Source organism: Dolomitihabitans soli, assembly GCF_022213955.1.
GTDB lineage: Bacteria > Actinomycetota > Actinomycetes > Streptosporangiales > Streptosporangiaceae > Streptosporangium_A > Streptosporangium_A soli.
On sequence record NZ_JAKNTW010000010.1, the window covers coordinates 57672 to 172152 of the forward strand.

The 114481-nt window shown below is 70.3% G+C and carries 100 protein-coding genes and 1 pseudogene (2 of these 101 only partly in view); 45 read left to right on the forward strand and 56 right to left on the reverse strand.

Annotated elements, in window-relative coordinates; genetic code table 11:
- From MBA17_RS22180 to MBA17_RS22190, 3 genes are all read left to right on the forward strand, one after another.
- On the forward strand, positions 1–112 hold the end of the coding sequence (locus tag MBA17_RS22180; RefSeq protein ID WP_238498459.1) for a helix-turn-helix domain-containing protein. It extends 740 nt beyond the left edge of the window; 112 of the gene's 852 nt are visible here — the last part of the coding sequence; its start codon lies off the left edge, out of view; its stop codon occupies positions 110–112.
- 39 nt (positions 113–151) lie between these two features.
- Positions 152–382 carry a DUF397 domain-containing protein gene (locus MBA17_RS22185; protein WP_238498460.1) on the forward strand — a complete coding sequence of 77 codons (231 nt, stop codon included), beginning with the start codon at positions 152–154 and terminating at the stop codon, positions 380–382.
- 238 nt (positions 383–620) lie between these two features.
- The gene (locus MBA17_RS22190) at positions 621–827 is read left to right on the forward strand and encodes a DUF397 domain-containing protein (RefSeq protein ID WP_238498461.1); all 207 of its coding nucleotides are present in this window, start codon (positions 621–623) and stop codon (positions 825–827) included.
- Positions 828–993: 166 nt separating this feature from the next.
- On the opposite strand, the gene MBA17_RS22195 is transcribed toward MBA17_RS22190, so the two are convergent.
- From MBA17_RS22195 to MBA17_RS22210, 4 genes are all read right to left on the reverse strand, one after another.
- Positions 994–3441 carry a GcvT family protein gene (locus MBA17_RS22195; protein ID WP_238498462.1) on the reverse strand — a complete coding sequence of 816 codons (2448 nt, stop codon included), beginning with the start codon at positions 3439–3441 and terminating at the stop codon, positions 994–996.
- A 44-nt stretch (positions 3442–3485) separates the two neighbouring features.
- Positions 3486–5096 (reverse strand): alpha/beta hydrolase, encoded by a 1611-nt coding sequence (locus MBA17_RS22200; RefSeq protein ID WP_238498463.1) that lies wholly within the window; start codon positions 5094–5096, stop codon positions 3486–3488.
- Between the two features lie 82 nt (positions 5097–5178).
- The gene (locus MBA17_RS22205; RefSeq protein ID WP_238498464.1) at positions 5179–6327 is read right to left on the reverse strand and encodes a glycosyltransferase; all 1149 of its coding nucleotides are present in this window, start codon (positions 6325–6327) and stop codon (positions 5179–5181) included.
- A gap of 26 nt (positions 6328–6353) precedes the next feature.
- The gene (locus tag MBA17_RS22210) at positions 6354–7271 is read right to left on the reverse strand and encodes a glucosyl-3-phosphoglycerate synthase (protein ID WP_238498731.1); all 918 of its coding nucleotides are present in this window, start codon (positions 7269–7271) and stop codon (positions 6354–6356) included.
- 181 nt (positions 7272–7452) lie between these two features.
- Between MBA17_RS22210 and MBA17_RS22215 the strand changes: the two genes are divergently transcribed.
- Both MBA17_RS22215 and MBA17_RS22220 read left to right on the forward strand, forming a co-directional pair.
- On the forward strand, positions 7453–8436 hold the full coding sequence (locus MBA17_RS22215; protein ID WP_238498465.1) for a Gfo/Idh/MocA family protein: 984 nt from the start codon (positions 7453–7455) through the stop codon (positions 8434–8436).
- A gap of 50 nt (positions 8437–8486) precedes the next feature.
- Positions 8487–9578: a zinc-dependent alcohol dehydrogenase gene (locus tag MBA17_RS22220; protein ID WP_238498466.1), complete on the forward strand. Its 1092-nt coding sequence runs from the start codon at positions 8487–8489 to the stop codon at positions 9576–9578.
- Here the strand turns inward: MBA17_RS22220 and MBA17_RS22225 are convergent.
- The 3 genes from MBA17_RS22225 to MBA17_RS22235 are packed head-to-tail and all read right to left on the reverse strand — an operon-like array spanning position 9468 to position 12696.
- Positions 9468–10856 carry an amylo-alpha-1,6-glucosidase gene (locus tag MBA17_RS22225; RefSeq protein WP_238498467.1) on the reverse strand — a complete coding sequence of 463 codons (1389 nt, stop codon included), beginning with the start codon at positions 10854–10856 and terminating at the stop codon, positions 9468–9470. The genes MBA17_RS22220 and MBA17_RS22225 overlap by 111 nt on opposite strands.
- On the reverse strand, positions 10853–11647 hold the full coding sequence (locus MBA17_RS22230) for a sugar phosphate isomerase/epimerase family protein (protein WP_238498468.1): 795 nt from the start codon (positions 11645–11647) through the stop codon (positions 10853–10855). Before MBA17_RS22230 ends, MBA17_RS22225 begins: the two co-directional genes overlap by 4 nt.
- Positions 11644–12696 (reverse strand): zinc-dependent alcohol dehydrogenase, encoded by a 1053-nt coding sequence (locus MBA17_RS22235; protein WP_238498469.1) that lies wholly within the window; start codon positions 12694–12696, stop codon positions 11644–11646. Before MBA17_RS22235 ends, MBA17_RS22230 begins: the two co-directional genes overlap by 4 nt.
- Positions 12697–12878: 182 nt before the next feature.
- On the opposite strand from MBA17_RS22235, the gene MBA17_RS22240 reads away from it, so the two are divergent.
- Genes MBA17_RS22240 through MBA17_RS22255 form a run of 4 tightly spaced genes read left to right on the forward strand, consistent with a single transcriptional unit; the run spans position 12879 to position 17171 of the window.
- Positions 12879–14243 carry an ABC transporter substrate-binding protein gene (locus tag MBA17_RS22240; protein ID WP_238498470.1) on the forward strand — a complete coding sequence of 455 codons (1365 nt, stop codon included), beginning with the start codon at positions 12879–12881 and terminating at the stop codon, positions 14241–14243.
- Complete coding sequence (locus MBA17_RS22245; protein ID WP_238498471.1) at positions 14240–15169, forward strand: carbohydrate ABC transporter permease; 930 nt, start codon at positions 14240–14242, stop codon at positions 15167–15169. Before MBA17_RS22240 ends, MBA17_RS22245 begins: the two co-directional genes overlap by 4 nt.
- Entirely contained in the window at positions 15166–16026 is an 861-nt protein-coding gene (locus MBA17_RS22250) for a carbohydrate ABC transporter permease (RefSeq protein WP_238498472.1), read from the forward strand. Before MBA17_RS22245 ends, MBA17_RS22250 begins: the two co-directional genes overlap by 4 nt.
- A complete protein-coding gene (locus tag MBA17_RS22255; protein WP_238498473.1) occupies positions 16023–17171 on the forward strand; it encodes an ROK family transcriptional regulator in 1149 nt (382 codons plus the stop codon). Before MBA17_RS22250 ends, MBA17_RS22255 begins: the two co-directional genes overlap by 4 nt.
- Here MBA17_RS22255 and MBA17_RS22260 read toward each other — a convergent pair whose 3' ends face one another.
- Together MBA17_RS22260 and MBA17_RS22265 are read right to left on the reverse strand one after the other, a co-directional pair.
- Complete coding sequence (locus tag MBA17_RS22260) at positions 17172–17834, reverse strand: DUF998 domain-containing protein (RefSeq protein ID WP_238498474.1); 663 nt, start codon at positions 17832–17834, stop codon at positions 17172–17174. It lies immediately after the preceding gene.
- Positions 17835–18025: 191 nt separating this feature from the next.
- Positions 18026–19762, reverse strand: a complete 1737-nt coding sequence (locus MBA17_RS22265; RefSeq protein ID WP_238498475.1) for a serine/threonine-protein kinase — start codon at positions 19760–19762, stop codon at positions 18026–18028.
- A gap of 63 nt (positions 19763–19825) precedes the next feature.
- Between MBA17_RS22265 and MBA17_RS22270 the strand changes: the two genes are divergently transcribed.
- Positions 19826–22705: a glycoside hydrolase family 2 TIM barrel-domain containing protein gene (locus MBA17_RS22270; RefSeq protein WP_455432818.1), complete on the forward strand. Its 2880-nt coding sequence runs from the start codon at positions 19826–19828 to the stop codon at positions 22703–22705.
- Positions 22706–22957: 252 nt separating this feature from the next.
- Here MBA17_RS22270 and MBA17_RS22275 read toward each other — a convergent pair whose 3' ends face one another.
- Complete coding sequence (locus tag MBA17_RS22275) at positions 22958–24247, reverse strand: YncE family protein (protein ID WP_238498477.1); 1290 nt, start codon at positions 24245–24247, stop codon at positions 22958–22960.
- A 63-nt stretch (positions 24248–24310) separates the two neighbouring features.
- Positions 24311–25723, reverse strand: a complete 1413-nt coding sequence (locus MBA17_RS50510; RefSeq protein ID WP_238498478.1) for a dihydrolipoyl dehydrogenase family protein — start codon at positions 25721–25723, stop codon at positions 24311–24313.
- A gap of 256 nt (positions 25724–25979) precedes the next feature.
- On the opposite strand from MBA17_RS50510, the gene MBA17_RS22285 reads away from it, so the two are divergent.
- From MBA17_RS22285 to MBA17_RS22300, 4 genes are all read left to right on the forward strand, one after another.
- Positions 25980–27002: an NAD-dependent epimerase/dehydratase family protein gene (locus MBA17_RS22285; protein ID WP_238498479.1), complete on the forward strand. Its 1023-nt coding sequence runs from the start codon at positions 25980–25982 to the stop codon at positions 27000–27002.
- 10 nt (positions 27003–27012) lie between these two features.
- Entirely contained in the window at positions 27013–28038 is a 1026-nt protein-coding gene (locus tag MBA17_RS22290) for a dihydrodipicolinate synthase family protein (RefSeq protein ID WP_238498480.1), read from the forward strand.
- 43 nt (positions 28039–28081) lie between these two features.
- A complete protein-coding gene (locus MBA17_RS22295) occupies positions 28082–29311 on the forward strand; it encodes a response regulator (RefSeq protein ID WP_238498481.1) in 1230 nt (409 codons plus the stop codon).
- A gap of 254 nt (positions 29312–29565) precedes the next feature.
- On the forward strand, positions 29566–30177 hold the full coding sequence (locus tag MBA17_RS22300; RefSeq protein ID WP_238498482.1) for an SMI1/KNR4 family protein: 612 nt from the start codon (positions 29566–29568) through the stop codon (positions 30175–30177).
- Positions 30178–30194: 17 nt separating this feature from the next.
- Here the strand turns inward: MBA17_RS22300 and MBA17_RS22305 are convergent, their stop codons facing one another.
- The 8 genes from MBA17_RS22305 to MBA17_RS22340 all read right to left on the reverse strand — a co-directional run bounded on the left by MBA17_RS22305 (position 30195) and on the right by MBA17_RS22340 (position 39987).
- Entirely contained in the window at positions 30195–31544 is a 1350-nt protein-coding gene (locus tag MBA17_RS22305; RefSeq protein ID WP_238498483.1) for a hypothetical protein, read from the reverse strand.
- Entirely contained in the window at positions 31541–32395 is an 855-nt protein-coding gene (locus MBA17_RS22310; protein ID WP_238498484.1) for a hypothetical protein, read from the reverse strand. Before MBA17_RS22310 ends, MBA17_RS22305 begins: the two co-directional genes overlap by 4 nt.
- Positions 32396–32487: 92 nt before the next feature.
- A complete protein-coding gene (locus MBA17_RS22315) occupies positions 32488–33183 on the reverse strand; it encodes an ATP-binding protein (RefSeq protein WP_455432826.1) in 696 nt (231 codons plus the stop codon).
- Between the two features lie 43 nt (positions 33184–33226).
- Positions 33227–33565, reverse strand: a complete 339-nt coding sequence (locus MBA17_RS22320) for a hypothetical protein (protein ID WP_238498486.1) — start codon at positions 33563–33565, stop codon at positions 33227–33229.
- Positions 33566–33611: 46 nt separating this feature from the next.
- Positions 33612–34478, reverse strand: a complete 867-nt coding sequence (locus MBA17_RS22325; RefSeq protein WP_238498487.1) for a helix-turn-helix domain-containing protein — start codon at positions 34476–34478, stop codon at positions 33612–33614.
- Positions 34479–34620: 142 nt separating this feature from the next.
- The gene (locus tag MBA17_RS22330) at positions 34621–35277 is read right to left on the reverse strand and encodes an SDR family oxidoreductase (RefSeq protein ID WP_238498488.1); all 657 of its coding nucleotides are present in this window, start codon (positions 35275–35277) and stop codon (positions 34621–34623) included.
- A gap of 2 nt (positions 35278–35279) precedes the next feature.
- Positions 35280–36791, reverse strand: coding sequence for an ankyrin repeat domain-containing protein (locus MBA17_RS22335; protein WP_238498489.1), 1512 nt, complete (start codon positions 36789–36791; stop codon positions 35280–35282).
- Positions 36792–36882: 91 nt separating this feature from the next.
- Positions 36883–39987 carry a bifunctional cytochrome P450/NADPH--P450 reductase gene (locus MBA17_RS22340; RefSeq protein WP_238498490.1) on the reverse strand — a complete coding sequence of 1035 codons (3105 nt, stop codon included), beginning with the start codon at positions 39985–39987 and terminating at the stop codon, positions 36883–36885.
- A 49-nt stretch (positions 39988–40036) separates the two neighbouring features.
- Between MBA17_RS22340 and MBA17_RS22345 the strand changes: the two genes are divergently transcribed.
- Positions 40037–40612, forward strand: coding sequence for a TetR/AcrR family transcriptional regulator (locus MBA17_RS22345; protein WP_238498491.1), 576 nt, complete (start codon positions 40037–40039; stop codon positions 40610–40612).
- Between the two features lie 118 nt (positions 40613–40730).
- On the opposite strand, the gene MBA17_RS22350 is transcribed toward MBA17_RS22345, so the two are convergent.
- Together MBA17_RS22350 and MBA17_RS22355 are read right to left on the reverse strand one after the other, a co-directional pair.
- Positions 40731–41360 (reverse strand): alpha-ketoglutarate-dependent dioxygenase AlkB, encoded by a 630-nt coding sequence (locus tag MBA17_RS22350; protein WP_238498492.1) that lies wholly within the window; start codon positions 41358–41360, stop codon positions 40731–40733.
- 218 nt (positions 41361–41578) lie between these two features.
- On the reverse strand, positions 41579–42709 hold the full coding sequence (locus tag MBA17_RS22355; RefSeq protein WP_238498493.1) for an FAD-dependent oxidoreductase: 1131 nt from the start codon (positions 42707–42709) through the stop codon (positions 41579–41581).
- A 95-nt stretch (positions 42710–42804) separates the two neighbouring features.
- Here MBA17_RS22355 and MBA17_RS22360 point away from each other — a divergent pair, with 95 nt between their 5' ends.
- Together MBA17_RS22360 and MBA17_RS22365 are read left to right on the forward strand one after the other, a co-directional pair.
- The gene (locus MBA17_RS22360) at positions 42805–43419 is read left to right on the forward strand and encodes a TetR/AcrR family transcriptional regulator (RefSeq protein WP_238498494.1); all 615 of its coding nucleotides are present in this window, start codon (positions 42805–42807) and stop codon (positions 43417–43419) included.
- 566 nt (positions 43420–43985) lie between these two features.
- On the forward strand, positions 43986–44969 hold the full coding sequence (locus MBA17_RS22365) for a helix-turn-helix transcriptional regulator (protein WP_238498495.1): 984 nt from the start codon (positions 43986–43988) through the stop codon (positions 44967–44969).
- Here MBA17_RS22365 and clpB read toward each other — a convergent pair.
- The 5 genes from clpB to dnaK are packed head-to-tail and all read right to left on the reverse strand — an operon-like array spanning position 44926 to position 51310.
- Positions 44926–47562 (reverse strand): ATP-dependent chaperone ClpB, encoded by a 2637-nt coding sequence (gene clpB, locus MBA17_RS22370; protein ID WP_238498496.1) that lies wholly within the window; start codon positions 47560–47562, stop codon positions 44926–44928. The genes MBA17_RS22365 and clpB overlap by 44 nt on opposite strands.
- Positions 47544–47864, reverse strand: a complete 321-nt coding sequence (locus tag MBA17_RS22375; RefSeq protein ID WP_238498497.1) for a chaperone modulator CbpM — start codon at positions 47862–47864, stop codon at positions 47544–47546. The genes clpB and MBA17_RS22375 overlap by 19 nt, the downstream gene beginning before the upstream one ends.
- Positions 47865–47901: 37 nt before the next feature.
- Positions 47902–48858, reverse strand: coding sequence for a DnaJ C-terminal domain-containing protein (locus MBA17_RS22380; RefSeq protein WP_238498498.1), 957 nt, complete (start codon positions 48856–48858; stop codon positions 47902–47904).
- Entirely contained in the window at positions 48858–49379 is a 522-nt protein-coding gene (locus MBA17_RS22385; protein ID WP_238498499.1) for a nucleotide exchange factor GrpE, read from the reverse strand. Before MBA17_RS22385 ends, MBA17_RS22380 begins: the two co-directional genes overlap by 1 nt.
- Complete coding sequence (gene dnaK / locus MBA17_RS22390) at positions 49376–51310, reverse strand: molecular chaperone DnaK (RefSeq protein ID WP_238498500.1); 1935 nt, start codon at positions 51308–51310, stop codon at positions 49376–49378. The genes MBA17_RS22385 and dnaK overlap by 4 nt, the downstream gene beginning before the upstream one ends.
- Before the next feature lie 266 nt (positions 51311–51576).
- On the opposite strand from dnaK, the gene MBA17_RS22395 reads away from it, so the two are divergent.
- Positions 51577–52164, forward strand: coding sequence for an NADPH-dependent FMN reductase (locus MBA17_RS22395; protein ID WP_238498501.1), 588 nt, complete (start codon positions 51577–51579; stop codon positions 52162–52164).
- Positions 52165–52193: 29 nt separating this feature from the next.
- A complete protein-coding gene (locus MBA17_RS22400) occupies positions 52194–52766 on the forward strand; it encodes a dihydrofolate reductase family protein (protein WP_238498502.1) in 573 nt (190 codons plus the stop codon).
- Between the two features lie 290 nt (positions 52767–53056).
- Here the strand turns inward: MBA17_RS22400 and MBA17_RS22405 are convergent, their stop codons facing one another.
- The gene (locus tag MBA17_RS22405; RefSeq protein WP_238498503.1) at positions 53057–53431 is read right to left on the reverse strand and encodes a hypothetical protein; all 375 of its coding nucleotides are present in this window, start codon (positions 53429–53431) and stop codon (positions 53057–53059) included.
- A gap of 119 nt (positions 53432–53550) precedes the next feature.
- On the opposite strand from MBA17_RS22405, the gene MBA17_RS22410 reads away from it, so the two are divergent.
- The 4 genes from MBA17_RS22410 to MBA17_RS22425 all read left to right on the forward strand — a co-directional run bounded on the left by MBA17_RS22410 (position 53551) and on the right by MBA17_RS22425 (position 56764).
- The gene (locus tag MBA17_RS22410; protein ID WP_238498504.1) at positions 53551–53739 is read left to right on the forward strand and encodes a hypothetical protein; all 189 of its coding nucleotides are present in this window, start codon (positions 53551–53553) and stop codon (positions 53737–53739) included.
- Between the two features lie 104 nt (positions 53740–53843).
- Entirely contained in the window at positions 53844–55823 is a 1980-nt protein-coding gene (locus MBA17_RS22415; RefSeq protein WP_238498505.1) for a tetratricopeptide repeat protein, read from the forward strand.
- A 199-nt stretch (positions 55824–56022) separates the two neighbouring features.
- Positions 56023–56253, forward strand: coding sequence for a hypothetical protein (locus tag MBA17_RS22420; RefSeq protein WP_238498506.1), 231 nt, complete (start codon positions 56023–56025; stop codon positions 56251–56253).
- 343 nt (positions 56254–56596) lie between these two features.
- Positions 56597–56764, forward strand: a complete 168-nt coding sequence (locus MBA17_RS22425) for a hypothetical protein (RefSeq protein WP_238498507.1) — start codon at positions 56597–56599, stop codon at positions 56762–56764.
- Positions 56765–56818: 54 nt separating this feature from the next.
- On the opposite strand, the gene MBA17_RS22430 is transcribed toward MBA17_RS22425, so the two are convergent.
- Both MBA17_RS22430 and MBA17_RS22435 read right to left on the reverse strand, forming a co-directional pair.
- Entirely contained in the window at positions 56819–57001 is a 183-nt protein-coding gene (locus tag MBA17_RS22430) for a hypothetical protein (protein WP_238498508.1), read from the reverse strand.
- 5 nt (positions 57002–57006) lie between these two features.
- Positions 57007–57240 (reverse strand): hypothetical protein, encoded by a 234-nt coding sequence (locus MBA17_RS22435; RefSeq protein WP_238498509.1) that lies wholly within the window; start codon positions 57238–57240, stop codon positions 57007–57009.
- A 118-nt stretch (positions 57241–57358) separates the two neighbouring features.
- Here MBA17_RS22435 and MBA17_RS22440 point away from each other — a divergent pair, with 118 nt between their 5' ends.
- Positions 57359–57598 carry a hypothetical protein gene (locus tag MBA17_RS22440; protein WP_238498510.1) on the forward strand — a complete coding sequence of 80 codons (240 nt, stop codon included), beginning with the start codon at positions 57359–57361 and terminating at the stop codon, positions 57596–57598.
- 55 nt (positions 57599–57653) lie between these two features.
- Complete coding sequence (locus MBA17_RS22445) at positions 57654–58757, forward strand: SEL1-like repeat protein (protein ID WP_238498511.1); 1104 nt, start codon at positions 57654–57656, stop codon at positions 58755–58757.
- A 21-nt stretch (positions 58758–58778) separates the two neighbouring features.
- On the opposite strand, the gene MBA17_RS22450 is transcribed toward MBA17_RS22445, so the two are convergent.
- Positions 58779–59705, reverse strand: a complete 927-nt coding sequence (locus MBA17_RS22450) for a DMT family transporter (RefSeq protein WP_238498512.1) — start codon at positions 59703–59705, stop codon at positions 58779–58781.
- Positions 59706–59776: 71 nt separating this feature from the next.
- Between MBA17_RS22450 and MBA17_RS22455 the strand changes: the two genes are divergently transcribed.
- Positions 59777–60511, forward strand: a complete 735-nt coding sequence (locus MBA17_RS22455) for a TetR/AcrR family transcriptional regulator (protein WP_238498513.1) — start codon at positions 59777–59779, stop codon at positions 60509–60511.
- Positions 60512–60778: 267 nt separating this feature from the next.
- On the opposite strand, the gene MBA17_RS22460 is transcribed toward MBA17_RS22455, so the two are convergent.
- On the reverse strand, positions 60779–61156 hold the full coding sequence (locus tag MBA17_RS22460; RefSeq protein ID WP_238498514.1) for a MerR family transcriptional regulator: 378 nt from the start codon (positions 61154–61156) through the stop codon (positions 60779–60781).
- A 98-nt stretch (positions 61157–61254) separates the two neighbouring features.
- Here MBA17_RS22460 and MBA17_RS22465 point away from each other — a divergent pair, with 98 nt between their 5' ends.
- Positions 61255–62166, forward strand: a complete 912-nt coding sequence (locus MBA17_RS22465; RefSeq protein ID WP_274385791.1) for an NAD(P)-dependent oxidoreductase — start codon at positions 61255–61257, stop codon at positions 62164–62166.
- 222 nt (positions 62167–62388) lie between these two features.
- Here the strand turns inward: MBA17_RS22465 and MBA17_RS22470 are convergent, their stop codons facing one another.
- Positions 62389–63321, reverse strand: a complete 933-nt coding sequence (locus MBA17_RS22470; RefSeq protein WP_238498516.1) for an alpha/beta hydrolase — start codon at positions 63319–63321, stop codon at positions 62389–62391.
- A 238-nt stretch (positions 63322–63559) separates the two neighbouring features.
- On the opposite strand from MBA17_RS22470, the gene MBA17_RS22475 reads away from it, so the two are divergent.
- Positions 63560–64477, forward strand: a complete 918-nt coding sequence (locus MBA17_RS22475) for a prephenate dehydrogenase (RefSeq protein WP_238498517.1) — start codon at positions 63560–63562, stop codon at positions 64475–64477.
- Between the two features lie 279 nt (positions 64478–64756).
- On the opposite strand, the gene MBA17_RS22480 is transcribed toward MBA17_RS22475, so the two are convergent.
- From MBA17_RS22480 to MBA17_RS22495, 4 genes are all read right to left on the reverse strand, one after another.
- Positions 64757–65332, reverse strand: a complete 576-nt coding sequence (locus MBA17_RS22480) for a dienelactone hydrolase family protein (protein WP_238498518.1) — start codon at positions 65330–65332, stop codon at positions 64757–64759.
- 113 nt (positions 65333–65445) lie between these two features.
- On the reverse strand, positions 65446–66756 hold the full coding sequence (locus MBA17_RS22485) for an FAD-binding oxidoreductase (protein WP_238498519.1): 1311 nt from the start codon (positions 66754–66756) through the stop codon (positions 65446–65448).
- A 19-nt stretch (positions 66757–66775) separates the two neighbouring features.
- Positions 66776–68227, reverse strand: a complete 1452-nt coding sequence (locus MBA17_RS22490) for an MFS transporter (protein WP_238498520.1) — start codon at positions 68225–68227, stop codon at positions 66776–66778.
- 81 nt (positions 68228–68308) lie between these two features.
- Positions 68309–68818 carry a nuclear transport factor 2 family protein gene (locus MBA17_RS22495; RefSeq protein WP_238498521.1) on the reverse strand — a complete coding sequence of 170 codons (510 nt, stop codon included), beginning with the start codon at positions 68816–68818 and terminating at the stop codon, positions 68309–68311.
- Between the two features lie 122 nt (positions 68819–68940).
- On the opposite strand from MBA17_RS22495, the gene MBA17_RS22500 reads away from it, so the two are divergent.
- The gene (locus MBA17_RS22500) at positions 68941–69837 is read left to right on the forward strand and encodes a LysR family transcriptional regulator (protein ID WP_274385794.1); all 897 of its coding nucleotides are present in this window, start codon (positions 68941–68943) and stop codon (positions 69835–69837) included.
- Positions 69838–70054: 217 nt separating this feature from the next.
- On the opposite strand, the gene MBA17_RS22505 is transcribed toward MBA17_RS22500, so the two are convergent.
- Positions 70055–71239, reverse strand: coding sequence for an acyl-CoA dehydrogenase family protein (locus MBA17_RS22505; protein WP_238498522.1), 1185 nt, complete (start codon positions 71237–71239; stop codon positions 70055–70057).
- Between the two features lie 78 nt (positions 71240–71317).
- On the reverse strand, positions 71318–71593 hold the full coding sequence (locus MBA17_RS22510; RefSeq protein ID WP_238498523.1) for a phosphopantetheine-binding protein: 276 nt from the start codon (positions 71591–71593) through the stop codon (positions 71318–71320).
- 229 nt (positions 71594–71822) lie between these two features.
- On the opposite strand from MBA17_RS22510, the gene MBA17_RS22515 reads away from it, so the two are divergent.
- Positions 71823–72077, forward strand: coding sequence for a phosphopantetheine-binding protein (locus MBA17_RS22515; protein WP_238498524.1), 255 nt, complete (start codon positions 71823–71825; stop codon positions 72075–72077).
- A 27-nt stretch (positions 72078–72104) separates the two neighbouring features.
- Here the strand turns inward: MBA17_RS22515 and MBA17_RS22520 are convergent, their stop codons facing one another.
- Positions 72105–72884, reverse strand: coding sequence for an ATP-grasp domain-containing protein (locus MBA17_RS22520; RefSeq protein ID WP_238498525.1), 780 nt, complete (start codon positions 72882–72884; stop codon positions 72105–72107).
- 156 nt (positions 72885–73040) lie between these two features.
- Positions 73041–73826 (reverse strand): alpha/beta fold hydrolase, encoded by a 786-nt coding sequence (locus tag MBA17_RS22525; RefSeq protein WP_238498526.1) that lies wholly within the window; start codon positions 73824–73826, stop codon positions 73041–73043.
- A 308-nt stretch (positions 73827–74134) separates the two neighbouring features.
- On the opposite strand from MBA17_RS22525, the gene MBA17_RS22530 reads away from it, so the two are divergent.
- Positions 74135–74545, forward strand: a complete 411-nt coding sequence (locus MBA17_RS22530; RefSeq protein ID WP_238498527.1) for an SgcJ/EcaC family oxidoreductase — start codon at positions 74135–74137, stop codon at positions 74543–74545.
- A 197-nt stretch (positions 74546–74742) separates the two neighbouring features.
- The gene (locus tag MBA17_RS22535; RefSeq protein WP_238498528.1) at positions 74743–75993 is read left to right on the forward strand and encodes a GNAT family N-acetyltransferase; all 1251 of its coding nucleotides are present in this window, start codon (positions 74743–74745) and stop codon (positions 75991–75993) included.
- Positions 75994–76462: 469 nt separating this feature from the next.
- On the opposite strand, the gene MBA17_RS22540 is transcribed toward MBA17_RS22535, so the two are convergent.
- Together MBA17_RS22540 and MBA17_RS22545 are read right to left on the reverse strand one after the other, a co-directional pair.
- Positions 76463–77842, reverse strand: a complete 1380-nt coding sequence (locus tag MBA17_RS22540; RefSeq protein WP_238498529.1) for a condensation domain-containing protein — start codon at positions 77840–77842, stop codon at positions 76463–76465.
- Between the two features lie 82 nt (positions 77843–77924).
- On the reverse strand, positions 77925–79139 hold the full coding sequence (locus MBA17_RS22545; RefSeq protein ID WP_238498530.1) for an NAD(P)/FAD-dependent oxidoreductase: 1215 nt from the start codon (positions 79137–79139) through the stop codon (positions 77925–77927).
- A gap of 360 nt (positions 79140–79499) precedes the next feature.
- On the opposite strand from MBA17_RS22545, the gene MBA17_RS22550 reads away from it, so the two are divergent.
- Positions 79500–80252: an SDR family NAD(P)-dependent oxidoreductase gene (locus MBA17_RS22550; protein ID WP_238498531.1), complete on the forward strand. Its 753-nt coding sequence runs from the start codon at positions 79500–79502 to the stop codon at positions 80250–80252.
- Between the two features lie 230 nt (positions 80253–80482).
- Here MBA17_RS22550 and MBA17_RS22555 read toward each other — a convergent pair whose 3' ends face one another.
- Positions 80483–81886 (reverse strand): FAD-binding oxidoreductase, encoded by a 1404-nt coding sequence (locus MBA17_RS22555; protein WP_238498532.1) that lies wholly within the window; start codon positions 81884–81886, stop codon positions 80483–80485.
- Between the two features lie 3 nt (positions 81887–81889).
- Positions 81890–83476, reverse strand: coding sequence for a class I SAM-dependent methyltransferase (locus tag MBA17_RS22560; protein WP_238498533.1), 1587 nt, complete (start codon positions 83474–83476; stop codon positions 81890–81892).
- Between the two features lie 344 nt (positions 83477–83820).
- On the opposite strand from MBA17_RS22560, the gene MBA17_RS22565 reads away from it, so the two are divergent.
- A complete protein-coding gene (locus MBA17_RS22565; RefSeq protein ID WP_238498534.1) occupies positions 83821–85215 on the forward strand; it encodes an extracellular solute-binding protein in 1395 nt (464 codons plus the stop codon).
- A 476-nt stretch (positions 85216–85691) separates the two neighbouring features.
- Here the strand turns inward: MBA17_RS22565 and MBA17_RS22570 are convergent, their stop codons facing one another.
- Positions 85692–86144 carry an SRPBCC family protein gene (locus MBA17_RS22570; RefSeq protein WP_238498535.1) on the reverse strand — a complete coding sequence of 151 codons (453 nt, stop codon included), beginning with the start codon at positions 86142–86144 and terminating at the stop codon, positions 85692–85694.
- Between the two features lie 214 nt (positions 86145–86358).
- Here MBA17_RS22570 and MBA17_RS22575 point away from each other — a divergent pair, with 214 nt between their 5' ends.
- Positions 86359–87597, forward strand: a complete 1239-nt coding sequence (locus tag MBA17_RS22575; protein ID WP_238498536.1) for an acyl-CoA dehydrogenase family protein — start codon at positions 86359–86361, stop codon at positions 87595–87597.
- A gap of 15 nt (positions 87598–87612) precedes the next feature.
- Complete coding sequence (locus MBA17_RS22580; protein WP_238498537.1) at positions 87613–89196, forward strand: 4-hydroxyphenylacetate 3-hydroxylase family protein; 1584 nt, start codon at positions 87613–87615, stop codon at positions 89194–89196.
- A gap of 215 nt (positions 89197–89411) precedes the next feature.
- Here the strand turns inward: MBA17_RS22580 and MBA17_RS22585 are convergent, their stop codons facing one another.
- The 9 genes from MBA17_RS22585 to MBA17_RS22625 form a co-directional block, all read right to left on the reverse strand.
- Complete coding sequence (locus tag MBA17_RS22585; RefSeq protein WP_238498538.1) at positions 89412–90296, reverse strand: phytanoyl-CoA dioxygenase family protein; 885 nt, start codon at positions 90294–90296, stop codon at positions 89412–89414.
- A gap of 35 nt (positions 90297–90331) precedes the next feature.
- Entirely contained in the window at positions 90332–91981 is a 1650-nt protein-coding gene (cmdF, locus tag MBA17_RS22590) for a tyrosine 2,3-aminomutase (protein ID WP_238498539.1), read from the reverse strand.
- A gap of 23 nt (positions 91982–92004) precedes the next feature.
- The gene (locus MBA17_RS22595; protein ID WP_238498540.1) at positions 92005–95187 is read right to left on the reverse strand and encodes a non-ribosomal peptide synthetase; all 3183 of its coding nucleotides are present in this window, start codon (positions 95185–95187) and stop codon (positions 92005–92007) included.
- A 365-nt stretch (positions 95188–95552) separates the two neighbouring features.
- On the reverse strand, positions 95553–96512 hold the full coding sequence (locus MBA17_RS22600; protein ID WP_238498541.1) for an alpha/beta fold hydrolase: 960 nt from the start codon (positions 96510–96512) through the stop codon (positions 95553–95555).
- Between the two features lie 201 nt (positions 96513–96713).
- Positions 96714–97982, reverse strand: a complete 1269-nt coding sequence (locus MBA17_RS22605; protein ID WP_238498542.1) for an acyltransferase family protein — start codon at positions 97980–97982, stop codon at positions 96714–96716.
- Between the two features lie 49 nt (positions 97983–98031).
- Positions 98032–98838 carry a thioesterase II family protein gene (locus MBA17_RS22610; protein ID WP_238498543.1) on the reverse strand — a complete coding sequence of 269 codons (807 nt, stop codon included), beginning with the start codon at positions 98836–98838 and terminating at the stop codon, positions 98032–98034.
- A 25-nt stretch (positions 98839–98863) separates the two neighbouring features.
- Positions 98864–100003, reverse strand: a complete 1140-nt coding sequence (locus tag MBA17_RS22615; RefSeq protein WP_238498544.1) for an acyl-CoA dehydrogenase family protein — start codon at positions 100001–100003, stop codon at positions 98864–98866.
- Positions 99993–101924: a B12-binding domain-containing radical SAM protein gene (locus tag MBA17_RS22620; protein ID WP_238498545.1), complete on the reverse strand. Its 1932-nt coding sequence runs from the start codon at positions 101922–101924 to the stop codon at positions 99993–99995. Before MBA17_RS22620 ends, MBA17_RS22615 begins: the two co-directional genes overlap by 11 nt.
- 5 nt (positions 101925–101929) lie before the next feature.
- Positions 101930–103708 (reverse strand): non-ribosomal peptide synthetase, encoded by a 1779-nt coding sequence (locus MBA17_RS22625; RefSeq protein WP_238498546.1) that lies wholly within the window; start codon positions 103706–103708, stop codon positions 101930–101932.
- Between the two features lie 288 nt (positions 103709–103996).
- On the opposite strand from MBA17_RS22625, the gene MBA17_RS22630 reads away from it, so the two are divergent.
- A complete protein-coding gene (locus tag MBA17_RS22630) occupies positions 103997–104803 on the forward strand; it encodes an arylamine N-acetyltransferase family protein (protein WP_238498733.1) in 807 nt (268 codons plus the stop codon).
- A gap of 157 nt (positions 104804–104960) precedes the next feature.
- Here the strand turns inward: MBA17_RS22630 and MBA17_RS22635 are convergent, their stop codons facing one another.
- On the reverse strand, positions 104961–106541 hold the full coding sequence (locus tag MBA17_RS22635) for a benzoate-CoA ligase family protein (RefSeq protein WP_238498547.1): 1581 nt from the start codon (positions 106539–106541) through the stop codon (positions 104961–104963).
- A 337-nt stretch (positions 106542–106878) separates the two neighbouring features.
- Between MBA17_RS22635 and paaA the strand changes: the two are divergent.
- The 8 genes and pseudogenes from paaA to MBA17_RS22675 form a co-directional block, all read left to right on the forward strand.
- Positions 106879–107784: pseudogene (gene paaA, locus MBA17_RS22640) on the forward strand (1,2-phenylacetyl-CoA epoxidase subunit PaaA); the annotation flags it as partial.
- Between the two features lie 81 nt (positions 107785–107865).
- A complete protein-coding gene (gene paaB, locus MBA17_RS22645; RefSeq protein WP_238498734.1) occupies positions 107866–108132 on the forward strand; it encodes a 1,2-phenylacetyl-CoA epoxidase subunit PaaB in 267 nt (88 codons plus the stop codon).
- Positions 108129–108878 carry a 1,2-phenylacetyl-CoA epoxidase subunit PaaC gene (paaC, locus tag MBA17_RS22650; RefSeq protein ID WP_238498548.1) on the forward strand — a complete coding sequence of 250 codons (750 nt, stop codon included), beginning with the start codon at positions 108129–108131 and terminating at the stop codon, positions 108876–108878. Before paaB ends, paaC begins: the two co-directional genes overlap by 4 nt.
- Positions 108875–109366 carry a 1,2-phenylacetyl-CoA epoxidase subunit PaaD gene (gene paaD / locus MBA17_RS22655; RefSeq protein WP_238498549.1) on the forward strand — a complete coding sequence of 164 codons (492 nt, stop codon included), beginning with the start codon at positions 108875–108877 and terminating at the stop codon, positions 109364–109366. The genes paaC and paaD overlap by 4 nt, the downstream gene beginning before the upstream one ends.
- Positions 109366–110472, forward strand: coding sequence for a 2Fe-2S iron-sulfur cluster-binding protein (locus MBA17_RS22660; protein ID WP_238498550.1), 1107 nt, complete (start codon positions 109366–109368; stop codon positions 110470–110472). Before paaD ends, MBA17_RS22660 begins: the two co-directional genes overlap by 1 nt.
- A gap of 22 nt (positions 110473–110494) precedes the next feature.
- Positions 110495–112666 (forward strand): molybdopterin oxidoreductase family protein, encoded by a 2172-nt coding sequence (locus tag MBA17_RS22665; protein ID WP_238498551.1) that lies wholly within the window; start codon positions 110495–110497, stop codon positions 112664–112666.
- A 146-nt stretch (positions 112667–112812) separates the two neighbouring features.
- Positions 112813–113376 (forward strand): hypothetical protein, encoded by a 564-nt coding sequence (locus MBA17_RS22670; RefSeq protein ID WP_238498552.1) that lies wholly within the window; start codon positions 112813–112815, stop codon positions 113374–113376.
- Positions 113377–113444: 68 nt separating this feature from the next.
- Positions 113445–113864, forward strand: a complete 420-nt coding sequence (locus MBA17_RS22675) for a hypothetical protein (protein WP_238498553.1) — start codon at positions 113445–113447, stop codon at positions 113862–113864.
- Here MBA17_RS22675 and MBA17_RS22680 read toward each other — a convergent pair.
- On the reverse strand, positions 113823–114481 hold the 3' portion of the coding sequence (locus MBA17_RS22680) for an alpha/beta fold hydrolase (protein WP_238498554.1). Its footprint extends 103 nt past the window's final position; only the last 659 of its 762 coding nucleotides appear in the window; its start codon lies off the right edge, out of view — the gene reads right to left on this strand; the stop codon is at positions 113823–113825. The genes MBA17_RS22675 and MBA17_RS22680 overlap by 42 nt on opposite strands.

The following is a 114481-nucleotide window of genomic DNA, read 5'->3' on the forward strand; positions in this document are numbered from 1 at the left end:
AAGCCATATTGAAATCTACAACGAAGCCCTCGAAAGCCTCCGCGCTGCTGGTCTCGACCCTGCGACATCGGTCGCCCGCATCGCGGAAATCAGGGGATCGTTCGTCGGCTGAGCCGGCGCCGGTCCAATCGTTCCGAGAGATCACAAGGAGATGATGATGGCAGCGGAACATCCTGCGCCGCACCTCGAATTGGCATGGAGGGCCGCCAGTCGTTGTAACGGTGCCAATTGCGTGGAGGTCGCCGAACTTCCGCATGGCGGAATGGCGATTCGCGACAGCAAGGCGAAATTTGGGCCGACCATCGAGTTCACCACCAGCGAGTGGCGAATGTGGATAGCCGATATAAAGACCGGAGAGTTTGACCGGGCGCCGAGTTTCTAACCGAAACCGGGACGGCCCCCCGGCGCTACCAGGGAGCCGATCCCCAACGCCCGCTCCTGCGACGATTTTGAGGAAGGGACGCGTCACGGCCAACTCTAGTACAACCACTTGGGACACACGCACCACAAACGTTGACACCGACACGCACAGATGGCTTACACGTTGCAAGTGAATTACAATCGTCCTCGGCGCAAACATCGCAAGATGCATCCAGTCGATCTATACCTGGAGGAAGCGCATGGAGGACCGACACGCGTTCTGGGGCGCCAATTGGCGTTCCTCCGGGGCGTGCAACGGCGGTCATTGCGTCGAAGTGGCATTCAGCAAGGATCTGGTGGCCGTACGCGACGGCAAAAAGGGTGACGAGGGCCCCGTGCTGGCCTTCGGGCTCGACGAATGGGAGTCCTTCATCACGGACGTGAAGGCGGGGCGGTTCGACCACTAGCCACGGCCCGCCGGACGGCAAGCTCGTGTGCCCCCCCTCTCGGCGGGGCACACGGGTCGGCTTCGGAGGGTGTTCCCGTCGTCCCCCGGAATGAAGGCGACGGCCTCGCGGGGTGGTCGCGACCGGCCGGGGGCCGAGTGGACTCGGTCAGCGGGAGCCAGGCCCGTCACGCCCTGACCCGTTCCCCCTTCGGGTCGAACAGCGGTTCGCGGGCCACCACCCCGTTCACCCACTCACCGAAGATCTCCACCGCCACCTTCGTGCCCGGCTCTGCGTGCTCGACCGGCAGATAGGCGTAGGCGATGGAGGACCCCACGCTGTACCCGTATCCCCCGGACGTGACCCGCCCGACGATCGCGTCCCCCACCCGGACCGGCTCGTTGCCCAGCGCGACCGAACGCGGATCTTCGAGGGTGAGGCAGCGCAGCCGGCGCGCGAGACCCCGTTCACGGGCGGCGACCAGCGCCTCCCTGCCGAGGAACGGCTTGCCGAGCTTCACGCAGAACCCGAGCCCGGCCTCCCAGGGATCCGTCTCCGGCCCGATGTCGGCCCCCCACACCCGGTAGCCCTTCTCCAGCCGCAGGCTGTCGATGGCCCGGTAACCGCCCGCCACCAGCCCGTCCCCCCGGCCCGCCGCCCACACCGTCCGCCACAGCGCCGCGCCGTACTCGCTGGAGCAGTAGAGCTCCCAGCCCAGCTCGCCGACGAACGTCACCCGCAGGGCCGTCACCGGCACGTCGCCGACGGTGATCTCGCGCATCGTCATGAAGGGGAAGGTCAGGTCGTCCGGAGTGAGCCGGGCGAGGATGTCGCGGGCGCGCGGTCCCCACAGGCCGAAGCAGGCGTACTGGCCGGTGACGTCGGCCAGCCGTACGGCGGCGCCGCGTTCGGCGGCCTGCCGGCGCAGCCAGCCGAGGTCGTGGGAGCCGAAGGCGGTGCCCGTGACGATCAGGAAGTCGTCGTCGGCCCGTCTGGTCACGGTGAAGTCACACTCGATGCCGCCGCGGCTGTTGAGCGCCTGGGTGTAGGTCACCGACCCGACCGCGCGGGCGACCTCGTTGTCGCAGACCCACTCCAGGAAGGACGCCGCGTCGGGGCCGGTGACCTCGATCTTGGCGAAGGACGACTCGTCGAACAGCCCGGCGGTCTCGCGGGTGGCCAGGTGTTCCGCGCCGACCGCGGTGGACCAGTGGCGGCCCGCCCAGCCGCGCGGGCGCAGGCCGGCGAGGGCGGGGGCGGCGTTGGACTCGTAGTAGTTGACGCGTTCCCAGCCGGACTTCTCGCCGAAGGACGCCCCTCTGGCCTGGTGCCAGCCGTACGCGGGCGAGACGCGCAGCGGGCGGCCGGCGGAGCGTTCGTGGCCGGGGTAGCGGATGTCGTAGTAGGACTCGTAGTTCTCGACCGTGCGTTTGAGCGTGTAGGAGGGCGAGCGGTAGTGCCGGCCGAAGCGGCGGATGTCCATGTGCCAGAGGTCGAGGCCGGGGTCGCCCGTGACGATCCATTCGGCCATCACCTTGCCGATGCCGCCGGCTCCGGCGATGCCGTGGGCGCAGAAGCCGGCGGCCACGAAGAACCCGCCGACCTCGGTCTCGCCGAGGCAGAACTCGTTGTCGGGGGTGAACGCCTCGGGGCCGTTGATCAGCTTGCGGATGCCCACGTCGGCCAGGGCGGGGACGCGGATCCTGGCGTTGTCGCCGATCTCGATGAACCGGTCCCAGTCTTCGGCGAGGAGGCGGCCGTTGAAGTCGGCGGGCACGGCGTCGTAGGCGGCCTCGGTGGCGGTCCACGGGCCGGAGGTGCGCTCGTACCCGCCCATGACGAGGCCGTCGACCTCCTGGCGGTAGTAGACGAGCAGGTCGGGGTCGCGCAGGGTCGGCAGCGGGCGGGCGGGGCGGTCCAGGAACGGCTCGGTGACGACGTACTGGTGGGACATGGGGACGATCGGGACGCGTACCCCGGCCATCCGGCCGATCTCGGCGGCGAACATGCCGCCGCAGTCGACCACGATCTCGCAGTCGATGTCGCCCTTGTCGGTGCGCACCCGGCTGACCCGGCCGTGCTCGGTGTCGATGTCCAGCACCCGCGTGTGGGTGTGGATCCGCACGCCGCCCGCTCGGGCGCCCGCGGCCAGCGAGTGACAGAGCTGGGAGGGATCGACCTGGCCGTCACTGGCCAGGTAGGCGGCTCCGACGACGCCGTCGGTGTCGATCAGCGGGAACATCGCCGCGGCCTCGGCGGCCGTGATCTCCTCCAGGGGCAGCCCGAAGGTGCGCGCCCAGCCGATCTGGCGGCGGATCTCCTCCATCCGCTCCGGGGTGCCGGCCAGCTTGATGCCGCCGCACTCCACCCAGCCGGGTGGATGGTCGCCCTGCTGGAGGCGGCGGTACAGCTCGACTGAGTACTGGTTCATCCTGGTCAGCGTCGGGTCGGCCCTGAGCTGGCCGACCAGGCCCGCCGAGTGGAAGGTCGAGCCGCTGGTCAGCTCGGCGCGGTCGAGCAGGACCACGTCGCGCTCGCCCAGCTCGGCGAGGTGGTAGGCGATGCTGGCGCCGCCCACTCCGCCGCCGATGATGACGATCCTGGCCGCGGTGGGCAACGCCTTGGCAGTGGTCACCGGCAACTCCAATCACAGGTGTCTACGACGCTAGACCAAAGTCACTACCGTCGCGATTGGACGATCAGCTTCAGCCGGGCCGTGTCACCCTCGTCCCAGTCGTCGGGCGGCGCGACGGCGGCCCAACCGTCCACCACGTTCGGGCCGTACTGGTGACCGTGACCGGGCGGGACGTGGTTGGCGAACACCAGGTCGACCACGACCTGCCAGAAGGTGACGACGGGATACCACCGCATGGCGGGGGCCACGTCGGGCCCGCGCGGGTCGACCATCCAGCCGGGCTTGTCCCAGAGCAGGTCGGGGCTCCACCAGATCACCGGGTCGGAGGCGTTCTGCAGGTAGACCACGTCAGGGTGGCCAGGTTCGCGCAGGTCCTGCGGGAACTGACCGAAGCGCACCTGGAGGCCGCCCTGGTAGACGGGCCGCCACATCGGGCTGCCGGGATCGCGGCCGGCGATCAGGGAACGCCAGATGGGATTGAGGTTGGGCGGGCCGACCAGCAGCGCTCCGTCGGTCCGCGCGATCAGGTCGTCGAAGTCCTCGAAGGCCTCCTCGATGCCGTAGGACCCCAGGCTCTCGCCGAAGACCAGCAGCTTCGGCCGGGCCGTCATGGGTAACCTGGCCCATTCGGCCCGCACGCCCTCGATCAGGTCCGACCCGGCCTCCGCGGCCTTGTCCCTGTCGACGATGAACGACAGCCAGCTCGGAAGCTGGGAGTACTGCATGGAGACGAGCGCGGTGTCGCCGGCGTACATGTACTCGATGGCGTCGGCCACCTTGGAGTCGACCCAGCCGGTGCCGGTGCTGCCCATCACGACGAGCACGTCACGCTCGAACGCCCCGGTCCGCTTCAGCTCCCGTACGGCGAGCCGGACCTGTTCCTTGAAGGACGGCGCGGAGTCGAGCCCCACGTAGACCCTGATGGGATCGGCGGCCGGTCCGCCGGCGAACTTCTCCAGGTCCTCCTTGCGGGTGGCCTTGCCGGTGAAGTCACGGCCCATCCGCCCGAGAGAGTCCCAGCTGACGAGCGACCCCGGGCTGCCGGACAGGCTGCTCGACACGGGAGCGCTCACCCCCGGGCTGGTGCCCCGGTTGGCCAGCGAGGAGGTGTTGTTCATCACCTCGATGAAGTTGCCGAACAGCACGTCGTTGGCGAACACCATGACCAGGAACACGGCGAGCGCCAGGCCGACGACCTTGGCCACCGTCGCGGGGATGAAGCGGCCGAGCAGGCTGATGAGCTTGCGGGTCGCCAGCCTGACCGACCGCCCGAGGGCGAGCAGCAGCACGAAGGTGACCACGGCGAGCACGGCGATGAGCGGCTGGAACCAGGCGATGTCGGTGTCCATCCCCATCGTCCGCCTGACCTCGCGCTGCCAGTCGGAGCTGAACCAGAGCACCGACAGGCAGATCACCGTGCCGCCGCCGACCAGCAGCCGCCAGGCGACGGCACGGGCCCGCGGGCTCGGCGTCAGGCCGAAGCCCCGCCGGAGCAGCGCGCTGAGGATGCTCCCCAGGGCGTAACCGCCGCCGGCGGCGACCCCGCCGACGATCCCCTGCAGGATCCACGAGCGTGGCAGCAGCGAAGGCGACAACGACGCGCAGAAGAACCCGACCGCGACGACCGTGCCGCCGATGCCGAGTCTGCGTCGCACGACTCTCGCTGTCGTACGCTTTTCGTCCCGGTCCCCCACCGGTTGCCCCCGATATAGGTTCAAATCTGGTACCAGCCGAACCCTAACGTCCAGACGGCCGACGTGCGGCGACGGCCTTCTCATAGAGTTCCAGGTAACGCTCCGCCATCACGGCGGGGGTGTAGCGGGCGCGGGCCGCGGCGCGGCATTCCTCGGGGTCGATCTCGTCCACCCGGCCGAGCAGTTCGGCGAGTTCCTCCTCGGTGTCGGCCAGCAGTCCCGTCCGGCCGTGCTCCACGACTTCGGGCAGCACGCCCCGGCGCAGACCCACCACGGGCACGCCGAGCGCGAGCGCCTCGACGACGGCCGTGCCTCCCGGCTCGTCCCACTGCAGCGGGAACAGCGCGGCGCGGGCGGAGGCGTAGAGCCGGTCGCGTTCCGCGCCGCACACCGAGCCGATCCAGCGCACCATGTCGCCGTCCACGTATCGGGACACGCTGCCGGTGTAGTAGCGGACGTCGGGGTTGCCGTGCCCGGGATCGTCGGGGTCCTCCAGGATGGCCGCCAGGTCGGCGGGGTGATGGCAGGCGGCGACCGGCCCGGCGAGGACCAGCGGGATGCCCAGTTTCTGGCAGATCCGGGCGGCGACGTGCTGGCCCTTGAGGTGGCAGATCCTGCCCATGACGACGACGTGTTCTCCTTTGGCGGCCTCGATGCGCGTGTCCGCGAGGGGCGTTGCCAGGTGGACCCAGCCGAGCGCGGAGTCGCGCAGCGCGGCCGGCGCGCGGTCGAGCTGGGAGCGGGAGACCCCGTTGGTGCGGATCCAGGTTCCGGGGAACGCGCCGTAGAAGTGCGGGTGCTTGGCCAGGTCCCAGTGCAGCGTGTGCAGGACGGGCGGGCCCTCCGCGCCCAGCGCCGCGAGTACGGCGGGCCCGACGACCTCGACGTGGTCGTGCACCAGGTCGATGTCGCGGCGGCGGCGCAGCTCGTCGGCGACCCGAGCGAGGTGCGCGTGGGCGATCCCCATGACCTGGTTGTACGGCTTCTGCAACTGGGCGAACTGGCCTTCGGGAAAGACGCTCACCCGTTCGTCGGTCTCCAGCGCGCTGCCGTGGACGCTCGCCAGCACGACGCGGACCCCGTGGCGGCGGAGCTCGGGTACCAGGGTGGCCACCACGTTCTCGATGCCGCCGTAGCCGGCGGGCGGGACCGGCAGCCATGGCCCGGCGTTCATCAGCACGGTCAGGTCCATCGGGATCTCACCTCCTGATCACTCGTCTACCGGGCCCGCTCCCTGGTGAGCGAGGCCAGCGGCGGGCGTTCGGCGACGCTCACGTCGCTCACCCCCGGCACGCCGTGCTCGTACTGCAGCAGCAGCGAGGCCGGCGGCTCCGGGGAGACCACCCGGCCCTGCCGTTCCAGCCGTGACCAGGCGGTCAGCATGATCTGCGCGGCCATCCGGCCGAGCGCGGCGGTGGACTGGTGGGCGTGCACCCGCTCGCCCAGGTCCACCTGGCACATCGCGTCCAGCCCGACGAGCCCGAGCAGGTCGATGAGCAGGCCCAGTTCGACGCCGTACTCGGTGACGTACGGGACGCGGCGCAGCACCTCGCGGCGGCCCGCGTACTCGCCGCCGAGCGGTTGGACGAACCCGGCCAGTTCCGGCCAGTAGAGGTTGAGCAGCGGCCGGGCGACCAGTTCGGTCACCCTGCCGCCCTCCCCCGGGTGCACGACGCCGTCCGGGGTGATGTGCGGGCGCTGGTAGGCGGCCTTGACGAAGGAGACGCCCCGGTCGGCGAGCAGCGGGCCGAGCAGGCCGGTGACGAAGTGCGGGCCGAAGTTGCGGAGGTCGGAGTCGATGTAGACCACCAGGTCTCCCTGCGTGACCGCGAGCCCCTTCCACAGCGCGTCGCCCTTGCCGGAGAGCGCGGGCAGCTCGGGGTGCACCTCGTCCTGGTGGACCACCCTGGCGCCCGCCTCGGAGGCCAGCCGCGCGGTGGCGTCGTCGGACCGGGAGTCCACGACCAGGATCTCGTCCACCAGCGCGGCGAGTTCGGTTCTGATGACGGCGACGATTCCGCCGACTGTCTCCTCTTCGTCCTTCGCGGGCAGGATGACGCTGATGGAGGTCGAGCCCTTGGCCGCGAGAAGCCGGTCGTGCGGCCAGTCCTCTGCCCTGCTCGTACGGCGCCGCATCCAACGGCGCACTCTGACAAGCGTGTCGGTATCCGTTACCTGCGGATAGACCGAGAACTCATCATCCATCGCCTTCCCCGATCGAGAGGAAAACCCCTTGATCGGGTGCTGTGCCCCGTAATGGGGGAAATGAACATATATAAAGCGGTTTGACCGGTATTGCTGGTGGCAAACAGTCCTCGTGACTCCAACGCGCATAGGCATCATCGGCGCGGGAAACGTCGCCGCCCGCCACGCGGCGGTGCTGTCCGGCTTTCCCGACGTCGAGCTCGCCGGCATCGCCGACACCGTGCCCGCCAAGGCCCACGCGCTGGCGGCGGAACACGGCGTGCCCGGCCACACCGGCCACGAGTCGCTGCTCGAAGCGGGCGGACTGGACGCCGTCTACATCTGCGTCCCGCCGTTCGCACACGGCCCGGCCGAACTGGACGCGCTCTCCCTCGGCCTGCCCGTCTTCGTGGAGAAGCCGCTCGCCCTCGACGCCGCCACCGCCGAGAAGATCGCCGCCGAGGTCGCCAGGCGCGGGGTCCCGACCGCCGTCGGCCACCACTGGCGCTACCTCGACGTGCTGGCCCGCGCCCGCGACCTGCTCGGCGGCCGGCCCATACGGCTGGCGCTCGGGCACTGGCTGGACAAGGTGCCGCCCGTCGACTGGTGGCTCCGGCGCGACCGGTCGGGCGGCCAGATTCTCGAACAGGCGATCCACGTCCTCGACCTGGCCAGGGCGCTGGTCGGCGAGGTGGCCGAGGTGCACGCCGTACCGGCGGCGCGCGGAGCGGGAGCGGGCGGGGACACCGACGGGGACATCGACCGGGCCACGGGGGCGGTGCTGCGCTTCAGGGACGGGGCGGCGGGACTGCTCGCCGCGAGCTGCCTGCTCGGCTGGCGGCACCGGATCGGCCTGGAGGTGCAGGCCGACGGGATCTCCCTCGACCTGGCGGAGAACGAGCTGGTGGTGCACACCGCGCGGGGACGGTCCGTCGAACGGGATTCGGGCGAGGCGCGGCGCCGGGTGGACCGGGCGTTCGTCGACGCGCTCCGCGGCACCGGCGACGACGTGCGCGTGCCGTACGCCGAGGCGCTGCGCACCCACCGGCTCGCCTGCGCCCTCGCCACCTCGGCCGCCACCGGGCTCCCCGTCGCCGTGGAGCACACCGATGTGTGACCACGCCCAACCGAGGCGGTGGACGGGACGCGGCCGATGAGGAGGGCGCGATGGGTGAGGCGCGAGTGCTGAGCATCGAGGGGCCGGGCAGGGTGGCGGTCGTCAGCGAGGCGGTTCCCGACGTGGGCGAGGACCGGTTCCGGGTCGAGACGATCTACAGCGGGATCTCGTCCGGCACCGAGCTGACCTTCGTCAAGGGCACCAACCCCTACCTCCACGCCACCTGGGACACCGCGCTCGGCCTGTTCGCCCCCGGTGAGCCGTCGACCGCCTACCCGGTGCGGAACACCGGATACATGCAGGTGGGACGGGTGACCGTCAGCCGTACCCCGGCGGTCGCGGAGGGCGCACTGGTCGCCATGGCGTACGGGCACCGGACGGTTCATGTGGCCGACCCGCTGGCGGAGCGGTTCGTGGAGCTGCCCGGCGACCTGGACCCGCTGCTCGGCGTCTACGTCGCGCACATGGGCCCGATCTGCGCGAACGGCCTGCTGCACGCCGCCCACGACCTGTGTGGCCCCGACGTGCGGGACCTGGGAGACGGGGTCCGCGGACGGCGCGTGGTGGTCACCGGCGCCGGCGTCGTCGGCCTGCTGGTCACCGCGTTCGCGGTCGAGTACGGCGCGGCGGAGGTGATCGTCGTCGACCGGACGCCGGCCAGGCTGTCGATCGCCGAGGCGCTCGGCGCTCGGGCGCTCGACCCGGACAGCACCGATCCGGCCGCGGCGGTGAAACAGCGCTGGCGGCACGGGCCCGGTGACCGGGGCGCGGACGTGGTGTTCCAGTGCCGGGGGCAGGCGGCGACGCTGGCCCTGGCGCTACGCCTGCTGCGCCCCCAGGGAACCGTCATCGACCTCGCCTTCTACACCGGCGGGGCCGATCCGGTCAGGCTCGGCGAGGAGTTCCACCACAACGGGCTCGGCATCCGCTGCGCCCAGATCGGGCGCGTGCCGAGGGGCCTGACGCACCTGTGGGACAGGGAACGCCTGTCGCAGGAGACCATCCGGCTGATCCGCTCGCGCGGGGCGACGCTACGCGAGCACCTCGTCACCGACGTCCTGCCGTTCGAGGAGGCCCCCGGGCTGCTTCTCGAACTCGCCGAACGCCGGCGGCACTGCGTCCAGGCCGTGCTCTGCCCATAGCGGCTCGCCGAGCACGTCGAGGATGAGGGCGGCGGACCAGCTGAAGTCGTGGCAGCCGTGGCCGTCGCCGGTGAACGGGTGGAAGTACTCGCGGAACCCGGCGCCCGCGGCGGCACGCACCATGCCGGCGGCGAGGGTCCGGGCGAGATCGGCGTCGCGGTCCCTGAGCCCTTCGAGCACCAGCCAGCTCGTGTTCATCCAGCTCGGCCCGCGCCAGTAACGCGACGGCTCGAACCCGGCGGCCTCCGGCGGGTAGCTCGGCAGCAGGCCGCGCTCCAGGCCGAACCGCTCGACGGCGGTCCCGATGAGACGGTCGGCGACGTCCATCGGCAGCCCCGGCAGGATCAGCGGGACCAGCCCGGCGACGCTGTCGGCCGCCGGCCGCTCGCCGGTCCGCACGTCGCGGGCGGTGAAGATGCCGCGCTCCTCGTCCCAGAGGCGTTCCAGCAGCGAGCGGGTGATCTCCTCAGCCTGCCGGAGATGGGGCGTGGGATCGACGCCGCAGACGGCCGCGATCTTGGCGAGGGCGACCTCCGCCGCGCCGTACAACGCGTTGAACAGCGGGTCCTCGATGAGGAAGCCGGTGGCCTCGTGGTAGCCGGTGTCGCGGTACGCGGCGGCCAGCGCGGTGTAGCGGCGGTAGTCGCGGTCGGTCGGGCGCTCGTCCGCGGCCACGTGGGCGAGGTCGCGGCGGCGTTCGGTCATCGGCGCGGCGGGCACGGCGGCGAGCGGCCCGTCCCAGGCGGGGCTGTTGTCCATCCCCGACTCCCACGGATGGACGATCGTCACCAGCTCGTCGGCCGACGACCGCCGCGCGGCGCGCAGGTAGCGGTGCTGGGCGGCGAGGCGGGGGTAGATCCGGCGCAGGAAGGCCCGGTCGGGCTCGGCGAGGTGGACCCGCCAGGCGGCGAGGGCGTGCACGGGGGGCTGGACGATCCCGGAGGTCGCGACGCCGGAGGGAGCGTGCGCCGCCCAGAAGTCCCGGCCGGGGAAGTACGCGCCCTCCGGCACCGCCGGGTTGAAGACGATGTGCGGCACCCGGCCGTCACGCCACTGGGCGCCGAAGAGGGTCAGCAGCTCGGTACGGGCCCGGCGGGGCGACCAGCAGGCGTTACCGATCGCGACGAAGGCGGAGTCCCAGCTCCACTGGTGCGGGTAGAGGGTGCGGGAGGGCACGGTGTAGGTGCCCTCCCAGTTGGCGACCAGGACCCGTACGGCGGCGCGGCGCAGCTCCCCGGCCCCTGGCACGGCCTCCGGCGCGGCGATCGGACGTGTCACAGGAACTTCCGCAGGAAAGCGGCGGTCTGCGGCAGCGCCAGCTCGGGCTCGCCGCGCAGCCTGCACTCCAGGGCCAGGTCGCCCTGGTAGCCGATCGCGTCGAGGGTGGCGAGATGGGCGGGCCAGTCGAGGTGGCCGGTGCCGGGCTGGTTCCGGTTGGACTCGCTCACCTGCATGTGCGCGAGCCACGGTGCGGCGGCCGCCAGGGAGGCGCAGGGATCGTCCTCCTCGATGTTCATGTGGTACGTGTCACCGGCGACCCGTACGGAGGCCAGCCCGGTGGCCTCGCACAGCTCGACGGCCTGGGCGAGCGAGTTGACCATGTGGTTCTCGTACCGGTTGAGCGGCTCGATCATGATCAGCACCCCCAGCCCCGCGGCGTGCTCGCCCAGCTCGGTGAGGGCTTCGAGCAGCACCTTCCGGTCGTCCTCCGGGGTGCGGGGCGGCTCGAACGGCGGCAGGCGGCGGGAGAACTGCCCCCAGGAGGCGGGCGTCATCACCCCGGTCCCGCCCAGCTGGGCGATGACCGAGAGCTGCGAGGCCAGGTTGTCGATCGCGTCACGCCGGCGACCGGCGTCGAAGTCGCCGATGAAGTGGGCCATGTCCACGCAGACCGTCGGCATCACCACTCCGTCGGCCCTGGCGCGCTCCAGCTCGGGCAGGCGCGACTCGAAGTGCCGCTCGCCCTTCCCCCGCAGCTCGATCGCGTCGAAGCCCGCGTCGACGGCGAACGCGAACTTCTCCTGCAGCGTACGGCCGGGCAGAAGCTGTTCCTGGCAGGAAACTCTCATGACGGGGCATTCTCCGATGCGAACTTGAAGACGACCTGGAGCACCTCGTGCGGGCTCCGGTCGATCAGGTCGTAGGCGTCGGCCGCGTCCGCCACGTCGACGACATGGCTGACCAGCTCGCCGGTGTCGACCTGACCGCTGATGGCCAGGTCCATGAAGGTGCGCTGGAGCCGCTCCACGTCCCAGCGGTGGGCGAGCCAGGAGGCCACGCCGGAGATCTGGGAGGCCACCAGTTGCACCTGGTTGTGGTGGAACTCCTCACCGAGGCGCAGGTCGAGCCCGCCGCCCTGGTAGAAGCCCGCGGCCACGACCCGGCCGCCCCGGCGCACGGCCCTGATCGCCTCGTGCAGGCCCGCGTGGTTGCCGCTGAGCTCGATCGCGGTGTCCGCGCCGACGCCCCCGGTGAGTTTCCGGACGAACTCCGCGCACGATCCGTCGCTCACGTCGTAGGTGTCGGCCGCGCCGTACGTCTTGGCGAGGGCGAGCCGGGCGGGGATCGCGTCGGCGGCCAGCACGCGCGCGCCGTTGAGCACGGCCAGGCGGGTCGCGAGCAGGCCGATGACGCCCTGCCCGAAGACGGCGAGCGCGTCGCCGAGGTGGATGTCGGCCGTGTGGACGGCGTTCAGGGCGATCGCGCCGACCCTGGCGAAGACGCCGGTCAGCGGGTCGGCTCCGGGTGGCAGGACGTGTCCGGCCAGCTTGACGGCGGGCACGACGGCCTCGGCGCGGTGGCCCCAGATGCCCCAGACGATGGAGCCGAGAGGCGGGTCGATGACGTCGGACGCCACCTCCACCACCTCGCCGACCTCTTGGTAGCCCCAGCCCACGAGGGGGTAGTCGTGGGTGTGGCCGTCGACGAACAGCCTGCTGTCCGTGTCCCAGCGACGGGTGAGATAGGGGTTGGTGCCTCGGTAAGCGGTGAGCTCGGTGCCGGCGGAGATCCCCGAATAGACGGTGCGGACCCGCACGCAGCCGGGCGCCAGTTCCCCTGGCTGCTCTCCGAGAACCTCGACACTGCCGGGCCCCTGGATGGCGACGACGGTGTTCAACTAACTTATGCCTTCTGATCAATCAAAAGTGGAGGAGTTTCAATTGCTACTAACACCATACCTCCTCTTGAAGAATGCATAAGTCTACGCGAGGACGCCGAAGAATCGTGGGATGACACGTCGGACCACGGGTAGAGGACGCACCATCTCAGTTCGGGGACCCACCGACGTGAGGAGCGACCATGCCGGCGAAGGCGATCGCCGCCGCTCTCAGCTCTGTGCTCCTGGCCGGAGCCCTGGCGGCCTGCGGCGGCGACGGAGGGTCCGGCGACGGCGCCCTCACCGTGTGGACCGAGGAGAACCTCCCCGACCGGATGGCCGTGCAGAAATCCATCGCCGCCGGCTTCACCCAGCGGACCGGGATCGAGGTCAATCTCGTCGGAGTCGCGGAAGACCAGTTCAGCCAGGTGGTGACCGCCGCCGCGGCCGCCGGGAAGCTGCCCGACGTGGTGGGCGCGCTGCCGCTGGCCGGGGTGCGCGAACTGGAGGCCGCCGACCTGCTGGACACCGAGACGCCCGGCCGGATCGTCGACGCGCTCGGCAGGGAGGGCTTCACCCGACGGGCCCTGGACCTGAACACCGCGCAGGGCAGGCTGCTCGCCGTACCCAGTGACGCGTGGGCCCAGCTGATCCTCTACCGCAAGGACCTCTTCGCCGAGGCGGGCCTGGAACCGCCCGACACCTTCGAGCGGCTGGAGCGGGCCGCGGCGAAGCTCGACGACGGCGACCTCGCCGGGATCACGCTCGCCGTCTCGGCCCGCGACTCCTTCACCGCGCAGAGCTTCGAGCACGTCGCGCTCGCCAACGGCTGCCAGATGATCGACCGAGGGGGCGGCGTCGGGCTGGCCGGCCCGCAGTGCGTCAGGGCCTTCCAGTTCTACGCCGACCTGGCCAGGAACCACTCCGTGCCCGGCGAACAGGACGTGGACAGCACCCGCGCGACGTACTTCGCCGGCCGGGCGGCGATGACCATCTGGTCCTCGTTCATCCTCGACGAGCTGGCCGGACTCCGGAAGGACGCGCCGCCCAGCTGCGCCGAGTGCCGCGACGACCCCGAGTTCCTCGCCGAGAACACCGGGGTCGTCACCGCGCTGAAGGGCCCGGACGGCACGGCTCCCGCGCAGTACGGCGAGATCGTCTCCTGGGCCGTGACCCGGGACGCGAACAGGGACGCCGCACAGTCGTTCGTCTCCTACATGATGAGCGACGGCTACCAGCGGTGGCTCGGCATGGCGCCGGAGGGCAAGTTCCCGGTGCGCACCGGCTTCGCGGACATCTGGGAGAAGCTGCCCGCGGGGGTGGACGACAGGCGGCCACTCGCCGACGTCTACCCCGCACCCGTGCTCGACGCCCTGCGCACCAGCCCCGAGACCTTCGCCCGCTGGGGCATCCCTCAGGGCCAGGGCGAACTGGTCGGCGCGGCGATGGGCGAACTGCCGGTGCCCAAGGCGCTGAGCGCCGTCGTCGACGGTACGCTCACCCCGCCCCAAGCCGCCGACCAGGCCAGACGCGACGTCGAGGCCATCAAACGCGGCCTGCGCCAATGACGGCCACGCGCGGCCGTACCCTCCGCGAGCAGGAGGCCAGAGCCGGACTCGTCCTCATCTCACCCACGCTGGTCATCACCCTCGTCGTGGTGCTGCTGCCGATGGCCTGGGCCGTCATGCTCGCCTTCCAGGACGCCCGGCTGATCAACATCCGCTACACCGGGATCTTCGGCGGCTACACCCTGGAGAACTTCGGCTACGTCCTGGCCGAACCGGGATTCTGGAGCGCGCTGGTCACCACCCTCGTCTACACGGTCGCGGGCACGTTCCTGTCCATCGTCACGGGGCTGGCGGCGGCGCTGGCGCTGCGCGGCCGGTTCCGCGGGCGCACGCTGGTCCGCGCCTCGATCCTGCTGCCCTACGTCGCGCCCGTCGTCGCCGCCGCGTTCGTCTGGGAGATCATGCTCAACCCGCAGTACGGCGTCGCGAACGTGCTCGGCACCCGGTTCCTCGGCTGGGACGATCCGATCGCCTTCCTCAGCCAGGCGCAGGGCGAGTTCCTCGGCGTCCGGGTCCCGGTGGCGCTGCTCACCGTGATCGCCTTCGAGGTGTGGAGATACTTCCCGTTCGCCTTCCTGTTCATCCTGGCCCGGTTACAGGCCATGCCCGCGTATCTGGACGAGGCGGCGCTGGTCGACGGGGCCACGCCGTCGCAGCGGTTCCGGCACGTGACGCTGCCGCAGTTGTGGCGGGTCATCGCGCTGCTGTCGGTGCTGCGTTTCGTGTTCACCTTCAACAAGTTCGACGACGTCTACCTGCTCACCGGGGGCGGCGCGGGCACCGAGGTGGTCAGCGTGCGGGTGTTCAACCTGCTCACCGCGCGCGGCGACATCGGCGCGTCGGCGGCCCAGGCGCTGGTGCTCGCCGCCGTGCTGGTGGTCTTCCTCACGGTCTATCTCAGGTTCTTCGCCGGGGCGGAGCGATGAGCCGCGACCGGGTCGAGCGGGCGGTCTTCGGCGTGCTGCGCTGGGTGGTCATCGCGGCGCTCGTGGTGGCCACGGCGTTCCCCTTCTATTACATGATCATGTTGTCGGTCAGGGACATCCAGGAACTGATCCTCGACCCGGCCGCGCTCTGGCCCTCGACGATCACCCTGGACACCTACCGCGAGGTACTGACCTCCGAGTCCGGCGGCGGGCAGGGCTTCCTGGTCTTCATCCGCAACAGCGCGGTCATCGCCGTCGCCGCCGTGCTGCTCACCCTGGCCATCGCCGTCCCCGGCGCCTACGCGGTGGCCAGGCTGCGCTTCTTCGGCCGACGCCAGGTGCACTTCCTCTTCCTGGCCGTCTACCTGTTCCCGGCGATCGTGCTGGCCATCCCGCTGTTCGTCCTCTTCACCATGCTCGGGCTGCGCGGGTCGCTCGCCGGGCTGGTGCTCGTCTACATCTCGCAGACGGTCCCCGTCACCGTCTACATGCTGCGCAACTACTTCGAGACGGTGCCGGCCGGTGTGGAGGAGGCGGCGGCCATCGACGGGTGCGGCCGGATGGAGACCATCTGGCGGGTCACCCTCCCGCTGTCGAAGCCCGCCCTGATGGCGACCAGCCTCTACATCTTCATGATCGCCTGGAACGAGTTCCTGTTCGCCCTGCTCTTCCTGGTGGAACGCCGCGAGAGCTGGACCGTGTCGCTCGGCCTGTCCCAGCTCGCGGGCGGCATCGAGATCCCGACGACCGTACTCATGGCAGGATCAGTGGTCCTGACCCTCCCCATCGTGGTCATCTTCTTCGCCGGTGAGCGACTTCTCACCGAGGGACTGACCGCGGGCGCAGAGAAGGGGTGACCACCCTGACACCCGGACAGATCCTCCAGCTCATCCGCGAGGGCAGGTGCCGAACCCGCAAGGAGCTGATCGAGCACACCGGCCTGTCCCGGTCGACCATCACCGACCGGGTCGACCGTCTCATGGAGGCCCGCTACGTGCGGGAGTCAGGGGTGGCCGTCTCCAGCGGCGGCCGGCCGCCCACGGTCCTGGAGGTGGACCCGTCCTCCCGCCTGCTCCTCGTCGCCGACCTCGGGGCCGGTCACGCCGGGGTCGCGCTCACCGACCTGACCGCCACGCCGCTGGCGGAGGAGTTCACCGAGATGCGCATCGAGCGCGGCCCGGAGGAGGTCCTCGCCTGGGTGTGCGAGGCGTTCCACCGGCTCCTCGCGGAAACCGGCCGGGCCCTGACCGACGTGTGCGGCATCGGCATCGACGTCCCCGGCTCCGTCGACCACGCGGCCGGCCGGGTCAACCGCTCGTTCCTGATGCCCGGCTGGGACGACCATCCCGTCGCCGAGGTCATGCGCCGCTCCTTCGACGTGCCCATCCTGGTCGAGAACGACGCCACCGCCATGGCCGTCGGCGAATGGTGGTCCTCCTGGCGTTCCGTCCCCTCGCTGCTGCTCGTCAAGGTCGCGACCGGGATCGGCGCGGGCATCGTGCTCGACGGCCGCATCTACCGCGGCGCCCAGGAGGCCGCGGGAAGCATCGGCCACGTCCGCCTCCGCGAGCAGGACGACCGGGTCTGCTCCTGCGGCTCACGCGGCTGCGTGGCCTCCCTCGCCAGCGGCCAGGCCATCGCCCGCGACCTGGGCGCCGATCTCACCAGCCGCGACGTGGTCCGCCTGGTCCAGATGGGCGACCCCGCCGCCATCGCCCGCACCCAGGAGGCCGGCCGTACCCTGGGCATCGTGCTGGCCACCGCCGTGAGCCTGCTCAATCCGGGCGTGCTCGTGCTGGCCGGCGACATGGCCGAGACCCAGGAGCACTATCTGACCGGCATCCGGGAGACGGTCTACCGCCGCTCCCTGCCGTACACCACCCATGGCCTGGAGATCGCCACCAGCCGCCTCGGCCACCGGGCGGGGGTGATCGGCGGGGCGGTCTCCGTGATCGACCACGTCCTGTCCCCCACCGTCGTCGACGCGCGCCTCCTCCCCTGATCAGGAGACCGGCCGGGCACGTTCAACCGGGCGGGGTGCGGCCCCGACCTCCGGCGTCCGGCCCGCCGCCCACACGCCCAGCGCGAACAACGTCGCGACCTCGGTGATCGCCAGGCCCCGCTCGACCACGCCGAGCGGCATGACCCGCCACCACGGCATGTCGTTCCAGAGGGCGAAGCCGATCGCTGCCGTGATCCCGGCCACCCACAGCAACGAGCCCAGCCCCAGCCAGGTCACCACGCGCGCCGCCAGGTGCCGCCGCCACGGCCTGCTGATCAGTAGCGCGGCGATCGGGAGGCTGAGGAAGGCGACGATGCTGCCCACCCGGTGGATGCTCCCGTTCAGGCTCGGGCCCACGGACCAGTCATGCTTGGGAAACGCGGCGGTCACCAGCATTCCCACGCTCCACGCAGCCAGCGCCAGCATCCCCGGCGAGAGGGCGGGGGCCAGCCGCCTGCGGGCGAGCGACACCGCGATCGCCACCGAGCCGATGCCGACCAGGCCGACCGCGAGCCCGAAGAGCCAGCCGCTGGGGCCGAGACCGTGCTCACTGATGGTCCGCCTCAACGGGTTGACCACCGCGACGTATCGCAGGTCCAGCGCCACGATCACCGTGACCGCCACCCCCACCGCGACCACGCCGACAACCGCCGCTCGATGCACGGGCCTCCTCCCTTCCCCCAGGATGATCCCGCAAAGGGGGTAAAGGCCGCATATAGGCGTACGGGTCTGCCACGCCTTGATCATTGAGCGAATAGATCAAGAACGCTTGCCGGAAGTTGGCTTCAGGGCAATAAAAAGCCCCGCCATTCCCGGAGGAAGGCGGGGAAGAATCACTTTCAGCGCACAGAATCTCACCCTGAGTTGTCATCGCGGCGGCGCTTCACCTTGGGGAGCGCGTAGCCGGTGCGGCGTTTTGACCACGTACGCCCCCAGAAGAGAGAGGCCGGGACGAAGCCGACGCCGAGGATTCCGGCTCCCAGGTCGAGGAGTGGGGTGTCCAGATCGATGCGGAGATCGGCGTCGAGGAGATCACGCTCGCCCTTGAGGACCGGGAGGTCCACGTCGGCGAAGAGCTCGACCTTGAGCAGATGGCGGCGAGGGGCCTCAGGTTTCGGCTTTGGTTCCGGCTTTGGCTCGGGCTCAGGTTCCGGCTCGGGCTCGGGTTCGGGTTCGGGTTCGGGTTCGGGTTCGGGTTCGGGTTCGGGTTCCGGCTCGGGTTCCGGCTCGGGCTCGGGCGGGTCGAAGTCGGAGGGCCGGGGTTCAGGGGCCGGATCGGAGGGCTCGGGCTCGGGTGCGGGCTCCGAGGGCTCGGGCGGCTCGGGGGCGGCCTCGGTGGGGTCGGCGGATCCCGTCGGGGCGGGTTCGGCGGTCGGGGCGGTCGGCTCCGAGGCGGTGGGGTTCGGGTCCGCCGGGGTGGGACGCGCCTCGGGAACCTGGGAGGGCGGGCGCCGGGTGGGCGCCGTGGTGGTCTCGTCGCTGGGCGGCGCGGTCTCGTCCGGTGCGGCGGGGCCCGGGGTGCGGGCGGGCGGGGCCGTGGAGGCGGGAGGCCGGGCGCCGGTGATCTCCGGTGGCTCGTCGTCCCGCAGGACGGCGAACGTGGTGACGATCGCCGCCGCCGTGACCACGGTGAGGACGCCGGTGACGGCCAGCTTGGCCACGGGCGTGAGCACGGTGTGCGCCAGGGACGAGGTCGCCGGGGCGTTCGCCGGGGCGAGCGGGAAGAAGCCCACGTGGGACGCGGTGAGACCGCCCAGCCCGAGCCTGCCGCGCTCCTCCCAGCCGGCGCCGTAGGCGGCGACGGCCGACGCCTCCAACTCGGCGAGGAACGCCTTGACGGTGCGCGGCCGGTCTTCGGGGCTCTTGGCCATCCCGTGCTCGACCAGCCCGCGTAACGGATCGTCCACGTTCTCGACGGGAGGCGGCATGGTCCGGTGCTGGTAGGCGAGCGCGGCGAGGTTCTCCGCCTGGAAGGGGCGGTTGCCGGTCAGGCACTCGAAGAACACCACCGTGGCCGCGTAGACGTCGGTGGCGGGGCTGGCCGGGGCGTCCTCCCACTGCTCGGGGGCCATGTAGGGCGGCGTGCCCGCCGGATGGCCGGCCTCGCCGGAGTGGACGGCGACGCCGAAGTCGACCAGCTTGCTGTCGCCCGCTGCCGTGACGATGACGTTCTCCGGCTTGAAGTCCCGGTGCACCACTCCCACCGTGTGCGCCGCCGCGAGGCCGAGCAGTGATCCCTTGAGCACCACGAGCGCGGCCTCCGGGCCGGTGGGACCCTCGCGGGCGATCAGGCGCCGCAGGGTCACGCCGTCCACGAGTTCCATCACGATCGCCGCGCCGTGCTCGCTCTCGACGTAGTCGTGCAGCTTCACGGTGTGCGGATCGTCGAGTACGGCGAGCAGCCGCGCCTCGATCCGGAACCGCTCGACGAACTCGCCGTCGTCGCGGAGTTTCTCGGAGAGATATTTGATCGCGACGTACGAACGGTCGGCGTCGCGACGGGCCAGCATCACCCGGCCGCCACCGCCGTGGCCGAGCTCACGCATCTCCGTATAACCGGGAACCTGCCACATCTCAGGGCGGCCATCCACGACGAACTCCCCCGCACTACACAGAAGCGTCAAATGCGTTTACGCACGGACGTTAACCCGGCGATGATCCTCTGTCGAGAGCCCTTCCGCCAGGAACTTTCAGCAGCCAAGGTGATACGCGTGACGTATTACAGTGATTTCGCCCCTGGTTCCGGTCGCCGTCAACCGCGTGCGGCGTTCGACTCGGACGCGCCTCGCCTCGATCTCAACGGGCTGTGGCGGTTCCATCTGTCCCCAACGGTCGCGGGCGCTCCCGATGGCGTGGGTGAGACGGACTTCGACGACTCCGGCTGGGGGGAGTTGCCCGTTCCGGCGCACTGGCAGTTGCACGGGCACGGCTCTCCCGCTTACACGAACGTGAACTATCCCTTTCCGCTCGACCCGCCGTACGTGCCGGACGAGAACCCGACGGGTGACTACCGGCGGGAGTTCGACGTTCCGGCGGACTGGGCGGGGCAGGGCGCGGTGTTGCGGTTCGAGGGGGTCGATTCGACCTTCAAGGTGTGGCTCAACGGGCACGAGCTCGGGTTCTCGACGGGGAGCCGGTTGCCGTCCGAGTTCGATGTGACCGAGACGCTGTCGCCGGGCAGGAACGTGCTGGCCGTACGGGTGCATCAGTGGTCGGCGGCGAGTTACCTGGAAGACCAGGATATGTGGTGGCTTTCTGGGATATTTCGGGATGTTTCGGTGATTCAGCGGCCTGCCGGGGCCCTGGACGACTTCTTCGTCCACGCCGACTACGACCACACGACCGGGAGGGGCACGCTGCGGATCGAGACCTCCGTCCCGGCGACGCTCACGGCTGGCGAGCTCGGACTGGCCGGGGTCCCCGCGGGCGAGGTCCAAGTGATCGACTCGGTCGAGCCCTGGACGGCGGAGCTTCCCCGGCTCTACCACGCCGAACTGGTCGCCGACGGCGAGCGGGTACCGCTGCGGATCGGCTTCAGGACCGTCGTGGTCGAGGACGGCCTGCTCAAGGTGAACGGCAGGCGCATCCTGTTCCGCGGCGTGAACCGGCACGAATGGCACCCCGAGCACGGGCGCGTGCTCGACGAGGAGACCATGCGCGCCGACATCCTGCTGATGAAGCGCCACAACGTCAACGCCGTGCGGACCAGCCACTACCCGCCGCACCCCCGTTTCATGGAGCTCTGCGACGAACTGGGCCTGTGGGTGATCGCCGAGTGCGACCTGGAGACGCACGGCTTCACCTTCGTCGGCTGGCGGGACAACCCCAGCGCCGACCCCCGCTGGCGCGAGTCGTACCTGGACCGGATGCGCCGGACCGTGGAACGCGACAAGAACCGCCCGAGCGTCATCATGTGGTCGCTCGGCAACGAGTCCGGCGTCGGCGACAACCTGCGGGCGATGGCCGAGTGGACCCGCGACCGCGACCCGGGCAGGCCGATCCACTACGAGCACGACTGGGACAGCGAGTACGTCGACGTCTACAGCAGGATGTATCCCCCGGTCGACGAGGTCGAGCTGATCGGCCGGCGGGCCGAGAAGCCGCTCGACGATCCCGCGGCCGACGAGCACCGGCGCGGCCTGCCGTTCATCCTGTGCGAGTACGCCCACGCGATGGGGAACGGGCCGGGCGGGCTGGCGGAGTACCAGGAGCTGTTCGAGAGGTATCCCCGTTGCCAGGGAGGCTTCGTCTGGGAGTGGCTCGACCACGGCCTCCGCCACCCGGAGTACGGCTACGCCTATGGCGGAGACTTCGGGGAGGAACTGCACGACGGCAACTTCGTCACCGACGGGCTGGTCTTCCCCGACCGCACGCCGTCCCCCGGGCTCGACGAGTACAAGAAGGTGATCGAGCCCGTCCGCATCACGGTCGGCGACTCCGTGACGGTCGCCAACCTGCACGACTTCCGCGACCTGTCGCACCTGACCTTCCTGTGGACCCTCGAAGAGCACGGCCGGCCGATCGCCCACGGCGTCCTCGGCCTCCCCGCCGTGCCCGCGGGGACCAGCGCCGAGTCGCCTCTCCCCGCGCTGCCGGCGACCACCGAGGAGACCTTCCTCACCGTGCGCGCCGTACTCACCGACGACCAGCCCTGGGCCTCCGCGGGCCACGAGGTCGCCTGGGCGCAGTGCGCCGTCACGCCGCCGGTGGCGGTGGCCACTCCGCGGGCGCTCACGGTGGCCTCCGGCACGTTCGACCCGGTCACCGGGGCGCTGCGGCGGATCGGCGACGTTCCCGTGGCGGGGCTGCGGCTGGACCTGTGGCGGGCGCCCACCGACAACGACTCGGGCGGCCACGAGCCGATCGCCGACGTGTGGCGGCGGGCGGGGCTGCACCGCCTGCGGCACCGGGTCGCCGAGGCCGGGATGGACGACGGCGCGCTCGTCGTCAGGACCCGGGTGGCCGCCGCGGCCCATGACCGTTCGATGCTCGCGACCTACCGGTGGACCGGCGACGACGACCGGCTCCACCTCACCCTGACCGTCGAGCCCCAGGGCGACTGGGACTTCCCGATCCCCCGCCTCGGCCTCCGCCTGGCCCTGCCCGGGTGGATCAGCCGCGCCGAGTGGTACGGCCGGGGCCCCGGCGAGTCGTACGCCGACAGCGACCGGGCGGCCAGGGTCGGCAGGCACGCCATGACCGTGGACGACCTGCAGACCCCCTACGTCTATCCCCAGGAGAACGGCAACCGGGCCGCCGTCCGCTGGGCCACCCTCGCCGGTGCCGACGGCCGGGGCGTGCGCGTCACCGGAACGCCCTTCTTCGACCTCACCGCCCGCCGCTGGACCAGCGAGGACCTCGACGCCGCCCGCCATCTGACCGACCTCACCCCCGGCGACGCCGTGCACGTCAACCTCGACGTCGCCCAGGACGGCCTGGGCACCGCCGCGTGCGGCCCGGACGTCCTGCCCCAGCACCGCCTGCACGCCCGCCCCGCCACCCTGTCCCTGACGTTCTCCCCCCTGACCACGTAGCGGTCCCCGCCCACCTGGCGATCCCTGCCCTCCTCAGCCTTCGGCTCGGCAGGGTCGCCGGGCCCGTCGTCCGAGAGCGGTGGGTGGCGCGTCAGGTACGGCAAACGCGGATTCAGCGCGGGGTTGACCGGAGAAGCCACGTACGCGGCCGGGTCGTCACGGTGCTCAGGCACGCGCGCCTGAGCACCGTGGACCCACGGAGCCCTGCCACCTGCGGCGGGTGGCGCCGGGGTGGCCTGCCGTACGGGATCGCTATGCGAGAGGGCGCAGGCGGATGCCGTGGCTGTCGGCGCGTTCGATGCCCGTGGCGTCGAGGTTGGTGATCGGGAGCAGGCCGGCCACCTCCCCCGACCGGCCGCCCTGGGTGACCTTGATGATCAGCAGGCCGGGGTCGGTGCCGTGGGAGGAGTGCGGGTCGCCGGAGAGCGGGGTGGGGCCGCGGGTCGAAGCGAAGATCCACTTGCGGTCGGGCGACACGGCGAACAGGTCCACCGTCGGGTCGGCGCTGAACGGCGAGACCAGGTCGATCGTGCCGACCCGTGCCCCCGTCCGGCCGTCGAACACCTCGATGACGTTCCCGTCGCGGTCGCCGACCCAGACGAAGCGCTCGTTCTTCGTGACCGCGGTGCCGTGGGCGTCACGGTCGTGCGCGTCGTCGTCGAAGAGCCGCTGCACGGCGGGGACGTTGGGCGGGTTGGCGGCCGAGTAGCCCTTCATCGGCATCCGGAACACGCTGAACTGGTCGAGGTTGTGCGCCGTCCCGCCGCCTCCGTCGCCGAACACCGTGCCCTTGGCCTCGGCGAACCCGCATCCGTTGGCCGGAATGTGCTCCTTGTCGTACTCAGCGACGATCGACATCGGCGTCGTGCGCCAGTCGACCATGAGCAGCCCGCCGCCCCGCAGGCTGACGAACACCGGCCCGTTGTCGGAGGCGATGAACGGGCAGATCGGCGCGTTGTCCGGCCGCAGCTCCGCGGACTCGCAGGGAGCGCCGTTCGGCGTGGTGCACCCGGCCAGGTCGAGCGTCGCGGCGGGCTCCTGGGCGAAGGTCCCGTTCACGTAGTCGGTGCGGATCCGTTCGAGTTTCTTGCCGTTCTGGTTGGCGATGACGAGGTAACGGTCGTCCTCGGTCGGCCACAGGGCGTGCGCCTGCCGGGCGCCCCCGGTCCCCGTCTCGGCGGCGAAGCAGGCCAGCGGTTGCCGGGTGCCGGCGTTGAAGATCACCACATGGCCGCTGGCCACGAAGGAGATCGCGGCGTGCGAGCCGGTCTTGTTGAACACGATCATGTGCGGCCGGACCGGGTTCCTGCCGGTGCTCGCAGCGCACATCGAGGCGGTCGCCGTGGCCAGGTCGATCGTGCCCGCCGCGCTGCGCTCCCCGGAGCTGTGGCCTCTGAAGATGTGCACGGTTCCGCCGTAGGCGAGCCCGTTGGTGTCGGACTGGTCGAGCAGCCACACCTCGAACGACGCTTTGGGCGCCTGCGCCGCCCCGAGGGTCACGATCATCAGGATGGCTACGGCGAAGGCTCTCCATCTCCCCATGTGCGGAGTGTCGCCGCGATCGGTGAACCCATCAAGGGGGTTGTCCGGCCTGGGACACACCTTTCACAGCCCGTACGCCTCCAGGAGCCGCAGCCACACCTCGCTGACCGTCGGGAAGGAGGGCACGGCGTGCCAGAGCCGGTCGAGCGGCACCTCGGCGGTCACCGCGATCGTGGCGGAGTGCAGCAGCTCGGCGGTGCCCGGCCCGGCGAAGGTCACGCCGAGCAGCACCCCGCGGTCCTCGTCCACGACGGCCTTGGCCCGTCCCCGGTATCCGTCGCCGAGCAGGAACGCCCCGGCCACCGCGCCCAGGTCGTACTCCACCACGCGGACGGCGAACCCCTCCTGCCTGGCCTGCTCCTCGGTGCGGCCGACGGCGCAGACCTGCGGGTCGGTGAAGACCACCTGCGGCGCGCCGTACCCGCCGGCGAGGTCGCGGTACGACGGCAGGTCGTCGCGCTCGCCGCGGGCCCGCGCGACGATGACGTCACCGCACGCCCGCGCCTGGTATTTGCCCATGTGGGTGAGCAGCACCCGGCCGTTGACGTCGCCGACCGCGTACAGCCAGCCGTCGGCGACGCCGGTCGCCCGCAGGGTGTCGTCCACGGTCACCGGCTCGTCCTCGGGCAGCCCGATCGTGCCGAGGCCGAGGCCGGCGGTGGCGGCGCGGCGTCCGGTGGCCACCAGCAGCTCATCGGCCTCGACGGGCGGCCCCTGCGCCAGATGAACGGTCACCTTGCCGCCGGGCTCCGGCCGTTCGACCCTCCTCACCTGGGCGCCGAAGCGCACTCCGATCCCCGACTCCACGAAGGACCGGGCCAGCAGTTCGCCCGCGAACGGCTCGATCTTGCCGAGCAGCCCCGAGCCGCGGACCAGCAGCGTCGTCTCCCGGCTGCCGAGCCCGTGCATGGCCTGCGCCATCTCACACGCGACCACCCCGCCGCCCAGCACGACCAGCCGCGCGGGGACGCCGGTCGCCGCCGTCACCTCGTGGCTGGTCCACGGCGCGGCCTCGGCCAGGCCGGGGACGGGCGGGATCACCGCGGTGCTCCCGGTGGCCAGGACCACCGCCTGCCGGGCGGTCAGCAGCCGGACCGAGCCGTCGCGGGCGGTCACCTCGACCCTCCTGGGACCGGCCAGCCGCCCCCTGCCGCGCACGAACTCGGCGGGCAGCCCTTCGATCCAGCCCACCTGGCCGGAGTCATCGAAGTGGGACACCACCTCGTCGCGGCGGGCGAGCACCGCCGCGCTGTCGATCGGGCCCGGCTCCAGGCCGGGCACCCGGCCGACCTCGGCGGTCAGCTCGACCGGCCGCAGCAGCGCCTTGCTCGGGACGCACGCCCAGTAGGCGCACTCGCCGCCCGCCAGGACGTCCTCCACCACGGCCGCCGTCAGCCCGCCTCGTACGGCACGGGCCGCGACGTTCTCCCCCGCCGGGCCCGCGCCGATCACGATCACGTCGAAGTCGTCCGCCACGTCTCCTCCAAGATGAGTGCAGTGGCACCAGCTTCGCACGCCAGGAACGACTGGTTCATGCCCACGTCACCAGTCTCGGGACCGAGCACGGCGCCCGATCACCCGCAGGGCCACCGCCGTGGACGTGTCGGATGGGTATCACTACTCCTCATTTTCAGTCAGGTGCGAAACTAGAGGAGGAAAGGTTTAGGCCATCGACAAAACCGGTCAAGAGACGCTAGCTGCGATCCCGGCTGAGGTTTGCTAGGTTTCGTACGTGCTCGAAAGTAACGCGCTGGCGGAGATCGACCGCCACCTCTATGACCCACCGGAATCCGTCGTCGCCGACCTGGCCGAGCTTCCCGGCGACCTGATCCTGCTCGGGGCCGCGGGCAAGCTGGGCTTCAGCCTGTCCCGGATGGCCGTGCTGGCGGCCGAACGCGGACGGTCCCGCCGGGTGATCGCGGTCTCCCGGTTCTCCGAGGCCGGCCGCCGCGCGGAGTTCGAGGCGGCCGGCATCGAGGTCGTCGCCGCCGACCTCAGCCGCGAGGCGGAGCTGGCCGCCCTCCCCGACGCCGCCAACGTCGTCTACCTGGTGGGCCGCAAGTTCGGCACCACCGGCGACCCCTGGACGACCTGGCAGCTCAACACCTACCTGCCCGGCCGCGTCGCGGAGCGGTACGCCGGCTCCCGGATCGTCGCCTTCTCCACCGGCAACGTCTACCCGCTGACCGCGCCCTCCTCCGGCGGCGCCACCGAGGACACCGAGCCCGCCCCCGTCGGCGAGTACGCCCAGTCGTGCCTCGGCCGCGAGCGGATCCTCCAGCACTTCTCCGTCGCCAACGGCACACCGATCTCCATCCTGCGCCTGAACTACGCCATCGACCTGCGGTACGGCGTGCTCCACGACATCGCCACCAAGGTCTGGGCCGGTGACGAGGTGGACGTGACGATGGGCAGCGCCAACGTGATCTGGCAGGGCGACGCCAACGCCGTCACCCTCCGCTCCCTGGCGCACTGCGCGAGCCCCGCCGACATCCTCAACCTCACGGGGCCGGAGACGGTCTCGACCCGCTGGCTGGCCGGGGAGTTCGCCCGCCGGTTCGGCGTCGAGCCGCGCATCACCGGCACCGAGGCCCCGACCGCCCTGCTCAGCAACGCCGCCCGCTGTACGGCCCGCTTCGGCTACCCGTCCGTCCCGTTGCTCCAGATGATCGACTGGACGGCCACCTGGATCGCCGAGGGCGGCCCGAGCATCGGCAAGCCCACCCACTTCGAGCAGCGCGCCGGCGCGTTCTAGGAGACGACCGATGGACATCCGCTCGGGCCTGGTGATCCCGGCCCACCCGCTCGCCCTCGACGGGAGACGGCGGCTGGACGAGGCGCGCCAGCGCGCCCTGACCCGCTACTACGTCGACGCCGGAGCAGGCGGCCTCGCGGTCGGCGTGCACACCACCCAGTTTCCGATCCACGACCCCGAGGTCGGCCTCTTCGAGCCGGTGCTCCAGCTCGCGGCCGAAGAACTCGAAGGCACCGACCTGGTCAGGGTCGCCGGCATCCTCGGCCCTACCGACCGCGCGGTCCGCGAGGCGGAGACCGCCGTCAAGCTCGGCTACCACTACGGGCTGGTGTCCATGGCCGCCTGGGGCGACGCGAGCGAACAGGAGATCCTCGCGGGGGTCGCCGCGGTGGGCGAGGTGCTGCCCGTCTTCGGCTTCTATCTCCAGCCCGCCGTCGGAGGCCGGGTGTTCTCGCGCGGGTTCTGGCGGCGGTTCTTCGAGATCCCGGCCGTCCGGGCGGTGAAGATCGCGCCGTTCGACCGGTACAAGACGATCGACGTCGTGCGCGCTTTGGTGGAGTCGGGTCGCCACGACGACGTCGTGCTCTACACGGGCAACGACGACAACATCGTGGCCGACCTGGTGACCCCGTTCCGGATCCGGCACGGCGGCGAGACGGTCTCGGTGCGGATCGTCGGCGGGCTGCTCGGCCAGTTCGCCGTGTGGACCGCCGCCGCCGTCGAGCTGGTCCGCCACTGCCAGGCCGTGGTCGCGTCGGGCGGCAAGGTCCCCGCCGAACTGCTCGGCGTCGGGGCCGACCTGACCGACGCCAACGCCGCCGTCTTCGACGCGGCCAACGGCTTCCGCGGCTGCATCCCCGGCATCCACGAGGTGCTGATCCGCGAGGGCATGCTCGCCGGCCGCTGGTGCCTCGATCCCGGCGAGGAACTCAGCCCCGGCCAGGCCGATGAGATAGGTAGGGTTTGGCACGACTACCCGCACCTGCGCGACCCGCAGGCTCTGCGAACCCTGCTGTCCGGAAACGAGGTGGATTGACCTCCTGCCCAGGGCCTCGGGTCCCCACGCACAAGGGGATCCGATGAGTAATGGCCTGCCCGTCGGCGTCGCGTTGATCGGCCCCGGTGACCTCGTCTCCCGCGTCGAGGCCGTCTGCGCCGAGTATCCCGACGTGCGCCCGATCGCGCTGCCGTACGGGCACGAGGACGAGACCGTGGACCTCGTGCGGGCGGCCCACGACGAGGCCGACGCGTTGCTGTTCACCGGTGTGGTGCCGTGGACGATGGCGCAGGAGGCCCGGCTGCTCGACCGGCCCGCGGCTTACGTCTCCTACAACGGGGCGACGCTGCTGCGCGGGCTCGTCGAGCTGCTGCGGCTGGGACACGACGTGTCCGGGGCGAGCATCGACATCCTGCCTCCCGGACAGGTCGAGGAGACCATGCGGGAGGCGCACCTGCCCACCGCGAAACTCCAGATCCTCGGTTATCGTCCCGGCCTGACCAGCGAGGACTTCGTCGCCTTCCACCGGCTCGCCCGTGAGCGCGGCGCCACGGTCGCGATCACCTGCCTGCGCTCGACGTACGAGGTGGTCGAGCACGACCTGCCCGCGCTGCGCCTGCTGCCCTCCCGGCACTCCATCCGCGACGCCCTCGGCACCCTCGTGCTCCGGGTCCGCGACGCGCGCAGCACCGACGCGCAGATCGCCATCGGCCTCATCGAACTCGACCCCGGCGGCCGGGTGGACGTCCGCGAACTGACCGCGCTCGGCGGCAGCCTCGCCCGCGTCGACGGCGACACCTACCTCCTCATCACCACCCGCGGCCCGCTGCGCGAGCTCACCCACGACTTCACCCGCCTGCCCCTGCTCGACACCCTCGGCGCGGGCGCCCGCATCGGCCTCGGCCTCGGCGGTACGGCGGCGCAGGCCGAGGCCCGCGCCCGCCGGGCCCTCACCCGGGCCGGCAAGCTCGGCCCGAAGAGCGCGGTCGCCGCCCTCGACGAGGGCACCGAGGTCATCCTCTCCGCCGCCCCCGCCGACTCCGTCACCCCCGCCACCCCCGCGAGCCTCACCGTGGTCTCCCGCCGCGTCGGCCTCCGCAAGGAGACCCTCCAGCGCCTCCGCGGCCTCGCCGAAGCCGAGGCCACCGGCGAACTCACCGCCCGCACCGTCTCCACCGGCCTCGGCATCGAAGAGGGCTCGGCCCGCCGCCTCCTCAAACGCCTCGAACGCGCCGGCCTCGCCGAACAGATCGGCAGCCGCAACGAGGGCCGCAGCGGCCGCCCCCCGGTCATCTACCGCATCCGCCTCTGACCCTCCGAAGAGACGTGATCGCGCCGTTCACGTAGGTCATCTCCACACCGGTGGAGACTTCGACGCCGTCGGCGATGAGTTCACTGACGACCGTGCCTTGACGCCCGCCGAGAGCAACGTGGTGACGTGCAGGTGGCGGAGGTCGTGCAGCCGAGCGAAGGGCAGCGGCTCGGCTGCGGATCGAGCGGTACCCAGGCGGTACGGCTCCGCCGTACATCGGGTGAAATGTCAGATGTGGCCGCTAGGGTCCCGCCATGAGTGCGACCGACACCCCCCGCCATCCCTGGCTTGACCTCATCCAGACCGCGGACGCGAAGTTCCTGGAGTCCGTCGGTGACGATGCGCTCGATCCCGCAGCCGAGGCCGCCCGTGAACGGCTGAGGTCGGGCATGACGGGAGCGAGTGAGGCCGAGATCACGCAGCACCAGGAGCGGCTGGGGGTCGGCCTGCCGCCGAGTTATCGACAGTTCCTCCGAGTCACCAACGGCTGGGATGTCATGGAGGACCCCCCTGTTCATCTGGCGCCTCTGGCGAAGATCGGCTGGCTTCGCGATCTCGACCCGCATCTCGCCACCATGTGGTCGGACCAGGATCCTCGGTACTCCCTGCCACACGTGCCAGATGAGGAGTACTTCGTCTATGGAGCCGACCAGGACCCTGTCCATCTCCGGCCGGAGTACGTACCGGACACCCTGCGGATCGGCGAGTACGACGACGGCGTCCTTCTCCTCAACCCCCGCGTCAAGACTGCCGACGGCGAATGGGAGGCGTGGTACATGGCTCCTTGGCTGGCCGGAGCTCAGCGCTTCCGCTCCTTCTGGGATCTGATGAACGATCAGCTCCGCGAAGACACCGAGACGCCGTAGCACCTCGCCATTCCCCGTCATCCCGCGATGAGGTGGATCCGGACGTTCTTGTCATAGGGGACGACGATGGTCCGGCTGCTCCCCGCGACCCACACGGCGGGTACGAGGAACAGCCGGGCATTCGATTCGACGAGGAGACGTAATCCCCGGTAGCGGAAACGGTAGGGCTCCTTCTCGGCGACGGTCAGCACCGTCTCCACGACTCCGGCGGGGACGTCACGCAGGGGCTCCTTGGCGTACAGGACGAGTTCCGGCCGGAATCGCAGCGACTGGACGTCGTCGAGGGCTCTGCCCCTGCCGTAGTCGGCGGCGAAGCTGTTGGCGGTCCAGAAGGACGCGGCCACCACGATCACGGCGACCCAGGCCCGCGCGTACCTGCTGAGCCGGGTGACGGCGGGAGACTCCAGCCACACGGCCAGGTGGCCGTCGCGCCCGACGGGCGCGGCCTCGCCGGCCGGCACGGCCACGGGCTCTCCTTCCCGGCCCGCGCCGGGCACCTCAGCGGGGGTGGCCGCCGGCTCTCCGGCCCGAGCCACCGCGCGCTCACCAACCGGACCCGGCACCTCCCCGGCCTGCTCACCAACCGGACCCGGCACCTCCCCGGCCTGCTCACCGACAGGGACAACCGTTGATTCCCCGACCCGAGCCACCGCAGGCTCACCGATCGGAACGGTCGCCTCCACGGCCCGAGCCACCGCGGCCTCACCCTCCCTGGCCCGAGCCACGGCCTGCTCACCGACCGGAACGGCCGCAGCCTCCCCGGCCCGAGCCACGGCCGCCTCACCGACCGGGACGGCGGACGCGGTGGTGGGCGGCGTGGCAGGCGGGGGGTGGGGGCTGGAGCGCCGGTGGGCCCAGCGGATGCCGATGGTGCGCAGCAGCGACAACCCGTAGGCCATCGCGACGGCGCCACCGGCGAGGGAGACCGGTGTCGTGGCGATCGTCTCGTTGCGCGCCACATGCGGGACCAGGACGCCGACGACGCCTCTCGTGAACGCCAGCAGGCCGGCGACGACCGCGAAGAGACCCGTCCAGCCGGTGCTGACGTCACGGTCGGGCGACGACTGCAGATATCGGACCGCGGTGTGCAACGCGATGACCAGGAGACTGACGACCGCGAGCACGATGAGCGGCGGGAAGACGACCTCGACGCCGTAGAGCAACATCTCCTGCAAGGAGAGATCGACCATGTCCAGGTAGACGCCGAAGTAACGGAAGCGCGCGGTCGTCGCCACATAGCCGAAGTAGAACAGCAGGGTGGTCACCGCGGTGGTGGGCGCGATGACGTTGGCCACCGCCCACAGACGTTCCTGGCCCTGGCTTCCCCACAACGACGCCGCCGGTTCGGATCCGGGGTCTTGCGTCACGTCCCGCCCTCGGTGGGAGCTTCGCTGTCAACGGGGATCTCCTCCGGAGGAGTGCCCTCCTCCGTGGGAACGACTTCAGTGGGTGAAGGCTGCGGCTCCCCCGTCTCAGGGGACTCCTCCGGGGCCGGGCTCTCCGGAGGCAAGGTTTCCTCAACCTCGTCCCCTCGGAAGAGCGCGGTGATCGTCGTGGTGATGATCATCGTGACGGGTCGCTCAGCGGACGGCGAGCGGCTTCGGCCGAGCGAAGAGCAGGGGCGGGGGTCACGCGAAGTGCATCGCGCCGCCACCACCACGCCGAGGGTCGCCGTCCCCGCGCCGGAACCGGACGCCCTGTCGAGTCGGATGTTGCACGCATGCCGGGGCGATACCGACGCGGGCTCCAGCACCATTCCGGGCGAGCAGGCGTTCACCGGGTCCGTCACGCCGAGGTCGTTCCAGACGGCACCTTCCGCAGGAGTGTCGCACGGTTCACCAGAAATCCGTATCTGTCCGGCACCCTGCACCCCAATTGATCTGATTGTCACAGAAATGTCGGCATCGGTATTGACCATCACCATGCAGCCACCCGTCGCCGGGTATCTATCTTCGTCGTCTCTTTCCAGCGGATAAACGTTGTCTACGGTCGGACCGGAAATCTGGACGGTGCCGGACCCCCTGGTATCCTCACCCTCGGTCGGCTGCGAAGACCTGGACGTTTCCGAAGGCGCGCCGGATTCCGATGATCCACTGAGATCCGAAGAATCCGGTCCGTCGCCGGTGACCGAATCCTCGGAGGAGGCGGTGGAGGAGCCATCGACGACGGCCCGGACGATTCCATATCCGCCGACGACGAGCACAAGCCCGGCCAACACGGCGAGAATGATGTGAGTTCTCCTGCGTACGGCCATTGCGTATCACCCCTCTTCTCGGATGATATGGACGCCGCCTTTCCAAGTGAAGCGATTTATCCTCCCCCACCGCCGAAAGCGAACCATTTCACCACGGCCCCCGTGTGCCCCCATGGCCACGCCGCGTCGGCCCGCCCGGCGGCGATGGTCGCGCCGGGCCACGAGTGACGGCCGCAGACCGGGCCGCACCCATCCCCAGCCTCGTGATGAGGCTCGCCGGTCGTGATCCGCTCCGACCATCCAGGGACGCGGTTCGGCGAAACGGCGACCTCGGCCCAAACGACCTTGCCACCGGCAGGAGCGCTCGACGGGTAGTGGTTCCACGCCTTGGCCAGAGCTGTGACCAGCGTCAACCCTCGTCCGCCAGCATCGAGATCATCCGCGTCCACGCGAACGGGCACAGCGGGGGCGATGTCCCAGACCTCCACGCACAGACTGCGGCGGCGGACCAGACCAAGCCGCATGACGATGAAGGCCGGTCTCGGAAACGTACTGCCGGGGTGAGCCATCTCCATACCGGCGGAAGCCTCGACGCCATTGGTGACGAGTTCGCTGACGATCAGAACGACCGTGCCGAGCAGGTCGTCGCCTGTCGGCTCATCCAACCGCCAGTGACATAGCTGAACGCGCGCGAACTCGCGGGCGCGGCCCACTGCGGCCGGTACGGCCGGCAGCAGGATTTCGTCCGATACCAGGTCGATCGGCAGACGAAAAGGTGACCGGGCCGTCGGCCTCTCTTCGGCCGGAAGCATGGTCACGACTGCTCCTGAGATCGACCCGGGTCGGCGACGCGCGTCATGGCATGCGCTCCGCTGCCGGACCGGCGGAAAGCCCTGATCGCAGGCTGTGATGGCACTCGGCCAGACGGCATGCCGCCGTCACCGGAGTGAACACGTAGATGAGCAGCGGCCGCCGTGGGTTCACGCGAGGGACGTGCCACCAGATGACCTGACCGTCGGTCCACGCACGAAGTCCTGTGTCGACCGAGATCGCCACGCGATCGGGTGCGATCCGGTGAACGTCGACCTCGATGTGTAAAGCAGTGAGGATCTTTGCGACGTCGTCGGCGAAGCGCGCGGCCTGGCCGAGCGGTGAAGCCTCATCGGGGCTCATGGAAGAGATGAGGATGGGCACGCACCGACGCTAGGTAACAGTGCGTGCCCGCCTCAACACAGTTTCGCTATGTTTCCGGGAGGTCGTCTACTGCGCGCTGCAACAGGTCACGCGCTCGCTCGCCGTACAGTGCGGCCCCGGCGAGGTGCTCGAAGGCCTTTTCATAAACCGCGACGTCACTCGGCTCCCTGTGCTGGACCTGGCCAGGCACGGTGTCCACACGGACCCGGTCGCCGTCGTAGATCCAGAAGTTCTCCGGCGGCCAGATCGGAGGCCGCTCGGCCGAAGGCAGAATTCCGAAACTCATGTTGGCCACCCCGGACGTCAGCTCCATCAGCCGTCTGAGCTGGGCGGCCATGTCGGTGGCACCGACGAGGCGGGTCCGCAGGGCTTGCTCGCCGATGACGATCGCGAACCGTGTGTCGCCGTTGTTCAACACTTCCTGCTGCTGCACGCGAGCTGCGAGAGCCGCATCGAGGTCGTCGGGAATGCCACGGAAGTCGATGACGGCACGCAGATGCGCCCTCGCGTAATCCCGCGTCTGAACCAGGCCGGGCACCGCGGAGTGCTGCCAGACGCGGAATCGGCGGGTGCGCTCGTACAACGGCTGGAACGAGCGCTGCACGTGCCCGAGGCCGGTTTCCTCCAGGCGCCGCCACTGGGTGTACATCGCCTCCACGTTCTGCGCGGCGGCGATCAGGTCGACGATCATCTGCTCATCGGCTTCGCACGCCTTGCACCACGCTCTGATGTCGGCGGCCGAGGGCAGTTGCACGGCGTTCTCGATCTTGCTGACCTTGACGAAGTGCATACCGGTCGCGGCAGCCAGTGCGCGGCCGGTGAGATCGGCATCGGTTCGAAGCGCCTTCAGCCGGGAGGCGAGGACCCCCCTCGCCTCTTTGAGTTGTGCCGCACGTGCCGTGGACGTCGCCATCTGCACCACCTCGTAACCGTCTGGATGCGAACCACCACTGACAGTACGCGCGAGGTTTAGCGGCGTCACTACATGTTTCGAAATGTTTCGCAGCCTGGGATCGCGCGGACGGAGCCGGCTGTCAGGCGTGGGGATGAAGGTGTCAGCCGAAGGACTCGACCGCGGCCGGGATGGGGGTGTCGCCCGAGGTGAGTTCCAGGGTCAGGTGGCGGACGGCCGGGGTGTCGAGGAGGACGGCGATCACGGCGGTGACGTCGTCGCGGGAGATCTGGCCGCTGGGCAGGGCCGTTTCGGAGAGGGCGACGCGGCCGGTGCCGGGTTCGTCGGTCAGGCTGCCGGGGCGGAGGATCAGCCAGTCGAGGTCGTGGGCGCGCAGCTCGTCCTCGGCGCGGGTCTTCGCCTCGATGTAGGCCGCCCACACCTCGTCCGTGCCCGGCCGTGGCGGCCGTCCCGCGCCCATCGAGGAGATCTGGACGAACCGGCGGACCCCGGCGCTGACGGCGGCGTCGGCGAGCAGGCTGGAGGCGGCCCGGTCGACGGTGTCCTTCCTGGCCGCGCCGCTGCCCGGCCCGGCCCCGGCGGCGAAGATCACGGCGTCGACGTCGACCAGATGGGCGGCGACCTCCTCCACCCCCGCCCGCTCCAGGTCGCACAGGATGGGCCAGGCGCCGGCCTGCCGTACGTCGTCCTCGTGGGACGGGTTTCGGATCAGGCCGCACACCTCGTCGCCCCGGGCCGCGAGCATCCGCTCCACCCGCATTGCGATCTTGCCGTGGCCACCCGCGATCACTGTGCGCATAATTACCCCCGTTCCATGGTGCCATGTGCGGTCAGTCCGGCGAGGTAGGCGGCGGTCTCGTCGTGCCCGTTGTGCTCGGCCCAGCCCTGCGGGGTCGCCTCGTACTCGGTGTCCCTGACCTCCGGATCGGCGCCCAGCCCGACCAGGAGGCGCACCATCGCGAGGTCGCCGGAGAGAGCGGCCTCGTGCAGCGCGGACGCCCTCCTGACATGGGAGACGTCGAAGCCGAGCGAGGCCAGCACGCGCACCGCGCCGGCCTTCCCCGCCGCCGCGGCGATCGAGATCATGTACGGCATGCGCGCGATGGCGGCGTCGGCGACGTCCAGGTCTGCGGGCCGTTCGCCGCGCATGCACGCGGCCAGGAAGAGGTCCACCCGGTCCAGCGAGCCGCCCGCCCCCGCGGCGGTGAGCAGGTCCGCGATCTCGGTGTGCCCCCGGAGCACGGCCAGCTCGTAGGCGGTGCGCCCCTCGAAGATCGGGTGGCCGGTGCCGTGCCCGTCGAGGACCGCGCCGTGCTCGATCAGCAGCCGCAGCCGTCGCGGCCGGCCGTACAGCGCCGCCGCGAGGACCTCGTCCTGAAGCAGCTGCGACGGGGAGGGCTGGGCGGGGCCGAGACGCTCGCGCCACGGGCCGCCGTCACCCGTGCCCAGGCCGAACTCGAAGAGCAACTCCAGGTGTTCCGTGTCGTCGAGGGCGAGCCCCCTGTTGTAGAGGGTCTGGCTGTCGTTGGGATCGGCGCCCGCCCCGAGCAGCAGCCTGGCCAGCTCCATCCCGCGCGGGTGCTCGGGCTCGGCACGCTCTCCCCTGCCGAAGACGCCCGTCAGAGCGGTGAACGGCGGAGTCAGCCCCTCCCACAGATAACCCGCGTTCGGATCGGCGCCGTGCGCGAGCAGCAGCCGGGCGGTCTCCGGCGGGTCACCGGCGCCGATCCGCGAGTACGCGAGGTAGAGCAGCGGCTCCCACCGGTACGGCCCGCCCTGACGGCGGGCCTGCGCGGGATCGGCGGCGAGCAGTTCGGCCAGCTCCGCCGAACGGCCGCAGGCCGCCATCGTGAACACGTCGGCGGTCGCCAGCCGTGGATCGGCCGCCAGCAGGGCGACGGCCCTCCCGGGCCGGGTCAGGTCGGGATCGCCGTAGGTGAGGCAGCCCAGCCGCAGAAGCTCGGCGACGGGATCCGCGGACTCCGCCACCCGGTGCGGCGCCCGCGCGAGCTCGGTGACGAGGTCGAGGTGCCGCCGCAGCCGGGGCCAGGACGCGAAGCCGTACAGGCGGGCGGTGACGAGCTGCGCGTCGGCGAGCGTGAACGGGCCGGCGGGACGGGTGCCGGGATGCAGATCGCGGACCAGGTCGAGGGCGGCGGGATCTGCGGCGTGGACCTGACGCTTGAGGCGTTTCGCCTGGTTCTTCAGGTGTTCCAGGCTCGGGTCGCCGGGAAGACGGAGCGGCACGGTGGCCTCCCTTTCGTTGCTGCCCGCCGTCCGCATGACCGGGCCGAAAAGGAGGTGGATCGGCATACCGCGCATCACGTGATCAGGTGGGCTGTGCCCTTCCCGCGGACCGGGTGCGCCCTGAAACGCCGTCTCAGCCTACGCCATCTCCTGCCGGTCAGGCGAAGACGTCCTGCTGGTAGCGGCCCTCCTCCTCCAGGCGCCGCAGCCACTCCTCGCCGTCGCCGCCGGTCCTGTCCCGGTAGATTCCGGCCAGCGCCTGCCGTACGGCGGGCGCCATCCGGAGGCCGTCGCCGCAGACGTAGACGTGCGCGCCCCGCTCCAGCAGCGCCCACACACCGTCGGCGTCGGCGGTCACCGCGTCCTGGACGAAACGGTGCGGATGCCCCGGCACTGCTGAGAACGCCAGGTGAACGTCGTCGAGCGCGGTCATCTCCGCCCGATAGAGCCAGTCGTGATCAGGGTGGCGGCAGCCGTAGAACACCTTGGCCGGAGCGGTCGCGCCGGTCAGGGCGCGCTCCTCGAGGAAGCCGCGCAGCGGGGCGAAGCCGGTGCCGGGGCCGACGAGGATCACCGGGGTCGCCGGGTCGGCGGGCAGACGGAACGGGGGGGCGGGAACCCGGATGTAGCCGTAGAAGACGTCACCCTCCTCCAGTCCCGCCAGGTAGGCGGAGCACATGCCGCGGTACTCGCCGGCGCCGGACCAGGCGGGCCCTTCGACCAGGCCGACGGTGATCCGGATCAGGCCCGGGTCGGCCAGCGGCGAGGAGGAGATCGAGTAGTAGCGCGGCCTGATCGGCCCGGCCATCTCCAGGAAGACGGGCAGCGGCAGGGTGATCGCGGGGAACCGTTCCAGCAGCGCGAGCGCCGAGACCCGCTTCGCCCGGATCCCTTCCGGGTAGTCCTCCGCCAGCGCGGCCAGCTCGCCACGCGTCCACGGGCACCCGGTGTGCTCGGCCAGCGTCGCGAGATCCGCCCGGGTGGCCACCTCCTGGAGCTCGGCGAACTCGGTGAGCAGCAGCCCGGCGGTCACCGGCGTGTCCACCGGCAGATGGGTCGCGCCCCGCGCGCGCAGCCGTACGACCTGGTCGCGGGGTACGCGCAGGCACCGCAACGCCCAGTCGACGAGCGCCGGGTCGTTCTTGGCGAAGGTGGCCAGATGGTCGCCCGCCGTGTAGGTGACCCCCTCGGGCAGCGCGGCCACGATCGAGCGCACCCCCGGCCTGGGGGCCTCCACGGAGAAGTCCCACAGCCCTGTGGGGTCGCCGGTCAGCTCCTCGTTCGAGAGGACCGTCAGCCCGAACGCCTGGGGGGACACGACAGCCGGCCGTACGTCGGCCTCGGTCATCACGTCCATCTCGTAGCGCGGCCCGAGGTCCTGCGCGGCGGTGCCGTACTCCTGTGCGAGGGCCGCCCACAGCGCCGCCGTCCACGTCGAGACGTCGCCGTCGAAGTCACCGTCGGCGTCGGCCTCGCCGCGCTCCACCAGCGGCACGGCGCCCGCCCCGGTGAGCTTGTCGAAGGCGCGGCGCGGGAAGTCCTGGTAGGTGGGCCACTGGGTGTTGCCGCAGCCGAGCAGCGCCAGCCGTACCCCTTCGAGGCCGGACAACTCGGCGGCGTCGAAGAGCTGCGCGTTGTCGGGGGCCTTGCCGTTGTAGGTGGAGGCGACCACCACGAGGAGGCCGTCGGCGGGCGGGGACTCGGCCAGCTCGTCCAGCGTCATCAGCGTGGTCGCGAAGCCCGACCGCCCGGCCCGCTCCGCCAGCCGCTCCGCGAGGTCGGCCGAGGCGCCGAGGTTGGACCCGTAGGCGACGGCCAGACTCACCCCGGTCACCTGGACCTCGACCTGCTCGGTCTCCTCCTCCGGCGACGCCTGCGGCATGGCCCGCTCCTGCGGCTTGCGTTCCCGCACGCGTACGGTGAACCCGTCGGGCTTGATGGTGAGCGTCTCCTTCACCCGGATCCGGTAGGCGTCCGGATCGGAGATCGCGAAGTCGCGAAGGATGAGCGCGAGCGCGAGCCGGGCCTCGGTGAGGGCGAACTGGCGGCCGATGCAGGCCCGCTCGCCGTTGCCGAACGGCTTGTAGGCGGCCGGGTGGTGGGCGGCCTTGTTCTCGGGGAGCCAACGGTCGATGTCGAACTCGTCCGGCCGCTCCCAGGCCTTCGCATGACGGTGCAACGGAGACAGCAACACGACGACCGGCTGTTCGGCGGGCACGGCGTAGCCGCCGATCGTGGTGTCCTCGAAGGGCGTCACCGAGAACGCGGGAATGGGCGACCAGACCCGCAGCGTCTCCTCCAGGATCCGCGGGATGACGTCCAGTTTGGCGATCGTCTCGTAGCTGGGCGCGGCGTCCCCCGGCAGCAGCCGGTCCACCTCGGCGTACGCCTGGGCGAGCACGTGCGGGTTGCGCAGCAGGTTGTACAGGGCGAAGGAGAGCAGCCCGCTGGTGGTCTCGTGGCCGGCGATCAGGAAGGTGATCACCTGGTTCCGGATGTTCTCGTCCGACAGGCGCTCGCCGCTGCGCGGGTCCGACGCGCCCAGCATCAGGCCCAGCAGGTCGCGGGTGCTCCGGTCGCCGGCGTCCCTGCGCTGCCTGATGACGTCGTCGACCAGGTCGCGCATCAGCTGGATGTCGGCCCGGTACGCCTTCTCCTGCCTGCGCTTCAGCTTGGTGACCAAGGGGAGTTGCCGGTCGCGCAGCATCGCCTCGGTCAGCGTGCGCCCCATGGCCTGCAGGAAGGGGTGCAGCTCGGCGGACTCGAAGGAGTCGAAACGGTAGTCGAACCCGGTCAGCGAGATCGTGTCCAGGGTGAGCCTGGTCATGTCGTCCGGCACGTTCAGATCCTCGCCCTGCCTGCGCCGCCAGGAGGCGACGAGCTGGTCGGCGACCTCCAGCATCTGCGGGAAGTACGCCTTCATCGAGCGCTGGCTGAACGCCGGCATCAGGATGCGGTGCGCGTGCCCCCAGACCGGTTCCTCGGGGCCGGCGGTGAACAGGCCGTCGCCGGCGAAGTCGCGGACGATCGACAGCGGGGGCTGGATCTTCTTGCGGAACCGGCTCTCGTCGCACACCTCGGCGACCATGCCGGGGTCGTAGACGAACAGGACCCGTTGACCGAGCAGGTCGAGCTGGTAGAGGCCCTCGGGGTGGCGCGCGGCCAGCTCATCGAGGTAGCCGGTGGGGGCGTGGGCCGGGATCTGGAAGGCGTTTCCCACGATGGGGAGCCCTGGGGGAGCCGGAATCTCGGTCACTGTCATACGGACCTCCTCTAGCCATACGCTGTATATCGACGCTAGCATACGCCGTATGGCAGTTAGTGCGCGAAGAGGCCGGGCCCTTTCCACCGAGGAGATCTACCTGACCGCCCTCCGGCTGGTCGACGAGGGCGGTGTCGACGGGCTGTCGATGCGCAAGCTGGCCGCCGAGCTCGACGTCAACCCCATGTCGCTCTATCACCATGTGGACAGCAAGACCGCTCTGATCAGCCAGCTCTGCGCCATGGCCGCGAACCGCCTCGAACTCCCACCCGACGACGGCACCCCCTGGCAGGACCAGTTGCGCGCCCTCGGCCATGCCGAGCGCCGCCTCGCCAAACTCCACCCGGCCCTGTGGAGCTACATCAGTTCCCATCCGGAGTCGCTCCACAAGGAGTCCGGCGTGTGGCAGGTGCTCACCCGCAACCTGCTGGCAGCGGGCGTGCCCGCCACCGAACTGGACGCCACCTGCGAGGCGCTCTTCGCCTTCGTCTCCGGCTTCGTCACCGCCGAGAACAACCAGACCATCGGGTTCCGCGCCGGCACGGAGGACGTCGACCGCACCTTCGAGATCGCGGTCGACATCATCCTCGCCGGCCTCTCCCACCGCCACTCGCCGGCCACCTGAGACCCATCCCCGCCGCCGAGCGGACCGCTCGCCGTACACCGCCCGCAACCACACGGTGGACGGGCAACGCCACCGGCGCAGGCCCACCCCGTACGGGGGCCCGCGGCACGCCCGCCGGTCAGCGGACGCCGCGTGGGCGGAACTGGACGCTGATCCGGGGGCCGGTCGCCCGAGCGGACTTGGGGATGGCGTGCTCCCAGGTGCGCTGGCAACTCCCGCCCATCACGATGAGGTCGCCGTGGCCGAGATCGTGGCGCAGGGCGGGGCCGCCGCCGCGCGGGCGGAGCAGCAGGGAGCGGGGAGCGCCCACCGAGACGATCGCGACCATGGTGTCCTCGGTCCTGCCGCGCCCGGTGGTGTCGCCGTGCCAGGCGACGCTGTCGCGGCCGTCACGGTAGAAGCACAGCCCGGCGGTGCGGAACGGCTCGCCCAGCTCCTCCACGTAGTGCTCGTCGAGGACACGCCGGGCCTCGACGAGCGCCGGATCGGGCAGGGGCTCACCCTCCGCGTAGAACTTGAGCAACCGGGGCACGTCGACCACCCGGTCGTACATGTGCCGTCGCTCACCGTGCCACGGCACAGCCGCGACGAGCCGGTCGAAGAGCTCGTCGGCGCCCGCCATCCAGCCAGGCCGGACGTCGATCCAGGCACCGTGCGCGAGGACCGTGCGCCGCACCGACGAACCGAGAGGGCCGGGACCGACCTCCGCACACCAGTCGAGCAGCGAGCCCTGAAAAGAACCCGTCATACTCCAACCCTACACGAACACACATTCGATCAAATGGCGCATCGGAAGCGGCTCAACCTATTACGGCCTGCGCGCGCTCGCGAAGGTGACGGGCGACCGGAACACCCTGCTGGACGTCGTGGAGGGTGCACTCGCGGCCCTGTAGACCGGCGGCGGCCATGCCGCGACCGGCTTTGTCATGCCCAGATTCGTCCGACACGCCTGATGGATGGGCGTGTTCAGGGCTGGTAGGCATAGAGCCAGCCGGTGGCCCGCTCGTAGAAGTGGCGGATGAAGAAGGGCATGAACAAATCGTTCAGGGACCGCTTCACCGGCCCGGCGACCTTGGCGTCCCGGTTGTCCTCCGCCATCCTGGCCACCTTGGCGACGCGTGGGCGGCGCGCCCGCTCGTAGGCGGCCAGCGCGTCGGGAACCGTGCTCGCGGCCGCCAGCGACCTGGCCAGCACCACCGCGTCCTCGATCGCCATCGAGGCGCCCTGACCGGCTCCCACCGGATGTGCGGCGTCGCCGACGAGGGCGATCCGATCGTCGCGCCAGACCCGCGCGGGAGCCAGCACGTGGCTGAGCGTCGGGCGGTGCACCTCGGTGGCGGCACGCAGGATCGACGACGGCACGCGCTCGGTCCGGTAGCACTCGGCGAGCCGGGCGAGGTCGGCGACGGCGGTGGGATCGGGCTCCTCGGCGCAGTTCACCTGCGCGCTCCACCACACCGCGCCGCCGGGCGCCACGACGTGGAGGAAGGCGCCGGCCCCGGCGAACACGAGGTTGAAGACGCCCGGCTCCAGGTCGAGACCTCGGGCGACGCCGGAGACGTTGCAGATGCCCGCGTAGACGGGCGCGGGCGCGGCGGGGTCGAGGATCTTCCGGGTCGGCGACCAGAGGCCGTCGGCGCCGACGAGAAGGTCGGCGCCGATCTCACGCCCTCCTTCGAGCGTGACCCGGACCCCGTCGCCGCGCGCCACCGAGCCCGTCACCCGCTCACCGGTGACCACCCGGGCGCCGCCACGCGACGCCGCCGCCCGGAGGGTCCGCACCAGTTCGCCACGCATCAGCGTCATGCCGTGCAGGTCGTCGGCCGAGCGACGCCCCCGGGGCACGTCTCCCAGCAGTTTGCCGGAGCTCGCCCACATCCGCTGTCTGGCGACCGGGAACCCGGCTCGCTGGACCGCCTCAAGGCAGCCGAGCCTCTCCAGCCCGCGCAGGCCGTTGCCGGCCAGGCTGACGAACGAACCGACCTGGCCCACCGGGTCCTCGTACGCCTCGTACACCGTGACCCGCGCGCCGATCCGCCGCAACGCGATCGCGCACGCGGCCCCGGCCACGCCTCCGCCGGCCACCACAACGTCCATCAGAGCCTCCCTGAATCTCATTTCACCGAATCAACATTCAGCGAATCTGCGCTCAGTATGATGAGACGGGAGATCGGCGTCAAGGGAGGAGCCCGATGGGTGTGCGCAAGGCGAAGGCGGCCGAGACGGAGGCGGCCCTCAAGGACGCGGCCCGCCGCCTGTTCGTCACACGCGGCTACCAGAACACGAAGATCGGCGACATCACGGCCGCCGCCGGGCGCGCGACCGGGTCCTTCTACGACCACTTCACCAGCAAGGAGGCACTGCTCCAGGCACTGCTCGCCGACATGCACGACCAGGCCGACACCGAGGTCGCCGCGAGCGACCACCCGCGCGACCACGACCTGAGCGACCCCGTCCAACTGCGCGAGCACATCGCCATCACGTGGTCGGTCTTCCGCGACCACCTCCCCGTGGTGGTGGCCCTGTTCCAGTCGGCGATGACCGACGACCCCGGCTCCGGCCGCGCGTGGCGGCGGCTGACCGAGGACACCGCGACCTTCCGCGATCACCTGGAGTGGCTCCAGGAGCGCGGCCACCCCCTGCCGGGCGATCCGACGCTCGTTGCCGCCGCCATGGGGGCGATGCTCTCGATGCTCGGCTACTCGCTCCTCACCGCGGGCGAGCACGGCCCGGAACTCACCGACACCGAGATCGTCGACACCCTCACCAGCCTGGTGCTACACGGACTGGCCGGCCCGGACAACTGAGCGACGCGCGGGCGGAGGGCGGCAGGAAGCGGGCGACGCGGGGCCGGATCGTCGTGTGGTCCCGTGACGCTCGACAAGTCCCCTCTTTACGGTGAAGCCGTTCGCCAAGGCAATTCGTGACCGCGCTTTCTGCGCAGTTTGTCATCGAAAGGATTCCCTAACATCCGGCAAACCACATCGAGCTTTGATTGATCGCCCTTTTAGGGTCCTATGTGACTTAAGGTGCTAGCGTCCTATTTGTCCGTGAAAGGGCGATTAGGGGGGTTCGATGAATATCAACCTGTTCCCGACCAGCGCGGATCGCTGTGGGTGGCGCTGCCGCCGTCGGCGCCGCTTCGGATGCGGCTGGCGTAGGCGTAGGCGTTTCTGGTGGTGGTAGCCGAATCAACTGAGGGCCGGCGGAGCAATCCGCCGGCCCTCAGCATTTCCGCCACCGTACGGCAGGCGCAGGCCGCCCCGGCCTGAACACCGACCGCCTCACCCACTGGGCACGGCATATGTCTCGCCCACCGGGCACGCGGCATGTAGGTCGGTTCCTGACCCAGATGGCTGGCATCCTGTACCTCATGAGCGACACCCCGGTCCGGCTGCTGAATCTGCTCTCCCTGCTCCAGACGCCGCGCGAGTGGCCGGGGAGTGAGCTGGCCGGACGGCTGGGGGTCAGCCCGCGCACCATCAGACGCGACATCGAGCGGCTCCGCGACCTGGGCTACCCGGTGCAGGCGACGATGGGCGCGATCGGCGGATACCGGCTGATCGCGGGCACGGCGATGCCACCGCTGCTGCTGGACGACGAGGAGGCGGTCGCCATCGCGGTCGGTCTGCGCGCGGCGGCGGGACATCCGGTCGAGGGCATCGAGGACGCCTCGGTGCGCGCACTGGCGAAGCTGGAGCAGGTGCTCCCCGGACGGCTGCGACGCCGGGTCGGCAACCTGACCGCCGCCACGGTCCAGATGGCCTCCACCACCTCGACCGATCCCGTCGATCCCGAGATCCTGACCGTGCTGGCCGGCGCCATCGCCAACCACGAGCGCCTCCGCTTCCGCTACCGCGCGGGCGACGGCGCCGAGAGCGGACGCCTGGTCGAGCCGAACCGGCTCGTCGCCACCGGCCGCCGCTGGTATCTCCTCGCCTACGACAACGACAGGGACGACTGGCGGATCTTCCGCGCCGACCGTGTCACCGCGCCGCAGCCGACGGGCGTCAGGACCGCACCGCGCGAACTGCCCGCCGAGGACGCGGCCGAGTACGTCACCAGCAAGCTCTACAGCCTGGCGCCCACCTACCGCGCGGTGGCCACCCTGCGCGCCCCGGCCGAGGAGGTCGCGGGCCGGGTGGGCGACGCCCCCGGCGACGTGCAGCCGATCGACGAGCGAAGCTGCCGGCTGCACAGCCACACCGACACCCTGGAATGGCTGGCGTTCCGGCTGGTGATGCTCGGCTGCGAATTCGAGGTGCACGAGCCGCCGGAGCTCATCGACCACCTCCGGAGGCTCGGCGCCCGCGTCACCCGCGCGGCGACCCACTCAACTCCGGCTCCCGGAAGGTGACGCTCAGTTCGCCCTGGACGGCGTCCACGGTGATCACCGACCCGTCCGGGACGTCACCCGCGAGCATCGCCCGGCCGATCGCGGTCTCGACCTCCCGGGCGATGAAACGACGCAACGGCCGCGCCCCGTACACCGGGTCATATCCCTGCGACGCGATCAGCCGGCATGCCTCGGGCGTGACCTCCAACCCCAGCCGGCGATCGGCGAGCCGGGCCCGGATGTCGGTGAACATCAACTCCACGATCTGTTCGATCTCCGCCTCGGTCAACGGCTTGAACAACACGATGTCGTCGACCCGGTTGAGGAACTCGGGCCGGAAATGCCGCCGCAGCTCCGCCATCACCCGTTCCCGGCTCTCCGCCGTGATCTCCCCCTGCGACGTCACCCCCTCCAGCAGATACTGGGACCCGATGTTGGACGTCATGATGATCACCGTGTTGCGGAAGTCGACGGTCCGGCCCTGCGCGTCGGTCAGCCGACCGTCATCGAGCACCTGCAACAACGTGTTGAACACATCCGCGTGCGCCTTCTCCACCTCATCGAACAACACCACCGAGTACGGCTTGCGCCGCACCGCCTCGGTCAGCTGCCCGCCCTCCTCGTACCCCACGTAACCCGGCGGAGCCCCCACCAGCCGGCTCACCGTGTGCCGCTCCTGGTACTCGCTCATGTCGATCCGGATCATGTTGTCCTCGGTGTCGAACAACGCCGCCGCCAACGCCCGCGCCAGCTCGGTCTTCCCCACCCCCGTCGGCCCCAGGAAGATGAAGGAGCCGATCGGCCGCCGCGGATCCTTGATCCCCGAACGGGCCCGGATCACCGCGTCGGCCACCAGCCGCACCGCCTCATCCTGACCCACCACCCGCTCGCGCAGGACCGCGTCCAGCCGCAGCAGCTTGTCCCGTTCCCCCTCCTTCAACCGCGTCACCGGGATGCCCGTCCACCGCGACACGATGTCCGCGATCTCCTCCTCGGTCACCACCTCACGCAGCAGCCGGTGACCGCCCTGCCGGCTCTCCAGCCGCTCCTCCTCCGCCGTCAGCCGCCGCTCCAGGTCCGGCAGCCTGCCATGACGCAACTCCGCCGCCCGGTTCAGGTCATAGTCACGTTCGGCCTGCTCGGCCTCCCGCCGGACCGTCTCCATCTCCTGCCGCAACGTCGACACCTTGCGCAACGCCGACCGCTCGGCCTCCCACTGCGCCCGCATCGCCTCCGCCTGCCCCCGCAGACCGGTCAGTTCCCCGCGCAGTTCGGCCAGCCGCGCCCGGCTCGCGGCGTCGTCCTCCTTGGCCAGCGCCGCCTCCTCGATCTCCAGCCGCATCACCCGCCGGGTCAGCTCATCCAGCTCCGCCGGCATCGAGTCGATCTCCGTGCGGATCATCGCGCACGCCTCGTCCACCAGGTCGATCGCCTTGTCCGGCAGGAACCGGTCAGTGATGTACCGATGGCTCAGCACCACCGCCGCGACGATCGCCCCGTCCTGGATCGCCACCCCGTGGAAGATCTCCAGACGCTCCCGCAGTCCACGCAGGATCGACACCGCGTCCTCCACCGACGGCTCATCGATCAGCACCGGCTGGAACCGCCGCTCCAGCGCGGCGTCCTTCTCGATGTGCTTGCGGTACTCCTGGACCGTCGTCGCGCCGATCATGTGCAGTTCCCCGCGGGCCAGCATCGGCTTGAGCATGTTGCCCGCGTCCATCGCGCCCTCGGCCGCCCCGGCGCCCACCACGGTGTGCAGTTCGTCGACGAACAGCAGGATCCGCCCCTCCGCGGCCCGCACCTCGTTCAGCACCGCCTTGAGCCGCTCCTCGAACTCACCGCGATACTTCGCGCCCGCCACCAGCGATCCCATGTCCAAACTGAAGACCGTCTTGTTCCGCAGCCCTTCCGGCACGTCGCCCCGGTCGATCCGCTGGGCGAGCCCTTCGACGATGGCGGTCTTGCCCACACCCGGGTCGCCGATCAGGACCGGGTTGTTCTTCGTCTTCCGCGACAGGATCTGGATGACCCTGCGGATCTCCGCGTCTCGCCCGATCACCGGCTCCAGCCGGTCCGCCGCCGCCTCGGCGACCAGATCACGCCCGTACTTCTCCAGCGCCTCGTAGGCGGCCTCCGGCATCGCGGAGGTGACCCGCTGGTTACCCCGTACCGAGGTCAGCGCCTCCAGGAACCGGTCCCTGGTCAGCCCTTCCGCGTGCAGCAACCGCCCCGCGCCGGTCTGCTCGCCCTCCTCCAGCAGAGCCATCAGCAGATGCTCCACCGAGACGTACTCGTCCTTGAGCCGCCCGGCTTCCCGATCGGCGGCCTCCAGCACCCGCGACAACCGCTGGGTCACGAGGACCTGACCCGGCGTGGCGCCGGGCCCGCTGACCGTGGGCCGCCGTGACAGCTCCTGCGTCAGATCCGCGCGCAACCGCTCGGCGTCGCCTCCCGCCTGGGTGACCAGACGCGGCGTCAGTCCCTCCGGCTGTTCCAGCAGGGCCAGCAGCAGATGCTCGCCATCGACCTCGGTATGCCCGAAACGAAGCGCTTTGGTCTGCGCGTCGTGCAGGGCCTCCTGCGATTTCTGCGTCAACCGGTTCGGATCCACTTCCGCTCTCCTCCAGCCTCGTGGACGGCACGCAACGCCGACTCCAGCTCGGCGATCCGATCCAGCAGATCGATCACCAGCCCCAGCGAGGCGTAGTTCAGCGACAGACCCGCACGCAGCCGCCGCACCCGCGCCGCCACGGCCACCTGCGAGAGGGGGAGGCACCACTCGCCCCTGCTGTCCCTGACCGCTTCCAGCACCCCCAACGCCACCAGCCGCCGGACCACCTCGGGATGCAACCCGGTGGCGTGGGCGAAGGAGTCGAGATCGAGCAGCCGGACCGGAACGAGCGCATACGTCACGACCGCCTCCCAGGGACGCACGCGAACAGGACACGGGTCACCGTCGGCTCCTGGGGTCGAAGCGGGAGACGCCGGCGAGTTGTTCGAACAGGCGCCGTTCCTCGTCACTCAGCCGCTCGGGCACCATGATCTTGACCTCGGCGTACAGGTCGCCCGCCGTACCGCGCGGGTTGGGCAGTCCGCGCCCGCGCAGCCGCAGCCGCCGCCCGGACGACGTGCCCGCGGGCACCTTCAGCTTGGTCTCCCCGCCCGGCGTGTCCACCGCCACGGACGCTCCCAGCGCCGCCTCCCAGGGACTGATCGGCAGGTCGACGCGGAGGTTCCGGCCCTCGACGCGGTAGCGGGGATGCCCGGCGATCCGCACCACCAGGTACAGGTCGCCCGGCCTCGCCCCCTCGCCGCCGCGGCCGCCCTGGCCGGCGAGCCGGATGCGCTGCCCCTCCGTGACGCCCGCCGGGATGGTGACCTCCAAGGTGCGCGGGCCGCCCGGACCGGGGAGGGTGATCGAGCGGCGTCCGCCCCGGTAGGCGTCCTCGACCGTGAGCGTGATCTCGGCCTCCTGGTCCGCCCCCGGCACCGGCCCCCAGCCGCGCCCGCGGAACATGCCGCCGAGGAGGTCCTCCAGGTCGATCTCGCCCCCCTCGCCGCCCGCCGTACGCCAGCCGCCCGTCCCGAACCCCGTGTCTCCCACGCCGGCCCCCGCGCCGGCTCGGGCCCCGGCTCGGGCGCGGGCGCGGGCGTAGGTCTCGGGGTCGACGTCGGGCGCGACCTGGCGGAAGTCGGGCCCGAACGCGTCGTACCTGCGGCGCGTCTCAGGATCGGACAGCACCGCGTACGCCTCGGAGATCTCCTTGAACCGGTCCTCGGCGGCGGGATCCTTGTTGACGTCGGGATGGTAGCTGCGCACCAGTTTGCGGTAGGCCCGCTGGATCTCGTCCTGACCGGCCGTCCGGTCCACCCCGAGGACCTCGTAGAAGTCCCGCCGGGCGGCCATCACTCCGCCTCTTTCGCGACCACCACCACCGCGGGCCGCAACTGCGCGGAATCCTCGCCATATCCGGGACGGAGCACCTCCACCACCGTCCCCGGCGCGACGTCGTCCCGTTCGACGGTCGCCACCGCCTCATGCCGCGCCGGGTCGAACGGCACCCCGCTCTCCGCGTGGCGGGTGTAACCGAGCCGGGCCAGCACGTCCACCGCCTGATCCCGTACGGCCCGCACCCCCGCGATGACCGCGCCGGAGTCATCGCCCGCGTGCTGCAACGCCAGCTCCAGGTTGTCCAGCACGGGCAGCCACGCGGCCGTCACCCTGCCCCGTTCCTCCGCCCGTGAGCGTTCGGTGTCCTTCACGATCCGTTTGCGGACGTTCTCCAGTTCGGCGGCGGTCCGCAGCCAGCGATCCTCCAGCTCCGCGAGCTTCGCGTCCGTGGACTCCCCCGCATCGCCCTGCGCGGTCTGCGGCTCGGCTCCGGCCCCCTCGCCGGCGCTCCCGGGCACATCCGGACGGCCGCTCATTTGCCCTCACGCGACTCGGAGTCCGAGGTGGTGAACTCGGCGTCGATCACATCCTCCTCGCCCGCAGAACCCCCTGAGGGGGCCCCTGCGGGGGCCTCCGTCCGGCCCTGCGACGGCACACCGGTCTCCCCCGGCCGCGCCGCCGCGGCGAGCCCGTGAAAGACCTGCTGCAGCTCCGCCGTCAACGACCGCAACCGATCAAGCGGCGTCTCCTCCTCACCCACCGCCTGCCGCGCCTCGCCCACCAGCTGCTCGGCCCGGGCCTTCTCATGCACCGCCACCTGCTCGCCCAGCTCACCCAGTCGCCGCTCCACCTGATACGCCACCGCGTCCAGCTCGTTCCGCGCGTCGATCGTCTCCCGCAACCGCGCGTCCTGCGTGCGATGCCGCTCAGCGTCCGCGATCATCTGCTCGATGTCGGCCTTGTCCAGATTCGAGCTCTCGCTGATCGTGATCCGCTGCTCCGCCTCGGTGTCCTTGTCCCGCGCCGAGACGTTCAAGATCCCGTTCGCGTCGATGTCGAAGGTCACCTCGACCTGCGGCACCCCGCGCGCGGCCGGCCGGATGTTCTCCAACCGGAACCGCCCCAGCACCCGGTTGTCGGCCGCCCGCTCCCGCTCCCCCTGCAACACCACCACGTCCACCGCGCTCTGCTCGTCCTCAGCCGTGCTGAACGTCTGCGTACGGCGCGCCGGAATCGTGGTGTTCCGCTCGATGACCTTCGTCATCACCCCGCCCAGCGTCTCCACCCCGAGCGACAACGGCGTCACGTCCAGCAGCACGACATCCTGGACCTCACCCTTGATGATCGCCGCCTGCACCGCCGCCCCGATCGCCACCACCTCGTCGGGGTTGACCGTCATGTTCGGGTCCTTGCCCCCGGTCAGCCGCCGCACCAGAGCCTGCACCGCCGGAATCCGCGTCGACCCGCCGACCAGGATCACCTCATCCAGGTCATCGGCCGTCAGCCGGGCATCGGCCATCGCCTGCTCCACCGGACGCACACACCGCTCCACCAGATCCGCCGTGATCTGGTCGAACGTGGACCGCATCAACGTGGTGTTCAAATGCTTGGGCCCGGTGGCGTCCGCCGTCACGAACGGCAGGCTGATCGTCGTCTGCGTCACCGACGACAGCTCCACCTTCGCCTTCTCCGCCGCCTCGAACAACCGCTGCAACGCCTGCGGATCACGCCGTAGGTCGATCCCCTCCTGGCGCTGGAACTCATCCGCCAGATGATCCACCACCCGCCGGTCGAAATCGTCCCCGCCCAGATGACCGTCCCCGGAGGTGGCCCGGACCTCGATGACCCCCTCACCGATGTCCAGCACACTCACGTCGAAGGTGCCGCCCCCCAGATCGAACACCAGCACCGTCTCGTTCGCCTTCTTGTCCAGCCCATAGGCCAACGCCGCCGCGGTCGGCTCGTTGATGATCCGCAACACCTCCAGGCCCGCGATCCGCCCCGCGTCCTTCGTCGCCTGCCGCTGCGCGTCGTTGAAATACGCCGGAACCGTGATCACCGCCTCGGTGATCTTCTCCCCCAGATACTTCGCCGCGTCGGCCACCAGCTTCCGCAGCACCAGCGCCGACACCTCCTCCGGCGCGTACTGCTTGGACCCCACCTGGAAACGAACCGCCCCCTCCGGCCCCTCCACCACATCGAAGGACACCGCGTGCTGCTCGCTCGGCACCTCCTCGAACCGCCTGCCCACGAACCGCTTGGCCGAGTACACCGTCCCCTTCGGATTCAAGATCGCCTGACGCCGCGCCAACTGCCCGACCAGCCGCTCCCCCTGATCGGTGAACGCCACCACCGACGGCGTCGTCCGCGCCCCCTCCGCGTTCGGCAACACCGTCGGCTGACCATCCACCATCGCGGCGATCACCGAGTTCGTCGTGCCCAGATCGATGCCGACTGCCTTCGCCATCACATGACTCCCCTGCGGCTGCGCGGCGGTTCCGCCCCCTTTGGTCTGCGTGCCCTGGCCACTGGTGGCGAACCTGTGGCGCGCGGAGATTGTCTTTGACGTCATCCCAGGTCAGGCCGTACCAAGCGGGTGGTCGCAGCGGCCGGAAAGCCCTCGGCAGGGACCCGTAAACCGGCGGGAAACAAACCGTAAGACCCCTCGGCCATAGTGAAGTCATCGAGCGGAACGCAGGGCGAGCAAGGGGCCGCAAGGCGAGGAGGCGGGAGATGTCGGAGAACGACAGGCTGCTGGTGGCGGTCATCATCGGCAGCACCCGCCACGGCCGGTTCGGCCCGACGGTGGCCGGCTGGTTCGCGAACAGGGCGCGCAAGCGCGCGGACCTGGACGTCGACCTGATCGACCTGGCCGAGGCCGGGCTGCCGGAGACCCTCACCGAGCCGGACGAAGCCGTCCCGCCACCGGTGCGGGCGCTGGCTCCCCGGCTGGCCGCGGCGGACGCGTTCGTGGTGGTGACCCCTGAGTACAACCGGAGCTTCCCCGCTCCGCTCAAGACCGCCATCGACTGGTACTTCGAGGAGTGGAAGGCCAAGCCCGTCACCTTCGTCTCCTACGGCAGGGAGTCGGGCGGCGTGCACGCGACCGCCCAGCTGCGTCAGGTCTTCACCGAACTGCACGCCATCCCGATCCGAGAAGCCATCAGCCTGCCCTGCTACTGGGACCAGTTCGCCGCCGACGGCAGCTGGCCCAAACCGACCGCGCCGTGCAACCACGTCATCGGGACCACGCTGGACCAGTTGTCCTGGTGGGCCCACACGCTGCGCGAGGGCCGCTCCAAGCGGCCCTACACGACCTGAGTCACCTGAACACCCCCACGGAGGACACCATGAGGAAGATCATTGCCACGACCTTCGCGACGGTCGACGGCTTCCAGAACGACCCGCAGATCTGGTCCGGCGAATACTTCACCGCCGAGGCCGCCCGATACTCCGCCGAACTGCTCTTCGGCAGCGACACGATGCTGATGGGCCGGGTCACCTACGACAACATGGCGCAGGCGTGGCCGTCCATGTCCGGCGATCCGTTCGCCGACAAGGCGAACAGCGTCCGCAAGTACGTGGTCTCCTCGACGCTGGAGAAGGCCGAGTGGAACAACACGACCATCATCAAGGGTGACGACCTGGTGCCGGCCGTGACGAAGATCAAGGAGGAGCCCGGTCAGGACATCCTCATCTGGGGCTTCGGCCGGCTCACCGACGAACTGCTGGAGAACGGACTGCTCGACGAGTATCACGTCTGGATCCACCCGGTGCTGATCGGCAAGGGCGAGCCCATGTTCAGGGGCGGCGCCGAGGCGAAGCTGGAGCTGACGAAGACCACGCTGCTCAGCTCGGGGATCATCATCCTCACCTACCGCCCGCTCCCGAAGGCGGCGTCGGAGGAGGCCGCGGAGGCGTGACGGCGGCGGGGTGGCGGGGCCGGTCGCCGGCCACGCCACCTCTCGCTGTGCCCGTCCACGCGGACTCCCGCAGTGACCCCGCGCGGACGGGCTCCCGCTCTGACGGACTCCCGCTCAGACCCCGGCCACGCCGCCTCCCGCTGTGACTCCGGTCGCGCGGGCTGATGCGGTGACCCCGCGCGGACGAGCTCCCGCTCTGCCCCCGGCCACGCCGCCTCCCGCCGTGACTCCGGTCGCGCGGGCTCCCCGTGACTCCGGCCACGCGCGCTGATGATCGCCGACGGCGAGTGTCAGCGGTACCGGAAGCCGTCGAGGAAGCGGCGGAACAGGCCGCCTTCGCGGGGCAGAGCGGGCTCGGGCGGCGGCGCCTCCCGCCGCTGCCGGGCGATCGGCTGGTCGTAGTCGGTCCGTGCGATGGCGTCGACGACCTGATGCTCGTCGAAGTCCTCCGAGCCGTCGATCACCGGCACGAAGCCGACGAGCATGCCGTTTCGCATGACCTGCGCCTCCAGGCCCGCCGTACCGTCGGTGTCCCAGTCCGCCTCGCGGCCGTCGGGGAGCCGCACCCGGACCCCGAACTGGTAGACGCCGACCCTTGCCAGTTGGCCGTTGATGCCGCGCTCGCGCAACGCGTCGACGACCCGCCGTGCCCGATTCTCTTCCACCATTCCCAAGATAACCCGGCGAGCGGCGTCGCAGGCGCCGACGGCCTTCCCGAACCGGCATGACAGGCTGACACCATGAGATCGACGGTTCCCGGCGGCACAGGCCAGGCAGGACAGCGATGAGCGAGCCGGTGATCTGCTCGGCGAAGGGCTGCCGCGCCACCGCGGCGTACGCCGTGGTGTGGAACAACCCGAAAATCCATTCGCCGGAGCGGGAGAAGGTCTGGACGGCCTGCGAGGATCATCGCCAGTCCCTCGCCGACTACCTGGACGCGCGCGGGTTCCTGCGCAGGGTGGAGCCTCTCTAGAGGATCTGGTCCAGTAGGGGGTGAATCGCGACTGAGCCATCGTCCGGGGCCCTGCGGCCGAGGCCGCATGTGATCATGTTGGTCCCCAACCTGGAGGCCCCCCGATGTCCGTCACTCCGTTGTTCGGCGCGCGTGTGCTCGCGATGTCCCCCGACGGGCTGACCGCCCGTCTGCGGATCTTCGTCCTCCACTACGTCTCCGACCCGCACGAAGAGGTCACGCTGAACGGGGAGCACTGTGAGTTCCTCCGGCACCTCTGGGACTTCGCCATGGAGGTGGACGGCCCGCTCGCGACCCAGGTCACCATGGAGCAGCTCTACGACGGGATCTGGCTCGACGCCGGGACCGCCGCGTTCATCGAGGACGTCCGGCAGCTCACCCCGGTCACCGGACGCACTCCGACCGGCGCGGACCTCCAACGCCTGCACGACCATCCGGACCCCGACGGCGGCGGCTGGCCGGGCGAGGACCGCCTCGTCCAGGCGGACTACCTCGTCCGGGTCACCGACCCGCGCTGGTTCGAGCACCTGAGGCCGGGCGTGACCTGGACGTCGTCGTGGTATCCGGTGTGGCCGGAGTCGCCGGAGGACTGGCCGCACATCGACCCGCCGGACGAGGCCCCCGCCGACACGCCCGAGCTCCACCGGGCCGAACGGCTCGCCGACCAGGACGCCGGCCTGGAGGAGATCCGCCAGGCGTTCGAGGCCGCGCAGCCGCTCGACACCAGCGCTCCCCCGCTCGCCGAGATCGGCCTCTACTCGGTCACCGGCAATCCGCACGCTCTCGCGCCCGTCCTCGAACGGCTCAAGGCCGTAGGCGGCGAGGACTACCCGCGCGCCTGCCGCCTGGCCGGCCGCCTGGGAAGCCGCGTACTCGTGGACAGCACCCGGCCGCTCGAACACCCCCTCCTCGAGTTGCTCACCGGGCTGGACGGCGCTCCCGAGTCGGCGGCGAACGCGCTGTGGCTGCGGGGGAGGGTGAGTTTCCGGAAGGGCGCGTACGACGAGGCCAGGGACATGTGGACGGAGGCCGCCGCCACCGCGATCCGCCCGTACGCGGCCTGGGCCATGAACGGACTCGCGGCCACGGGCGGCACGATCGACCTTCACGACCGTGACGGCCGGCTCATCACCGAACTCGCGGACGAACTCTTCCTCGATGACCGCCTTGAGGAAGCCCTCCACGCGTACTCGTCGGCCGCCGAGGCCGAGATGACCGAGCGGGTCGCCCACTGCATCGGTGACATCCATCGCAAGCAGGGCCGCCCCGCCGAGGCCGCCGAGGCGTACGAGCACGCGCTGGAGCTCTCCGACGGATGGAACGCCACGACCGCCGCGTTCAACCTGGCCGCGATGAGGGCGAAGCTGAACGACCGGGACGGCGCCATCGCGGCCGCCCGCGAGGCGCACCGCCGATGCGTCGCCGAAGGCCAGTCGCGGGAGCGGAGAGTCAGGACCGCGACGCACCTGGGTGACATGCTCCGGCTGCGCGGCGACTGGGCGCAGGCGAGAGCCGCCTACGAGGAGGCCATCCGAACGGGACAGCGGAAGAACAAGAGTGAGGGGCAGCCCTGGTCGGCGCGCTGGACCTACATCGGACTCGGCGAGGTCCAGGCCAAGCTCGGCGAGACCGATGTCGCCAGGCAACTGCTCCAGCGCGTGGTACGGCAGTGCGGGCCCGTTTCCACGGACATGCCCGAGGACCGCCGGAAGGCCTGGGCCGCCGCCACGGAACGGCTTGGTCATCTCGCCAAGGACCAGCGCGACGTGCCCGAGGCCGAGTCGTGGTACCACCAGATCATCGAACACGGCACGCCCAGGGAGGCGATATGGGCCACCGCGCACCTGGCCGAGCTGCACTACTGGCTCGACCACGAGGACCAGGCCCACACGCTCTACCAGCGAGTGCTGGACCGCACCGAGGAGGCCGAACTGATCGCCGAGGCCGCGTTCCGGCTCGGCGAGCTGACCGCGGCGGCCGGTGACCTGCCCAAGGCGATGGACCTGATGGAAACGGTGATCGCCACGGACGATCCGTCGTTCACGCCCCAGGCAACCGGTCTCCTCGCGCGCCTACGCGAATGACGCCGGCAGGCGCGTCTGCGAAACCCGGCTTCGCCGTACGAGCCGCGGAATCGTGCGAATCGGACGGCCCTGCGGGCGCCGGGCCGCTGCGTACGCGGCGGCCGGCGACTACCGAAAAAGAGCTTTTTTGGCAGGTCGATCTGACCCGCGATGTGGATTGGCTGTGAGGAAGGGTCCCGATGGGCGCATACTGGTAGCAATGAAACCAGCCCGCGCCACCACCCGGCGCTACCTGCCAAGTAGTCCCTTCAACCGCACGGCCGTCGCGCCCCCGCCCGTGGAGCAGTACGCCCTTAACGATCGGGTGAGCCACGACAAGTACGGGCTCGGCGTCGTCATCGGCGTCGAGGACGACATCGCCGTGCTCGTCGACTTCAATCCTCTTCAGGAACGAATCACCACGCCGTTCAACAAGTTGACCCGGCTCTGAGTTCGTTCCTGACCCGATGTCCAGGAGGCCCGCGTAGTGACGTGATCCCCGACGGTTCATCCGTGATTCGACGGGCACGCCGTCCAGTGCCGTAGCGGTGCCTCCTTGTGCCGGAGCACCCGCCGGCGTGGCTCGTTACCGTGCCTATGATCAAGGTCGGGACGATCTTCGCCTCGGCCCGCTCCGGCCCTCGTCGTCCTGGATAGTCGATGTGTGCGCTGTCTAACGGGATTCGAGGATGTCATGGCTGACCAACGCGCCAGGAAGCTTCCCGCATGAGAGGGCTGCCGCCCTTCGTCTTCGTACACGGATCCGGCAGCAACTCGTTCTTGTGACGCCGCTCATGCGGGAGCTCGCCCTGCTCGGGCAGCGCACTCGCGCCGTCGATCCGCCCGGGCACGGCTTAGACGCGCAGCAGCCCGCCGCCAGACCCCTCAGGACCTGGCGGCGCTCGCCACCGAAGCCGACGGTTCTCGCCTCGGTGACGCTCGACGACGACCTGCGCCAGTGATCGACATCGTCGCGGCTGGGTCCTCCAGGAGAGCCCCTGACGTCTCGGCCGCGGTCATTCACCGTCACGGCGTTGGTCCAGCAGGCGGGGAAGGACGCCCAGTGTCGCCCCGCCGGCCGCACCGCAGCTGAGGAGCGCGGTGGGCCAGGGGGCTCCGGCGGCCAGCGCGAGCGCACAGGTCACCGTCGCCACCAGCGCGGCGACGGTGAGGACCAGGAGCACGTGCAACGAGAACATCGATCTCACTCCTTCGCTGCCGCCGGCGGGTTGCCGGTGGCGGTCCGCTCATCGGCCCAGAACGCGATCAGTTCCGCCGCGCCGAGTTGGTCGGGCGGACGGCTGGGCGGGATTCGCCCGGACTGCAGTGCCCAGGTCGTCACCAGCAGGATCAGCAACTGCTCGTCGTCGTCGATCCAGCGCCTCGTGGAACGGCCGGGCAGGCCCGCGCCGCGGGCACCGAGTAAGGCAGCCGCCATGGCCGTTCGCCTCCAGAGTCGAACCGATGAGGGGTGGGAGGCCAACGATGCCGAGGTGTTCGGCAGGGGTGCCACCGGTTCGCACGTGTCCGGACGAGGCCGGACGAGGTCAGGCGCCATGGTGACCTCCGACGGCCCGATCGGCGTGCGCGGCGAGGGCTGGGACCGGAACGGGACCGCAACCCGATTCGGCCCGCGTCTGATCCGGGGCCATCCGGTGTTGTCCGATGCCATCCGGTGTCATCCGGAAATATCCGGAGCCATCCGCTATCGTCCGGCGCTTCCTTACGGAAATGCGGCAACCATTCCGGATGAGGCAGGATGTGCGATCTCGCCCGGCTTGCCCAACTATCGGTGACAAAATGTCTCGCTACATCCGGTAGATCGTCGATCACTCATCCCTGGCGGGGGCGATGGCAGAACCACCTCGCGAAGCGGCGCTCCGGGCCTTCGTCGACCAGCTCAACGAGCTGTACGGCCTGGCCGGCACTCCGACGCTGGCCGAACTGCGAAGGCTGTCGCTGCGCACCGCCCAGGGCAGCAAACAGCGCCGGGAACTGGCCGAGAGCACCACGAACGACATCCTGACCGGCAAACGCAAACGGGTACCCGACTGGGCCTGGGTCCACTCCTTCTGGACAGCCTGCCGTACGGCTGCCGCGGACACCGACCTGGATGCCGCCTCCCTCGGCAGCGCCCACGACTGGCACGCCCGCTGGCAGGCCGCCCGGCACCCTCCCCCACCCGAGTCCGACGACCCGCCTGCCGGCACGCCACCGACCCTGGCCTCAGCCCCAGCCCGAACTCCTGCTCCAGCCCCCACCTCAGCTCCGGCTCCGGCTCCGGCCTCGGCTCCCACCCCGACCCCAGCCCCGACTCCGACCCCAGCCCCAGTCCCGGCCCCAGTCCCGCCTCCAACCCCGACGCAGGCTCCAGCGCCGACCATCACTCCGGCTCCCGCTCCGGTGGAGATCACCCCGCCGCCGGTGTCCGCGACCACCCGCCAGTACCTTCAGGACTACGGCAGAACCGGGGCCCGGCTGCTGCGGGAGGCCGAGAGGGGCGATCCCGAGGCGTGCTTCCGCCTGGCGGTCATCTCCTACCTGCGCGACCACACCGAGGAGGCGCGCAAGTGGCTGCGCCGCGCCAACGACGTCGGCCACACCGACGCCACCTCCCTGTTCAACCACCCGTCTCCGAAACGGGAGGCGGCGGACCTCGCCTACCGTTACGCCCTCGTCTATGAGGAGGCCGGTCCCGACCGGATCCGCCTGGCGATGTACTTCTACGAGCTGGCGGCCGACTGCGACCACGCGGACGCCGCCCATCGGCTCGCGATGATCTACTACCGGCGGGGCGAGTTCCAGACGGCCGAGACCTGGATCGTCCGCGCCGCCCGCTCGCGGAACTCGTTCACGAGCATCTACGACCAGCTCAGCCACGCCTCCTGGCCCGCGACCCCCTACCCCCGCGACCTCGTCCAGGCGATGTCCAGTACCGAGGACACGCCGCCGTGACCGGTCCGTCCCGACATGCGCTCACCGCACCGGGGCCGCGGCCTGCCTCTCCTGCGACGCCGTACGGCGAGGGCGTGCGTTCCCCGGGTCGCCGCGGTGGACGACGACCACCGCGGCGAGGCCGACGGCCAGCCCGACGACGGTCTGGACGCCGAACGGCTCGCCGAACATGAGCGCGCCCCAGATCGCCGTCACCGGCGCCATCAGGAACATGAGCGTGTTGACCCGAGTGATTCCGGAACGGCGCAGCAGGAACCAGTACAGCCCGTAGCCGCCGAAGGTGGGCAGGATCACGAGCCAGGCGATCGCGCCCCAGAACGACGCCTGCGCCGGCGGAGTGGCGGCGCCGAAGGCGAGGGCGAGGCCGGTGAACACGATGGCGCTGGTGACGCAGTGGATCGTCAGGGACACCATGGGCGCGGCCCGGACGCGTGAGCGTCTCTCCAGGAGCGTCGCCGCGACCAGCGAGAGCATGCCGAGGAACGGCACGAGATAGGCCCACCACACGACTCCGCCGGCCGCCACGGCGTCGGCCGCGGTGACGATGAGGACTCCGGTGACCCCGAGGCACAGTCCGAGCCACTGCTTGGCCGAGACGTGTTCGCGCAGCAGCGGCCCCGCGAGGACGCCCGCGACGAGGGGCTGGGTGCCGTCGATCAGCGCCGTCGTCCCGCTGGAGACCCCGAGCTGGATGGCGTAGAAGACGGTGAGGAGGTAGCCGCTCTGCGAGAGCGCGCCGATCACGACCTCCCGGCCCAGGTCCCGTGTGGTGAGCTCGCGCCAGGACGGTGCCGCGCGGATCACGGCGACGGCGATCAGCACGACGGCCAGCGGCAGGAACCGCCACATCAGGAGGGTCAGGGAGTCGCCGGTCGCCACGCCCATCTTCGTCCCGATGAACCCGGAACTCCAGCAGAGCACGAACGCGACCGGCAGCAGGACGGTCATCCCCCATCGCCGTACTATACCGATCTGTATATCCATGACGACGAGTATACAGATCGGTGTACTCTTGGAGTGTGAGCACCGAACCGAGGTCCAGACGGGCCGCCATGACGCCCGGCGCCACCCGCGTGCTGGAAGCGGCCGAACGGCTCTTCTACGACCGCGGCATCCACGCCGTCGGGGTCGATCTGATCGCGGCCGAGGCGGGAGTCACGAAGAAGACCCTCTATGACCGGTTTGGGTCCAAGGAACAGATCGTCGTCGCCTACCTGGCCGACCGCGACGAGCGCTGGCGGGCCTTGCTCGCCGAGCGCCTCCACGTCACTCACCTGCCGCCGGCGGAGCGCATTCTGGCGATCTTCGACGCGCTGCGCGAGTGGATCGAGGTCAGCAGCCCCAAGGGATGCTGCATGGTCAACGCGCACGCCGAGATCAGCGACCCGGCGCACCCGGCGTATCCGATCATCATCGAGCAGAAGCGGTGGACGCTCACCGTGTTCACCGACCTCGCCCGCGAAATCGCCCCCGACCACGCCACCGACCTGGGCCGGACCCTCATGACCCTGCACGAAGGGGCGCTGGTCGCGCACGGCCTGAAGATCTACCCCGACCCCGTCACCCACGCCCGCGACCTGGCCCGCCTCCTCCTCGCCAACGCGTCACCCCACAAGCCGGCGGACCACAAGCCGGCGGACCACAAGCCGGCGGACCACAAGCCGGCGGACCACAAGCCGGCGGACCACAAGCCGGCGGACCACAAGCCGGCGGACCACAAGCCGGCGGACCACAAGCCGGCGACCGGAGGGTAGCGGGCCGTTGGCCGACGACCCGGCGGCGAAGCCCGCTCCTGTCTGGAGAACGATGCTCGTATTCGCCCGCCGACGTGGCCAGCCGCCCGGCGGCGTAACTTTGGGCGACAACCGCCGGCATCCCCGAGGAGCTGGGGGCCATGGAGCCCAGAAGGTCACCCTCAGTGGCACCCAGGAGACCATGCTCTACGGCAGGGCGCTGGACAGCCGCTCACCGAAGTCCATTCGGCACGACGACCAGGCCGCCGAGGCCGTATGCCGCATCGACTACGACTTCCGCAGGGCGGGGGTCAAGGCTATGGCCTGGCACGCCAGTGGATCGGCGGGCTCGAGCGGCGCGGTGGCCTCGATGATGGTGTCCAACGCGTCGCGCGCGGCGATGAGTTCGGCCACCGCGCCGCTGAGCCGTTCACGTTCCCGGTGCAGATCGGGCAGCATGCCGGAGCAGGCCGGACTCAGCCCCTGGCCGTCATCGGTCATGCAGGGCAGCAACTCGGCGATCGTGGCGGTGTTCAGCCCGGCCGCGAGCATGAGGCGGATGCCTCGCACCGTGCCGGCATCCCCTTCGCCATACTCGCGGTAGCCGCTGGCCAGCCGTAGCGGCTTCAGCAAGCCCTGCTCTTCGTAGTAACGCAGCGAGCGCACGCTGGCCCCAGTTCGCCGGGACAATTCACCTATCCGCATGTGATCACCGTCACGTCGAGTTGACTCTCACGCCAATGTGAGGGTCCAACCTATCCCTCATGACATATCAGCATTCATCCGGTCAGGACCGCCCACCCGTCACCATCATCGGCCTAGGCCCGATGGGGGTGGCGCTGGCCGAGTCGTTCCTGGGCCATGGCCATCCCGTGACGATCTGGAACCGCACCGCCGAGAAGGGCGACAACCTCGTCACCAAGGGTGCCCACCGTGCGGCGACCGTCGCCGAGGCGGTGTCCGCGAGTCCTATCACGATCATGTGTCTCAAGGACTACGAGACCATGTACGGGATCTTTGACTCTATGGGTGACATCCTGAAGGGCCGCGTACTGGTGAACCTCAACTCCGGTACGCCGGCGGAGGCCCACGCGGCGGCCGGCTGGGCGGCCGAGCGCGGCGCCGATTACCTCGACGGCGCGATCATGGTGCCGCCGCCGCTCGTCGGACAGCCCGATTCAGTCTTCCTCTACAGCGGTTCGCAGGACGTCTTCGATCGGCATCGGGCGATGCTGGCGAGTTTGGGCGACCCCCGCTACCTTGGCTCCGACCCGAGCCTGGCGGTGCTGTACAACACGGCATTGCTCGACATGATGTACGCGACCATGAACGGATTCCTGCACGCCACCGCCCTGGTCGCCTCGGCGGATGTTCCGGCGGTCAAATTCGCTGATCTTGCCATCAACTGGTTCATGCCCACAGTGGTCGACTCGACCCTCGTCGAGCAGGCGTCCAATCTGGACAAGAGCTACTACCCCGGTGATTTCGGCACCATGGAGATGAACCTGAACGCGCTTGAGCACATCACCCGCACGAGCGTGGAGCAGGCAGTCCACTCCGACCAACCGCGGCTCATGAAGGAGATCGCCGAGCGGGCGATCGCCGAGGGCTACAGCGGCAAGAACTACCTGGCCGTGTTCGAGATCTTCAAGAAACCGACACAGGCATCTTCATGACCAGACGGTGGCGGCACCGCATTGCCGTACGGAAGTGGCACCAACCGACTGACATCGACTTCGCGTGCCGGGCGGTAGCACCCTGGCGACGCATAAGTCGAATGGCCTCTTCAACGCTGGTCGGTCACGGGACCGGCCCACACCGGACCCCGGCGGTGGGCCCTACCGCCGGGCACACGCCCGAAACCGTAACCGAGCCTGCCACCACCGGCCACGCCCGGCCTACTGTCGAACCCACTGCTGAGCCCACTGTCGAACCACTGCCGCGCCCGAGCCCACGCCGGCCCGCACATCCGGGTCTGAGCCGTCGCCTTCGCCTTGGCCATCGCTTGAGTCCGAGCTGGAGCTGGAGCGAACGACCGTATCCGAGCCGACGTCCGTACCCGAGCCGACGACGGAGCTGATGGCGTCGAGGACGGGCTGCCAGGCCCGTGAAAGCGGGTCGACCAGCTTGAAGTGCCCGACGTCCTCCAGTTCCACCAGTTCGGCCGAGGTCGCCCGCCCGGCGAAGGTCCGGCTCATCGAGACGGGGATGACCCGGTCCTTGACCCCGTGCACGAGGACGAGGCGCAGATCGTCGGGGGTCACCATGCGCAGCGGATCGGTCTGGCCGAGCAGGTCGAACCGGCCGCCGAGCAGGGCGGTGCCGGCGCCGTCGCCGAGTCCTTCGTCGATGGTCGTGCCCACGTCGGACACCGCGGCCAGCCCCACCACCCCGCGGATGCCGGGCCTGCCGTACCAGGGGGACGTGGGGGGAAGCCGGTGGCGCAGCGCGGTCCAGAGGGCGAGATGGCCGCCCGCCGAGTGTCCGACGAGGACGACCCCGCCCGTGGTGGGCGGGGCGGCCAGGATGGCGTCGATCGCGGCAACCGCGTCGTCGAAGGTGCCGGGGTAGCCGCCGCCCTCCGTGCCGATCCGCCGATACTCGGGAGAGCACACGGTGTAGCCCTGTGCGGCGAGGCCGTCCGCCATGGGACGGGTGTGCAGCCGGTCGTACTCCGCACGCCAGAACCCTCCGTGCAGCAGGACGACGACGGGCGCGTCCGGCCCGCCCGTCCCGTCGCGGACGTCGATTATCTGATCCGGATGTTCTCCATACCGAATGACGCGATCAGGCGGCGACACCGGCCGGGAAAGCAGCTCATGATAGGACATGGCGCGATCGTATAATTCCTGAACTGCGATAAGCCGCCGTCCGGCTGGCAGGAAACTGCGGCCGGGCGGCATGTTGCAGACAGCGATCTCTCCGCTTTCCGGGCCGCATAAAGTGCAGCATTGCTCATGAAAGAGAAAGGATGGCGGACCGTACGGCCAGCCATCCTCCAAGGTCCGGTCGAGAGAAAGCAGCGGACATGGCCACCTGCGTCATCCGGGGAATATCCCGGGAGTGCCGATGACCGATCCAGGGGAGCTCCAGGGGCCACCAACGGCTCCTGCGACGATCCGCCGTGTCACGGTGATCGGGTGCGGCCTGATCGGCACCTCGGTCGCGCTCGCGCTCCGGCGCGTGGGGATCCGCGTGGAGCTGACCGACGACGATCCGCGTTCGTTGCTGGGGGCCGTGCGCATGGGGGCGGGCCTCGCGCTGTCCTCCGGCGGGCCGCCCGCGGACGTGGTGGTCATCGCGACCCCGCCCTCCACGGTCGCCGGGGTGCTCCACGCGGCCCAGGCCCGCGAGCTGGGTCAGGTCTACACCGACGTCGCCAGCACGAAGGCGCGCATTCTCACCGAGGCCGAGTCGATCGGATGCGACCTCACGAGTTACGTTCCGGGGCATCCGATGGCCGGCCGCGAGCTCTCGGGGCCCGGGGCCGCGCACGCGGACCTGTTCGCCGGGCGGCAGTGGCCGCTGTGCCCGCATCCGGCCATGTCACCGCAGGCCATGCGGACGGTGGCCGGACTGGTCACGGCGTGCGGCGGGGAGGTCGCGCTGCTCGCGGCGGATGCCCACGACCGGATCGCGGCCGCGGTCTCCCACGCGCCGCACGTGGTGGCGGCGGCGCTCGCGGCCACCTTCGCGGGAGCCGACCCGGCCACCCTGTCCCTGGTGGGCAAGGGCCTGTGGGACGTGACCCGGGTCGCGGGAGGGTCGCCGGACCTGTGGTGCGACATTCTCCACCAGAACGCCGAGCCGGTGGCCGAACTGCTGGACGCGGTGGCGCGTGACATCGCCGGGATCGCCACGGCGCTCCGGGTGTCCGGGCCGGTGGAGAAGGTGACCGAGTTGCTCGTCCGGGGCAACGAGGGCCGCGGCCTGATCGTCGGCGCGCACCCGGCGGGTGCGGCGCGAGGAGGGAGGATCGCGGCCTGAGCCGGCGACCCGGCGACGCGCCACGGCCCGGCGGGACAACGACCACGGGGCCACGAACAAATCAACGTCACGCCTGCGGAGAAAGGACGTTCAGCCAGCAGAGAAAAGACCGTCCGACCGGCAGAGAACCGAATCTTCGCGGCCCTTCAAGCCTGATCAAGAAATGACTGATGGGCCGCGAAGAAAGCACACCGTGCACGAGATGAAAACGCCTGGCCCGCAACGCCGCCGAGCTGATGACCCTGTCCGCCACCCTCCAGACCGGTGGTCACGCCGTCCTCATCGCTGCGAGAGGAAGTCGAGTACCCGCCGCAGCAACAGCGTGGCCGCTTCCTTGTCGTAGGCGGGCAGGCTGCTGTCGGCGAACAGGTGCTGATCGCCGGGGTAGAGGAACAGATCAGCCTTGTCGGCGACCTCGACCAGAGCCCGGGCGGCCTCGATGTCTCCCTCGCCGATGAAGAACGGATCGGCGCCCATCGCGTGGATCTGCACCGGAACGCCCTGCGGCCATACCGATCCGAACTCGGACATCGTGATCGCCGAGTGGAACAGCAGCGCGCCGCGGGCACCCGCTCGCGTCTGGGCGAGCTTCTGCGCAGGCATGCCACCCAGGGAGAATCCGGCGTACACCATCGCGTCGGGCAGGCCGTCAGCCGCCCTCTGCCCCTGTTCGAGCAGATTGTCGAAGCCGATCTTCTGGGCGTAGGCCGAGCCGTCATCGAGGGTGTCGAAGGTATGCCCGTCGTACAGGTCGGGAGTGTGCACGGTGTGCCCGGCCTGGCGGAGTTCGTCGGCGAAGGCCAGGACTCCCGTGGTCAAACCGTGGGCGTGATGGAACAGCAGCACTTCAGCCATGCGGCACTCCTTGCGGGCGAACGGTTGTGCCAGTCAACCATGCGTTTATCTCCCACTGGACGTGGGTCGGCGTTGGCAGTCGACCGGTTGGTTCCCCGGGCTGTGTGGGGTGGTCAGGTGGCGACGGGGAAATTGCTGCGGATCGTGTCGTTCGGGTCGCGGCGACGCTTGATGTCGCGCAGACGGGCCAGGACGTCGGGGGCGAAGGCCTTGGCCACGGACTCCTCCGGCTTGAGGAAGGTGTACGGCTTGCGTCCGCTGATCGCGGGTGTGAGGTCCTGGAGGAGCTGCCGCTGCCTGGCCTGGATGGCCACGCCGGCATCTGGGGTGGTCGGCACTCCGAACAGGTAGAGGGCGTACGGTTCGGTGAGGGGTCCGTGCGGGCTGTCGGAGGGGTCGGCCAAGGCGCCGCCGAGGTGCCGGATCTGCACGCTGAGCAGCGGGTCGATTGGTGTGGCCAGAAGGGCCTTGGCCGTGACGTCGTCCAGTGTGGTGAGCAGGTCGCCGTGCGACATGCCGGGGCCTGGTGTGGTGGGTTCGGCGGTGATGGAGCCAAGGTCGGCGACCGGCATGGCGCCGCGGCTGTCGGACAACGCCGCGCCGAGGTGCTCCAGTGGCCGTAGGAGGGCGCGGCCCTCGGCCGGGTCGCCCAGATAGGTGGCATCCACGGCGACCATCGGCGTGCTTGCGGGGAAGTTCAGCAGATCGAACCAGACGGTGAGGCTGTCGGGGGCCGCAGCGGTGATCTGCCGGTAGGCGTCCAGGACGTCGGCCGCCCGGTCGGCGGACCACAGCATCCGCCCGCCGTAGAGGGCAGGGGCGGGGTGCAGGTCGAATTCCAGCGCGGTGACCAGGGCGAAGTCGCCTCCTCCGCCGCGCAGGGCCCAGAACAGGTCAGGGTCGGAGCCGGCGGTCACCCGGGCCTGGGCGCCGTCGGCGCCGACGACCTCGAACGCGGTGACGCTGTCGGCCGCCCAACCGTAGGCGCGGGAGAACCAGCTGAGTCCGCCGCCCAGGGTGTACCCGGTCACGCTCACCGCGGGAGAGCTGCCGGGAAGCCCGGTCAGGCCGTGCTCGGCCGCAGCCTGCTGGATCTGGCCCCAGCGCACGCCTGCGCCGATGCGCGCGGTGCGGGCGATGGGATCCACGGACACCTCGTCCAGGAGGCCGGTGCGCAGCAGGATCGCGCCGTCCAGGTCGCCGGTGGCACCATGGCCGCTGGGCTGGGCCGACACTCTCAGGTCTCGGGCGCGGGCGTAGCGGACCAGGGTTGCGACGTCGGCGGCGTCCGCTGCCTCGACCACCGCGGGCACGGCCTGTTCGACGGCCAGGTTCCAGGGTCGGCGGGCCTGGTCGAAGCCGTCGTCCCCGGGCAGCAGAACCCGTCCTCGCACCAGGGCGCGCAGTTCGTTCAAGTTGTTCATCTTTGGTCTCCTTGCGATGTCAGGCAGCGATTTTCGTGGTCGTCGGCGCGTCGGCGGAGCCGTGGCGGGCGGGGGTGAAGCCGAGCGCCGCCAGAGCGGTCAGGCCGATTCCTGCGGCCGCGATATACATCGCCGTACGCAGCCCGTCGGTGGTGGCGGCCCGCAGCGCCTCACCCGTCAGCCCGATGCCGGGGGAATTGGCGATGGCCACCAAGATGGCGAGGCCGACGGCGCCGCCGATCTGTTGCGCGGTGGAGGCGACCCCGGAGGCGATGCCCTGCTGGGCAGCGGACGTGCCGGCGGTCGCCGCGCCGAACATCAGCGTGTAGCCCGCGCCCTGTCCCAGGCCGAGGACCACCAGCCCGGGGACCAACGCGAGATACGAGGCGTCGACGGCCAGGCTCGCCGCGACGATGAGCGTACCGAGCAGGCCGACGAGCAGGCTGGCGATCATGGTGGCGCGGACGCCGCGGGCGGTCGCCAGCCGGCCCGCGAGCTGGGACCCGGCGACGATCGCGGCCATCGGCACCAGGAACGCCACCCCGGTGCGCAACGCGCCGTAGCCCTGCACCAGCTGGAAGTAGACGGTCAGGAAGTACAGCAGGGTCCCGAAGGTGGCCATGTACAGGAAGGTGACCAGCGCCCCGGCGCTCAGGTCCCGGCCCCGCAGGAGCCCCAGGGGCAGCAGCGGATCCTTGCCACGTGCCTGGATTGCGATGAACACGGCGAGCAGGCCGGCGCCGGCCGCGGCGGCGGCGAGCACCGGCCCTGCGGTCCAGCCGGACTCCGGGCCTTGCACCAGGGCGAACACCACCAGCGTGGTTCCGGTGGTGGCGGTCAGCGCCCCGCCCAGATCGAAGCGGCGGCTCGCCGCACGGGGCAGCGCACTCGACGTGATCAGCGGCAGCGCGGCCAGTGCCGCCGCCGCGGCCAGGGGCACGTTGACATAGAAGACCGCGGTCCAGCCGAACGCCTGGGTGAGCACGCCGCCCAGCAGCGAGCCGAGGATCATGCCGCTGCCGCCGGCGGTGCCCCACACCGCGAACGCGCGATTGCGTTCGCGGCCCTCCGCGAAGCCCGTGCTGACCAGGGTCAACGTCGCGGGGAACAGCAACGCCCCGCCCAGACCCTGCACCGCCCGCGCCGCCACCAGCAGCCAGGGAGCGTCGGCCAGTCCGCCCGCCAGCGACGCGACCGCGTAGAGCGTCAGCCCGAGAACGAACATCCGGCGCGGGCCGAACAGGTCGACGGCGCGGCCGCCCAGCAGCAGGAATCCGCCGAACGCCACCGCGTACGCGCTGATCACCCACTGCAGGCTCTGCGCCGAGAAGCCCAGGCCGTCACCGATCTCCGGCAGGGCGACGTACACGATGTTGTAGTCAATGGAAATGATCAGCTGGGCGAATGCCAGCAGGGCCAGGACCAGCCCCGGGCGACGAAACCCGGTCCGGGTCTCTTCGATGATGGGCATGGAGATACCTCCGTCGAACCTCGGGACAATGTGGTGGATCACATCCGCACACGCGAACTCGCCCGGCGGCGCCGGGGCGCGTCAACCGGCGAAGATGGCGGCGGGGTCGCCGGTGTACCAGGCGTTGTCAATGCGGATGTGGCGGAGGACCCAGCGTTCCCCGTCGCGGATCAGGTCGACGTCGTACGGGTTCTTCAGCAGGGCGGAGGTGCCGTGATCGATGGTGAGCAGGTGCTGGGCCTCCACCAGCGCGGTGAGGCGCGCGGTGTCCCCGTCGACGGCGATGCGCGGGTTGGTGACCTGGTGGGTGGTGTCCACCCGGCCGGTGAACATGCCCAAGATGGTGGTGACGATCGTGTCCCGCCCGGCCAGCAGCGGCGGCTTGCCTCCCCACTTGGCGGCCGCCGGACGGAAGTCCAGCTCGGCGTCTACGGCGAAGGAGGAGGCGAACAGCTCCTCGTCCTTCAGATCCTGGCCCAGACCGAACCGGTACAGCGCGTCGATGATCTCTGAGCGGTCCCGCAGCTCTCGGACGACCGCTTCGGAGTCGGTGGCCGGAGCGGACAGGGCATGCTCGTCGGTGACGTACATCGCGTACTCCCATGTCAGGTGGGGTGTTTGAGTTCCTCTACTCTCGGCTTGGGGGGAAGCCGTATCAATGGGAGCCCGTGCAAGGGTCGTGAAGTCTGGATTAACGATGTGGGGAGGAAGCCATGCTGGAACGGCACGAACTGGAGGCATTCCTCACCCTGGCCGAGGAACTGCATTTCGGCCGCACCGGCGAACGTCTGCGCGTCTCCACCGCCCGGGTCAGCCAGACCATCGCCAAGCTGGAGCGCCGTGTCGGGGTGCCGCTGTTCAACCGCACCAGCCGTCGGGTGGAGCTGTCCGCGGTGGGCCGGCAGCTGTATGAGGAGGTCCGGCCCGCCTGGTCACAGATCGCCACCGCGTTCGAGCGGGCGATCGACACCGGCCGCGGCCTCAGCGGCACGCTACGCGTCGCCTTCGTCGGCGCGGCGGGCGGGCAGCTGCTGCTCGGCGCGACCGAGCTGTTCCGAGCCCGTGAGCCCGGCTGCGACGTTCAGCTACGCGAAGCGCAGATGACCGATGTCTTTCCCTGGCTGCGTGACGGCGAGATCGACATCGGGCTGGCCAACTTCCCCGTACACCAACCCGGCATCGTCTCCGGGCCGGTCCTGGTGAGCGAGACGCGCATGCTCGCCGTCCCCTCCCAGCACCCCTTCGCCCGCCGGACGTCGGTCTCCTTGGAGGACCTGGCCAGAGTGAAGGTGCTGCAGTTGCCCGACACCGTGCCGGACTCTCTACGCGATGACCGCACACCCCACACCACACCTGCCGGACGGCCGATCGAGCACGGCCCCGCGGCCGCGACGTTCAACGAGATGCTCACGCTCATCGGCGCCGGCCAAGGGGTCTTCCCCGTCGGCGCGCATAGCAGGCGCTACTACGCCCGCCCCGACGTCACCTACATCCCCTTCAGCGACGCACCGCCGCTGCAATGGGGCCTACTCTGGCGTGCGGACGGGGCCACCGCCCGCGTCCGTGCCTTCACCGAGGCCGCACACGACCTGGTAAACGGCCGATCATGACTCTAGGCGGGGCCGACCCGGCTGGTGATGCAGGGCTTGGCCGTCCGGCTGATCACGACCGGCTACCCCCGACGCCCGGTACTGCCCGCCGCACCCGGCCGACAGCGCCCAGTGCGGCTCTCCGGCGGGAAAGCGCAACGCTCCGCGGCCCGTTGTACGGACCGCGGAGCGTGGGGGCTGCGCACGGCTCATCCGGCGACGAGGTGCGGCAGCGGGGTTAGATGTACAGCGTGTTGGGGGGAAGGCCGCAGAGGATCCTGCCGTACAGCTCGTTGTTGGTGTTCGGGTGCATGAGGGCGTGCAGGTTGACGGCCTGGACGTCGCGGGAGATCCGCTGGATGGCCACGTCGCTGTAGATCGAGGAGCCGCCGCTGGCCGTGGCGAAGATGTCGACGGCCTCCTTGGCGAGCTTGCAGACCGCGCCCATGTCGGCGCGGACCCTGGCACGCTCCTCCAGCGACCACTGCGTTCCCTGCTCGCTCTTGCTGTCGACCGTGTCGGCCAGGCGCTCGGCGTGGAACTGGGCCTGGTCGATCTTCAGCGACGCCTCGGCGACCTGCAGGTGCGTGAGGGGCGCCTCGCTCTGGCTGTCATAGGCGGTGTAGGTGATCTTACGTCCGGGCAGCCGCTGGAGGAACGCCGTCTTGGCGGCCTTGGCCAGACCCAGCACGGTGCCCACCGATGAGGCGGACGCCACGGGGAGCAGGGGGGCCCGGTAGATGGGGGTGCCGGCGTTCAGCTGCGAGGCGTACTGCTCCTGCAGGATCGCGGGCAGCGGCAGGATGCGCTCCGCCGGGACGAACACGTTCTGCGCGATGGTGCTGACGCTTCCCGTGCCGCGCAGGCCCGACGTGTCCCAGTCGTCGAAGATCTGCAGGTCGGACATCGGCACCAGCGCCATGATCGGCATGGGCTCGTGGTCCGGCCCGGCCTGGATCGCCACGATCTCCTGCCACTGACTGTGCCAGGCGCCGCTGACGAATCCCCACTGACCGTTCAGCACGGCGCCGCCGGCGACGGGGGTGGCCATGGCGGTGGGGCTCAGGGTGCCGCAAACGCGCACGTTCGGGGTGGAGAACACCTCGTCCTGGACCGCGTCCGGGAACAGGCAGGTCATCCACGAGGGGATCCAGTAGACGGACGCCGTCCACGAGGTGGAACCGTCGGCCTGGCCCAGTTCGGCACCCACCTCGACCAGGGTGCGCGTGTCACACTCATAGCCGCCGTAACGGGCGGGAACCCGCATCTTGAAGATGCCGGCATCGGCCAGAGCCTCGATCGACTCATCGTGGATGCGCCGGTTCTCCTCCGCCCATTTCGCGTTCTTCTGTAGCGTCGGCCCAAGCTCGGATGCCCGCCGCACCAGCTCTTCCCGCGTCGGAACCTCGGTCCTCAACACCATTTTCTCCTAATACATCATCGGACGAGACGCTGAGCCACACGACCGGCGTCCAGCTGGCGAGCGGCGTATCCGGATCGTTCAGGCCGCGGACGAGATCTTCGCCGCCGCCGCTACCCTGAGGATCAGTGACTCGAGGTTCGGGTCCTCCTCGAAGATGTCCCCCACCTCGATCGCGATGCCGAGCTCCTCCTCGATCCGGGATACGAGACGGACCGCGGAGATCGATTCACCTTCCAGATCGAAGAACGTGGCGTCGGCCAGGTCCTCGGGCACGTCGAGCACGCGCCGCCAGATCTCGCCGACCTTCTCCTCGATCAGGGAGAAACTGAGCTCACTGGGAAGATTGTCATTCACCTGGTGTCCTCCCTTGCCAGATAAATGTCGCTGATTGTTTGCCGGTCACGGCTGAAAACCTGACGCCGGTCCCTGCTGATACATCGTCACAATTGGCGGGGCCAGGCACATCTCCGAGATTGCGAGATGGATCCGGCGAACAGGGTCGGGCGATTCGGCATACCGGAAGAAGGGCGATCACACCCGCAGTATTAAGGTCGGCGCACGATGTGCAGGCGAGGGGGAGCGAATGCGAAACGCATGGTCCTCGAATGTCGAGGAGCAGGTCACGGAAATCTGGAACAGCGTGCTGGAAGTGGCCGAGGGTGAGGACGGCGCGACGTTCTGCGAACTCGGCGGGCGGGCCATCTCGGCGGTGCGGATCGTCGCCAGGATCCACGACAGCCTCGGCATCAGGGTCGAGCCCGGCGAGTTGTTCAAGGATCCCGCTCTGGACGCGTTCCTCAGCGCCGTCCTGGTGCAGGCCAAGCCCGCGCGGCAGTGAGCCGGCGCGGGCTCCCGGCATGGCCGCTCAGGTGAGCAGCGGAAGCCGTTCGACGGCCGGGAAGTCCAGCGGCCTGCCCGCCATCGTCCGGAAGAGGGCGGCCTCCATGTCGAGGCCGGTCACCGACTCGATGGTCGCGAGGACCCTGGCGTCGCCCAGCCGGGCCTGCGACTCGACCATCAGCGGCCCGTCGCCGGTCAGGATCACCTCGGTGTGCGCAGGCCCGAAGCGGTAACCGGTGGCGTCCAGGAAGGCGGTCACCAGATCGGTGATCGCGGCGCGGCCGGGACCGGGCAGCGAGCGCAGGTTCTCGGCCAGGTCGAGCGGGGCCGTCTTCCCCCAGATGCCGGCCACGTGGTGCCGTCCCTCGACGGTGAGGGTCTCCACGCTGTAGGCGGGCCCGCGCAGGAACTCCTCGACCGACCTCACGCAGGGAAGGCCCACCTCGGCGAGCAGCCGCCGCATCTCGATCGTGTCGTTGATCCGGCGCAGGGACCCGGCCGGATGCGGCGAGAGCCCCAGGGCCCGCGCCTCCTCGCAGACGGCGAGCTGCGTGGCGGGACGGCCCAGGTGGAAGATGTGCGCCACATCCTTGCGCACGGCCGTCTCGTAGACCAGCCTCCGCAGCACGGCCACGTCGCCGGAGCCGGTGAGCGTCAGCTCCTCCGACAGCCGGGCCACGTCCTCCAGGTGGTCACCGCTCTGCTGCGTGGGATCCCAGATCGAGTAGATCTCCAGCCCCTCGGCCACGGCTTTGCGCACATGCTGCCGATACGGCATGACCATGAGGATCCTGTTGTTCCGCATCATGGGCCTCCACCCGACGACTGGTCGCCTGAGAAAACGGGCGTCCATTCATCGTCGGGCCGGAGATCACCGCGACGCATCTCCCGGAGTGCCTGGCTGGCCGCGCACGCGCAGCGTCCCCCGCCGGAGAGCAGACCGGCGGGGGACGCCTGGGTGTCACTTGGCGAAGAACTTCGCCAGCGGAGCCGCCAGAATCTCGGGAGACGCGTCGTGCGCCTGGCCCTCAATGACCTGGTACTCGGCGTTGGGGACCACTTCGGCCACCGCCTCGCCGGCCTTCTGCATCCAGGGGGCGCTGTTGCCGCCGGCCAGGACCAGGGTCGGCACCTTGATCGAGGCCAGCCGGTCGGCCGGCAGCGCGCTGCTCGGGCCGACGACCGCCGCCTCGTAGACGAGCGTGTGGGCGACGGCTTCCATCCCCGCCCAGAACGGCGACTCGCGCATCTCGCCCAGCATGCTCTCGGGGACCTCGGCCGCCTCGACCATGAACCGCGCCACCACGTCGCCGCGACGGTCCTCGGCGATCAGGTCGGCCAGTTCGGCCTCGAAGTTCGGCGCGATCGGCGAACGGGCGTCGCCGACGATGTACGGCGGCTCGAACACGGCGAGCTTGCCCATGGCCAGCCCGCTGGCCGCCGCCTGCAGGGCCAGCGCCCCACCGGAGGAGCCACCGAACACGGCGGCGTCGGAGCCGGCGGCCTCGAGAACCGCGGCCAGGTCTTCGATCTCACGCTCCATCGCGTACGGCAGCGTGTCGCCGCTGTCGCCGCGCCCGCGACGGTCGTAGTTGAAGACGGTGAAGTTCGGGGCCAGCGCTGCGGCTATCCCCGCCCAGATGGGGTGAGACCGGTCGCTGAACCCGCCCGTTACGAGGATGACCGCCGGACCCGTACCCGACTGATCGAACACGATGGTGGTGCCGTCTGCTGATGTTACATCCATTTTCATCTCTCTCTGGTAGCCATCGACAGTGTGTCCGTACCCCCGGACGCGGGCGGTCGTGATATCCGACCCGAATTACAAGCCCCGGCACAGCTTGAAACAGCTTGCCGTAAGGGACCCTCCTCCGTCTTCTTCCAGCGTGCTTTTGGGCCCCCTATTTAAGAACGGCATCCCGCCTTACCCACACCGCAAGCCGGGAGATGCACCATGAGCGACCCGGAGATCACGATGCGAAGGTGAGGGCCGGCGACACGGCCCCGCCGGTTCGCATCCTCTCCTCTTCCAGCCGCTGAGTGAAGGAACGAAGCATGAGTACTTCATCGACCATCACCGACGACACGACGGCCATCCGCGAGGTGCCGCAGCGCATCATCGCCGCGTGGGCCAAGAACGACGGCGATGCCTTCGCCAAGGCCTTCACGGAGGACGCCATCATGATCCTCCCAGACGGGGTCTTCGCCACCAGCCGCGAGGGCATCCGCGCGTTCATGGGCATGGCCTACTCCGGCCCGCTCAAGGGGACCAGGGTCGCGGGCAAGCCCGTCTCCGCGAAGTTCCTCGGCGCGGAGGCCGCCGTGCTGGTCACCCAGGGCGGTGTCCTGACCGGCGACGAGACCGAGGTCTCGCCCGAGCGTGCCGTACGGGCCACCTGGGTGCTGGCGAAGCAGGACGGGGAGTGGCTGATCACTTCTTACCAGAACACTCCGGTCGGCTCCTGACCCATGCCCGCTCGCACTCCCGGCAACCGATCGGCGATCGCCGATCGGTTGTTTCGTTTTCGCACCGTCACGGGTCGTTAAAGCGCCGATGACGCAATTCAGGAGGTGAATCGGCGCGCCGTACGGGTGACGATTACGAGAGCACCCGCCTTTACCAACAATCGGTCAAGTCATGTGGCAAGTCCGGAGGGCACGGAATGAAGAGCAACGACCTTGGGAAAGCCGCGGTCGACGACGTCACCATCGAGGTTCCGACCGTCGACGACTGGGACGACATCTATGCGACGTTCTCCGCTGGAATCAACATCGACGGCGACCCGCAGAGCCTGGAGGCCGAGCGCGAACTCTTCGAACCGGAGCGCTCGCTGATCGTCCGGCGCGGGGACCAGGTCGTCGGCACGCTGGGGGGCAACACCCGGCAGATCGCCGTTCCCGGCGGGGTGATCTCGGCGGCGCACGGCTGCCGCGGCGCCGTGTCCGCCACCGTGCGGCGCCAGGGCATCCTCACCCGGCTGATGCGCCGGCACTTCGAGGACGCCAGGGCCCACGGTGAGCCCATCGCCCTGTGCTGGGCCAGCGAGGGACGCATCTACCACCGCTTCGGCTACGGCGTGTCGGTCCGCAGGATCGGGCTCAACGTGAACTCGCGTGAGGCCACCGTGCCGCAGGCCCCCCGCTCCGGCAGGATCGTCGAGGGCACCGCCGCCGAGCTGCGCGAGTCGCTCGTCAAGCTGTACGACCAGGTCTACGCCGACCAGCCCGGCTGGTCCGAGCGCACCGCCGCCCACTGGGACTACCGCCTCGCCGACCTCATGGGGCAGCGGGCCGGCGCCTCGGCGCTGCGGATCATCATCCACGAGGGCGAGGGCGGCGTCGACGGCTACGCCCTGTGGCGCGTCCGCGGCAACTGGGCCGCCACCGGTCCGGCCGGCGAGGTCGTCGTGGTCGAGCAGGTGTCCACCACCCCCGAGGCCTACCAGGCGCTGTGGGGCTTCCTGCTCTCCGTGGAGCTCACCCGCTCCGCCTCGACGTGGGCGTCCTCGGTCGACGAGCCGCTGTTCTACTGGGTCGGCGAGCCGCGCCAGCTGTCCGCGCACCTGTGCGACGCGCTCTGGGTCCGGGTCGTCGACGTGCCCAAGGCGCTCGCGGCACGCCGCTACGCCACCCCGCTCGACGTCGTGATCGAGGTCACCGACGACTTCCTGCCGGTGAACTCGGGCAAGTGGCGCCTGACCGGCTCGGCCGAGTCGGCCTCCTGCTCGGCCACCACCGACGACGCCGACCTGGCCTTCGACATCCGGGCCCTCGGCGCGGTCTACATGGGCGGCACGTCCCTGTCGGCGCTGGCCGGCGCCGGGCTGGTCCGGGAGCTGCGGCCCGGCGCGCTGGCCGCGGCGGCCCCCGCCTTCGGCTGGCACAAGACCCCGTCCGCCTTCGAGATCTTCTGACCGACGTCACGGAGACGCCCGCCACCCGGTACGCCGGGGGCGGGCGTCTCTCGTTGGGAGGGCCCTCCGGTCGCGGCGAACGGCACGAAGTCCGGCCAAAGGGACAGCATGGGCGTCGGGCCCCGCGCGACGTGCCATTCTGGGCGATTCATGGCCCACTCCGGTACGAGGGAACGCCCGATTCAGTCCCGTACACGCCCGGTTCAGGCTCCCCGCACTCGCCCGATTCAGTCCTGTACGCGCCCAGTTCAGGCTCCCGTACGCGCCCGGTTCAGGCTCCCGTACGCGCCCGGTTCAGGCCGGCCGCACGGAAGCGGACGACTCGCTCACAAAGGACGTCCACGGCGGTTCCTGAATACCCCTGGCGAATGGGGGCGGCCCAGCCCATGCGAAAGACTCCTTCCCCCGCTCGGACCAGTGGTCCAGGCGGAAGAAGGAGCCCTTTGGCTCGCTCGCGAAACCGGAGAAACTACACGATCTCCAGCGGCGCATCGGGATCGGTGATCACAAGGCGCAGCGTCCGGCTGAAGCCCGCCACCATGTCACTGATCGTTTCCTCGTCGAAGAGATTGCTGTTGAAGGCCATCGACCCGACGAGTTCCCCGGTGTTGTCGATCTCCAGGTGCCACATCGCGCCGTCGGGGACGTCCCCGCCCACCGGCTGGGAGAGCAGGCTTCTGCGGATCACCGAGTAGTTCAGGTCCCCCGCCGTCTCGGGCTCGCCCGCGAGCGGGGAACGGAAGACCTGGAACACGACCAGCGCGATGTCGTCCTCCATGGCGGGCAGCATCAGCTCCGGCGCCTCCCCCAGCACCTGGGCGAACGGCAGGTCGTGAGCGTACGCCGAGACGCAGGTGCCCCGGGTCCGGGTGACGACGTCGCGGAATGTGCCGCACTCCGCCGCGTCGATCCGCAGCGGCATGAAGTTGAAGAACGACCCGACCGTGTCGTGGAACCTGGCGTCGCCCCGGCCGGAGGAGAACGTCGGGATGACGATGTCGGTCGTCTTCGCCCGCTGCCCGAGATACACCGCGTACGCGGCGAGCAGCACCATGAACGGCGAGGAGCGCGTCTCCTTGCCGATCCGCTGGACCGCCAGGGTCAGGTCGGCGGGCAGGCGGAACCGCTGCCAGGCCGTGGCCTTGGGCAGTCCCTCCGATCGCGGGTGGTCGGTCTTGATCCCCAGCACCCGCGCGCCGGCCAGGGTGTTCCGCCAGTACTCCTGCGACCGGGCGGTGACCGGCGAGGTCAGGGCCGTCTGCTCCCATTCCACGTACTGCCGGTACTGACGCGCCTTGGGCGGCGCGGGCACGTCGTGGCCGGCGCGCACCGCGTAGGCGTGCGCCAGGTCACGCATGATCAGCCTCATCGACCACTCGTCGGCGCCGATGTGGTGGGCGATCAGCACGAGCACCGCGTCGCGCTCGTCGAATCGGCCCACCACCGCACGCACCAGCGGCAGTTCGCTCAGCGGGAACGGCTCGGCCTCGACCTCGTTGAGCAGTTCCTCCGCGCTCCGGTCACGGTCGTCCCCGGGGACCGCAGACAGGTCGCGGACGGTCAGCAGGGCCGGGGACGGCGGGACCACCCGCTGGTGGCCGCCGCCGCCGTCCTCACGGACGATCTCGGTGCGCAGGGCCTCGTGGCGGACCACCACGTCGTCCAGCGCCTCCTGAAGCAGGGCGGCGTCGAGGGGGCCGGACAGCCGCCAGCCGCAGACGATGGTGTAGCGGGGACCGAACGGCCCTTCCTCATCACCCTTGTCGAACCCGCGCAGGAACGCCAAGTTCCACGAGAGCGGAACGCGATCGAGATCGCTGCGCAGGCTCGGCACTTCGGAAACGCTCATGACTCCTGACTCCTCAACCCAGTTCGATGCGATTGGACGGGCCTGCCCGCCGTACGGACCCGCGGTGTGACTCGGGAGCGGGTCACGAGACGGGCGTCTTGTCCTTTCCGACCGGCGCGGACTGGCGGCGACGCGACTGTGCCTCCGCCGCCTTGTTCCACGGCATCGCGTTCCACAGGATGCGCGCGAGCATCGGCGGCCGCATGAGCGCCTCGGGGCCGTCGATGAGGCCGGCGCCGCGCATGTAGGCGGCGGCGACCGTGCCGTCACGGGTGGCCGCGATCTGCACCAGGCGAAGGAACGCCTGGGCCATCTTGACCTGAGGCGTACGGTCGCCCTCGACGCCCGGGAAGCTGAGGTCGACGGTGTGGGTCATCTCCCACGGCGGGTCGATCACCTTGCCGGCCAGGTCGGCGAAGTACTGGAACGGGTCGGGAACCGCGCCCGTGTGCAGGTGGTCGCGGATGGTGAGCGCGCCGAGCGCCGCGACGGTCATCCCCTGCGCGTAGACGGGGTTGAAGCAGCACACCGCGTCCCCGGTCACCAGCAGGCCGTCGGGGAACCGGGTCATCTTCTCGTAGCGGCGGCGCAGGGTCGTCGGGAAGCGGAAGGCCACCGGCTCGTCCAGCGGTTCGGCGTGCTGGAGCGCGTCATAGATGTCCGGAACCGCCAGGCTCTTGACCCACTCGTACAGGCCCTCCTGGTCGGTGGGCGGGTGGTCGCCGAGGATGCCGTAGGTGGTCAGCTCGACCCGGCCGCCGTCGGTCTTGGTGAAGATCGCGCCACGTGGCAGGTCGGGCGACGCGACGGGGTTGATCGACAGGTCGCCGTCATAGGGATCGGCGGTCAGCTTGTAGTGCTGGGTGACGTACCCCAGGCCGATCTTCGTCCGCGTCTCCTCGACCCGGGGGTAGCCCAGGGCCTCCAGCCAGATGGGGGTACGCGAGCCCCGGCCGGTGGCGTCGACCACCAGGTCGGCGTTGATGACCTGCTCGGCGCCGACGGCGCCGCCGTCCTCGTCCCCGAGCGGCTGCACCCGCACGCCGGTGACCCGGCTGTTGTCCACTGTCGTCTCCAGGCCGAGGATGTCGTGCCGCTCGGCGAAGGTGACGTTCGGCAGCGCGCTCGTGCGCTCCCGGATGTGGAATTCCAGCTTCGGCCTGCTGGCGGCCACGCAGACGAGTCCCGCGTGCTTCTGCTTGATCGGCTTTCCGTTGAAATACCAGCGCACATTGCCGGCGAGATCTCCGGTCGGCACACCGTCGGCGAACAACTCCTCGGTGATTCCGGGATACATCTCCTCCATGGCCAGCTGGCCCCGGGCCAGTAGACCATTGATATGGCGGCTCTGCGGGCACCCTCGCCGCGGACCCTCTACTCCGGTGATCACATCGCGGTCTACGACGAGTACCTCGTCATACACGTCGGCGAGCACCCTGGCTGCGAACAGTCCAGCGAGGCTCCCACCGAGAACCACCGCACAGGTTTTTGCCCCATCACCCATTGGACGCCTCCGGCTTGCTATTTCCGTCGATTACAGCGTCACACCGGGAATTAATAGGAGCATCTTCTGGAATGCTGCCTGCCGTACAGATCGCAATTAGAACACCGCAATCCGGAGGATGGCGGGAATACGCGCGCGGGAGATCCTGACCCCATGACGGAGTTTGCGAACAAGACAGTTCTCATCACTGGTGGCGGCAGCGGTATGGGGCTGGCCACAGCGCAGCAGCTCGTGGGCGCCGGGGCACGGGTCGTGCTCGCCGGGCGCAACGAGGACCGCCTGGAGAAGGCGGTCAAGGAGCTCGACGCGGGCGACCGGGTCCTCGCCGTGCCCACGGACGTGTCCAGCGTCGACGCGCTCGACGCGCTGGCCTCGCGGATCGAGCAGAGCTACGGCCGGCTCGACGGCGTGTTCGCCAACGCCGGGACCGCCGACTTCGGCCTCAGTGAGGGCGTCACGGAAGACGCCTTCGACAACGTCGTCGGCGTCAACTTCAAGGGCGTGTTCTTCACCATCCAGAAGACCGTCCCGCTGCTCTCGGAAGGCGGCTCGGTGGTGATCAACGGCTCCTGGCTGGCGCACCGGGGCCTGGCCTTCACCTCGGTGTACGCGGCGTCCAAGGCCGCGGTCATCAACCTCGTCCGCACGCTCGCCCCCGACCTGGCCGTCAAGGGCATCCGGGTCAACACCATCAGCCCCGGATACATCGTGACGGACATGTTCGAGGCCATCTCCAACACCCCGGAGGCCCAGGAGGCCTGCCGCGCCCAGGTGGCGCTCGGCCGGCTGGGCACCGCTCAGGACATCGCCGACACGGCGCTGTTCCTCCTGTCGCCCCGGTCCGCCTACATCACCGGCCAGGAGATCAGGGTCGACGGCGGTCTCACCACCTCCGTGCCGCTCTGACCCGTCCCCGCCACCCCCCACGGCGAGCCCGCTGCACGCGGGCTCGCCGTCGAACCATGTCGGCACTTCGCCACCGGCCGCCGAGAAGACCATCCCGGACGCCGGGGAACATGCGGGACGCCGGGGAACATGCGGAACGCCGAGGAAACATGCGGGACACCGGGGAGCATGCGGCCAGGCCGTACTGGGTGCCAGTACGGCCTGGGCGATCCGGTGTACGGCCTGGGCGGTCAGGACAAGGCGGTGGCGGACGGCATGATGTCGCCCCGGAACCTGCCCCGCGGGTCCACCCGCTCGCGGACGCGGTCCACGGCGGCCACCCCGTCGGCGGTGAGATGCCGCTGCGGCTGGGCGAAGGTCTCCACGAACGTGGGGGCCGTCCAGCCGGTGTCCCAGCGGGCGAGCGCCGCCCGGACGACGCCGATGTGCCGCGCGATCTCCTCGGGGGTGCCCGTCAGGCCCGGCACGCCGGCTCCCGAGTAGACGAAGCGGGCGTCGAGGTTGTCCAGCACGCCGCCCTGGGGGTGGGATCGCGCGTACGCGCCGCCGAGCTGACGCAGCCCGGCCACGATCAGCGGCGATCCGGATCCCTCGCCGACCACGCGGAGCAGCTCGTCGACGGCGTCGTCGTCCAGCTCGCCGAGCAGCAGGTGGTCGCCGTGCACGGCGACCGGGTCGGAGGGGTCCATGTGCGTGTCGAGCAGGTGGATCGGCGCGGTCGGCTGCCAGGTGTAGAGCACCGGTTCGGCGATCGCGCGCAGCGGGCCGAGCAGGTCCTCGGCGTGGCGCTGGGCGGCGGGCAGGTCGTCGGCGGTCTCGGCGAGCACCGCGCCGTCCACGCACAGGACGGGCCCGGCGGAGAGGGCGGGCGGCACGTCCGGCAGCGCGGGCAGGTTCATCACCCGTACCGAGGTCGACGCCTCCTCGGGGGCGTTCACGGTCCAGTCCCGCCAGACGCGCAACAGCCGGGGAGCGTGGACGGCGGGCCAGCAGGCCGTACCGGTGACCACGTGGGCCGCGGGGAAGAGGCCGATCTCGACGGCGGTCACGATGCCGAACCCGCCGCCCCCGCCGCGCAGCGCCCGGAAGAGCTCCGGGTCGGCGGACGCGTCCACCCTGCGCAGTTCTCCGTCGGCGGTGACCAGTTCGATCGCCGTCACGGTGTTCGAGGCCAGCCCTGTTCTGCGGCCGTAGAAGCTCAGTCCGCCGCCGAGCAGATAGCCGACGACGCCGACGGTCGGCGACGAGCCGTGGGCGACGGCCAGGCCGTGCTCGGCGGCCGCCTCGGCGACGGCGCCCCAGCGGGTACCGGCCGGGATGCGGGCGATCCGGCGTAGCGGGTCGATCTCCACCTCGCCGGACAGCTCCGTCCGGACCAGCAGCGCGTCGTCCATCGGCCGGGCGGCGGTGGAGGCGTGCCCGGTGGTGTGGACGCGCAGCGCGAGCCCTTCACGGTCGGCGAACCGGATCGCGCCGCGGATGTCGTCGACCGTCCGCGCGGTGACCGCGGCGACCGGTGTGTGCTGGACGGCCAGGTTGAACACGCTGGTCGCCGCCTCGTAGCCCGGATCTCCCTGGCGGGCGATGGCGTTCTCCGCGCCGGCGGGCGAATCGCCCTCTTCGAGGAGAGTCATGCGTCAGCCCTCGCGCTCGGCGGTGATGAAGATGAACGAGCCGGGACCCGACTGCTCCCGGATGACCAGCTTCGCGTCGGCCAGCCAGCCCTTGATCTCGTCCAGTTCGAAGAACAGCGTGCCCGCCGGGCGGCTGGGGAAGTAGTGGGCCGCCTGGAAGTGCCGGCAGACGGGGTCCGCGTCCCACAGGAAGGTCATCATCGTGAAGGTGCCGCCCGGCCGCAGGCAACGGCCGACCTCGGCGATGGCCGTGGCCGCGTCGTCGGGGAACGCCTGCAGGGCGTTCCAGCAGATCACCGCGCCGAAGCTGGCGTCCTCGAAGGGCAGCGCGAGCGCGCTGGAGCGGACCGCGGGGACCTCGGGCAGCCTGCGGCGCAGCACGTTCAGCATCGGCAGGCCGAAGTCGAGCGCGACGATCCGCTCGGGGCCCACCGTCTGGGCGATCACGCTGGTCCACCGGCCGGCCCCCGCCGCGAGGTCGAGCACCGGCCCGTCGACCGGGCGGATGCTCGCGGCGATGTAGGCGTCCTCGTCGGGCAGGGTGACGGCGCCGCCCCAGTTGCCGCCGGCCATCCGGAGGTACTGCGGGCGGAGCAGCGACTCGTAGTACAGGCCCATGCTGGGCATCTCCGCCAGCCGCTGCAGCAGGTTCGCGGTGGCCTCGTCGGCGGCTCCGGCCGCGTCGCTCACGCCTTCGGTGAGATCGAGGATGCCCTTGGTGACCGGGTAGCTCACCGCGCAGCTGTCGCACCGGACCGTCTCGTCGCCGAAGTCCAGCGCGCCCTGGCAGGCCGGGCACCGGAACGCGGCGGCGTGCGGGCGGAAGATCGCGACGCCGGGCTCCGGGCCCTCGGTGCCGTCGCCGGGCGGCGGCTCGGCTCCGCCGATGGCCACCGGCATCCCGTTCCGCACCGCCCAGTATGCCTTCAGGCCGATGTATCCCCAGACGGTCCGCGTGTCGTTGCGCCAGTTGACGGCGACCTGCTCGGGGCTCAGCGCGCCGATCCAGGCCCGGTCGAAGGCGCGCTCCTCGTCGGTGAGCCGCCACACCGACGGAGCGGGCCAGACCCGTCCCAGGCTCGGGGGCTCCGGGTCGGCCGGGTTCAGCGTCCGCAGGGCCCGGTCGAGCCGCGACAGGTCGTCGGCGTCCAGGTCGAGGCGCTCGGTCACGGCGAGGACGCGGTCCCGCTCCTCGGGGAAGTGCGAGAGCAGGTAGAGCAGCGCCTGCGCCTGCGGCCCGCCGGGGGCGGCGCGGTTCGCCAGCTCCAGATAGTGATCCATGCCCTGCCGTACGGCCGCGCGCACCGGGCCGTCGGGCACGGCGTCCTCGGCCTCGACGAGCAGCCCGAGCAGCACGAGCAGGTAGCCGGTCCGCTCGCCGTTGTCGAGGTGGGCGATGAGCTCGGGTACGGCCGGCAGGGCCAGGTCGGTGACGGCGCCGCCCTCCCACAGGGTGAGGTCGGCCACCGTTCCGGGCTCCCACAGAGCGGCGGCAAGCCGCTGGTACGCCTCGTCGAGCAGTTCTCGGGGTGCACCGATGAATTCCTTCACCAGCCGGTCTACGGTCACGGGCACGGTGTCAACACTCATCTGCGGGTCCCTCCGGAAATCCCATTCAGAAATGCTGCGGGGAGATGTGGCGGCGGCGGACGCCCCTCAGCATCACATTCACGCCGCGCGCCGGGCATCTCCCTGGATGCGATCCCCCGAGCCGGGCCGCACGACGTGACCGCAGCGCAATCGCGGAGATGCGGTGGGACCGCGCGCTGCAAATCATGGACGGTGGGCGTGCCTGTTCTGCGGCCGGCTCGGAGGGCGCCCCTTTTCGTCGACGCACGGATGACGACCTGGTGCCACGACAGTTAGAAAGAGGTCACATGAAAGGCAAGATTCCGATCGAAGTCTGGGTTCCGGATCTGACTTTCCCGGGTTGGATGGACCGGTGGTACAGGCAGGGTGCGGAATTCGAGAAACTGCACCCGGAATACAAGATCAACGTGCACGGCAAGGACTTCTGGCGGTTCCCGAGGCAGGTCGCCGAGGCGGCGGCCGAGGGGAACACGCCGGCGCTGTCGGAGTACTACTTCTACATGACCCAGGCGGCCCGCGACTCGCAGGCGCAGGACGAGAGCCCGCTGTTCACCTCGGTGGAGAAGGCCATCGGCGGCCGCTCGGAGATCCTCGGCGAGCCCGTCGTGATCGACGACATCATCCCGGCGATCCGCGACTACTACACCCTCGACGGCGACCTCACCTCGATGCCGACGGTGGGCACCACGAGCCTGCTCTACACGAACACGGACCTCCTCCGGCGGGCGGGGGTGTCGGAGACGCCCGAGACCTGGGAGGACGTCGAGGCGGCCTGCGCGGCGGTGGCCGCGATGAAGGACGGGCCCGGCCACGCCATCACCTGGTCCAACCACGGCACCTTCATCCAGCAGGCGCTGGCGTCGCTGGGCGGCCTGATCGTCAACAAGCACAACGGCAGGCAGGGCCGGGCCACCAGCGTCGACCTCGCCTCCAAGGAGATGATCATCTGGGCCGAGTGGTGCCGCAAGCTGCACCGGGACGGCCACCTCCTCTACACCGGCAAGATCCCTGACTGGGCCGGCACCCTGCGCGCCTACGCCGACCAGGACGTGGCGATCCGGATCTCGTCGTCCAACGACGTGAACTACATGTTCAGGGCCGCCGAGGACAACGGGTTCGGCATCGGCGTGGGCGTCTTCCCCTACAACCACCGCCTGCCGTACGCCGGCAACGCGATCGCGGGGACCTCGCTCTGGATGGCCAACGGCCTGGACGAGGCGACCCAGGAGGGCGCGCTCGCCTTCCTGATGTACCTGCACAGCCCGCGCAACGCCGCCGAGCGGCACAAGGCCAACAGCTTCCTCCCCCTCACCTACTCCGCGCAGGCCCTGCTGGAGGAGGAGGGCTGGTTCGACAGGTACCCCCACCACCGGCTGGCCTACGACCACGTCACCCGGTTCCCCAAGCGGATCGTCGAGCAGCGGCCGGAGCTGGCGGGGCGGACTCCGCTGTCGGAGGGCGCGCTGTTCGGCGACTTCGCCGGCAACCAGGACGTGATGACCCGCGCGATCGGCGACGTGCTGGCGCGCGGCGCCGACCCGCTGGAGCGGTTCACCTTCGCCAGCGTCGAGGCGCAGCAGCTGCTGGACGCCTACAACGAGTACGCGCTCACCTCCGGGTTCCGCGACCCGGAGAACAGCCCCATCAACAGCCTCAGCGTGGAGGCCTTCAGCGAGGCACGGGCCGGCCGCGACTACTCGGCGGCCGACATGGAGGCGGTCGTGCGGCTCAACCGCTGACCCGCCACCGGAAAGGTCCGCGGACGCCACCGGCGTCGGCGGACCTTCGTGCGCGGGGCGGGCCTCTCACCCCGCCCGCCACCAAGGGCACGCCCACCCAGGAACCATCTGCCCGCCAGGATCAGCTCGCCGCACGCCAAAGCCGCACGCCAAGGCCGCACGCCGAAGCCGCACGCCAAGGCCGTACGCCAAGGCCGCACCCCGGGGCCGTACGCCGAGGCCGGCCGACACGCGAAGGATCGCCCGCGGCCTGCCCGCACACAGATGATCCGGCCGGCACACATGTTGCCGACCGGATCATCGATGCGCCGGAGGTCACCCCCCGGCGCCCGCCGTCCGCTCATCCCCGGCGGCCGCCTGAACTCGGGCGGCGGACCGCGGAGGGTGAGCAACGTGCTGTCGCGCGACCCGTCGGCACCCCCTGCCATGCCTGATCCGCTTCCGCGGCTGCGACGGGCCGGCGTCCGGCGGACGCCCTACTTGACGGTCGCGAGGTGCGTCTCCAGGGCGTCGAAGAAGTGGCCCCAGCCCTCCTCGGCGCGCGGGAGCTCCTCGTCGGGGAGGGTGCCGACCTGGGCGAAGCGCATCTCGGTCTGGCCGCCGACCTCGTTGAAGGTGACGGTCACCACTTCGACGCCCGCCTGCCCGGGGGCCGCCTCCTTGCCGCTCAGGTCCTCAAGGGTGAGGACCAGTCGCTCGCTCGGCACGATCTCGCGGTAGACGCCGGTGAACGGGACCTGGGTCTCCTCGTCCACCACGATGGTCGCGCGCCACTCGCCGCCCGGCCGCACGTCCATGGTGATCGTGTCCAGCGGGGCGCCGAACCAGTGGGTGAAGTGCTCCGGCGTGATCCACGCGGAGAAGACCAGGTCGCGCGGCGCGTCAATGGTCCGGGTGATCTCGATCCTGCCGCTCGTGCTTACCGTCATAGTCAGGGCCTTTCCTGGACTTTCGAAGATGGATGAGTGCACGAAAATTCTCGCGGCCGACCGCAGGTGAGTCTTATGCAAGCGTGCGGTGTCGTTCCCGAGCGGTGTTGAAAGGCACAAACGAAGCAACCCCAGAGATGCATGGGGCCGATCACGAATGTGACGCTCGTAACATGCCGAATTCGACGTCGAGTATGTGAGGAACCGCGTAGCAATGGGAGTCGCCACCAGTATTCCCGAGCACCGCTATCCTTCTCCGCCCGAACCCGGCCTCACTCCGCAGGAGATGGTCGCGAGGGCCGAGGCCATAGCGCCCGCTCTGGTCGAACGCCAGGCAGAGGTCGAGGAGCGCACCTTCTACGGCGAGGACATCCACGAGGAGTTCTCGAGAGCCGGTTTCTACCGGATCCTGGTTCCCCGCCGGTACGGCGGCTACGAATTCGGGATCGACACGTTCATGCGGGTGACGATGGCGCTCACCCGCGGCTGCCCGTCGACCGGCTGGATGTACTGCCTCGGCGCGGCGCACGCGCTCGCGGTGGCCAGCCTGTTCGACGAGCGGGCGCAGGACGAGATCTTCACCGACGGCGACTTCATCTGCCCGGCGACGGTCATGCCCAGCGGAACGGCCGAGCGGACCGCCGACGGCGGCTGGTTGATCAACGGCACCTGGGGCTACTGCTCGGGCTCGCCGTACGCCACGCACTTCGTCGGTCACACGATGGTCACCCCCGAGGACGGCGGCCCGCCCGCGCCGATGATGTTCATCGCCCCGCGCAGTGAGTGGACGCGGCTGGACGACTGGGGGCAGGCGCTGGGGCTGAAGGGCAGCGGGTCGCACAGTATCCGCGTCGAGAACGGCCGCATTCCCGACCATTTCACCATCAAGACGCACATGAGCCAGATCAGCGTCACGGAGGGCACTCCGGGGCTCGCGCTGCACGGCAACCCCGAGTACGGCGGCGGCCAGCTCAGCTTCATGGTGATGGAGGACGCGGTGCTCGCGGTGGGCATGGCCCAGGGGGCGCTCGACGCCTACGAGGTCCTCATGCGCACCCGGACCACCCCGTTCCCGCCCATCGTGGGCCGCTCGGAGGACCCCGACTTCCAGCTCAGGTACGGCAAGGCCGCCGGCATGATCGCCACGGCCGAGGCCGCCACGCTGGAGATGATCCGCCGCTGGAAGGAGACCTGCGCCCGTGGCCCGGCCGCGGTCACCCACGAGGAGGAGCTGAAACTCGCCGGGATCTGCAGCGAGGTGGTCGCCCTCAGCTGGCGCGCGGTGGAGAGCTACCTGTTCCCGACCGCGGGCTCCAGTGCGGTGAAGCGCGGCGAACGCATCGAACGTGTCTGGCGTGACATGTCGACGTTCGTCACGCACGCCGGTGTATCGACCTTCCTCGCGACGATCGCGAAGCGCGAGCTTGCCCAGGCCCGGTTCGGCCACGAGTAGAGAAGGGAGAGTCCGATGACGGACCTCCAGGACATCGCTCTCCCCACGGAAGACGCACGGCCGAAGACACGCCCCATGACGGGCGACGAATACGTCGAGAGCCTGCGCGACGACCGTGCGATCTTCCTTTACGGCGACCGCGTCAAGGACGTCACCACGCATCCGGCGTTCCACAACCCGGTCAGGATGACGGCCCGCCTCTACGACGCGCTGCACGACCCGGCCAAGCAGGGCGACCTGATCGTGCCGACCGACACCGGCAGCGACGGCTTCACGCACAGCTTCTTCACCACCCCGCACAGCGCCGAGGACCTGGTCAAGAACCAGCGGGCGATCGCGGCGTGGGCCAGGATGAGCTACGGGTGGATGGGCCGCAGCCCCGACTACAAGGGCGCGTTCCTCGGCACGCTCGGCGCCAACGCCGACTTCTACGAGCCGTTCGCCGACAACGCCCGGCGCTGGTACAAGGAGTCGCAGGAGAAGGTCCTCTTCTGGAACCACGCGATCGTGCACCCGCCCGTCGACCGCAACCGGCCGCCGGACGAGGTCGCGGACGTCTTCGTCCACGTGGAGAAGGAGACCGACGCCGGCCTCATCGTGAGCGGCGCCAAGGTGGTCGCGACCGGCTCCGCGCTCACCCACTACAACTTCATCGCGCACTACGGCCTGCCGATCAAGGACAAGAAGTTCGCCCTGGTGGCGACCGTGCCGATGGGCGCACCCGGGCTGAAGCTGATCTGCCGCCCCTCCTACTCCGCCACGGCCGCCGTCATGGGCAGCCCGTTCGACTACCCGCTCTCCTCGCGCCTGGACGAGAACGACACCATCCTCGTCATGGACAAGGTGCTCATCCCCTGGGAGAACGTCTTCATCTACGGCCACATCGGCAAGGTCCAGCTGTTCACCGGCCGCTCCGGCTTCCCCGAGCGCTTCACCTTCCACGGGTGCACGCGCCTGGCCGTGAAGCTGGAGTTCATCGCCGGCCTGCTGGCCAAGGCGGTGGAGATCACCGGCACCAAGGACTTCCGCGGCGTGCAGAGCCGCATCGGCGAGGTGCTCGCCTGGCGCAACCTCTTCTGGGGCCTGTCCGACGCCGCCGCCCGCAACCCGATCAAGTGGACCAACGGCGCGGTGCTCCCCAATCCCCAGTACGGCCTGGCCTACCGCTGGTTCATGCAGATCGGCTACCCGCGGGTCAAGGAGATCATCCACCAGGACATCGCCAGCGGGCTGATCTACATCAACTCCAGCGCCGACGACTTCAAGAACCCCGACGTCCGGCCGTACCTGGACAAGTACCTCCGCGGCTCGGACGGCATCGAGTCCGTCGAGCGGGTCAAGGTCATGAAGCTCCTCTGGGACGCCGTGGGCACCGAGTTCGGCGGCCGGCACGAGCTGTACGAGCGCAACTACGCCGGCAACCACGAGAACACGCGGGTCGAACTGCTGAACGCACAGCTCGCCAACGGCCAGGTCGACGGGTACAAGGCGTTCGTCGACGAGTGCCTCAGCGAGTACGACCTCGACGGGTGGACGGTCCCCGACCTCTCCTCGTTCGAGAGCCTGAAGCAGGTCAAGAAGGACATGTTCGACTTCTGACCACACGGTACGGCGCCGCCGGCACTCCGCCGGCGGCGCCGTATTCTGCGTGCCGTACTAATGCCTGCCGTACTAATGCCTGCCGTACTAATGCCTGCCGTACTTTTGCGTGCCGTTACTTTTGCGTGCCGTACTGACGCCTGCCGTGCTGCTGCGTGCCTGGCATGCGACGGGGCCCCACAGTTTCCTGTGGGGCCCCGGGTCGCGGAAGGGGGTCAGGCGGACCGGCTGTCCGCCAGCTCGCCCAGGCCCGCCGCGCGGCGGGCCTCCTCCGACTCCAGCACGATGTAGGGGTCCTGCATCTCGTACCAGCCCAGGCCCGGCGGGCAGCGGTCGTAGCCGAGCAGCCGCCTGACCTCCTCGGGATACTCCAGCACCTTCTCCCTGGGCACGGCGAGGTACTGGTTCTCCTCCTGCCGCAGGTTGCCCAGGTCCAGCGCGAGGGTCATGCCGGTGCGCGGCTCGTCGGTGACGTTGCGGCCACCGCCGTGGTAGACCCCGCCGAGCCAGATGAGGCCGGACCCGGGGGGCATCACGGTGGGGATCGCCTCCTCCGCGTGCGGGGGGCGTTCGTCGTCCCAGTGGTGGCTGCCCGGGATGACCTGCGTGCCGCCGTTCTCCGCGGTGAACTTGCTCAGCGCGAGCATGACCATCACGCGGCTGGTCGCGCCCGGGTGACTGCGCTGGTACAACGCGTCGTCGCGGTGCAGGGGCTGCTTGCCCTGGCCCTTGTGGATCTGGACCAGCTGGGTGGCGCTGATCTGGATGCTGGGGGTGATCTCCTGCCGCGACCGCCCGATCCACATCGGGATGGGCTTCTGCATGATGGCCCTGGCCGACCCGAGGAAGAGCCGCTGGGTGACCACCGGCGTCAGCTTCGCGGTACGGGCGAACAGCGAGGACACCCGGCGCGTCCGCAGGCCGTCGTACCAGTTGTCGCTGTAGGAGTTCGAGTCCAGGACCGGGCCGAAGTCCTCCCACAGTCCCGCGAGAGTCTCCGCGTCGATGAAGTCCTCGACGATCACCGCCCCGTCCCGTTCCAGGATCTCGATGACCCCGTCCAGATCGGCGTCCGGCTTAACCCTGATCAGGCCCGCCATCGTCAATCACCTTTCTCCCGATAATCTCGTGCTCGTCAGAGCAGCTCGGTGTCACCGCGCGTGACGGCGCTCAGGAACTCGCCCCGGGACAGCGCCGCGGCCACCAACTCGATGTCGTCCGCCATGTAGCGGTCCCGCTCCAGGGTCGGCACCAGCGAGCGCACCATGTCGTAGGTCGCCTTGCCGGCCGGGCTCAGCCGGTCGTACCTGCCCGACAGGTCCACCGCCTGCGCCGCGGCGAGGAACTCCACCGCGAGGATCCTGGTGTTGTTCTGCATCACCCTGCGCGCGTTGCGGGCCGCGATCAGGCCCATGCTGACGACGTCCTGGTTGTCGCCGTTCGAGGGGACGCTCTGGATGCTGGCCGGGCCGATGGTCCGGTTCTCCGCGACGAGCGCCGTGGCCGGGTACTGCGCGCCGGCGAACCCGCTGTTGAGACCCGGGTCGTCCATGACCAGGAACTCGGGGAGGCCGTTGCTGAGGTGCCGGTTGAGCAGCCGGTTGGTCCGCCGCTCGGAGAAGACGCCCAGCTGGGTGAGGGCGATGGTGAGGAAGTCCATCGCGAACGCGACCGGCTGGCCGTGGAAGTTCGCGCCGTGGAACACCTCCTTGCCCTCGAAGACCAGGGGGTTGTCGTTGGAGGAGTTGAGCTCGATCGCCAGGGTGGCCCTCGCCTGGTAGACGGTGTCCCTGACCGCGCCCACGACCTGCGGGATGGCCCTCAGCGTGTACGCCTTCTGCAGGTAGACCTCGGTCCGGTGGACGCCGCCCGCCTCCTCGTCCTGATCGCGCCTGCGCGGCCGGGACGGCTCCCGGTCCTTCAGCGCGGCCAGCCGGCTCGGGTCGGCGCTGAGCGCCTGCCGCAGCTCGGTGTGGTCCACGGCCAGCTCGCTGCCCTGCAGCAGGGCCCGCATGTTCGCGGCGACGTCCATCTGGCCCTGGTGCGGGCGGGCGATGTCATGTCCCTCGGCCGCGAACGGGCTCGTCGAGCTCTGCATGACCTCGCAGATCAGGGCGGTGACGATCTCGGCCTGGCGGACCTGGTCCAGGGCCCGGGTCACCAGCAGGCAACCGAGGCCGGTCATGGCGGAGGTGCCGTTGATCATGGCCAGCCCCTCCTTGAACTTCAGCTGCAGCGGCTCGATGCCCAGCTCCCGCAGCACCGTGCCGGTCTCGACACGACGCCCGTCGCGCAGGACGTAGCCTTCGCCGATGAGGGTGGCGGCCACGTGCGCGAGGGGCGCCAGGTCGCCGCTGGCGCCGAGCGAGCCGATCTCGGGGATGGCGGGGATGATCCCCAGGTTGAGGTACAGCGCCAGCCGCTCGAGGAGTACCGGCCGCACCGCGGAGTAGCCCTTGGACAGGGCGTTGAGCCGGGCCGCGACGATCGCGCGCGCCTCGTCCTCCGCGAAGTACGGCCCGACACCCGCGCAGTGGCTGCGGACCAGGTTGGTCTGCAACTGCACCTCGTTGGAGGTGTCCACCAGCATGTAGATCATCTCGCCGTAACCGGTGGTCACGCCGTACACGGGAATGCCCTGCTCGATGATGTCCTCGAAGATCTGCCGGTTGGCTCCGGCCTTGGCCAGCGCCGACGCTGCGACGCTGCATGTGGCCTGGTTCTCCGCGACCATGCGTACAGCCGCGACATCCAGGGTCTCGCCATCGAAATCAACCGACGTCACGGTCTCGACCAGAGTCAAATCTCTCACCCCGTCATGGGTTGGGTAACGGCTTCAGTGGACACAACATGGGCCCGGACCTGTGCGACCAGGCCGGTCAACGTGGGATTGGCGAAGAACTCCCACAACGGCACCTCGACGCCGAACCTCTCGCGGATGCGATCGAGCAGGCGGGGAACGAGCAACGAGTGCCCGCCCGCCACGAAGAAGGTGTCGTCCGCGTTCTCCGGCGCGACGCCCAGTAGTTCAGTCCAGATGGCGGCCAGCTCCACCTCCACCGGTGTCTCCGGTGTGCGGGCGGAGCGGGCGGACGCGGCGCCGGCGGTGGCGGTGGCCAGCCGACCGCGATCGATCTTGCCGCCCACGTTGCGCGGCAGGACCTCCACGGTCTTCACCGACACGGGAAGCGTGGCTTTGCCGAAGCGTCGGCGCAGGGTGGCGCGCAGGGCGCTCGCCGACACGACCGCCTCGCCCGCCTCGGTACGGCTCGGCACGATGTACGCCACCAGCCGGGTCACCCATCCGTCGGACCCGGTGGTCGCGACGAGGGCGCACTCCCCGACCGAGTCGTGCAGGGCCAGCGCCGCCTCGACCTCGGCCAGCTCCACGCGGGTGCCGTGGAACTTGATCTGCGCGTCCGCCCGGCCGCGGAACTCCAGCAGGCCGTCCCACCGCCTGCGCCCCAGATCGCCCGTACGGTAGAACCGGCCGGTCCCCCGCCCCGACGCCTCCAGGTGCCGCACGGGCTCGAAGGCCCGCGTGCTCTCCTCCACGCCGACGTATCCCAGCGTGACGTAGGGACTGCGCACCACGATCTGCCCGGTGACACCCGTGGGGCAGGGCCGGTCCCACTCGTCCAGCACCATCACGTGCCGCCCGGGGATGGGCCCGCCGATCGGCACCATGCCGGACACCGGACCGGTGACCTCGTGCCAGGTCGCCAGAATCGTCTCCGTGGCGCCGTAGAGATTGACCAGCCGTACGGCCGGCAGGCTCTCGCGCAGGTCGCCGGCCAGTTCCGCCGGGAACGGCTCCCCCGCCAGCAGCAGGTGGTCGAGTGCGCCGAGCCGGTCGGCCGAGCCCTCGGTCCTGACCACGTCGAGGAGCTTGCGGGCGAAGCTGGGGACGGTCTGCAGCAGGGTGATCCGTTCGGCGACGAGCCAGTCGATCACCTTCTCCGGGTTCGCCCTGATCCGGTCCGGGACCGGGCACAGGGTCGCGCCGCCGACGAGGGCCGCGAAGGTCTCGCAGAGCGCGGCGTCGTACCCGGGCGCGGCCCACTGGGCGACCCGGGCGCCCGGCCGCATCCGGAACTCCGCCGCCATCCAGGTGGCGAACTGCGCCAGGGTGCCGTGCGACTGGGCGATCCCCTTGGGCTTGCCCGTGGAACCCGAGGTGTAGGCGACGTAGGCCCGCCGGTCCAGTGCTCCCCCGGCCGCCCGGGGCTTCGGCACCGCGCCGCCGGGCAGGCCGGCCAGGTCGAGGACCCGGCCGTTCAGTTCCGACGCGTACCAGCGGATCAGGTCGTCCTCGGCCGCGCCGCCGTCCAGCACCACGCACGCCGGCCGTAGCTCGGCGAGCATCGTCTGGCCGCGCTCGCCCACGTCGCCGGTCCCCAGGCAGGTCACGTACCCGCCCGCGTCGAGGATGCCGAGCAGGGTGGCGACCTGGCGCGGCCCCGGCGGCATCCGGACCACCACGGACGCGCCCTCGACCCCGCCGAGCGCCCGCAGGCCGCCCGTGACGCCGGCGGCCAGCGCCTCCAGCTCCCGGTAGGAGACGGCCTCGCCGTCCCAGGCCAGGGCCGCCGCGCGGGGGTCGCGCCGGGCGACCCGATGCACCAGTTCGTTGACCGCGCGCAGCTCCGGATCGATCTCCGTCGTACGGTCCGCCGCGCGCACCATCTCGCCCATCCGCGCCGGGTCCTCCAGCGGGATCGTGTCCACCGGCAGGTCGGGCGCCCGCACCGCGACGAGCAGCAGGGTGTGCAGCTGCTCCAGCAGGAGCCGGGCCGACCTCTCCTCGAACAGGCGGCTCCGGTAGGCGAGCGATCCGGCGAGCGTGGACCCGGTGCCGTCCACCGCGAGGGTGAGGTCGGTCTTGACCACGCCGGTCTCCACCGGCTGCGCTCTGACCATCGTCCCGCCGAGCCCGAGGACGGGTTCCGGTTCGTCGCGGTAGGTGAACATCACATCGCACATCGGGATCCTGCGCGGATCCCTGTCGATCTTCAGCGCGTGCACCAGCCGGTCGAAGGGCAGCTCCCGATGGTCGTACGCCTCACCGGTGACCCGCGCCACCTGGTGGACGACCTCCCTGAAGGTGGCTCCCGCCGGGAGGTCGGCGCAGAGGACGAGCTGGTTGCTGAAGGGACCGATGAGGCCGGTGAAGGCGGGGCTCGGCCGTACGCCGACCCGGCTCCCGACCACCACGCGGTTCTCCCCGGAGTGCCGGCGCAGCAGGCACTGGAAGGCGGCGAGCAGCACCGTGGCGGGCGTCGTCCCCTCGGCCCTGGCCAGCCCGGCCACCGAACGTCCCAGGTCGTCGCCCCAGTCGAACGGCACGCGGCCGCCGTCGAAGGACGGCCCGGCGGGACGCGTCCGATCCGTCGGCAGGGCGGGCGACGAGGGCGGCGGCTTCAGCGCCGAGACCCACCAGTCGAGCAGGCGGTGGAACTCCAGGGTGGAGGTCTGGTCGCGCTGCCACCGGGCGTAGTCGGCGTACTGGGCCGGGAGGGCCGGCAGCGCCTCGTCCAGGGCCCGGCCGTCGGCCAGGGCCGTGTAGCACTCGGAGAGCTCGTTCACCAGGATCGAGACCGACCCGTCGTCGGCGACGGCCTCGTGCAGCAGCAGCAGGACGATGTTCTGCCCGGCGCCCGTTCTGATGACGAACAGGCGGGCGAGCGGGCCGTCGTCGAGGTCGAAGGGGGTCGCGGCGAGTTCGGCGCAGAGCCGCTCGGCCGCCTGGCGCGACGGGGCCCGCAGGTTCGCGAACGTCCGCATGTCGTAGTCGGCCGCGATCTCCTGCACGGGCAGGCCGTCGATCTCCACCAGGGTGGTCCGCAGGACCTCGTGCCTGCGGACGACCGACCGCCACGCGCTGCGCAGGTCGGCCACGTCTAGTTCACCGGTTATCCGATAGGCGCGGTGCACGTTGTACGCGGGTGAATCCGGGACCAGTTTCTGCAGAAACCACGCCTGGTCCTGCATCCACGAAGTCGCGGCTTTTCTCGGTCCGGACTCGAGACGTCCATTCGGTGCCTCAGTCACTCCCATCCCCCTCACCTTTAGGCGGCTGGAACTTCTGGGCGGTCCTCACCACGTCATCGTCACGCCCCGGCCTCTCTTACAGCATCTTCTGACGTGCTGCGTCCCCGTTTCGTGACAACAAGCGCCCGATCGCGGACAACTTGCTGCCTTTCATTGGGCTTGTTGAAAGGCTCCTGAAAGGACAGGATCGGCTTTATGAGAAATGAGCATTCCACAACAAAAGGGCCCCCTTCCCCGACTACGGGAAGAGGGCCCTGACACGTGGTCACACGAAAGACACGTGGTTTATACGAAGGCGCGTGGCACTACGGAGCGCACCCGGCGAGTTCCGGGCCCGGAGCGGGGCCCTGGACGCCGAAGAAGAGGTTCGCGCAGGCGATCGTGAAGGGAGAGTTCTCCTCGGGGACGAAGTGGCCGGCGTTCGGTGCCACCACCGTGCGCACGTCGTCGGCCACCTGCTCGAACGAGGCGGCGACGCCCGTTCCGAAGGAGTACTGCCCGCCGATCGCGAGGACCGGCATGGCCAGCCGGTTGCCCGCGTTCGCCTGGTTGTTCGCCGCGTCCGCCACGAACGCCCGGTAGTACTCATACCCCGCGGTCCGCCTGGCCGGGCTCGCGTACGCCTGGTAGAACGTCGCGCGGTCGATGGAGGGCTTGTTGAAGCTGAAGTCGAAGATCATGCCGAGGTAGGTGCTGACGTCCCCGTCGTCCATGATGGTCTCGGGGATCGGCGCGGGGCTGGCGTTGAAGCGAAGGTGCCAGCTGAGGCGGGACAGGTCCTCGAGGCCGAAGCCGGGCAGCGGCGACTCGATCACCGCGAGGCGGGTCACCTCGTTGGGGAAGTCGCGCGCGTAGGGATAGGCGACCAGGACGCCGAGGTCGTGGCCGATGATCTCCACCTGGGTGAAGCCCAGCTTGTTGACCGCTTCCCGGATCCGGTGCGCGGTGGTCACCTTGTCGTAGCCACCGGTGGGGATGGTGGACGTGCCCAGACCGGGGAGGTCCATCGCGATGACGGTGTGCTCGGCGGCCAGCGCCGGCATCACGCTGCGCCATATCTTCCAGGTCTGGGGCCAGCCGTGCAGGAGCACGATGGCCGGGCCCGACCCGCCCCGGACGTAGTGGATCTTGCCGCCGGCGACGGCGACGTTACCCTCCGTGAAGCCCGAGGGGACCCCCGTCGTGGAGGACGCGCTGGCCGTCGTGGTGAGCATCGCCAGCACGAACGCGGCTAACACGGTGACGACGACGCGTCCTCGCCTCAACTTCGGCGACCACGCGCTTCTTTCGACTTGCTGCATATCTGTATTTCCCTTTCAGGTTCTGGTGGAACGTCGAGACCGTCCCCCACGGCCGGTCTCGAATAGGCACGCGAGGACCGGGTCCGGTGGCATGTCCTCCACCGGACCCGGTCGTGGTGCGGGGGTCGCCACGCTCCCGCGAACGCGGACTCCCCGGGAGAGTGGTCAGCGTGCGAGAACGGGAGTGCTCGGCTCGACCGGCTTCTTGCCGAACCGGTTGCGCAGCGTCAGCGCCGGCTTCTCGACGACGTAGTAGCTGACGACGCCGAGGACGAAGGCGCCGGCCTGGACGATCAGCCAGGTCAGCGGGAAGTTCTCGGATGACATGGTGCCGTTGGTGTACCAGAGGATGACCGGGATGTGCCAGAGGAACATCCCGTAGGAGACCTTCCCGACGAACTGCAGCGGCCGGACGCTCAGCACCGTCGTGAGGATCTTCGACCGCACGCCCGGCAGCGTCAGCGGCGCCAGGAGCAGGAAGACGATCGTCAGGTCGATCGGCTGGTCGAACATGATGGTCGCGGTGTCCGGGTAGTTCGACGTGCCCTGGTTGCCCATGGGCGAGAAGCTGAACAGGATGATGACGATCAGCGCCAAGCCCCAGGTCCTGCCGGGATACTTCGAGATCAGACGGTACGGCCCGATCACCGCCTTCGGCGACGTCTCGGCGGCCGCCGACAGGACGGCCAGCGCCATGCCGACCGCGAGGTAGCCGAACCATCCGGGCGGCCAGTTGCCCTGGACCGGGTACGGGCCGAGCGCCGCAGAGTGGCTCCAGGCGCTGAACGCGTAACCGATCGCGATGATGGCGACGATCGGCACCAGGATCCTGCGGGCCTTCGCGGCGGGATCGGACGCCCGGCGGGCAAGCCGGTCGAACAACCACGCGAACAACGGAAGGAGCAGGTAGAACATGCTCTCCGTCGCCATGCTCCACGTCGACTCAAGACCGGCGGGAATGGCCCCGGCCTGGTAGACGTGCTGCATCGACAGCACCCGCAGCGCATACAGGACGTCGGTGACCTGTTCCCGGCCCAGGGTGAACATCACCACGATGGACACCAGCCAGAAGGCCGGGAAGATGCGCAGCACGCGCCGCCAGGCATAGGGGCCGAGGGCCGGTTTCGGGGTGCCGGCGATCGTCGCCAGTGCGAACGGGCGATAGATCAGGAAACCGGACAGGGCGAAGAGAATCGGCAGGGACTCTCGGGTGAACCTTTCGATGATCACGGCCAGGACGCCGTTCTCCGGCTGGTAGTCCATGAACCCGATCTGCCCGGCGGTGAACGCCGAATGGATCGTTATTACCGCCAGCACGGCAATGGCACGAATTCCCTGGAGTTCTGGGAAGTACTGACGCTTCGTGGCGCCAGTCTGTGGGGGCTCGTTGTTCGGCGCGCCCTTGCCTGGCCCGCTGTCGATATGTGTTGCCATGGCCGCTCCTTGAGGAGATAAACGACCCTACAAGCTTCGTCCCAGCGGATTAGGGGTGCATCTTCCGTATTGCGACATCTTCCAGCCCAGCCGCCCCGATTCCGACAATTCGGCCTACTTCCCCCGCTATGGCCGCCGCCAGATCCGGAAGATGGTCACGCACGAAGAAGTGACCGCCGTCGTAGAGCCGCAGTCCCCGGAAATCCTCCGTGTGGTCGTGCCACTCCGCCATGCCCGCCGGCGGCGCCGCCAGGTCGCCGGTCCCGCCGAGGGCCAGGACCGGCACCGGCAGCGGCGGCTCGGCCCGGTAGGCGTAGGAGCGGCACAGCACGAAGTCGGCCCTGGCGACGGGCAGCGTCATGGCGAGGACCGCCGGATCCTCGGCCAGTTCGGGCGGCAGCCCGCCCAGCTCGCTCAGGGCCGCGACGAACTGGTCGTCGGCGGCCGCCGGATCGGGCATGCAGGCCCGCGTCGCCCCGCGCACCGGCCACGCCGCCAGGGCCAGCAACACCGGCGCCGGCTCCCCCGCGCGCAGCAGCGCCCGGGTCAGGCGATAGCTCAGCAGCGCCCCCATGCTGTGCCCGAACAGCGCGTACGGCACGCCCGTGGCCGCCGACTCGCGGGCGAGCGACCCGGCCAGCACCGCCGCCGCCTCCTCGCAGTCGGTGAACGCCGGCTGATGGTGCCTGCCCTGACGGCCCGGCAGCCGGAGGGCCCGCAGTTCCATCCAGGGCGGCAGATGCGCCGACCACGGCCGGAACATCGACGGGCCGCCGCCCGCGAACGGCAGGCCGTACAGGTGCACCCGGGCCGCGGGCCGGGGGTCGAACGACAGATACCACGAAGACCGCGTCATCACCGTCACATCGGCTCCTCAGCCGTCAGATCAGCGAGTGGCCGATCAGCTCTTTCATGATCTCGGTCGTGCCGCCGTAGATGGTCTGCGCGCGGGTGTCGACGAACGCCCTGGCCACCGGGAAGTCGCGGACGACGCCGTAGCCGCCGAACAGCTGGAGACAGCGGTCCACCACCTTCTGGCACAGCTCGGTGTTCCACCACTTGGCCATCGCCGCCTCTTCGGCGTCGAGCCGCCCGGCGCCGTGCTCGACGATGCACCGGTCGGTGAACGACCTGGCCACGGTCAGCGCCGTGGCCAGCTCCGCGAGCACGAAGCGGTTGTGCTGGTGCCGCCCGACGGGCTGCCCGAAGACCTCCCGCGTCCGGCAGTACTCCAGCGTGTCCTCGAAGACCCGCTCCGCCGTGGCGAGCGCCGCCACGGCGATCATCATCCGCTCCTGCCGCAGCGTGCGCATCATGTACGCCAGGGCGCGTCCCTCCTTGCCGAGCAGGTTCGCGGCCGGCACCTCCACCCCGTCGAAGAACAGCTCGACCGTGTCCATCGCGCGCATGCCGATCTTGTCCAGCCGGCGTCCGCGCCCGAATCCCGGCCGGTCGCTCTCCACCGCGAACACGCTGACGGCGGAGCCGGCCGGCCCGTCACCCGTGCGGGCGGCCACCAGGACGAGGTCCGCGACGGCCCCGTTGGTGATGAACGTCTTCTGGCCGTCGATCACATACCGGTCGCCGTGGCGGACGGCCCTGGTGCGCAGCCGCTGCACGTCGCTGCCCGCGTCCGGCTCGGTGATCGCGATGGCCGTCACCAGTTCCCCGGAGCAGAAGCCGGGCAGCCAGCGCAGCCGCTGCTCCTCGGTGGTCAGGGTGCGCAGGTAGAGGCCCGCGATCTCGTTGTGCAGGGAGAGCGTCGGGGCGTACACCCCGGCACGCGCCAACTCCTCCCCCAGGATCGCGTGGTGCCGGTAGTCGGGGTCGCCGCCGCCGCCGTACACGGTGTCGACGTCCATGCCCAGCAGGCCGTGCTCGCCGGCCTTGCGCCAGACGGCCCGGTCGGCGACGCCTTCCTCCTCCCACCGCCGGTAGTGCGGCAGGATCTCCTTGTCGGTGAAAGCCCTGACGAGGTCGCGGAAGGCGTCGTGCTCCTCGGTGAAGATGTCACGGCGCATCGAGCGCTCCGGCCACGGCGTCCGGCACCACGGCCGTCCACGCGGGGAGGATGTCGCGCAGCCGGTTCATCATCGCCTGGCAGTAGGCGGCGTTGTGGTCCAGGCTGCGGTGCCGGGGGTAGGGCATCTTGCGCCGGCCCACGTGGTCGACCCGCAGGCGCACCGGCCCGTCGTCCGGCAGGCCCGCGACGGTCTCGAACGTCGACAGCAGCTCCACCGCTCCCCGCGGCAGCTCCACCACGAGCTGGAACCGGTCCTTGGAGATCACCCGCGCGTGCCGCAGTTCCACGGTGGGCGCCACGACCGCCTCCCGGTAGACGTACGGCCGGGCGATCAGGTCGAGTTCGAAGGCCATCCGGATGCCGGGGTCGGCCAGCCACCCCTGCGCCTCCAGGAAGCCCTCCAGCAGGGCGTCCATCTCGTCGCGGTGCGAGTGCAGCACGTAGTGCAGCACCTTGCCGATGTTGTTGATGTCGTAGTTGCCGAGGGTGGCCACCGACTCGGCGAAGAACCGGCAGGTCGCCGTGTCGGTGCGGGTCTTGTAGTAGTCGGCGGCCCGGCGCAGGAAGTCGGTGTAGGTGCAGACGCCCTCGCGTTCGAGCCGCTGCGCGACGTAGAACCCCGAACGGGCGTTGTAGAGGCTGATCACCGCGTAGTAGAACCAGACGCCCTCCTGGAACTCCTCCGGGGTCACCCAGTTCGTGCCCACCACCACGTCGGCCTCGGCCACCGGGTCGTCCACCCGGATGGTGATGACGCCCAGCATCTCGCGGCGCTCGTACATGGGCGTGTTGTGCAGCAGGAGCTGCGGGTAGGCGACCACCGCGTCGGTGCCGGTGCCGCACAGCTTGCCGATGCCCTCCTGGAAGGACTTCAGGGTCTCGCCCGGCAGCGGCCAGATGAGCTCGGTGTAGGAGCTGATCTGCTTCTCGCGCAGCTTGCCCTGCAGCGCCGCGTAGGTGGAGTCCTTGATGTTCGAGCGCTGCACGAGTTCGAGCGCCTGCGGGCTCGTCGTCTGCAGCGAGACCGGCTGGCTGGTCAGCATGCCGCCGTCGACCAGGATCTCGGTGATCTCGGTGACCCGGTCGGGCCGGTTCTTGGCCGCCTGGATGGCGACCATCGACGGGTAGCCGTTGCGTTCCTTGCAGGCCACCATGTGCCGGGTCAGCTCCACGTCACGGGGCAACGCGCCCCAGTTGGCGTCGGCCAGGAAGATGCTCTCGATGCCGTGCTCGCTGATCCACGTCATATCCGACTTGACCCGGTCCAGCTCCCAGCGGTGCACCTTGTCGTTGGTGGCCGCGCCCCAGTAGCAGTACGAGCAGCTGAAGGGGCAGCCGCGGTTGGTCTCCACGACGGCGAAGGTGTACTCGCCCCCGTCGAAGACCCCGGCGGCGAACGGCGAGGGGATCTCGTCGAGGTCCTTGATGCGGTCCGGCTTGTCGGTGGTCACCAGCTCGCCGGCGGACCAGTAGCTCACCCCGGGCACCCGGCTGAAGTCGGGAGCCGTGTCGTAGCCGGCGGCCACCTCCAGCAGGAAGGCGGTGAAGGGCTTCTCGCCCTCGCTGTTGCACACCAGCACGTGCTCCCACGACGGCGGCACGTACTCGGTGGTGTGGTTCATCACCTGCGGGCCGCCCAGGATGAAGTAGGCGTCGGGCCGGAGCCTGACCAGCTCCTTCATCACGTCCATGATCCGGCGCATGTTCCACAGGTAGCAGCTCAGCCCGTAGACGTCGGCCTCGATGGCCAGCAGCTGGTCCACCAGGTCGCGCACCGACGTGTTGACCTCGGGCGCGTAGATGGTGAAGTCGTAGGTGCTCGCCACCTCCGGGTCCTGCTGTGCGTAGGTCTGCAGATAGCCGGAGGCCAGCGGCAAAGTGTTGGGGTAGACCGACAATTCGACCAGGCAGGCTTTCATCCCCGTCACCTCTTCGTCTCCGCCGCCACGGTGATCGAGGCGGCCAGTTCGTAGAGCAGGTCGTACTCGAAGACGTCGTCGGCGGCGATCCTGAGCCCGCGTTCCCTGGCCAGCTTCGCCAGGCGCATGGCCTGCAGTGAGTCGCCACCGAGATCGAAGAAACTGTCCTCACGCCCGGCCGCGCCGATCTGGAGCACCTCGCACCACAGCTCCGACAGCAGACGCTCGGTGTCGGTGTGGAAGTCGCCGCCGGTCGCGGCCGGGGCCTCCGCCAGCGGACGTACGGCCAGCGCCTTGCGGTCGGCCTTGCCGTGCGGGGTCAGCGGCAGTGTGTCCAGCGGGGTCACCGTCTGGGGCACCATGTAGTCGGGCAGCAGCAGGGCCAGGTTCCGGCGCAGCTCCGCCGGGTCGAACGGTTCGCGGGGATCGGCGGGCACCACGTAGCCGACGAGCCGGTCGCCCAGCTCGTGCTTGACGACGACGGCCTCGCGCACGCCGGGCAGCCGGTGCAGCGCCGTCTCGACCTCGCCCAGCTCGATCCGGAAACCACGCAGTTTCACCTGGTCGTCGGCCCTGCCCAGGAAGCTCAGGGAGCCGTCGGGCAACTCGCGGACCAGGTCGCCGGTGGCGTACATGCGGCCGTTCACGTCGGGTGTGAACGGGTCCGCGAGGAACCGCTGGGAGGTCAGCTCGGGCTGGTTGAGATAGCCCAGCGCCACGCCGGTCCCGCCGATGTACAACTCGCCGGTGGTGCCGGCCGGCACCGGGTTGCGCTGCGCGTCCAGGACGTAGGTCCGCATGTTGGGCAGGGCCCGCCCGATCGGCGGCGTCTCCTGCGGCGCCGCGTCCCACGGCACCTCCGCGTACGTGGCCACCACGCTCGTCTCCGTCGGCCCGTACAGGTTGAACAGCCGGAACGGCAGATCGGCCGGTGGGTGACGGTGCAGCTTCTCACCGCCGGTCAGCATCACCCGGAGCGCTCCGCCGTACTCCGCCCAGGGCTGGTCGAGCATCTCCACGGCGAGCGCGGTGGTCATGAAGCAGACCGTGACGTGTTCCGCGGCGATCCAGCGGGCCAGGTCCGCGGGCGAGTCGGGCAGCCGGCCCTCGACGAGGCAGAGGGTCGCGCCGTTGGCCAGGCACGGCCACACCTCCAGCGCCCAGGCGTCGAACGACGGCCGGGACAGCTGGGTGATCCGGTCCCCCGGCCGCACGTCGAAGGTCTGCTGGTACCAGCCGACCAGGTTCGCCACTCCCTCGTGCGGCACCAGCACGCCCTTCGGGGCGCCGGTCGAGCCGGAGGTGTAGACGAGGTAGAAGAGGTCGCCGGGCAGCGTCTCAGAGGTCTCTCCGGCGACGCCCTCCTCCTCCAGCATCCGCTCCACCGAGAGCACCTGCGCCTCACCGCCGGTGTAGCGCTCCGCCCTGGCCTCACGGGTGATGACGACCGGAGCGCGGCAGTCGGCGAGGATCGCGGCCAGCCGGGCGTCGGGCTCGTCCACGTCCGTCCCGACGTACGCCCCGCCGGCCAGCAGCACTCCAAGGGCCGCGACGACCAGTTCGGGCGAGCGTTCGAGGGCGAGGACCACGGGGGTGCCACGGGTGACGCCGTGGGCGCGCAGCACCGCCGCCAGCCGGCACGAACGTTCATAGAGTTCGGCATAGGTCAACACGGTGCCCGCGTGGACGACAGCCGGCTGGTTGGGCTGAACCTGCGCCCACCACCCGACGCTCGCGGGAACGGCCGCGAAAGCGCCACGAATTGCAAGGCTCGACTCAGTCAATTCTGCCTCCAAAATCGACGACCGGCGCACCGATCGTGGCTATATCGAGCCTGGCATTTGCCATCTGGCGGGCCTCCGGTTCAGAGGTATTTCCAATTCAATTCTTAATGGCACAGCGGTGACCACTGTCATATCGTCTCGGCAGGTCGGACCTTAATGCATCTCCAGAATTGCGATGAACAATGGCGACACGTCCGCCGACTTCGCACTGTGGAAGATGTGCGAACCCTTTAACGGTGGCAGGGTCATAGGACGGGATTCGGTGAATGACGGGGACGCGGCTTGGAGATGACGCCTGTGCACGGACCGCTACTGGACGACGCGACCGTCGAGGGCTACCTCCGGCGCATCGGGGCCACGCGGCCGCCCCTGGCGACCGTCGAGGCGTTGCGCGAACTCCACCGGCTGCACGTCATGACGGTGCCGTTCGAGAACATCGACTTCCATCTCCGCAAGCCGATCTACATCGGCGCCGCCGCCATCGGCAAGATCGTCGACAGGCGGCGCGGCGGCACGTGCTACGAGCTGAACGGCGCCTTCTTCGAACTGCTGCGCGCGCTGGGCTTCGACGCCACCGTGCTCGCCGGGCGCGTCTCCGAGAACGGCGAGCTGGGCCCGGTGATCGGCCACATGCTGCTGCGCGTCGTCGCCGCGGACTCAGCCGAGCCGTGGCTGGTGGACGTCGGTTTCGGCCGCGGCGCCCGGCATCCGCTGCGCTTCGACTCGCGCGAGCCGCAGGAGGACCCGCACGGCACGTTCCAGCTCGTCGAGGGCCCGTTCGGGGACCTGGACCTGATGCGCGACGGGATCCGGCAGTACCGCCTGGAGACCCGGCCGCGCACCATCGACGACTTCCTGCACATGTGGTGGTGGTACCGCCACTCCGACGAGTCCCCGCACATCACGCACCTCTACTGCACCCTCCCGACGCCCACCGGCCGGGTCACCCTCAGCGGCAACACGCTGAGCCTCCGGGAGCCGGACCGGCGGCTGAAGCAGGTGATCGAGGACGACGACGAACTCCGCGCGGCCTACCGCACCTGGTTCGGACTGGAACTCGACGAACTGCCGACGGGCCCCAAGGTCCACGCCTGACCACCACCCGCGAAGACCCGTACCCCTCCCACAAAAGGCATGTGTACGGCACGGCCTCGCCCGCCGTACTCGTATCACAAAGGCATACTCGTCCGAAAAGAAGCCGGCCCCGTACCGTTTCCGGTACGGGGCACTCGTCTTCGGAAGGAACGCGGCGTCACTCGTCCTGGAGGGCGCGGCGGTTCACCTTGCCCGAGGCGGTCTCCGGCAGTGTGTCGACGAACCGGACATCCCTCGGATACTTGTGCGGCGCCAGCCTCGCCCGGACGAAGTCCCGGAGTTCCTGGCCGGTCACCTCGCCGCGCGCCACCACGAACGCGCGCGGCAGGGCCAGGCCGTCCACCTCGTAGCCCACCACCGCGCACTCGACCACGGCCGGGTGCCCCAGCAGGCAGTTCTCGATCTCGGCGGGCGCGACCCAGCGGCCGCCGACCCTCAGCAGGTCGTCGACCCGGCCCTTGTAGTGGAAGAACCCCTCGGCGTCCCTGGCGAACAGGTCGCCGGAGCGCACGGTGTGCTCGGCGACGAACGTCCTGGCCGACTTCTCCGGCGACCGCCAGTACTCCAGGGCGGCGGTCTCGCCGGTGATCTCCAGCAGGCCGACCTCGCCGGCGGGCAGGGACTCGCCGGCCTCGTCGACCACCCGCACGTCGTACCCCGGCACCACCTGGCCGAGGCTCCCCATCCGGCCCTGGCCGAGCCGGTTGCAGACGTACCCGTGGAACATCTCCGACGAGCCGATGCCGTCCATCACCTCGGTGCCGAAGGTGCTCAGCCACCGGCGGTGCAGCTCGACGGGTAATGCCTCACCGGCCGAGATGCAGATCCGCAGCGAGCTGAAGTCCTGCTTGGCGGCGTCCGGGTGGGCGATCATCGCGCTCATCATGGTGGGCACGTTGACCAGGATCGTCGGCCGGTGCTCCGCGATCAGCTCGAAGATCCGCTCGGGGGTGCTCCGTTCGGGGAACACGATCCCGGCCGCGCCCACGCCGGGCGGGAACAGCGCCGTCATGTTGTTCGCGTAGCCGAAGAACAGTTTGGGCACCGGCAGCACCACGTCGTCGGGGCCGAGGTCCAGGATGCCCTTGGCGAACCACTCGAAGCTCAGCGCGGCGCTGCGGGCGGCCAGCACGCACGCCTTGGGCGTTCCGGTGCTGCCGGTGGTGAACCGCCACATCGCGACGTCGTCGGGGGTCGTCGCCGCCGCCGTCAGCTCGGCGGGCTGGGCGGCCACCAGGGTCTCGAAGTGGTGCTCGCCCGCGCGCAGCCGGTCCGGCGGCACGCCCACGACCAGGAGGTTGGGGATCTCGGCGGCCCGCAGCCGATCCAGGGTCAGCGCGTCCGCCACGACGACGGCGGGCTCCGCGTAGTCGGCGTAGAACCGGTAGTCCTTGGGCTGGAGGTAGGTGTAGGCCTCGGCGGTGACCGCGCCGATCTTCTGCGTGCCGTACCAGGTGGCGACGAACTCGGGGCCGTCGCCGAGGGCGAGCAGGACGCGGTCGCCCTGGCGTACGCCCAGGGCGCGCAGGGCGTTGCCGGCGCGGTTGGCCAGGGCTTGCAGTTCCGCGTAGGTGACCGGGCCCGCGTTGGTGATCAGGGCGGTGCGGTCGCCGTCGTTGCGGTCGAGGAAGTGGGTGGCGATGTTGAACTCGCGCGGAAGGTCCCCGTAGGTCAGCAGTCTCGCGCCGTTGCTCTGGGCGAGTGGCGCGGGACGAGCGGCGGTCACGGCATCCTGCACGATTCCCCCTCGAAAACGTCAGATCAGTGCCTCATCATCCGGCGAGGTGTTTCCATATCGCATCTTCAGAAATGCCTTTCTTATGGCGCGCAAGGACGATTAGGCCGCAATACAGGAGATGCGGCATGCCCGCTCCCGGGAGAGCCTGATGAGGCCGATCACCGGGGGACGAGAGCGGGAGGTCGAAGTGGAGATCCGGGGGAAGCCGCTCGGAACCGCGCAGTTGCTCGCGGAGGTGGACGCGGCGGAGCTGGAACTCGCAGCCGACCCCCGATCATCCGACGGGTCATTTGACGGCGGCGCGAGCGCGCCGTCACCCGCGGCGTCGTCCGCGGCCCTGTTCGAGGCGCTGATCGAGGCGGACCAGCGGATCGAGCCGAGAGACTGGATGCCCGACGCCTACCGTGCGGGCCTGATCCGGCAGATCGCGCAGCACGCGCACTCCGAGATCATGGGCATGCAGCCGGAGGCCAACTGGATCAGCCGGGCCCCCAGCCTCAAACGCAAGGCCATCCTGATCGCGAAGGTGCAGGACGAGGCGGGGCACGGGCTCTACCTCTACTCCACCGCCGAGACCCTGGGCACCGACCGGGAGTCGTTGCTCGACGCGCTGCACGAAGGCCGCCAGAAGTATCTGTCGTTCATCAACTACCCGACGCTCACCTGGGCCGACGTCGGGGCGCTCGCCTGGCTGACGGACGGCGCGGCCGTGATCAACCAGGTCTCCCTGTGCCGCACCTCCTACGGGCCCTACGCCCGCGCGCTGGTGCGCATCTGCCGGGAGGAGTCCTTCCACCACCGCCAGGGCTTCGACGTCCTCTACGCCCTGTCCCGTGGTACGGCGGCGCAGCGCAGGATGCTCCAGGACGCGGTGGACCGCTGGTGGCAGCCGGCCATCGCGATGTTCGGCCCGCCGCACGACCGATCCACCCACTCCGACCGGTCGCTGGCCTGGCGGATCAAACGGGCCACCAACGACGAGCTGCGGCAGCGGTTCGTCGACATGTGCGTGCCCCAGGCCGAGGCCCTGAAGGTGACCCTGCCCGACCCCGCCCTGCGCTGGAACGCCGAGCGCGGGCACTACGACTTCACCCCGCCCGACTACGACGAGCTGATGCGGGTGGTCGCGGGGAACGGCCCCTGCAACCGGCAACGGCTGGCGCACCGGCGGCGCGTGCACGAGGAGGGCGCCTGGGTGCGCGAGGCCGCCGCCGCGTACGCCGCCAAGCACGAGGCCCGCGACGGCGGGCAGGTGACGGAGCACACGGCGGGGCACACGGCGGAGCACGCGACGGAGCAGGAATCGCCGCCGGAGGGCGAGCGCCTGTGGGAGGTGTTCGTCCGGCCGCGCCGCGGGTTCAGCCACACGCACGCGGGCAGCCTGCGCGCCGCGGACGCCGCGATGGCGCTGCGGAACGCCCGCGACCTCTACACCCGCAGGAGCGAGGGCGTCTCCCTCTGGGTGGTGCCCGCGGTCACGATCACCGCCTCCAGCCCGGACGAGAAGGACGCCTTCTTCGACCCGGCCGCCGACAAGGTCTATCGCCATCCCTCCTTCTTCGAGCTGCCCGAGGGGGTCGAGCACCTGTGAAGGACCTGTCCGCCTACGCGCTCCAGCTGGGCGACGACGCCCTGATCGCCGCCCAGCGGATGTCGGAGTGGTGCGCGAGGGCTCCGCAGATCGAGGAGGACGCGGCCCTGGCGAACATCGCGCTGGACCTGCTCGGCCAGGCCAGGGAGCTGCTGACGTACGCGGGCGAGGTGGAGGGGCTCGGCAGGGACGAGGACGCGCTGGCCTACCTGCGCGAGGAGCACGAGTTCCGCAACGTCCAGCTGGTCGAGCTGCCTAACGGGGACTTCGCCGTGACCATCGCCAAGCTGCTCTTCTTCGGCGCGTACCAGCACCTGCTCTACGCCAGGCTGGCCACCGCGGCGGACACCACGCTGGCCGGGGTCGCCGCCAAGGCCGCGAAGGAGACCGCCTACCACATCGATCACGCCGTGACCTGGACCCTGCGGCTGGGAGACGGCACCGCCGAGTCGCACCGGCGGATGCAGGCCGCCGTGGACGAGGTCTGGCCGTTCACCCACGAGCTGTTCGAGCCGCACCCGGCCCGCGCGGCGGAGTCGAACTGGTCCGCGCCGGTCGAGCCGGGCGCCCTGCGGGAGCCCTGGCTGGCCCTGGTCGAGCCGGTCCTCGCGGAGGCGACGCTGCGCCGCCCGCAGGACGGCTGGGCGCCGACGGGCGGCCGCCGCGGCATCCACACCGAGCATCTCAGCCTGCTGCTCGCCGAGATGCAGTCGGTGCACCGGGCGCACGCCGGAGCGAGCTGGTGAGCGGGCGGGTGCGGGCGGCGGTCGCGGCGGTCCGCGACCCGGAGATCCGGGTGCTGTCCATCGAGGAACTCGGCATCCTGCGAGACGTGCGGGTCGGCCCGGGCGGTGAGGCGGTGGTCACGATCACTCCCACCTACCTGGGCTGCCCCGCCCTGGACGCGATCCGCGACGACATCATCGCCGCGGCGCACGGCGCCGGCGTCACCGAGGTAGAGATCATCACCTCCCTGTCACCGCCGTGGAGCACCGACTGGCTGAGCGAAGCCGCACGGGCGAAGCTCAGCGCCGCGGGCATCGCCCCGCCCGTGCCGGAGCTTCCGCTCCCGCCGTCCGCCCGGCTGCTGCCGCTGGTCAGAACCGCCGCGCGGTGCCCCCGCTGCGGCTCCCCCGACACCGAGGAGATCGCCCGCACCGGCTCCACGGCCTGCAAGGCGCTGCTGCGCTGCCGGGCCTGCCGCGAGCCGTTCGAGCATGTGAAGGCGCACTGATGGCGGCCCCCTCCCGGCTCCGGTTCCACCGGGTGACCGTCGCCGCCGTCGAGCAGGCCGCCGCCGACGCCAGCGCGGTGGCCGTCACCTGCCGGGTGCCCGACGAACTGCGGGCGACGTTCGCCTTCGTCCCCGGCCAGCACGTCACCGTGCGGGCGACGGTCGCCGGGACCGAGATCCGCCGCGCCTACTCGCTGTGCTCCACACCTCAGGAGCTGGAGCGGTACGGCACGCTGCGGATCGGGGTGCGCGCCGTACCGGGGGGCGCCTTCTCCACCGGCGCCACCGAGACGCTCGCCGCCGGGGACACGATGGACCTGCTGCCGCCGGTCGGCACCTTCGGCACCGCCTTCGACCCGGCCCGCGCACGGCACTACGCGGCCATCGCCGCCGGCTCCGGGATCACTCCGGTGCTGTCCCTGGTGAGCGCCGCGCTGGCCATCGAGCCGGCCAGCACCTTCACCGTGTTGTACGGCAACCGCGCCGTCGACTCGATGATGTTCGCCGAGGAGCTGGCCGACCTCAAGAACCGGCATCGGCACCGGCTGCACCTGGTGCACGCCTTCTCCAGAGAGGACCCGAGGCTGGGCCTGCCCGGCGGGCGGCTCGACCAGGCGCTGCTGGCGGAGATCTTCGCGCGGGTGCTGCCGCCGGACTCGGTGCGGGAGTGGTTCCTGTGCGGTCCGGCCGGTCTGGTGCGCGACGCGCGGGCGGCGCTGGCGGAGCACGGTGTGCAGGGCTCCGCCGTACACACCGAGATCTTCCATCCGGACGAGCCGAAGTCGCCGGTCGGCGGCCAGGCGGCTGCTCCCCTGCCCGGGGGGCAGGTCAGGGAGTTGACGATTCTGCTGGACGGGCGCACCACGACCGTGCGCACCGAACAGGACCGCTCGATCCTCGACGCGGTCCTGACTGCCCGGCCCGACCTGCCGTACTCGTGCAGGAACGGCGTGTGCGCGACCTGCCGGGCCCGGGTCGTGGACGGACGTGTCGAGATGGCCCGCAACTGGGCGCTGACCGAGGAGGAGCTGGCCGCCGGCTATGTCCTCACCTGCCAGTCCGTGCCCCTCACCGACCGCGTGACGGTCGATTTCGACATCTTGTAGCCCCACGAACGCAGGAGTACCGATGAGAAGCGCGCTCAGGACCTGCCCCATCTGCGACGCCGTCTGCGGCCTGCGACTGGAGCTCGGCGGCGACAACCGCGTGGCGTCCGTCAAGGGCGATCAGGACGACCCGTTCTCCAAGGGGTTCATCTGCCCCAAGGGCGCCAGCCTCGGCACCCTCGACGAGGACCCGCACCGCCTGCGCAACCCGATGGTCCGCAAGGACGGCGAATGGGTGGAGGTGAGCTGGGACGAGGCGTTCCAGACGGTCGAGCGCGGCCTGCAGGGGGTCATCGACGCGCACGGCCGTGACGCGCTGGCCGTCTACTTCGGCAACCCGACCTTCCACACCATGGCCGGTTTCATGTACCGGATGCCGCTGACCCAGTCGCTCGGCACCCGCAACGTCTACTCGGCCAGCACCATCGACCAGGCCCCCAAGCAGGTCGCCTGCGGGCTGATGCTCGGCGACCCGTTCGCCATCGCGGTGCCCGACCTCGACCGCACCGACTACCTGATGGTCATCGGCGCCAACCCGGTGGAGTCGAACGGCTCGCTGTGCGCCGCCCCCGACTTCCCGCGCCGCCTGAAGGCGCTGCGCGAGCGCGGCGGCAAGCTCGTGGTCGTGGACCCGCGCCGCACCCGCACCGCCGCCGTCGCCGACGAACACCACTTCGTACGGCCGGGCACCGACGCCTACCTGCTGCTGGGCATCGTGCACACGCTCCTCGCCGAGAACCTGACCTCGATCGACATCGAGGTGAACGGCCTCGACGAGCTGCGCCGGCTGGCGGCGGACTTCACCCCGCAGGCCGCGGCGCGGGAGTGCGGCGTGCCCGCCGAGGACATCGCCCGGCTCGCCCGCGAGCTGGCCGCGGCCCCCACGGCCGCCGTCTACACCCGTATCGGCACCTGCACCGCCGAGTTCGGCACGCTCACCCAGTGGCTCGTCGACACGGTCAACATCCTCACCGGCAACTTCGACCGGCCCGGCGGGGTCATGTTCACCCGGCCCGCCATCGCGGAGATCTTCCGGCCGCGCGAGCCGTTCGCCCTGGGCCAGTGGCGGAGCCGGGTCAAGGAGCTGCCCGAGGCGATGGGCGAGCTGCCGGTGGCCACGCTCGCCGACGAGATCGAGACGCCGGGGCAGGGGCAGGTGCGGGCGCTCGTGACCGTGGCCGGCAACCTGGTGCTGTCGGCGCCGAACGGGCCCCGGCTGGACCGGGCCTTCGCCGACCTGGACTTCATGGTGTGCGTGGACCCGTATCTCAACGAGACCACCAAGCACGCGAACGTCATCCTGCCGCCGCCGCGCATGCTGCAGATGCCGCACTACGACTTCCTGCTGCTGACCGTGACGGTCCGGAACTACGCCCGGTTCTCCCCGCAGATCCTGCCGCTGGAGGCGGGACAGGTCTCGGAGGCCGAGATCCTGGCCCGGCTGTCGCTGATCGCCGCGGGACAGGGCGCCGACGCCGATCCGGCCATGCTCGACGAGATGATCGTCGGGCAGGTGCTCGGTGGCGCGGTCGAGGCCCCCGGCTCGCCGTTCGCGGGCAGGACCGTGGCCGACCTGCGGGCCGGCCTGCAGGGCGACAGCGGTCCGGAACTCATGCTGGACGCCCTGCTCCAGCTCGGCGCGTACGGCCTGTCCCTGGCCGACCTGCTGGCCAAGCCGCACGGCATCGACCTCGGCCCGCTGGAGCCGCGGCTGCCCGAGCTGGTGCGCACCGCCTCCGGCCGGGTCGAGCTGGCTCCGGCCCTGCTCGCCGGTGACGTCGGACGGCTGCGCGAGCGGCTGGCGGCGCCCGCACCGGAGATCCTGCTGATCGGCCGCCGTCAGCTTCGCTCCAACAACAGCTGGCTGCACAACGTGCCGGTGCTGGTCGGCGGGAGCAACCGGTGCACACTGCACGTCAACCCCGGCGACGTGGCCCGGCTCGGGCTCGGCGAGCGGGCGCTGGTGCGCTCGGCCGCGGGTGAGCTGGTGGTCGCGGTGGAGCCCACCGACGCGATCATGCCGGGCGTGGTGAGCCTCCCCCACGGATGGGGACACAGCGGCGACGGGCAGCCTGTCGCGACCGAGAACGCCGGCGTCAACGCGAACGCCCTCACCGACGAGTCGGTGATCGACGTGCTGTCGGGGAACGCGGTGTTCAACGGAGTCCCCGTGACGGTGAGCGCCGCGCCCTGAAACGGCGTTCCCGCAAGTAAGCATTCTAGAATAAAGCCCTCTCCGAGGCAGCCGGAGAAAATTATCCCGGAGCCAATTGCTCTTTAGCTGAATCGCGCTCAAAATGAGCGGGCGGCACATTCATGATCCCAGGGATCGAGGTTCACATGGCGACCGAAACCGTTACGACAGGCCAGACCGGCGGCTTCCTGTCGGCGCTCAACACACGGCATCACAAGGCGGCGCTCGGGGTATATCTCTTCATTGTCGTGGCCCACTGGGCGGAGCACCTCGCGCAGGCCGTCCAGGTCTACGTGCTGGGCTGGCCGCTGCCTCAGGCCCGCGGGGTCCTGGGGCTGCCCTTCCCCTGGCTGGTCACCTCCGAGTGGATGCACTACGGCTACGCCCTGCTGATGCTGATCGGGCTGATCATGCTGCGTCCCGGTTTCGTCGGCAGGTCGCGCACCTGGTGGACCATCTCGCTCGGCATCCAGGTCTGGCACCACATCGAGCACCTGCTCCTGCTCATCCAGGCGCTGGCGGGCAGCAACCTGATGGGCCGCCCGGCCCCGACCAGCATCATCCAGCTCCTGGTGCCGCGGATGGAACTGCACCTGTTCTACAATGCGATCGTCTTCGTGCCGATGGTGGTCGCGATGGTCCTGCACATGCGCGCCACCGCCGCCGAGCGTTCCCTCATGCGGTGCAACTGCGCCGTCGCCCACGCATGACAACAGATATGACGACGGATACGCCGACGGACGAGCGGCCGGCCGTACGCAACCGGTCTCCTTTCTTCATGGTTGCGCTGACGTTGCTGGCCGCCTTCCTGCTCTTCCTGGCCGTGCCGAGCATCGGCACGGCCGTGCGGGCGGCGCGGGCGGACGGGGTCGCGGGCACGTTCACCGGGCAGCGGCTCGACTGCGTCCAGCATCCGGGGCACGAGTCCTGCGTCTGGACCGGCGAGTTCGCCACCGGCGACGGCACGGTCCAGCGGACGGGCATCGAGATGTACGGCAGCGACCGTTATACACATCGCGCCGGGCAGCCGGCCCCGGCCGTGGACATCGGGCACCGCAGCCGGGTCTACGGCCCCGGCGGCTCGAACGAGTGGGTGTTCACCGCGGTCCTGATCCTGGCCGCGGTCGCGATCCTGGTCGCCGCGTACGGCAGGCCGCTACGGCGTGCCCTCCGCCGGGGCGCACCGGCGGTCCGGTGACGTCCTGTTCGCTACGCGGGCCAGCAGGGCGGCCAGTTCGTCCGGCGCGGAGACCATGGGCCAGTGCCCCGTCTCCAGCGCCTGGAAGTCCCAGTTCGGCGCGGATCGCATGGCGGACACGTCGGCGGCGATCTGGCCGGCGAAGTGCTCCTTCGAGCACACGACGTAGGTGGCTCGCTGCTGGGTCAGCGGATGGGTCAGCACGGCGGGCTCGGCCACGGTTCGCCCGGGATGGCCGACGAACCTCCTGGCGAGCCAGTGCGCCTGCTTCGCGGTGAGCCCTTGGCCGTCGGCCACCACGGTGGCGTCGGGGGCCGGCCAGCGGCCCTTGTTGTCGACGATGAGCCGCAGTTCCTCGGCACGCTGGCGCTCGGGAAAGGCGTGCAACATGGACTTTCCGTCGTGCGGCAGGAATCCCTCGACGAAGACCGTGTGCGCCACGCGATCGTCCGCGCGGTCGGCCACCAGACCGGCCACCAGACCGGAGTAGCTGTGGCCCACGACGACGACGTCGTGCAGGTCCTCCGCCTCCAGGATGTGCAGCACGTCGTCCACATGGGTCTCCAGGCCGACGTCGGAGACGTCCGTGTCGGCGGTGGCCAGGCCACGTAGCGTGA

Excerpts from the sequence above, each read along its gene's own strand:
- MBA17_RS22185 (WP_238498460.1), top strand. The coding sequence starts at position 152 with ATGATGATGGCAGCGGAACATCCTGCGCCGCACCTCGAATTGGCATGG.
- MBA17_RS22190 (WP_238498461.1), top strand. The coding sequence starts at position 621 with ATGGAGGACCGACACGCGTTCTGGGGCGCCAATTGGCGTTCCTCCGGG.
- MBA17_RS22205 (WP_238498464.1), bottom strand. The coding sequence starts at position 6,327 with ATGGACCTGACCGTGCTGATGAACGCCGGGCCATGGCTGCCGGTCCCG.
- MBA17_RS22210 (WP_238498731.1), bottom strand. The coding sequence starts at position 7,271 with ATGCGGCGCCGTACGAGCAGGGCAGAGGACTGGCCGCACGACCGGCTT.
- MBA17_RS22220 (WP_238498466.1), top strand. The coding sequence starts at position 8,487 with ATGGGTGAGGCGCGAGTGCTGAGCATCGAGGGGCCGGGCAGGGTGGCG.
- MBA17_RS22230 (WP_238498468.1), bottom strand. The coding sequence starts at position 11,647 with ATGAGAGTTTCCTGCCAGGAACAGCTTCTGCCCGGCCGTACGCTGCAG.
- MBA17_RS22240 (WP_238498470.1), top strand. The coding sequence starts at position 12,879 with ATGCCGGCGAAGGCGATCGCCGCCGCTCTCAGCTCTGTGCTCCTGGCC.
- MBA17_RS22245 (WP_238498471.1), top strand. The coding sequence starts at position 14,240 with ATGACGGCCACGCGCGGCCGTACCCTCCGCGAGCAGGAGGCCAGAGCC.
- MBA17_RS22250 (WP_238498472.1), top strand. The coding sequence starts at position 15,166 with ATGAGCCGCGACCGGGTCGAGCGGGCGGTCTTCGGCGTGCTGCGCTGG.
- MBA17_RS22270 (WP_455432818.1), top strand. The coding sequence starts at position 19,826 with ATGATCCTCTGTCGAGAGCCCTTCCGCCAGGAACTTTCAGCAGCCAAG.
- MBA17_RS22275 (WP_238498477.1), bottom strand. The coding sequence starts at position 24,247 with ATGGGGAGATGGAGAGCCTTCGCCGTAGCCATCCTGATGATCGTGACC.
- MBA17_RS22290 (WP_238498480.1), top strand. The coding sequence starts at position 27,013 with ATGGACATCCGCTCGGGCCTGGTGATCCCGGCCCACCCGCTCGCCCTC.
- MBA17_RS22295 (WP_238498481.1), top strand. The coding sequence starts at position 28,082 with ATGAGTAATGGCCTGCCCGTCGGCGTCGCGTTGATCGGCCCCGGTGAC.
- MBA17_RS22300 (WP_238498482.1), top strand. The coding sequence starts at position 29,566 with ATGAGTGCGACCGACACCCCCCGCCATCCCTGGCTTGACCTCATCCAG.
- MBA17_RS22315 (WP_455432826.1), bottom strand. The coding sequence starts at position 33,183 with ATGCTTCCGGCCGAAGAGAGGCCGACGGCCCGGTCACCTTTTCGTCTG.
- MBA17_RS22325 (WP_238498487.1), bottom strand. The coding sequence starts at position 34,478 with ATGGCGACGTCCACGGCACGTGCGGCACAACTCAAAGAGGCGAGGGGG.
- MBA17_RS22330 (WP_238498488.1), bottom strand. The coding sequence starts at position 35,277 with ATGCGCACAGTGATCGCGGGTGGCCACGGCAAGATCGCAATGCGGGTG.
- MBA17_RS22335 (WP_238498489.1), bottom strand. The coding sequence starts at position 36,791 with ATGCCGATCCACCTCCTTTTCGGCCCGGTCATGCGGACGGCGGGCAGC.
- MBA17_RS22340 (WP_238498490.1), bottom strand. The coding sequence starts at position 39,987 with ATGACAGTGACCGAGATTCCGGCTCCCCCAGGGCTCCCCATCGTGGGA.
- MBA17_RS22345 (WP_238498491.1), top strand. The coding sequence starts at position 40,037 with ATGGCAGTTAGTGCGCGAAGAGGCCGGGCCCTTTCCACCGAGGAGATC.
- MBA17_RS22350 (WP_238498492.1), bottom strand. The coding sequence starts at position 41,360 with ATGACGGGTTCTTTTCAGGGCTCGCTGCTCGACTGGTGTGCGGAGGTC.
- MBA17_RS22355 (WP_238498493.1), bottom strand. The coding sequence starts at position 42,709 with ATGGACGTTGTGGTGGCCGGCGGAGGCGTGGCCGGGGCCGCGTGCGCG.
- MBA17_RS22360 (WP_238498494.1), top strand. The coding sequence starts at position 42,805 with ATGGGTGTGCGCAAGGCGAAGGCGGCCGAGACGGAGGCGGCCCTCAAG.
- MBA17_RS22365 (WP_238498495.1), top strand. The coding sequence starts at position 43,986 with ATGAGCGACACCCCGGTCCGGCTGCTGAATCTGCTCTCCCTGCTCCAG.
- MBA17_RS22380 (WP_238498498.1), bottom strand. The coding sequence starts at position 48,858 with ATGGCCGCCCGGCGGGACTTCTACGAGGTCCTCGGGGTGGACCGGACG.
- MBA17_RS22385 (WP_238498499.1), bottom strand. The coding sequence starts at position 49,379 with ATGAGCGGCCGTCCGGATGTGCCCGGGAGCGCCGGCGAGGGGGCCGGA.
- dnaK (WP_238498500.1), bottom strand. The coding sequence starts at position 51,310 with ATGGCGAAGGCAGTCGGCATCGATCTGGGCACGACGAACTCGGTGATC.
- MBA17_RS22395 (WP_238498501.1), top strand. The coding sequence starts at position 51,577 with ATGTCGGAGAACGACAGGCTGCTGGTGGCGGTCATCATCGGCAGCACC.
- MBA17_RS22400 (WP_238498502.1), top strand. The coding sequence starts at position 52,194 with ATGAGGAAGATCATTGCCACGACCTTCGCGACGGTCGACGGCTTCCAG.
- MBA17_RS22410 (WP_238498504.1), top strand. The coding sequence starts at position 53,551 with ATGAGCGAGCCGGTGATCTGCTCGGCGAAGGGCTGCCGCGCCACCGCG.
- MBA17_RS22415 (WP_238498505.1), top strand. The coding sequence starts at position 53,844 with ATGTCCGTCACTCCGTTGTTCGGCGCGCGTGTGCTCGCGATGTCCCCC.
- MBA17_RS22420 (WP_238498506.1), top strand. The coding sequence starts at position 56,023 with ATGAAACCAGCCCGCGCCACCACCCGGCGCTACCTGCCAAGTAGTCCC.
- MBA17_RS22425 (WP_238498507.1), top strand. The coding sequence starts at position 56,597 with ATGCGGGAGCTCGCCCTGCTCGGGCAGCGCACTCGCGCCGTCGATCCG.
- MBA17_RS22430 (WP_238498508.1), bottom strand. The coding sequence starts at position 57,001 with ATGTTCTCGTTGCACGTGCTCCTGGTCCTCACCGTCGCCGCGCTGGTG.
- MBA17_RS22435 (WP_238498509.1), bottom strand. The coding sequence starts at position 57,240 with ATGGCGGCTGCCTTACTCGGTGCCCGCGGCGCGGGCCTGCCCGGCCGT.
- MBA17_RS22440 (WP_238498510.1), top strand. The coding sequence starts at position 57,359 with ATGGTGACCTCCGACGGCCCGATCGGCGTGCGCGGCGAGGGCTGGGAC.
- MBA17_RS22445 (WP_238498511.1), top strand. The coding sequence starts at position 57,654 with ATGGCAGAACCACCTCGCGAAGCGGCGCTCCGGGCCTTCGTCGACCAG.
- MBA17_RS22450 (WP_238498512.1), bottom strand. The coding sequence starts at position 59,705 with ATGACCGTCCTGCTGCCGGTCGCGTTCGTGCTCTGCTGGAGTTCCGGG.
- MBA17_RS22465 (WP_274385791.1), top strand. The coding sequence starts at position 61,255 with ATGACATATCAGCATTCATCCGGTCAGGACCGCCCACCCGTCACCATC.
- MBA17_RS22470 (WP_238498516.1), bottom strand. The coding sequence starts at position 63,321 with ATGTCCTATCATGAGCTGCTTTCCCGGCCGGTGTCGCCGCCTGATCGC.
- MBA17_RS22475 (WP_238498517.1), top strand. The coding sequence starts at position 63,560 with ATGACCGATCCAGGGGAGCTCCAGGGGCCACCAACGGCTCCTGCGACG.
- MBA17_RS22480 (WP_238498518.1), bottom strand. The coding sequence starts at position 65,332 with ATGGCTGAAGTGCTGCTGTTCCATCACGCCCACGGTTTGACCACGGGA.
- MBA17_RS22485 (WP_238498519.1), bottom strand. The coding sequence starts at position 66,756 with ATGAACAACTTGAACGAACTGCGCGCCCTGGTGCGAGGACGGGTTCTG.
- MBA17_RS22490 (WP_238498520.1), bottom strand. The coding sequence starts at position 68,227 with ATGCCCATCATCGAAGAGACCCGGACCGGGTTTCGTCGCCCGGGGCTG.
- MBA17_RS22495 (WP_238498521.1), bottom strand. The coding sequence starts at position 68,818 with ATGTACGTCACCGACGAGCATGCCCTGTCCGCTCCGGCCACCGACTCC.
- MBA17_RS22500 (WP_274385794.1), top strand. The coding sequence starts at position 68,941 with ATGCTGGAACGGCACGAACTGGAGGCATTCCTCACCCTGGCCGAGGAA.
- MBA17_RS22505 (WP_238498522.1), bottom strand. The coding sequence starts at position 71,239 with ATGGTGTTGAGGACCGAGGTTCCGACGCGGGAAGAGCTGGTGCGGCGG.
- MBA17_RS22515 (WP_238498524.1), top strand. The coding sequence starts at position 71,823 with ATGCGAAACGCATGGTCCTCGAATGTCGAGGAGCAGGTCACGGAAATC.
- MBA17_RS22520 (WP_238498525.1), bottom strand. The coding sequence starts at position 72,884 with ATGCGGAACAACAGGATCCTCATGGTCATGCCGTATCGGCAGCATGTG.
- MBA17_RS22525 (WP_238498526.1), bottom strand. The coding sequence starts at position 73,826 with ATGGATGTAACATCAGCAGACGGCACCACCATCGTGTTCGATCAGTCG.
- MBA17_RS22530 (WP_238498527.1), top strand. The coding sequence starts at position 74,135 with ATGAGTACTTCATCGACCATCACCGACGACACGACGGCCATCCGCGAG.
- MBA17_RS22535 (WP_238498528.1), top strand. The coding sequence starts at position 74,743 with ATGAAGAGCAACGACCTTGGGAAAGCCGCGGTCGACGACGTCACCATC.
- MBA17_RS22540 (WP_238498529.1), bottom strand. The coding sequence starts at position 77,842 with ATGAGCGTTTCCGAAGTGCCGAGCCTGCGCAGCGATCTCGATCGCGTT.
- MBA17_RS22545 (WP_238498530.1), bottom strand. The coding sequence starts at position 79,139 with ATGTATCCCGGAATCACCGAGGAGTTGTTCGCCGACGGTGTGCCGACC.
- MBA17_RS22550 (WP_238498531.1), top strand. The coding sequence starts at position 79,500 with ATGACGGAGTTTGCGAACAAGACAGTTCTCATCACTGGTGGCGGCAGC.
- MBA17_RS22555 (WP_238498532.1), bottom strand. The coding sequence starts at position 81,886 with ATGACTCTCCTCGAAGAGGGCGATTCGCCCGCCGGCGCGGAGAACGCC.
- MBA17_RS22560 (WP_238498533.1), bottom strand. The coding sequence starts at position 83,476 with ATGAGTGTTGACACCGTGCCCGTGACCGTAGACCGGCTGGTGAAGGAA.
- MBA17_RS22565 (WP_238498534.1), top strand. The coding sequence starts at position 83,821 with ATGGACCGGTGGTACAGGCAGGGTGCGGAATTCGAGAAACTGCACCCG.
- MBA17_RS22570 (WP_238498535.1), bottom strand. The coding sequence starts at position 86,144 with ATGACGGTAAGCACGAGCGGCAGGATCGAGATCACCCGGACCATTGAC.
- MBA17_RS22575 (WP_238498536.1), top strand. The coding sequence starts at position 86,359 with ATGGGAGTCGCCACCAGTATTCCCGAGCACCGCTATCCTTCTCCGCCC.
- MBA17_RS22580 (WP_238498537.1), top strand. The coding sequence starts at position 87,613 with ATGACGGACCTCCAGGACATCGCTCTCCCCACGGAAGACGCACGGCCG.
- MBA17_RS22585 (WP_238498538.1), bottom strand. The coding sequence starts at position 90,296 with ATGGCGGGCCTGATCAGGGTTAAGCCGGACGCCGATCTGGACGGGGTC.
- MBA17_RS22595 (WP_238498540.1), bottom strand. The coding sequence starts at position 95,187 with ATGCAGGACCAGGCGTGGTTTCTGCAGAAACTGGTCCCGGATTCACCC.
- MBA17_RS22605 (WP_238498542.1), bottom strand. The coding sequence starts at position 97,982 with ATGGCAACACATATCGACAGCGGGCCAGGCAAGGGCGCGCCGAACAAC.
- MBA17_RS22610 (WP_238498543.1), bottom strand. The coding sequence starts at position 98,838 with ATGACGCGGTCTTCGTGGTATCTGTCGTTCGACCCCCGGCCCGCGGCC.
- MBA17_RS22615 (WP_238498544.1), bottom strand. The coding sequence starts at position 100,003 with ATGCGCCGTGACATCTTCACCGAGGAGCACGACGCCTTCCGCGACCTC.
- MBA17_RS22620 (WP_238498545.1), bottom strand. The coding sequence starts at position 101,924 with ATGAAAGCCTGCCTGGTCGAATTGTCGGTCTACCCCAACACTTTGCCG.
- MBA17_RS22630 (WP_238498733.1), top strand. The coding sequence starts at position 103,997 with ATGACGCCTGTGCACGGACCGCTACTGGACGACGCGACCGTCGAGGGC.
- MBA17_RS22660 (WP_238498550.1), top strand. The coding sequence starts at position 109,366 with ATGGCGGCCCCCTCCCGGCTCCGGTTCCACCGGGTGACCGTCGCCGCC.
- MBA17_RS22665 (WP_238498551.1), top strand. The coding sequence starts at position 110,495 with ATGAGAAGCGCGCTCAGGACCTGCCCCATCTGCGACGCCGTCTGCGGC.
- MBA17_RS22670 (WP_238498552.1), top strand. The coding sequence starts at position 112,813 with ATGGCGACCGAAACCGTTACGACAGGCCAGACCGGCGGCTTCCTGTCG.
- MBA17_RS22675 (WP_238498553.1), top strand. The coding sequence starts at position 113,445 with ATGGTTGCGCTGACGTTGCTGGCCGCCTTCCTGCTCTTCCTGGCCGTG.